Origin of the sequence: Helicobacter canadensis MIT 98-5491, assembly GCF_000162575.1 — a bacterium.
GTDB lineage: Bacteria > Campylobacterota > Campylobacteria > Campylobacterales > Helicobacteraceae > Helicobacter_D > Helicobacter_D canadensis.
The window spans coordinates 412,978-528,320 of sequence record NZ_CM000776.2 but is presented as its reverse complement, the minus strand read 5'-3'; the positions used below and the strand labels follow the sequence as shown (position 1 = coordinate 528,320).

Here is a 115,343-nt window from a genome sequence, read left to right as displayed (position 1 = left end):
ACAACTCCACTTCCAAGTTGATCTTTAAGATTGCTTTTCTCTAGTGATTTCTCAAGAATCATCAATGTCTCTTCCACTCGCGCATAAACCACATTATACACGGTTGATAAAGAAACTTGGTGTTTAGAATTATCGTCTCCACCAATACTTGGTATCTCAATTAGATTTCCTGACTCTTCTTCTGCTTTTAATAAACCACCATATTCTATCTTAACGCGTTCTGCAATAGTTTGTGGAGTATGTAGTGCCATCGCCAAATCATTAGTAATATGATTAGATCCTACACCTAAAAAATCATTATAACGCAATGAATTTCCAACATGTATCATTAATTCGCAAGTGCTTCCACCCATATCAATACAAGCCACACCAAGATTTTTTTCATCTTCACTTAAAACTGCAATAGAAGAAGCATAAGAAGCAAGCACAATATTTTGAATCTCAATCCCTGCTGCTTTAATAGCCTTTTTAAGATTTCCCAAGCTAGATTTTTGTGCAGTAATAATTCTAACAGAAACCTCTAAGCGACTTCCTGTCATACCCATAGGATCATCAATAAAATCTTGATCATCGAGCTTAAAGTTATAAGGCAAAATATGAATCACTTCATATTCACTAGGAATGGTTGCATTATAGAGAGCTGTTTGGATTGCACGATTAATTTCTTTAATCCCAATCTCATTGTTAGGTATATTCACAACCCCAGAATTATCTGTGCTTTTGGTATAAGCACCTGAAATTGAAACAATCGCCTTATTGTTAGTTGTCCCTGCAACTCTTTTTGCATCATTGACAGCTTCTTTGATCGCTCGACTTGCTTGTTCAATATTGGTAATTGTCCCCTTTTTTAGTCCTTGCGATTTATGAAATCCAGTCCCTATAATATGCGGAATCCCTTCCTTGCAATTTGCAATCACAGCACAAATCTTAGTAGAACCTATGTCGATTCCCAATATGATCTGCTCCAATTCGCTTCCTTTGTAATTTATTTCCATTACTTTCCTTAGATTTTTCTAACTATTTTATAAGTTTTTGATAAATAATCCAAGAACTCTTTTTCAACTATTCTCGCTTTGATCTGTGTCCCATTCTGCATTAGAAAATCTAAATTTTGGCTAATTATAGCAGAATTTTTTACTCTTTGATCAAAGATTTTATATAAAATTGCTTTATTTTCTAACAAAATATAGCCTTTTTCTTCTCCCTTGCTCATAAGCTCTTGAGCAAATTCTTGCGATTCTTCTTTAGTTAGTCCTTTTAAAGTTTTTGTTTCTCCATACCCCACATAACCGACATCAACGCCTTTAAAATTTTCTAGCGCTTGAGTGGCTTTTTCTTTTAAAAGACGCACTTTTTCAGAATTAACAAAATCCTCCTTAGCATTCCCTTGTGCTGCTTCATAAGTCTTAGGCTCACTAGGAATAATTTTAATTACTTTAGCGGTAATATAACCACTTTTTTTATCTTTAGCGATTTTGATAGGTTTTAGCGTTTCTTGTTCTTTGGCTTGACTTAAAAGATTAATAAATTCCACTCCATAATCTTCATTACCTTCATAAATAATTAAATTTTCCGCCTTAGGATTTTCATTCTTTCGCAAAGCAATATATTCTTTTAGGGCTTCTTTTTGTGCTTGAGCATCTCTATATTTCTCACTCACTTGCTCTTTAGCTTTCTCATAAGGGATCACTTGTCCCTCAGAATCTAAAAATTGATTCTTAAAATCTTCATAGTAACTCTCTAAACTAGCTTCTTGAATCTCAATTGAATCTAAAGGAATAAAAACACTAGAAATCTCATATCCACGCTCTGTTTGGTAAATATCTTTATTTTCTTCCCAATATCGCTTAACCTCTTCATTGGTTGGATTAACATTAATAGTTTTTTTATCAATTATTTGAATATGCACCAAATCTTCCATTGAATACGCTGCACTTAATGTTTCTATTTCAAGGGGTGTAAGCGGCATATCTAAAAGTGCATCAAGTTTTTGCAAGATTAAATTCTCTTTAATGCTTTCTTCAAAATCCTTTGGCTTTAGTTGATTTTCTTGCAAGATTCTCTTATAAATTTGCTCATCAAATTGACCATTATTTTGAAAGGATTCTGTAGAAGTGATTGCTTGTATAATCTCTTCTTTACTTGCTCTTAATCCCAAATCATAGGCATAATTTAACATTAAGGCTTTAATGATTAGATTATTTAAAGCTTGCTCTTCAATCCCCATTTTTTTGGCTTGTTCTTCATCTAATGTGCCACCCACTAATTGATTATAAATGCCATAAAGTCTAGAATATTCGCGTTGCATTTCGTTGATAGAAACTTTAGTTTTCCCTACAACTGCCACTGCGTTGCTTGTAGAAGAAAAATCATAACTCCCCCAACCCACAAAACCAGCACCAACAAAAGCAATGGTGCTTACCCAAATAGTTATCATCAGATACTTTTTGTGTTTTTGCATAAAACTAATCATTTAAAAACCTTAAAATACTTTATCTTTATATGCGATTTTAACGCATAAAACCTTTAAAAATAATGTAAAAACACCCTATTCTTTAAATAAAGAAGAAAGAATGTCCAAATTGCTTTTTTCAGGTTCTTTAGTTTGTCTATCCCCTAGCGTGCCATTATCAATCTCTTTTAGCTCAATCTCATAACCTGTTAGCATAGAAGCCAAACGAACATTAATACCATTTTTACCAATAGCCTTAGGTTTTTGCTCACTAGAAATGCTAACAACAGCCTTTTTATCTTCTACCACAACACTTACAATCAAAGCAGGTGAAAGCGCCCTTGCAATATAAATTTCAGGTTGATTTGAAAATTCAATACAATCAATGCTTTCATTCTTTAACTCTTTTGAAACCGCATTAATACGGACACCCTTCACGCCAACAGTTGCCCCAACAGGATCAACTTTCATCGAATCAGTCTTTAAAGCCACTTTTGCTCTCTCTCCTGGGATTCTCGCACAAGCCACAATTTCCACTTCACCATCTTTAATCTCTGGCACTTCTAGCCTTAAAAGCTCTTCAAGCATTTTTGGTGTAGTGCGACTAAGTTCGATGCTAATGCCATTTTGTTTATCAATCCCTACATATTTCAAAACCGCACCTATAACTTGACCAACCTTAAACTCTTCTCCTTTAATCCGATTCTTTTTAGGCAAAATAGCCCGAATCTCATCAATTTCTACAAAAGTGTTTCCAAGATCATCAATCCTAACCACACTTCCGCTTACAATTTTACCAATTTGCGCTTTGTATTTGTCAAATAATTGTGTCTCAATCAATCTTTGGATTCTAAATTCTAACTCCCTAAATAGAGTATTAACGGCACTGCGATTCATATTTTCTAAACTTAATTCATAACGCAATTCATCGCCTACTTTAATCTCGCTATCGTGCTTTCTAGCCTCTGAAAGTGGGATAAAATGCTCTTTGTCTTCTTTTGCTTCATAATCATCGCTACAAACGCTAATGACTTGATATAAATGTAAAGTTTTATTTTTTTTATCAATTTCTGCATCATAGAGAATCTTTGAATCTAAAGTCTGCTGTGCCACTTTTATAACCGATTCTTTAACGACTTCCATAACGCTTTCAATAGGGAGTCCTTTCTCATAAGAAATCCCCTCAATAATATCCAATATTTTTTCCAAAACCTTATCCTTAAAATGCCCTAAAAGAAATTCAAAAGCTTAAATTTTATCCATAATTTTAGCTTAAAATTTCTTTATAAGGGCTTTACTAAAAACAAATTTTAAAAACTTTATTTTTACAAACACTCACGAGAATCATTTTGGAATCATTTTTGCTTAATCCACTCACAAAAAAATAAAAGTGTAAGGATTTTATTAGTGACTATCAATCAAGGTTTAGGAAATCTAGGAAACTTAGGAGGAATCATCAATGAAGCTAATCGCTTACTTGGAAATTCTAATCCAACAAATGCGATCCAAAAAACACAATCTATAGAAAATGATATTCAAAATGATAATGAAGATTTACTACAAAAAGAACGCATTACTTATGGAATGATAAGTCTTGAATTAATGAGCGATGAACAATATTTAGCCTTTGAGAGAGTAACAGCAGGAATGTCCCCTAATGAAAAAATATCTGTAGCGCAAACCCTAACAAGGGCTGGAAACTTAAGTGCAAGTGTAGAGCGGGTAGAACAAAGAGAAAAGAATCTACAAAATTCCCAAGAATCCAATCCCAAAGCAACCAATCAGAATCAATGGTTTTTAGGAATCACACAAGAGGGATGGGGAGAAATTGCACAAGAATTTCAAAATAATCTCAATCATCTTGATGGAATCTATACAAAAAGCTACAATAAAAATCTCTCTTCTAATTACAATGACATTATGCAAAAAAATCAAGATGCCAAAACCCAAAGAATCTTGCGAGAATTTTCACACGCCATTCACCTAGGAAATCTTCAAATTGACACAATGAGCTAAAAATATCATTAAAGAGTAATAATTTCATTCAAATTCAAACGATACTAAAAACTCATCTTCCTAAAACCCGCCTTTTAAATCACTTATCCTTATGCCACAAAAATACAAAATTCTCCCATTAAAATTTCAAAGATTAATGTTTTTTTAATTTAATAAAGAATATAATTGCAACTCTTTTTTAAATTTGGTGTGCCAAGGTAGCTCAGCTGGTTTAGAGCGCTGGTCTCATAAGCCGGAGGTCGGGGGTTCGAGTCCCCCCTTTGGTACCAAATGCGCTCATAGCTCAGCTGGATAGAGCAACGGCCTTCTAAGCCGTAGGTCAGAGGTTCGAATCCTCTTGGGCGTACCACTACTTCTTAATTTATCTAACTTTATGAAATTCTATTAAATTAGAGCTTGGGAAAAATATTAAATAATATCATTTGACAAATTCAAAAGTCTGTGCAAAAATAAGTTTAGCAGATGCAAGAAAAAAACAAATCAATTTATTCCATACTAGCTTTAAGAGAAAATCCAAAAAAATAATACAAAATACACAGGATCACATTATAACTACAGAAAAGTTTTTTAAAAAAATCTAATTGCAATACTTTACATAGAGTAGATATTTATATGATTTCAAAAATATACTTTGAAAAACTCTTTATGATTCTCCTAAAAATGCAATCTTAAATCCATTTACCAATAAGGATAAATTTAAATAATTATTATTACAAATAAAAAATTATAATGAAAATTTATTTACAAAAGTAATCTTACAAATCAAGTCCATATTCATTTTTTAGAAGTGCAGCATTAGAAATTTAAAATAAAGTAAGCAAATCTAAAGCAACGATTAGTTTTTGTTGATAAACGGTTTTTTTATTGTTTTAAAATCTTTATTGAAGTAATACGAATAATATTGGAATTAAAGATAATAATAATAGAACAAAAAAATATTTTAAGTTTTGAGAGTGAAAAATAAAGCCCGATAATTTCACATTACAAGGCTTTATTTTCTTGTATTTTAAAACTTAACCCCCACTTCAAGCTGAGCATTAAAGTCTATATTATCTTTAATATCACTTGAAAGCATTAATCTTGTAAAGAAAAATTGATTATAAGTAAAATCAGTTCCCCCTTGCAAGTATAGAGAATCTTGATTATCTAGTTTGCTTTTAGCATAGAATCTATTTGAACTTGCACCTTTAAAGTTCGCATTGTTTTTTAAAGAATCCAAGAAGTAATGATTCCATCCGCCCAAGAAAGAAAAATTCATAACGGCTTTATTGCTAATGTTTTTTTCATAATTTACATCAAATCCTATAAAAGAATTTAAAGCATTAAAGTTTTTAGAATTAACATTTAAAGCAGTAGAGCTTTGATTTTCTTCATCAATAGTTGCATGGTGCAAGAAACTATGCTCTATATAAGCCAAAGGTCCATAGCTTATTCCTTGATAATTGAAGCTTTTACCTATACCTACCATTTCGCTAGTAAGATAAGAATTAAACTTAGAATCATAACTTGAATTAAAAGCTCCGATATTTACATTTCTATTAAGTTCGGTGCGTTCATAACCCATTCTAAAACTTCCCAAAAGATAAAAATGCTCTAAATCATATTTAGAAAAGACACCTGCATAAACTCCCGTAGTTTTTGTATTAGCTAAAGTATCATCTATATCTATATCATTATTATTTAACACCAAATTAAACCCTACAATAGAACGATCAAATTCTTTCACTGCCTTAACTTTTACTCCGCTTCCATAACCCTTATAAGCATTAAAATCTCCATTAGCTCTTGAGCTTTGATAACTTCCAAATGGAGCTATCAAGCTTTGCCATTCATTGGCATATTCTTTTCTTATATCACTTAAGATTTCTTTGTTGAGCTCTTCTTGGAAATCTAGAGAAATTTTAGCACTATCCAAATAAACTTTAGCGTTAAGATTATTCAAACCTTGAATGATGGTTTGCGTATCTCTAGCAAAGTCTAATTCTTCAAAAAGCAAGGCAACATCTTCATCTTTTCCGTTCTGAGCTAAAGAATTCAAAGCATAAGCTAAGGAAACATCGCCTGAATTTTTAGCATAAGGAGTGTAGTTACGAGTTACTGTTAATTCTTTTGTATTTTGATCATAGGTAAATTTTAAAGTGGGCGAAAAATTTAAGCTTTCATCATAAACAATAGAATTAAACTCGCCGGAAATTTGATTTGCATTAATTAAATTAGAATTTAGCACCACTTTATCTTGATAGAAGTCTTTTGACATATAAAACCTAAAAGCTCCGCCTAAAGTAGCTGTACCTCCTACATTTACTAGACTTTGTCCATTAGCATTGACACCTGCGGTTAAGGTGGCATTTTGATTTTGTGTGAAATTGTTTTTAATATATAACACCGAAGGATTAACATTATCTTTACTTAGTAGAGCAAAATGAGCTTTATTGGTTAAATCATAAACAAAGGCACTACCTTGTAGATTAACATTCTCATTAACATTCATTTTAAAGCTATCATAACCTAAAATATTAGCTTTGACATTCCAAGCATTATCTGATGCATTAAAAGCAGCTCTTGATAAGCTAGTAGATCCAAAATTAAGATTTGTATAATATATGCCTTTATGGGCATTCGATAACTTATCATTATTAGGATTCCAATTAGAGATAATATCTCCTTCTATTTTAGCCCCTTGTGCTATATTAATGTTTTCCACATAAGCATTATCAGCTATGTAAATAGAAGCCAAAGAGCCTGTGGTAGAGCTATTAGAATTAAGATTTAAAGTTTTAACTAGAGCACCATCTAAATTGTAAGATGAAATGTCATTTTGATCTTTGCCAAGAATTTTATGCATATAAGAACCACGATACTCGGTAGTATTGCCTAGCATATTATCCCCAAAGTCTATATTGATAGCTATACCCCCTTTACCCGTGGCTTTTAATTCTCCATTGTGATTGATAATATGGTTTTTACCATAGGCAACTAACAAAGCATTAGAATAATCCCCCAAAGTATGAACCTTGGTGCCGTTAGCTATAGTTAATGTATTACTAGCTCCATCTATACGAATACCACTTGCAGCTATACCACTAGATAGAATATCATGGTTTTGAGTGGCTATATTATTTTTACCATAGATATGTAAGCCTACTCCGTATTCTGTCGGGTTATATTCCCCTACAAGCCATTTGCTATCTTGTCTAGCATAATAACCATGATCGCTTTGCCAATTAAGATTACTTTCATAAATAGAATCTCCATAATAAAGCTTTCTATCAAATTCATAGCCCAAGTCTTGAAGCAAGGCTAATTCTGCTTCCATATAAAAAAGGTAGTTACGCCAGTTTTGATGACTCATCAAAGAATTATCAAGCTCGATATGACTCATATCTAAATTATCTGCTTCCCATCCATTAATGGGTATGCCATTCACTCCATCAAAACCTAGCTTAGCATTTTTAATGACTTCTGCGACATTCTCTCCTTTAAAATAAGCATGACCCGAAGCATTACTAAGACTGCCCTTCTTATCAGAAACATCTTTAACTAAAAAAACTATCTCTCCTTTCTTTTCAGCCTCCTCCACCTCTTCTTGAGTTTTAACTATTCGCATCCCCTCTTGGGCTTTTACTCCATTAATATCATACAAATGACTACTGAAGCTATTTAAAGAATCAAAAAAAGTTCCCGAAGTTTCTTCATCAGAATAAGTCAAGGATGCCACACCCAAAGCATGAAAAAGTTCATGAGTGAAAGTTGAAAAAGTTTCAAATTGATCTCCATTTTTGGGTAAGGTGGTGGGATGAGGAGCTATATACCAATCAAGCGTTCCCATACTGATATGTCCTATATATTCTACATCTTCTTTAGAGAATCCCCCATCTAATAGCTCTTGTCTGATAGCATCTATGTTTTCTCCTTGCAACACCCTATTGAATATAGGATCAGGAAAGAGATCATAAGAACTTGCATAAGCATTTTCTTCATCCATAGTGCTCACACTTATAGGAATAGGACTAAAATTGACTGCGTTAGTTCCTATAATATTAGCCCAAAATTGAGTTGCACGAATAATTTCATTTCTTTGAGCTTCGCTTAAAGTGAAAGGAGAGGTGCTGGTTTCTCCAAAAAAGGCTACGCTTTCTCCTTTATTATAAAAATCAAGCTGAAAAATAGGTTTATTTCCATTATAAACAATGGTAGTATCATAAGCACTAGCTAAACCAGCGCTTAAAGCCAAAACTGGAAGCATTTTATAAAAACGCATATTTGCTCCTGATAAATATTTTATTTACACATAATTGTATAAATATTTTAATAAAGCATTTATGAAACCCGAAAGAATTAGCGTATAACTTAAAAGGGATTAAAAAATTATTTAGATTTTATATAAATATTTTTAAGTTTTATAGCTTTTAATGATGTGTAAAAAAATTAATTAAAAATTCGCTTCAACTCATCCCAATACTTAATATAAATTAAAAGATTTTGCCCTATATCAACTTCAAATTCAAAATGATTCAATTCATCATCTGACATAAAAACAATATTCTGGTAATTATCTAAATTTAAATTTTGTTTTATTAAATCATATTTTAATGTTGTGTTAAATTTTATATTATTTGCTATTTTTACACTAATATCAGGTCGCAATGTAAAATTAATAAACTTATAAGCATTCTCTATATTTTTAGCATTTGCAGTGAGAGCAAATGAATCCATCCATATCATACCACCCTCTTTTGGAATAATAAAATGTATATTTTTATTATATTTTTGAATTGCCTTAACATCATTAATCCACATTGTAGCTATAGCATTATTTCCATCAAAAAAAGATATCAAGTCTTCGTTATTAATTTTACTAAAATCTATAAAATTTGCATTCTTGGCTAGAATCAATAATTCTTCAAATGCTTTAGTAATTTTTTCTTCCTCTTTAGTGTTCCTAGAATACCCCAAGGAAACCAAGCTTACTTGAAGCATTTTTTGATAATCTTTAATAATGGCAACTTTTCCCTTAAATTCATCTCTCCATAAATCTCTCCAAGAATGAATATGTATCCCATTTAAAGTCTTTTCATTATAGGCTAAACCCATAATTCGAAATAAAAAGGGTATGCTGTATTGATTATAAACATCATAAAATTGCCCTAAAAAATTTTGAGAAATATTTTTAAAATTTGGTATTTTTGTTTTATCAATTTTTTGTATCAATCCTTTCTCTCTTAAAGGAAGAATAAAATAAGTCGAAGGCATTATTAAATCATAATTGTGCTCATAAATCAATCTTACATTTGCATACATTTCTTGATTATTTGTATAAGTATCCAAATGCACTTTTATGCCAGTTTCTTTTTCAAACTCTTCTAAAATTTCTTGTGAAAAATACTCACTCCAAGAATAAATATTTAAATTTTCACCCTTTGCATTTAAGCCAAATAAAGGCAAAAATAGAAATAAAAATATTCTAAACAACATATTAATAAACCTTTAAAAATTGGGCAGATCATACTGATTGAGCCATTTATTTTTTTCTACAATCTCTTTGTTAAATTCCACCCCTATGTAATAAATATAATCAGAACCCAAACGATCTGTTATTTTAAGAGGTATATAAAAAATTTTATCATTTTTTTGATCTGGAATAATTCCCTTTTTAAGATAAAGATTAAGGATAGCCCATTTATCAAGTATTTCAACAGTAGAATCAGGCTCTACAGAATTAGAATAAATATAAAATAAGAAACGAAAATTACCTAAATACGCTGAACCTTTGCCAATTTTTATAGGCTCATCTTTTGGGGAAATTGTGCTAAATCTTGTATTTTCTGCCATACTATTTTCCGCTTGAAATTCTACATATCTAAATCTTGCAGCAGCAGAATCATATGGGGAATTCTTCGCTAAATTTATTTGAGTTTGATTATCTAAAATAAACAGATTCCACTCTAAAGGTATGGGTTCATATATGGCATCTATAATATTGAGATTGCTTTTAGCCCATTGCATTATTTCTTTATCACCTTGAGATAAAAAAGTTGAATTTGCTTCAAGAGCCTTTTGCTCAAGATTATTATTAACAAAATTTAGTAGAATTTGTTGTAATTGCATTATATTTTCATGGTTTATTGCATTGGAAATGTCCGCATCTGCACATAAAGGAAATTTTAAAAATTCATCTTTATGTTGTTTAAAATCTTCCATGGCACTTTCCCAAGATTCTTTTTTCATTAAGAATTGTCCTTGTTTAAATAATTTAGACCACCAAGGAATAAGACCATTGACGCCAAAAAAACTATCTTTTATTTTGTTAGCATCAAAAGAATTAAATATTTTGCTTGCTTCTATAGCATTTGAAGGCAGACTTATCCATGTATTTAAAACAACACCACAAGATTCAGAAAAAGAAGGATTTATAATATTAATTTTATTTTCTATAGCTTTTAAAGCTTGATTTTTTTTATCTAAGACATATTTTGACAGAGTATCGTTAGGCAAACTATCAATAATTTTATAGACAGTATAATAAACATTATGCAAATCATTATTTACTGCGTAGGGTTTCAGATCTTTAATAAAATTTTTAAACTCTGTATAATCTTTAAAGGATGGACTCAATAAATCCGCATAATCTTCCCAATATTTAATAAATGCTAATGTATAATCTTCCATAGCTTTATAAGTATTATGAAAATTATTATTTAAATTTAATATTTTACGCAGACTATCAATTTCCTTGTTGTTATTTTTTTGAAAAATTTGATTTGAAACATTCCAAAAAGGCTTAATATAATTTTCTACCGCCAAAGGACTATACTCTGCCTTATAAACCAAATTTAAATAAGATGAACTTTCAAAAACTTTTTGATCGACATTATCTTGAGCTACACGATTCATAATTTCTAATTGAGTTTTTGGATATGAGCTAAATATCGTTTGAGCAAAATTAACTTGTGCATCCTTGAATGTCTGTTGATACATTAATGTTAAAACCGATATAATTTTTGAGATCAATTGATCGTTTTTATATTTTTGCTCATATTCTTTAAGCTTTTCTAACCTTTTTATAGCATCTTGTTGGTAATTTTGAAATGCCAAAATTGAATTATTGTTTTTTTCATTAATCTTTGAGGGATTATACGCAAGATCAAACAATTCATTTAAAAGTGCATATAAGGGTAAAATATCTTTATTTTTATCAAGTTCTACATTTTTAAATATCGAAATAAGTTTTCCAAAATTAAACTCTCTTAAAGCACTATAATTATCTTCTATTTTCAATAAACTATCTTTTTTGTTTTGTTCTAGATAGACATCATTAATTAAATCACCAACGATATCCTGTTTCCCATTTTCAGGTTTTAAATTATCATAAAATTCCAATAAATTAAAGTCATCTTTATGTATTTTTAAAAAATCCTCATATGCAATATTGGACAATAAAATATAATTGGACTTATTCATATTGATTTTATTATCCTGCTTAAATTTATCTATTTTTGCCAAATTATCTTTAACTACAGCAAAAGATGATTCCAATGTATTATAATTTTCTTTTTCCCTATAGTATAGATTATTCCAATAAGTTATCATCTCTTGAAAATTGCTTTGATTAAAATCCAAAGGACTAAAAGCGTTAAGCTCATTAATTATAGAATCAATTTTCGCACCCGAATAAGCCATATCTCTTAATTTATTGAAGAAAGAATCAGGATAAATATTACCGCTAACCCAAGCATTAAACATAGAATCAACACCAATCTTTATGCTATTAGTATATAAAGGAGATAAAACCACAGTATCAATTAAATTATTATTCTGTGTAGAACTGTGTGTTTCTTTTGAGGCTAGTATGCTGATTATTTCGGGTCTTAAATCAGGCAATAAAAACCTAAGTATGTTCTCTAAATGTTGATAATTTTCATTTGCATAATAAAAATTTTCTTCAGCAACTTTAGCAAAATTCAACAAACTAACCAAAGCAGCTCTTTTTTCCTTGGTAAAAGATTCATCTTTATAAATTACAAGATGATTTTCAAGGCTTTTTATCAAAGGGATTGTCATCATTCTATCTCGTATATTATCAAATAATACCAATCTTTCATCATGAAGCATATTCAAAGTTCCAAATCTTAAAAAACTAGATGTTTTAAAACCAAATGGTGCATCCCAATCCGCTTGAGCATCTCTTAAAGCTGTTACATAAAAACCTTCTCTTGATAATAAAGGATCATTTGGCATAGATTCCTTACCATAGTACTCAGTATTTTTATTTTCATCCATCCCTATCAAATAAGCATTATCTATATTTTTACTTCCAAAAAGAGCACCTATTTCACTATAATATTGTTGGGAAGTTTTTATATTTTCATTTATGGCATCTCTATTAAAAACAACAGCCATTAACCACATAACAGATACAATGACCATAAAACCCAATACCATAAAATGCGGAATACTTCTTTTAAAAATTTCTCGTTGTGTAAAATGCGCTAATTTAAAACAATGAAAAATTTGGTATTTAAATAAATTAGAAATAAAAAACCCTTGTCTCTCCATTAAAGATTCTGCCATAGGTGCATCATCAATAGACTTATTATGTAACTTGGCAAAATGTTTGCTAAGGGAGTATCCCTCATCCTTAGCTGAAGTAAAATATACCCCCTCAAGCATTAAATTGGAATTAAATGAATACATCTTTTTTTGATCAAAAATAATTTTAAGATAAAGCTCAAGATTATTGGAAGTTTCATTAATATTTTCAGGGAACATATAAATTTTAGAAGTTTTATCAAAACGATCCTCTTCTTGCTTGAAATTATTACTAGAAAGCATTAAATTATTTCTACCCAACCTGAGCTTAGAGATAAATTCTTTCCAAAACTCATCAAATTCAGCTTCATTATAAATATGATTGCTATTCTTCCATCCAAGTTCGGCATCCTTAATTTCTTCATCAACATTTGAAAAATATTCTCTAAATCCCGAAATAACATCAATTTTAGTAACCACAAAATAACAAGGTAAAGACATACCCAAACCATTTAACAACCGATTTACTTCATTTCTAATCAAATAAGCCTTTTTTTTAATTAAAGCCTCATCATCAGCAATCAATGAATCAACGGGGACTGTGATAACAATACCTGATAATGGAAAATTTTTATGCTTGTTTCGTAAATTATTTATAATAGCACGCCATTGAGCATTACTACCTTCAAACCAAGAATCAAAAAATATTCTACCACTAACATCTGCCACAACAGCATTATTGTTGATCCAAAATCTTATAGGAGCTGCCTGTCTAGATCCGTTTTTGGATACATAGTCATTCTCTGTGGCAAACATATCTTGATTTGAACGATCAATCAAAGACGATTTACCAGATGAAGGCTCACCCAGCATTATAAACCAAGGTAAATCAGATGATTTTCTAAAATTAGCCTTTAAATTTTGCTTACAAGTTTCAAAAGCTTTAACAATTAATCCTATCTCATCAACAGACATTTGTTTTTTGATTTTATCGCTATCTTTACCTCCACGAGCTAAAAATGCTATTCTTTTCCACACCATCAAATCATTTCTGATGTTTTTAGTCTCCTTTGCTTTAGCAAAAAGCATCCTTAGCTTCATTAATCTAGGCAAAAGGAATATAAAAACTATAAAACAGACAACTATAATTGCAATAATAAGAAAAATATTTTCGACACTCAACATTAAATTACTCCTTAATGGCAGTATTCATATCAGTGACTAAATTTTTATAACTTTTAGCTGCCTCATTTATAGCTGAATTAATAGAAATTGATATGGCATCAACTTTTTTATCAAAAATGTAATAATTAAAACCTAATGAACATATCATAATGCAAAACATTGCCAAATAAAAAATAATAAAAATTTTAGTTTTTTTATTTTGCTTAAATTCTATATCTTGATCTTGACTTTGAGAGATAGGTGTAATTCTTACATTATTAATATCAAAGCTACTAGGCATTTTTGCTAAACACTGCTTCATCTTATTTTCTATAACCTCTATGTTATTTTTGTAACTTCCGCTAAAACCAAGTCCCATAAATTGATAAAGCAAATCTACCCTTTCAGATCCCATAGGATCATCTAAATTTAAAGCTAAAATATCAAAAAATTTATCGTCACCTGAAAATTCACCATATTTACGACTTAAATTTTTCCAATTTTTAGAAAAAGAAAAATTTCCCTCTTTAATAGTATAGTCTATAAAAAAGATTAATGTTTTTTCAATATAAGAAAATTCTTGTGCTAACATTGGATTTGAATAGCACTGTTCTTTTATTTTATTAAGCATGAGATTAATATCATTTATAATCTTATCTTCATTTGGTTCAATCTTTCTAACCTTAAAAGACCAAATCTCACACATATATAAAATTAAAGGGCGACAAAGATCTTCGATAATGTTTTTATACATTTACTCTCCCTTGTTTTCAACCAAAAATAAAGAAGCTCTAAAGTCTGTAAAGACATCATGAAACAAATCAATCACTGCAACATTTTCTTCACATATATCCATCCAAGCCTTATCATTATCTCCCAAAACAACTTCAAACCAAAGTGCATTGTGTATAGCTGGCAAATATCTAGGGGGGTAGCGAAGTTCTTTTAATTTAACCCCTCTTGTTCTTTTTTCTAAATTGCTTTTTGCAAGCAATCTAAAATTATCTCCTTGTTCAACAGAAGTTTTAATTTTATCAATACTCCCACTAGTATTAATAGCCAAATAAAACTCGTTAGAATTATGAATATCATTTGATTTTAATTTACATTCATAATATCCATTGTGCAATGTAAAATCATATTGTATATAATCCAAATATCCACCTATGGCTAAAACCGATCTTATTTTGCGTATTAAATCTTTAAAAACACTCATTAAATTATTGTGATCATATTCCATAATCTCGTGCTTTTTCAATAAAGGAAATAATGCTGAAAGCTCTCCAAGAAAGGAAGCTAATTTTAAATAAATTTCAAAAGGCTGAGCTTTATTTGTATTTACGACAGCACTAATTACAGGCTCAAAAGAATTTAAAACCGAAAGCTGCAAAATATGAAAAAGATTCTCTCCTGAAATGTCATTTGTATTATAACCACTTTGAGCTATTTGTTCGCTAATCTGATCTCTCTTTTTTCTAATTAAATACATAAGCTCAAGCACATATTCTTTTATAACGCAATCATGACTCATAATAAAAAAGGGAGGACAATAATCTCTATCAAATGTCAATTTAGGAGCATTAATGTTCTTTGAAATCCAATTTAAACGACAAATTGGCAAATAAACATAATTATCATCATTTTTGTCTGTACTAAGTTTAATATTAAAAATTCTTTTTAAAAGTGAAATTTCATTATTTCCAGTATTTTCATCTTTAATTGCATATTCTTTAGTTTTATAAAGACGATTTGTTTCTGTTGATGAATTTAAATTAGCCTCATTTTCGTTATAGACCGGTAAAGCTAAATATATTAAAAAATTTTCATTATCTAAACATTTATCAATATCTAGGTTAAGCATAGGTATGCTAGCATTTCCAGGCATACTAATTTCTGTACCATCTGGCATTATGGCACAAATTTTTCTAAGACCTATACGCAAATCATCTAGCAATTCTTCATTTATTTCGCACTCTATCAAGCCATAAGGATAATAGACATTTAATTTCCATAAGGTTCTATTTATATCAAAAATTAAATTTTGCATTTGTTGCATATGATGGGGTTGCAAAAATAAACCATCACTCCAATGCACACTTTCTTTAAATATCATAATATAACACCTCTTTATTGTTTATTGATTATAAGTTGGTTTTGAATCAAGAAAAGTTATACCAACGGGTCTTATTTCTATATAAATATGTTTTCTTTTTCCAATATAAGATTTAATATCCTTAGTAACCTTCTTTACACTATCATCAACACCTGGTAAATTTACAGCCACCAACAATTCGACAGCACCTTTTTTCTTCCATAAATTCCACTCTTTTGCATTATCATTAAAATCTTGCTCAGCAGCTCCATTGGATTGAGAAAATTTAAGTGTATGTGGCATAAGACTTTTTCTCATTGGATTATTAGCCTCAAAATATTTATTCATATTATAAGAACTCATCCAATTTTTTTCATTTTCATTCAAGCCAACTATATCCACTTCCAAAGAAGGATAATACCCATAATAATCTTTAAGCTCTGGAGACAAATAAACACTCATATTATAGCTACTAGTGCAAGCTGAAAAAAAGAATAAAAATAAAAAAACAAAAAAACTTTTAAATAAAATTTTATCCATCAACCTCTCCATTAAAACGCTTATTTTTGGTTTCAAATTTGCCTGAATTTAAATTAAACTTATATTCATGTGGGGCATGATTTTTAGATAGACTTTCTTCCCAATTATTCTTGCCATAAGCAATCTCCATGCCAATTTCAAAAAACTTTTCATATCTTTGTTTGGGCTTCGTTTCACCTTCCATAAAAGCTAATTTAATCAATACACTTTTAATCCCATTACTCACCATAGCATTAGGGGCTTTTACTATAATATCTCCACCCAAATTTAAATCTCCAAAAGCCCAAAAAGCACTTAAAGCCAACAAACCTTCTGCCTTATCTTCCAAACCCACTGAAGCTTTAAAAGCTCTTTTGCTATTTTCTTCATCAGGAGATATTATCCAAGCATAGATAGCATTTAAAGCATTTGTAGTTTTTTCTTTTTGCTTATTTATATCCTTTTTGGGAAAATACAATTCGGTATTTTCCTTAATCTCTTCTTTCATTGTATTGAGTTTTTGATTTAAATTGTCCATTTCTTTTTTTAAATCCGAATTTTCATAATGATCTACTGGCGTATAATTCTGAGCTTTTTGCAAAATTTCTTCTCTAAATTTAGGCAAATATATCCCTGTTTCTTTTTCTATTTCTTTGTATATATTTTCAGTTTTTTGCTTAAATCGAGCAAACAATTTAGGATCAATTGTTTTTTCAAGTTCTGCCTGTTTTATTTTTATTTTATCCATTTGTTCCAGTAACTCTTGAAATTTTTTTTGAGCTTCTTCTTGGCTTTCACCCGCCTTTTTTAAGGCATCTTGAAGCCATTCTGGCATTTCTTTTTCTTGTTTTTTTTCTTGTTTTTTATTTTTTTCTACTTCTTTTTCCTGTTTTATTTTTATCTCTTCTAAAAGCTCCAATTCGCAACAATATGCCCACCAGATTGCGGCTCTTTTGTGAAGATTGTAAGCTAAAAAATCACAAGCATTTTTGTAAAGTTTATTTTCAATTAAAGCATTAAAAAAATCCAAAGCATTATCGTTTTGAATTAAATGCTCTAATTCTTCTGATACTTCATAACCTTCCTGTTCTATTAGCTTTCTCAAGCTTTCTTGCTTAAATAAAATAATATGTTTTTCCATCCATTCTAATTTATCTGACATTTACCCTCCTAAGTTTGCTGAGTGAGTGCACTTCGTATTATTAAATTTTGAATTTCTTCTTGTTGACTCAATATCTTAGAATTCGAGGTTGCAACTTCTTGGTCTAGTTCCTGTATCCTTACATTTAAAGCTGCTATAGCAGTTGCTAAACTCAGTACAGTGTTGTCGAGCGATTGAATTCTTGTTTCTTGGTTTATGTATGTTTGAGTATTATTTAAACCTGTAATTTGCTCCCCTGAGTGATCACTTTTGCGAAAATAACAAATAAAACCACCAACTGTTGCTCCTCCAAAAGCAAGTGAATTAAAAACAGTCATAGTTATCGCATATTTATATGCTTTCTCAGCAGCTTCTTTCTGATTGCTTAATATATTATTCTTTTTTGGTGCTAACATTACTTATCCTTTCCTATTATATAATCTTTATTTTGTTGTCTTATTTTTTTCAACTCTTTGTGAAAAATAAAAAATATGATCCGCCGCGCTAAAAAAGTTGCTAGCCAACCGAGCCTTTTGAAAAAATGATGGTCCTGGAAGTTGCACACAATTCACTTCATTTTCACTGGAAACTTGCAAATCACATCTGTAGGATGCAGTTTCGATTTTATGAGGGTAAAGGCTCAAAGAACTTGGCACCCAAGTTCCCAAAGGAGCTTCGCCAAAGCTTTCAAGCATCAAAGTAACTGTTTCTGTAATGTAATTAATATGCATGGAAGAATATATTGCCAACTCCAATCTTTTTAACTTTGCTTCTAACTTTTCTAAGTCTTCACTTTCTTTATGTTCTTCATTTTCTTTATGTTCTTCATTTTCTTTTTTTATAATTTCGGCTTTTACCATAAAAAAGGCTAATTTTTCTACTAAGTACATCATATGATTAAGCAAAACAAGAGCCTCAAAAACTCCAGCAGCTTTCGAACGCGAAGCTTGTTGATGAAGCAAATGCTTCATATGATCAATTTTTAGAGCTATCATTCTTATTTGTTCAAGTTGATCTGCGTCTGAAAAGCTATTTCCTTCCTCGCTGCAGCCCTCAATATTATCAAATAACATATTAAGCATATTAACCGCCCCATCAGCTGCTAAACTAACAGCACTCGGAGCTGAAAGATATACCTTGTGTGCTGCAATACTAGCAATACATCCCTCAACACCAACACTCCCACCTAATGCTGCTAATTTAGCTCCGAAATGTCCTCTAGCGCTGAATTCAGTTCCACTAATCATCACGCCTTCCATATTACTTAAAGATACTACCGCATTCCTACTTGGCGACACTGTATCTATAACATTTAGACTAATACCCTCTTCAGTAATAATCAAGCTACTTCTTCCCACTTTTAAAACAATGGACTTTTCAGCTCTTAATTCTACATTACCCTCTATAGAACTCATATAAATATTTTCACCAGTTAAATACATATCTTTGCCACTTTGTGCAAAAATATTTTCATCTGCATCTATATTGACTAAACCTTCTGTATCTATATTAACTATATACTCATCTTTTGAGTTCTCATCTTTTGAGTTCTCATCTTTTGAGTTCTCATCTTTTGAGCTAGATTCAAAATTGTCTGTTTTTTCCAATTCTTTAAACAAAGAATTAATTGTTTGATACTGCTTAAGCTTCCTATCTTGTAAGTTTCTTTTTTTCCAATAATCCAAGGAGTATTTTTGTAAGTCTTTAACTTTACCTAAAGATAAACTACTTCCTTTTCTTTTGTATGTATTTTTTTGTTCTCCTTCTGTTATTTGATAATCATATGCCCACAAACATTGATCGCCCATATCTTTTAAATTTGATTCTTCATTTGTTGATTCAATAAACATATTTTTTGGTGTAGTAATTTTAAAGTTATTCTCTATTTTTTCCATTAGACAGCTATGCAAATACCAAACTCCATCTATATTCACAATCAAGACAATATCATTTTCTATTGGCATTCTATAAAAACTAGCATCTATTCCTATAGGCATGGTAAGATTTACCGTTAATGTATCTTCACTTAATTGAAAATTACCTTTCACATGCTCGAACACCTTTGCTTGAAAAGTATTAAATTTTTCATTCTTATCGGTATTCTCTACAACGCAAGCTTTTTTTATAACCAATTGATCTTTTATTGAAGTTTGTGTTGAGGGGATTTTTTGTTTATTGCTATCCCGTTGAATATTATCTAGTCTAAACTCCGCATTAAGTGCAGAATTTTTTGCCAACGCTAAGTCTTGTGTAGCAACAGAAGAAGATGAAGAATAATTCGTGGTTTGTATAGGGAGAATCGACATTTCACCTACATATCCATATTCAACATTTTGCTCCTCAACAATAGATTCAAAAGCCATGCTAACATTATCAAAATTTTCTATACCTTTTATGTTTTCACTATGAATCTGCTTATTGATTACTAAATTATATTTGTAGATTCTAGCTTTGAGCTCTTGCCCAAATTGTTTTTGTGGAAATTTAATTATAGTGCTTAAATCAACTGACAAATCAGAACAATTAGCTTTTATTACTTTTTTTGGGGCATTTAAATTATTTATGTTTTTATCCACAAACTCTTGCCACCTATCATTGCTAGTATCCAATTCATATCCGCGTATTTTTTTTTGTAATAAATTTTTATTTAGAATTATATTTTCCAATAATTGAATTGAGCTACTTTCTTTAAATTCTTTTCCAAAAGCTAAATTTTCTTGCACATTGCATGTATATGAACCTTTGCTGTATTCATAATAATAATTCAACCCAAAAAGCTTCATAGTTTTTTTAAAAAAATGAAGATTAGTTTCATTTATTTGATTATAATTAATTTGATCGCCAAATTTTTCCTCAAATATTTCTGCATTTTTTTTAAAATTAACAGAAATTACAGATTTATTAAAAATTTTATCCAATAATCCTTCAAATTTTTCTTCTTTATATGTTTTATTTTTGAATTCCATATCTTCATAAATAATAGTGGGCGGAACCAATACAAGCTCATAATTATAATTTACATTACCACCATATTCTATATAACCGCTGTTTATTATATCAGCAACAATGCCTGTAATAATCCTTTTGCTTTTATTCTTGCCATAATCTATTGTAATTTTAAGTTTTTTTTCGCCAAGATCTAAAACTTTGGTTTTGGATTGTTTTTCAATTTCACCCTTAATGAGAATAAAGATTCTGTGTTCAAATTCATTTGAAATAGATTCTTGCGAATATATTTTATAGACAACCAAATTTTTTAACAATCCCGAAGGAATTGAAGAATCTGGACTAGATACTTCAATATTGTTAATATAATTTTTTATCATTTTCTCTCCTAAGATAAAATATTAACAACATTAGAAAAAGCTACAGGCACACTTATAGGGACACCAGTAACAGGATTGCTACCTGTAATCATACTAGTAACTACAGCTCGAGGCTTACCGCCATAAGTGTATTTTATTGCAGTAGTGTTTGAAATTACACCCACACAATTTGCACCAGATATGGAATCTCCAACCAAACTAACAGGCATACCTTTACATAAGTATTTAACAAACCCCGGCGATACTACAAGATCACTTGTAGCGCTAGTGCTAGTTAAAGTAGCAATTGGATTTGGCATCTCTAATCCTTTTTATATTCAAATTGGTAAGAAATCTCCCCATTTTTAACTTCCAAAAAAACTTTACTAATTTTTTTAGTTTCCAAGTTATTTTGTAAAAATTTTATACTAATATTGGGCAAAATTTCATTATTAATTATAGCATCAATCATTCTTGCTCCTGAAGCTATATTATTACATCTTGTCATAATTTCATCTTTTAAACTTACATCATAGGCAAATTCTGCCTTGTAATACTCTTGAATTCTTTGAATAATCTTTTGAAGTTTTAAATCTATAATTTTATGCAAAGCTTCTTTATTGAGCGGATAATAAGGCACAACAACAAGCCTTCCAAGTAAAGCTGCTGGAAAAACTTTTTGCATTACAGGTCTTATGGCACGCTCTAAAATTTCAGGTTTTGGATAATTACCATCCTCACATAAATCAAATATTTCACTATCCCCAACATTAGTTGTAAGTATGATAATAGTATTTCTAAAATCAACCAACCTTCCTGCACCATCTTCCATTCTTCCTTTGTCAAAAACTTGGAAAAATATCTCATGAATATCATGATGGGCTTTTTCAATTTCATCAAGCAAAATAACGCTGTAAGGTTTTTTCCTTACCGCTTCAGTAAGAACTCCACCTTCGCCATATCCTACATAACCCGGAGGTGCGCCTTTTAGTGTTGAAACAGTGTGTGCTTCTTGAAATTCACTCATATTTATGGTAATAATATTATCGCGACTTCCATACACCATTTGAGCTATACTCAAAGCAGTTTCAGTTTTCCCAACTCCAGAAGGACCTGCCAACATAAAAATAGCTTGCGGTTTTTGAGGATCTGCTAAATTTGCCTTTGCGGTAATAATGCTTTTGGCAATCAAACTAAGGCTATGATTTTGCCCTATGATATTTTTAGCTAATTCCTCTTCCAAAGCCAAAATAGATTTTGCTTCATCTTTGATCATTCTGCCTAGTGGAATCCCAGTCCATTCTGAGATAATCGCCGCTATAGCTTGTGCATCTACAACAGGCAAAATCATCGGATTTTCACCTTGGATTTGTGCTATCTTTCCACGACTATCATTGAGTTTTTCTTTAAATTTTTCTAATTCATTCTCATCCTGCTCATTTAATAGTTTAGTTCTTAATTCTTTATATTCTTGTATAGCTTCTTTTTCTTTATCAAACTTTGCTTCCAAACTCTGCTTTTCTTGTTCTAACTTAACAAGCTCCATATCAATCAATTTTAAGGATTCAGAGTGATCTATACCCTCACGCTCCTCTCTTAATAAAATTTCTTTTTCAAGCTGTTTGCTTTCTATTTTTTTTATAAGAATCTCTAAACTTTCAGGCATACTTGATTGACTAAGAGCAACTCTAGCACTTGCAGTATCTAATATGCTTGTAGATTTATCAGGCAACTTTCTAGAAGGCAAATATCTCCTAGAAAGCTTTACACTTGCTATTATAGCTTCATTTGTAATAGTTACATGATGAAATTTTTCCAAAGACTTTGCTATGCTTCTCATCATTTGTATGCATTTTTCATCATCTGGTTCTTCTACAGAAATATTTTGAAAACGCCTAGAAAGTGCCGGATCTTTTTCAAAATACTTAATATACTCCTGCCAAGTTGTAGCTGCTAAACATCTTAATTCTCCACGCGCTAAAGCAGGCTTTAATAAATTTGCAGCATCATTTTGCCCAGCAGTTCCACCTGCCCCAATTAAAGTGTGAGCCTCATCAATAAATAGTATTATAGGTGTGCTTGAATTTTGGACTGCTTCAATAACTTTTTTTAATCTTTCTTCAAATTCACCTTTCATACTAGCTCCAGCTTGCAGAAGTCCTATATCAAGGCTTCTTAAAACATATCCTTTAAGAATGCTTGGAACTTCATTTTTTGCAAGTCTAACCGCTAAACCTTCGGCAATTGCAGTTTTTCCCACCCCAGCTTCACCAGTTAATATAGGATTATTTTGTCTGCGTCTTATTAAAATATCTATAGCCTGTCTTATTTCTTTATCTCTTCCTACTATTTCATCAATTTTACCTTCTTTGGCTTTTTGCGTTAAGTCTATGGTATATAATGATAAAACATCATTATTATTTAAATTCGGATCTGATTTAGTAGCATTTGAAACATTTGAATAACTTTCATTTACTTCAACACTTCCTTTTGTTATTTCTTTAAACTTATCTTGCAAAACATCTGCATTAATTTTGATGAATTCATGACTCATATCGTGAAGTTTAGAAATTAGATTTGAATTTTGTTTTAAGGCAAGCAATAAACTTCCGCTCCGAATTTTATCAAAATCAAACACTATTGAACTAATCATCCAAGCTTCTTTGATAGCCAATTCTATATCGTTAGAAAAATCCTCGATACTTGATGAACCTTTTGGTAATTTATCTAAATATGAAATTAAATCTTTTGTTATTTTATTCTTATCAAGCTCAAAAAAATCAACAATATACGAACAATCCGTATTCTCTTCTAACATAAGTTGATTAATCCAATGTGCTAATTCCACATAAGAATTGCCTCTATTTTTACATAAAATAGTCGCACTTTCTAATGCTTGATAGCTTATCTTACTTAATTTTGAAAAGAGATGTATCCTTTTAATTTTACTCATTTAAACTCCTCATATGAATCATTATGAATTTTTTTACTCCAATTAAAGGCATTGACCACTATAACTGATTCTGGTGTCTTACAATTTTTACTTACCAACCACATATTAATGCCCAAGGCATTTTTGCCTGTCAAATATCCCCTAAAATCAGAATTCTTTTTAATGATAAAACGAATACCATATCTCAGAGGCTTATTAACATACAAATTTACAAGTTGCCTTAAACGCTTAAATCCCACGCTACCTGGAAGCATTTTTTTGCATTCATCAAGACTAATTTCTCCTACTTCTAAAATAATTTTTTTAGTATTGCTAAAATAGTGTGACCCAATTTGAATATTTACCCCTAAAATAGATTTTTTATCACTTCCTAATTGATATAAAAATTCTTTAGGAATCATATGTCTAGTATTAACATAAGGTATCACCTTAAAAGGAATATGAAAAAAATTCGAAAGAATTTTTTCCAAACCATCTCTGCCTCTCGTGCGCTTACTTAAAAAATGCACATAAGCCATTTGCGTGTCGCGTGGAATAGAATTTTTCGGATTTTTATATATAAATTCACTATTCCCCGAAAAAGCACTTATTATTTTGGTATAAATTTGATTCTCACGATCTTCACTGACAGCTTGATTACTCAAAGCCCAAGCTCTATAATAAAGTGCTAACATTCTATTGTGAATGATGTCCAAAAAACGCTGCAAACTTAAATCATAGTAACTTAGAGTTCTTTTTAACACAAAATCGGTAAATTCCAAAGGCATCGGTGCATTAGGTCCTAACAAGCCAAAAAAATAAACAGTTACTAAAGGAACTCCATTAATGACAGAAATATTAGCAATTTCATTTTCGGGAAATTTCAAATGTGGCAATTGAGAAAAACGCACAATCTCACTTTGAATATTTGGAGCTTTGCCTACTTTTGATTTTGACAAATTGTTATTTTCTATATATCTAACAATCGTAAAAAAATCTGGAACTTTTTCGCGATTAGCACTTTTCTTTGCAAAATTTCTACTTAATTTTCCAATGTTGTCCATCTCACAATAAAACCTTGTTCTTGAGTATATAAATTCATTTCTATATGGGAATTTAAAGGACTAAATTGCTTGAAAAAATTCCACAAAACACAAGCAAACAAAAAATAACCGACATCTTGCACCTTTTGTTCGCTAAACTCAACATCAATCTGCCAACCCTGCTCATAAAATACACTATGATTACATACAAACCTAAAATTTTTAAGTTTAGTTTTTATTGCGACAATAGCATTAGCTATTCTTTCAGTTTCATCAAGCGATAAAGCAGAATAACATTGGATAATATTACGAATTATATGCAAAGGTATATCACCATTTCTCCATAAAATGCTTGAAAGATTTAACATAACATAAAGCAATTTCTCCCAATTTTCTTCTTTATTTGAAATCAAAGACTTTTTTGGCTTACTTGGAGTATAAACTAAACTAGCCGCTTGAATTTGATTGTTTTGAACATTTGCTTTAATGCCTTCTTTTAAAAAAATTGGCAAATCTCTATTTGTGCATAAAAGTTCAGCACTTAGTTGCTGAATATTTTCATAATTATTGTGCCAATTTTCTCCTGCAATACTTATAAAAACCTCTTGCCCCAAATAATTACTTCTATAAGAATTCAAACCTATCTGCTTATCCTTTCTGTATAGAGAAAAATAATCATATTTTTGCCCTGGTAGCAAATCATTATCAACATGATAAAAAGGTTTAGCACTAAAAATCTTTTCATTTGAGGCGTTATAAAAATCTACTCGCTCTATATCATAAACTTCGTAATTTAAAGCATTAGTAACATCAGGAACAATATGATACTCCACTTGTTGCTCTACAATCATCCTACTTGAACGCATTTTAAATATATTAATCAAAGGAATATAATTTAGCTTTATAGCATCTTTTGAGATAATATTTTTTAAATCATTATTTTTTTTATTAAAACCAAAAATCAATTCTACATTTTTACTCTGCATATCTAAAAACAATTGATCCTTATCTGTCAATCTACAAAATTTAAATAAATCAATATAAGAAAAATATTCTTCAAAACCAAGCAAACCCGAAATCTCATTGGTATAAGAGTTAAAATTTCTAATACCACTCTCAAGAGCCGTTAAGCTAAATTTGCAACTTTCCTTTTTAATAATTTCTCCTGTATCACTATTTTTTACATAAATTTCAACTATATTTGAAAATAAGTGCGAAATTAAGGTAGAAGCATCAACTTCATTCATATTTAAAAAAAAATCAATATTTAAAAGCTTCAAATCTGAAAAATATAAAGGCGCAATCATTTCTAATTTTAGAATCAAAATAGCAGATAATTCCTCACTTATTCCCAAATTCTCAATATCTCTGTCGGTATAGATACTATCTACAATATTAAAAGGATAAATGGGACTTTCCCACACAGGTGTATATCTACAAGATTCTCCTTGCAAGGAACTATCAAATTTAAAAATTTCTTCTTTGTCTATATAAGATACATCATGAGTCATATTTGAATAATTAGGGATAAGCTCAACAATAGCATAAGATGGGATGGGAAATAAACTCTTAGAAGAAAGAGAATATAAAAGAGATTCAAGCATCCTAGGGAAGCCTGATGAAATTTTCTCATCAACACGCGCTGCTAAAAATGCCGTACCTTCTAAAAGCCTTTCTATAAAAGGATCCTCGCTTTCAAACTGCGATATGTCAAGTTTTGATGCGATTTTTGGAAACTCTTTAGCAAACTCTGCAGCTGAACTTTTTATATAATTTAAATTTTTTAAATAAAAATCTAAAAATTGCTTACTCATTATATATCTTTATATATTTTCAAAAACACTACTACCTGTTTCAAAATCAAAGTTTACTTTCAAATTTAATCCGCCATCTAACAAAGGCAAATTATAAAGTGCATCAATTTCAATTTGGTAGATATGTTTATTGTCATTTAAATTTTTAATACTGATATCATCAACTTTAATTCTAGGTTCAAAAAAAGAAATTTGTTCTAAAAGCCGATCCTTGAATGCTTTTATTATATCATCTGTAACTTGCTCTCCAGAAAAATCTTTTAAACCCATGCATAATACACTTGTGCTAATTAATTCATCTTTAACATCTAGGTGAGATTTTGAAGAAAATATCATTTTAAGATTGTTTATAATATCTTGCTCTAATAGTTCAACATTAATAGTTTTGGATAATAAAAGTGAGCTATCATTAATGATTTTTGAAAGCGTATATGGTAAAAATCCACTCCCATTTGTTGTGTTTTTTTTAACATCATTTCCAATCATCACTAATGATAAACTCCGTTATTAAAATTAACTATTTATTGTTTGGTCAAAAGAAGCTTCAACTGCACCATCTTTTGTATTGTCAGATTTTATTGGTGTTACTTTCCAAGTAATCTTACCTGCTATAAATTCAACTCTCTCTACAGCTTGATAAGCAGTTTCTGCATCAATAACACGCGAAACTGTATTAATCTCTGCCTTTGCAATTTTAACACTCTCTAAAGTTACCTCATAGACAGATACTTGAGAATTACCTATTGATCGACAAACCTGAAATTCAACCTTATTAATTTTTTGTCCAGTCATACAATAATGTTGCAATTTAGGAGTTGCCTTATCTACCATATGAGTGAAATAAAAAGGTGTAAGATGTCCACGCCCAGAAATTTCATAAGTTTTTCCCAAAGCAACATTTTGAGTTGCCCCATGTCCAAAATCAATCACTTCAATCCATTTTTGATGATTTTGTTCAGTTGACTCACCATCAATTCCATCAATTTTAATAAAAAAATCTGTAACCATAATATCTCCTTATTTTATTTATTTTTGCCCACTGGGCAATTTTGAAACCAATCTCAATGATGAAGTTAATCCTTCTAATTGATAATGTGGTCTCATGTAAAATTTTGCACTATAATAACCAGGCTGCCCTTCAATAGTATCCACTTCAACCTTGGCTTCAGCTAGAGGATATTTAGCCTTTACTTCTTCTGGAGCATTTGGATCACTTGTAACATAATTACTAATCCAATTACTAAGCCAATTTTGCATATCTTGTCTTTCTTTAAAAGACCCAAGTTTATCTCTTACTATACATTTTAAATAATGAGCAAAACGGCTGACTGCAAAAATATAAGGTAATCGTGCTGATAGATTTGCATTTGCTGTAGCATCTTTATTGTCATACTCTTGTGGTTTATTGACAGTTTGCCCTCCTAAAAATACAGCATAATCCGTATTTTTCCAATAACAAAGTGGTAGAAAACCATTTTTAGAAAGCTCAGCTTCTCTTCTATCAGTAATAGCTATTTCTGTTGGACATTTAGCCATTATGCCACCTTCATCAGACGGAAAAGTATGCATTGGCAAAGATTCAACTATACCACCACTTTCAACACCTCGAATTCTTGCACACCAACCATATTCAGCAAAAGAACGATTAATATTAACCCCCATACCATAAGCAGCATTCATCCAAGAATATTTTGCACTATCCCCACTTCCAGTATCTTCTTCAAACGCAAATTCTTCAACGGGATTGGTATTAACTCCATAAGGCAAACGACTTAACATTCTAGGAAGAGTTAAAGCTACATATCTACTATCATCCGATTCTCTAAAACTTCTCCATACTGCATATTCTGGAGTAGAAAATATTTTGCTAATATCCCTAGGATTAGCCAATTCTTGCCATGAGTTTAGATTCATCATCGATGGATCCACACTAGAAATAAAAGGAGCATGTGAAGCTGCTGCAATTTGAGCCATACTTCTTAAAAGATCAACATCAGGCGCTGTTTGATTAAAATAATAATCACCAATGAGAGCTCCAAAAGGTTCTCCACCCGCAGTACCATACTCTTCTTCATAAATCTTCTTAAATAAAGGACTTTGATCCCAAGCGGTACCTTTGTATTTTTTAAGAGTTTTTCCCAACTCATTTTTACTTATGTTTAATACTTTAATTTTAAGACTTTCACTTGATGCAGTATTATTAACCAAAAAATAAAGTCCTCTCCAAGCACTCTCCATACTCTGAAAATCATCGTGGTGAATAATTTCATTAATTTGCATACTGAGTTTTTTATCAAGCTCAGCAATAATACCTTCTATAGTATTGATTACTCCACCTTTAATCAAATTTGCATTTTGTAAAGCTTCTGCAATCAATGTCTTTACAGCACTATGCACAGCCTCATTTGCTTCTTCGGATTTTGGCTGAAATTCTTGATTTAATAATTTTTCAAAATCATTAAGCTCGAAAGTTTTAGCATCAAGGCTTTTTTCACTATTACTTTCTACCATCTTTACTCCTTATATTTCTTATCATCATCTTTTTTAGCACCCAATGCATTAAGCAATTCTGGATCTGATAAAATTTTATTTAAAAGCTCTTCAGCACCAGCTTTTCCATCCATATAACTTAATAAATTAGCAAGTTGCTTTCTCGCCACCAAAAGCTGATTTAAACCATCTACTTTTTCAGCAATTACGGCAGGTGAAAAATCATCCATATTAGTAAAAGTCATATCTATGGCAATTTGCCCTTCTCCTGTAATCTGATTTGGAACCATAAAAGCCACTCTTGGTTTAATGTTTTTCATTACCTCATTAAAATTATCAACATCAATTCCAATAAACTTCTTTTCATCTACCTTAGTGACAACCTCTGATTTTCCTGACAAATCAGACAAGACACCCATTACAAAAGGTAAATTGACCTTCTTTTCTGCTCCATATAATTCAACATCATATTCAACTTGAACCCTAGGAGCCCTATTTTTACCAATAAATTTTTGACCACTAGACACTATTTCTCCTTATATTCTAATTTAATCTTATTCTTTAGATACACCTAAAACATCTTTAATTCTATCGACATAGCTCGGTTCTATATCTTTTAACAAATCAATAAAATTCATCTCAGCAATTCTAAGTGCCCTTTCAAGTAAGAAAGGTGCTGGATTTGTTGGTTCATATTTTCTAAAATATTCGATACTTCTTTGCACAAGAAGTAAAGATTCTTGTCTATTTTGAGGGATGTAAGTATTTATATCCAAACAATTTCCAAGAGCTATTTTTGATTCTTTTTGGTTATTCTCATCAACAAATTCCTCGCTATTAAAAGTAACCTCATTGGACTGAAGAGAATTATAAAATTTTAACAAAATAGTTAAATCTCGTTTAAGGGCATCAAAAGAAAAGGAATAATTTTGATATGTTTTTTCATAAATTACACTATCTATATGTTCAAGCACACTTAATATCATATTCAATAAAGAAATATTTTCTTCTATTTCATTTTTTGAAGCCATTCTAGTTTCATTATAAAACACTGAAGTATTAATATCGTGGCTGACACTTTCAATTTCCCCTTGAACAAATAATAAATCTCTCAAAGTATATGAAAGTTCTTTAAATAATTTAATATCGCGCAAAGCAATTAAAAAAAGAGATATTCCTTGACTTTGCATCATGTTAGGTGAGAGAATTTGTAAAATATTTAATCTTTCAGTAGGATCCTTATCATCTTCAGGATCTAGTGCTGGATACATTTCCTCCCATAAATTTACAATCAGCCATTCTACAAGGGAAACACCTTCATATAAACCTCTCAAACCATTAAGTTGAGATTGCGCGAATGTCAAATAAACAGCAACCCTTAAGTCTCTTGTCGTTTTCCAAAGCTCAAGGCAAATATTTTCAAGTTTTTTATAATCTAATGGTTTATTGCCAATATTCTCAACCTGAGAGGTTTCGTTAATTAAATTTTCCATATCCATATAAAGAACACTATATTCTTCATCTTTGCCAGCTTTATTTTCATCTGAAACAAAAACTGTTAAAAAATCTAACTCCATGACACTAAACCTGTTACCTATCAAAATTATTAAGTTCTCAAAAATACTCTCAAAAGGTTAGCATATACACCAAATTTAAAATAAAAATTTTATTAATTTCATATAAACTCAAAAACAAAATTATAATTCCCTATATCACTATTTTTTAACGCAAAAGCTAACAAGATTCCAGAATCATTCTTGCAACTTTCTTTTTAAACAATCTTAAGTCAATCAAGAAAACTTTGTAGTATAATTTCGCTTTACTTCACTATAAAGACTACCCAAATGGAAATTTTTACAACAACGAAAGAATTACACGATTTTATCCGCCATTACAAACAACAAAATCCACACCATACTCTTGGGCTAGTCCCCACAATGGGTGCTTTACACAACGGACATCTATCGCTAATAAAGACTAGTCAAGAATCTTGTGATTGCACCCTTGTTTCTATCTTTGTTAATCCAACGCAATTTGGTGCTAATGAAGATTTTGATAAATATCCACGCAAAAAGGAAGCCGATTTAAGCATTTGCCAAAAAGCCAAAGTAGATGTTGTTTTTATGCCTGAGATTGAGGAAATCTACCCTTTAGATAAAAATTTTCAAACCACCTTTAATGCACCAAGTGCAATGGCAAACACACTAGAGGGAAAAACACGCCCTAATCACTTCAATGGTGTCTTACAAGTCGTGCATAAACTCTTTAATCTCACACAAGCCAATAAAGCCTTTTTTGGCAAAAAAGATGCCCAACAACTGCTCATTATCCAAAAAATGGTAGAAGATTTATTTTTACCTATAGAAATTATACCCTGTCCGATTGTCCGCACTCAAGAAGGATTAGCACTTAGCTCCCGCAATGCTTATTTAAGCGAAGAAGGCAAGAAAAAGGCTTTAAAAATCTCTCATTCTTTAAATATGGCAACAAAAATGATTATGCTTGGCGAAACAGAATCAACAAAAATCAAACAAGCCGCTTTAGAAATCTTGCAAGACTTAGAAGTAGAATATTTTGTCATTATTAATAAAAATCTTCAAGAAATTCCAAGAATCCAAAAAGATTCTACATTGATTCTAGTAGTAGCAAAAGTAGAAGGAGTGCGATTATTAGATAATCTATGGTTATAGATTCTACAAAGTTTAAATTAACTAAATTTTAAGCAAAGTCGCTATAACATACCCCTTTCATAAAGCTTTCCGTGTGAAAGGCAACAAGTCTTCTTATCTTGGTGTAACTTAATTTATTGGGTTATTTAATGCAGCAAAAATCGTGTATTTTTATGGGTGAAATCCAAACAGGACCACTCTTTTTTATGCGACTTGAAAATGCCTTTTTGCTTTCTCAAAATGGTGATATAATAGAAATTATTAGTCAATATGATAATTTAGAAAATGACTTAATTGCTTGGTGTCGCTTCAAGGGGGAATTATTTTTAAAAAAGATTCCGCTCCACAATGAGAATAATTCAAGTTTTGCTTATATTATGCAAAAAGAATCCCCCACTAGATTTGCGACATTTGATCCTAATTCTATGCTTTCTCCACCTCATCAAGGACTTGCTCCAAGTGGAGTATCCATTGAATTAGCAAGCCCACAATATCATTTTCCATTAAATAATAAAAATGAAATTTATGCGGGCAATATGGAGCAGCTCTATGAAGAAGCAAAAAAAGCTCAATGGAATGCCACAACGGATATTCAATGGAGTGAAATTCCGACATTTGAACCAAAATTAGAATTTGCAATCGCACAAATTATGACTTATTTAACCGAAAATGAGTTTTCAGCACTCTATATCCCTAGTCGCTTTTTAGCACAAATCTCTCCTTTTTTTACGGCTGCACCTTTAGTGCTTTCAAGCATCATAGGCGATGAAGGAAGACATATTGAATCTTTTATCAAAAGGGCAAATGCTACAGGACTTGGTGTGCAATATTCAACCCTAACCACACAACAAAGTCTTTATAGCCTATGGGAAGAAAAAGATTATTTTAAATCAAGCTTTTTACTTCATATTATGGGGGAAGGAACTTTTATTGATCTTTTAAAATTTCTTGAAAATTGTTTTGAAAACTTAGGAGATTTACAAAGTGCTAAACTCTTAAATCTAGCAAGACGAGATGAAATTAGACATGTTGCTTATGGAATGAATCACATTAAAAATGCTATTGCTCAAAATCCTACCAAAATAGAGATTCTCAAAGAAGCAGTCTTTAGAAGAAAAAATTATCTTGATAATCAAAGTGATGAATCCTCTTTATTGCTTGAATCATTAGCCATACTCTACGCTAAAGAAGAGAAAAAAATTTCGCACGGATTTGAAGCAGTAGTCAATCTAAAACAAAAAATGGAAAAAAACCGAACTAAAAGATTAATAGAATGTGGGATTGATGAGGAATTAGCAAGAGAACTTAGTCGCTCTCACACACCAAATTTTATGTAATTAAAAGGAAAATAATGCCAACTTTAGAAAATTTAGAAGAAAAAATACAAAAACTAGGTGAGCAATTTATATTGCCCTACACAAAGGAAATTGATCAAGAAGCAAGATTCCCTAAAGAAGCCTATGAAGCACTCAAACAACAAGGTTTTATGGGGCTGCTTGTGCCTAAAGAATATGGTGGTTTGCAGGGCAATAATTTAGATCACGCTGAAGTGTGCTATAACCTAGCGCGTTTTAATGCCTCAACTGCACTTTGTTATATGATGCACAATGTTGCCACTGCCTGTGTATCTCACTATGGCACCGCACATCAAAAATCTCTGTATTTACCAAAAATCGCAAAAGGTGAAGCAACCTTTGCATTAGCTTATAGCGAAAGTGGTTCTGGGACACACTTTGTGAATCCCGACATTACAGAATCTCAAAAAGGAGAAAAACGCATTTTAGAAGGCAGAAAAAGCTTTGTAACTTCTGCGCAACAAGCCAATTATTATCTCACCTACACAAATTCTTGTAAATTACAAGGTAAGAAAAACAATTGGATTGTCCCTAGCGATCATCCTTCTCTAACACATGAAGAAGGCGTATGGAATGGATTTGGAATGCGAGGAAATGTCTCAAAGCCTGTGCAATACAATCAAGTAGAACTAGAAGTGGCAGATTGTCTCCTTGGATCTGAGGGCGATGGAGAAAATCAAATCAATCTTGTAGCAATGTATTTCGTAACTGGTTTAGGAGCAGTTTATAGTGGAGTAGGAATGGCAGCCTATGAATGTGCTCTACAACATTGTTTAACAAGAAAATATTCTGATGGTAAAGATTTAGCTGATAATGAATTAGTTCGCATACATTTAGCAGAACTCTATACTAAGACACAAAGCCAAATTGCACTTGTTAGGGAAGCCGCAAGAGCATTTGATAGTGGGGCAAGTGATGCTCCTATGAAAATATTTGCTTGCAGAATCAATACCACTCACCTTGTTATGGAAATTTGCGAACTTGCAATGCGACTTGGTGGGGGTAAAGCTTATAGCAAACATTTGCCATTAGAACAATACTTAAGAGATGCTATGGCTAGTCAAGTTATGGCACCAAGCTTAGATGTCTTAAAAATTTGGCTTGGCAATGCTATCACAAATAAAGGATAAAAAATGAAAAATATTTTAGTTGGTGCTGTAGCCTATGCACCCCAAATTGTGCCTATTTGGGATACTATTAGAGATTATGCAAATGATTACTTTGGAGGGAAGATTCGCCTTGATTATGTGCTTTTTAGCAATTATGAAAGACAAGTGGAATGGCTTATTAATAAAAAAATTGATATTGCTTGGAATACCAATGTTGCTTACATACGCTCTAAATTTGCCACAAAAGATAATGTTGAAGCTATTTTAATGCGCGATACAGATATCGGATTTAAAAGTATTTTTGTTAGCCAAGAAAAAATATCCAATCTACATTCCCTAAAAGGCAAAAAGTTTGGACTTGGAAGCTTAGATTCTGCACAAGCTGCTATTATGCCTCTTTTTTATTTGCAAAAAGCGGGCTTAAAGATTCAAGAATCACTAGCGCAAAATTTATCAACCCTGCAAACTTCCAATGAAGCTGTGTCTGTTATTCGTTATAATAGCGATGTTGGCAAACATGGAGATACAGGTAGAAGCGAATTTGATGTATTAGAAGCCATCAAAGCAGGAATCCTTGATGCAGGTGCAATTGGCTCAACGACTTGGGCTAGAATCTTACAAGAAGGGACTTATCCAGAAATTTCAAGCTTTTATGCTAGTGAAGATTACTGCCATTGTAATTTCACTACCCTTAAGGGCTTTGATGAAGATTTAAAAAATACTTTTGTATCAATGATGCTCTCGCAAAACACTCTCAAAAATGATCCACAAATCTCACAAATGATGAAGCTTGAGGGGCTTAATCAATGGGTAGTGTGTGATCAACAAATTTTAAGTGGATATGATCATATTATTCAAGCTATGCAAGAACAAAATCTCATCAATCTCTAAAATCACTCTAGATTCTCTTGAATCTAGGGCTATTGTCCGCTAATTTTTAAATCCAAATTTATATTTTTCATTATTCTCTTTTTAAAATTTTTCTGCTATAATTTTAGGCTTTTATTTTTATCAACTCACACACGCTAATCCTAAGTGAGGTTGCAAATTCCTTATATTTTTGGACTTTGTTAAGGAGCGTGGAGGGAAAACCAAAAACATTAAATAGGAGAAAAATATGGTAACAATGAAAGATCTTTTAGAATGTGGTGTGCATTTTGGACACCAAACAAGACGCTGGAATCCAAAAATGAAAAAATTTATTTTTGGTGTAAGAAAAAATATTCACATTATTGACTTGCAAAAAACTTTGCGTTACTTCCGCTACACTTATAATATCGTAAGAGACGCTGCAGCTGAAGGCAAAACTATTATGTTTGTTGGAACCAAAAAACAAGCAAGTGAAACACTTAAACAATATGCAGAAAGCGTAAATGCACCTTATGTTAATTATCGTTGGCTTGGTGGTATGCTCACTAACTTCTCTACTATTAGAAAATCTATTCGCAAACTTGAAATCATTGAAGAAATGGAATCAAGCGGACAAATTGATTTGCTAACTAAGAAAGAAAAGTTGATGATTCAAAGAAAAAAAGAGAAATTAACTCAATACCTTGGCGGAGTAAGACAACTTAAAAAAGCACCTGATATGATTTTTGTAATTGATGCGGCTAAAGAAAAAATTGCTGTTGCGGAAGCTAGAAGACTTGGGATTCCTGTAGTAGCACCACTTGATACAAACTGCGATCCTGATATGGTAGATTACCCAATTCCTGGAAATGATGATGCAATTCGCTCTATTCAACTTTTCTGTAAAGAAATTGCAGAAGCAATTACTGAGGGAAGAGCTATCGCTGGTGGAGAGATTCCAGAAAATAATGAAGTTTCTGAACCTGCAAGCGAAAAAGAAAAACAAGAAGTAATTGAAGAAGCAATGAAAGAAGAAGATTTCACAGAAAACACTGAAAATAAGGAGTAAAAAATGGCAGAAATTAGTGCTCAACTCGTTAAACAACTAAGAGAAATGACTGATGCAGGAATGATGGACTGCAAAAAAGCCCTAGTTGAAACCAATGGAGACTTAGAAAAAGCTGTAGAATACCTACGCGAAAAAGGCTTAAGCAAAGCCGCTAAAAAAGCAGATAGAGTAGCCGCTGAAGGAAGCATTAGCGTTCAAGTTTCACCTGATTTCAAAAAAGCAAGTATGGTAGAAATCAACTCTGAAACAGACTTTGTTGCTAAAAACGATGGATTTAAAGAGCTAAGTGCCAAAACTATTGCTATGGTTCAAGATTCTAATGTTTCTAGCGCTGAAGAATTACACACTCTAAATCTAGATGGCACAAAATTTGAAGAATATCTCAAAACACAAATTGCGAAAATTGGTGAAAATATTGTTGTTAGAAGAATCGCAAAAGTAGAAGCTAAAGGCAGTGGAATCGTCAATGCTTATGTGCATTCTAATGGTCGTATTGGTGTTATCATCGCTCTTAAATGTCAAAAAGAAGAAAATGCAGCTAAACTAGCAGACTTAACTAAAAATCTCTGTATGCACGCTGCAGCAATGAAACCACAAGTAATTAGCTACCATTCTTTTGATATGGATTTTATCAAAAGTGAGAAAACTGCCCTCATTGCAGAACTTGAAAAGGAAAATGAAGAATTAAAGCGATTAGGAAAACCACTTCATAAAATTCCACAATACATTAGCCAATTAGAACTCACTGATGAAATTATCGCAAAACAAGAAGAAGCACTCAAAGCAGACTTAAAAGCACAAGGCAAACCTGAAGCCATTTGGGATAAAATCCTTCCTGGACAAATTGAACGCTTTAAAGCCGATTCAACTTTGCTTGATCAAAGATTAACTTTGCTTGGACAATTCTTTGTAATGGATGACAAAAAAACAATTGCACAAGTTTTAGCAGAAAAAGGCAAAGAACTTGGTGATTCTATTGAAGTAGTTGAATATGTGCGATTTGAATTAGGTGAAGGAATTGAAAAACAAGAGTGCAACTTTGCTGATGAAGTAGCTGCACAACTTGGTTAATCCCTTACAATGCTATTAGAAGCCAAAAATCTTTCTTTTGGCTATGAAAAGCCAATTATAGAAAATCTTAACTTCCAAGCCAAAGAAGGTGAGATTATCTCCATAATGGGTGTAAGTGGGAGTGGAAAAAGCACTCTTTTGCACTTACTTTCTTCATTTTTAAAGCCCCAAAAGGGTGAAGTTTCTCTCTTTAATTTAGACATTTATTCTCTCCCACAAAAAGAACTTTTAGCTCTAAGGCGTAAAAAAATTGGCATTATTTTTCAATCCCATTATCTTTTTTTAGGTTTTAGTGCTTATGAGAATCTACAAGTTGCGTCGCTTTTAAGTGGAGAAAAAATTGATAAATCCCTACTTGAACTCTTTGGGATTGAACAGGTTTTAGATCACAATATCGGCACTTTAAGTGGCGGACAACAACAGAGATTATCTATCGCTAGAATCCTAACCAAAAAGCCACAAATTATTTTTGCTGATGAACCTACAGGCAATCTTGATAGAGAAACAGCTATGAATGTAATGGAAGCACTTTTTAGCTATGTGCGATCCAACCATTCACTTTTAATCTTTGTTACCCACGATCCCCTTTTAGCACACAAAGCCTCCCGTGCTTACAAACTAGAAAACACAACTCTAAAAACTCTGGAATAATCCAACTATGGAGTTTTTAGCCTATCTTACTGAAGGGAATGTAACCAATTTTCTTTTACTCCTTTTACGATTTGCTGGAATTATCGCCTTTTTTCCTTTTTTTGAAAATCAACTTATCAACACTCAAATCAAAGGTATTTTCATCTTTTGGCTAACCATTTTGTTTCTTCCGCTTGTAACAACAATGCCACCAAGCAACCTAACTATTTTAGAATTTATTATCGCAGGAATCACCGAGATTATGCTAGGCTTTTTAGCCTCCTTTGCCTTACAAATTGTCTTTGGTATGATTTCTTTTGGTGGAGAAGTGATTTCTTTTGCTATGGGGCTAACTATTGCTAATGCCTATGATCCTGTAACAGGAGCACAAAAGCCAATTGTAGGGCAACTTCTAACACTTCTTGCTTTAATGATCGTTCTAGCACTTGATTACCATCATTTGTTTTTATATTTTGTAGGAGAAAGCATCAAAGAGATTCCCTTGGGTGGCTTCCTATATTCTCATAATTATATTATTTACACCATTAAAGCCTTTTCTAATCTTTTTTTAATTGGTTTAACTATGTCTTTTCCTATTATTGCCCTTATTTTGCTTTCTGATATTATTTTTGGAATGATTATGAAAGCCCATCCCCAATTCAATCTTCTAGCTATTGGTTTCCCCGTAAAAATCGCCGTTGCCTTTGCTGTCTTGATTGTCATTATTCCTGCTATTATGATTCACTTTAAAAGAGAATTTTTAAGTGCCATTGATGCACTTACGATTCTATTCCAATAAATTTCTTACTAATCTTTTTCTCCACTTCCCCAAGCTTTTGGAATCTTGATGCAAGACTACCTCGCCCACTTGTCAATTTAGTTTCTATTTCATCGCTTTGCTTTTCTATTTTCCCAATGAGCATTTTTAATTTTTCAAAATCTTCCACAATCCCTTCAAATTTATGATAGAAATTTTTAATATCTCCCAAAGCTTTCATTACTTTTTCATCACTTTCAAGATAAACCCAACTAATCTCAATAGTCTTTAATGCCATAAAAAGTGTATGTGGTGTAGTGAGATAAACCTTTTTTGAATAAGCATATTGATAGATTCCATTATCTACGCTTAGTGCAAGATCAAGGATATTTTGATAAGGAATAAAAAGCAACACAAACTCATAAGTATAAGTTTCAAAATTAGCATAAGGTTTTTTAGCAAGCTCATCAATGCGATTTTTAAGATTCTGGGCAATCTGTTGGCATACGCTTCTATCTAGCGATTCAAAGCTAAAACCATTAGGTAAAGGAAACTTAGAATCAATAATAATGCTTTTTTGTTTATCCAAATACACCACTGCATCAGGACGATACCCACTGCCCTCGTGCATAAAATGTGCTTCAAGTTTATATTGCTCCCCTTCTATTAATCCGCTATGCTCTAGCACATTTTTAAGTTGAATCTCTGCAAAATTCCCACGGATTTTTTTATCTCCTTTTAGAATCTGTGCAAGTTTGTCGGCATTTTGCCCTATTTCTTGACTATACGCAAACATATTTTTAATATTTGTCTCTAGCTTTATTTCATTGGCTGCCAAACTTTCTTTATATTCTTTCATACTTTCTCGCACAGGAGAAAAGATAGAATCAAGTATTTTTTTGGAATCTTCCATAAGATGAAGTTTATTTTGTTCTAACATTCGCTGTGATTGATTCTGGATTGATTGCTCAAATTCAGCTTTAAGAGCAGCAAGGCTTTGTGTATATTTTTGCTCAAGCGAATTTAAAAGTTTTGTTTGCGATTCAAGCTGAGTTTGCGCTTCTGCTCTTTTAGTTAATGCATTTTGATAAAGGATTGTCATTTCTTCTATTTTTTCTTTTTGTTCTATATTGGTTTTTTGCAAAGATTCCAATCTTTCTAATTGCCCTTGAAGTTTTGTATTCTTTTGTAAAGATTCATAATAATCTTGGGTGATTGCTTCTAGTTTTTGCTTTTGCTCCCCTTCAAGATTCTGTAAAATTTCTAAATGGGCAGTTAGATTCCGTATCTCCTTGCGTAAGCTGCGATTTTGAGATACAACCCATACCAAAACAATTAATACCACAATAAATAAAAATAAAATTATATACTCCATAAGCCAACTTTCTTTAAAAATTATGTTTTATTTTAATTTTTTTATTCGCTTCAATTTTATCTTGCTAAGTTCTTTTGATATTTCTACCTATAATTTAGGCTTAATTGCAATTTTATATTATTTAACCTAAAATTCCGACTTCATTTCTATAGCTTTGATTTTAATTTTACAATATTTTCTCATTTTTAAACTTCCATAAAGTCAAAAGGATTACTATGCAAAAGCAAACTAGCCTAAGTGGCTTCAAAAAAATTAATCTTATTGTTATTTTGGCTTTTATGTCTTCTCTTGCTCCTCTTTCTACGGATATGTATTTACCTGCTTTGGGAGAAGTGCAAAAATCCTTTGCCACAAATTCTTTTTATACGCAACTTTCTTTGGCAAGTTTTTTTATCGCTTTTGCACTAGGTCAATTGCTTTATGGACCGCTTAGCGATATTTATGGACGCAAAAAACCGCTTTATATCGGAATCTTACTTTTTATACTCTCAAGCCTTGCGTGTATTAGCTTTGATTCCATTTACGCCTTTATCTTTTTTCGCTTTTTAGAAGCTCTAGGAGGTTGTGCTGGTGTGGTCATTGCAAGAGCAATTGTAAATGATAACTTTGAACTTAAAGAAGCTGCAAGCGTTTTTGCTTTTATGATGGTTATTTCCTCTTTAGCTCCAATGCTCTCACCAGGGCTTGGAAGTATTTTGCTAGATTATTTCTCTTGGAAAAGTATTTTTGCTGTGTTATTTGGACTTGGAATCCTTTTACTACTTTATATTTTTTTAGGGCTCAATGGCATAAAAGAAAATACAACTTCACTCAAATTTGATTCCAAAGAAATTTTAAATAACTATGTTAAAATATTTAAAGATCGCCGCTTTAAAATTTATGTTTTTTCCTCTAGCTTTGCTATGGCTACGATGTTTGCTTACATTACTGGATCTTCATATATTTTTATAGATTATTATGGTTTGAGTGAGAAAAGCTATGGGATTCTTTTTGGCATCAATGCGGCAAGCTTTATGATATTTGCCAATATCAATGCTAGAATCGTGCGTCGCTATTCACCCTATTATGTCTTACCATTTTCTTTTGCGACAATGTTTGGGATCGCACTTTTGCTTGCTATTGCTGGTTTTTTTGATTTAGGATTTTTGGTTTTTGAAGTTTTACTCTTTTTTATGATTGGAATGCTTGGATTTATTATCCCTAACACCACCACTTTAGCAATGGCTAGATTCAAACAAAATTCCGGTAGTGCTTCTGCGATGCTTGGTGCGATTCAATTTGCTTTGGCAGGTGGAATTTCCTTTATTGTAAGTTTTTTAGAAGCCAATAGTCCGCTACCTTTAGCACTCATTATTGCTGTGTGTCTTATCATTGCTTGTGGAATCTATCTCCTTCTTAACGCAAAAAGAATAAAGAAATACAAAAGGCAACGGGGTTTAAAATAATTTTGTAAAAAACCATTAAAAAAACCCTTTCTCTCTTGACTTAGACTAACTCTCATCTTTTATAATCTTTCTTTAAAATCTTCTTTTTGAAGATTTAATATTTTTAATAAGGAGATGCAATGAAAAAAGCACTATTTAGTTTAATTTTCTTAGGAGGTTTCATTATGGCAGATTCACAAGCAATCATAAAAAGTGGAGAGTTAGAAAGTTTTGAGGGAAATTCTACAATCTTTAGCGGTAAAGTCAAAGTTTCTATGCTATTTAATTCAGAAACTTGGAGAGAATTTGGAGGAGCATTAGTAGAATTTGAAAAAAGTTCTAGAAGTGCTTGGCACACACACCCAGCAGGGCAAACACTTATTGTAACAGATGGAGAAATTCTAACTAAAGTCCCTAGACAAAAAGCAAGTATCGCAAAAAAAGGAGATGTGATTTCTTGTCCCCCAAATGTGCGACATTTCCACGGAGCAACTGATAGTAGCAAGGGAGCACATATCGCACTTACTCAAGAAAAAAATGGCAAAAATGTAACTTGGGAAAATCTCGTTAGCGATGTTGAATATCAAGAAGCTCTCAATGAGGCAAGAAGCAAACAATAAATACAAGCGCAGGCAAATGGTAACCAAAATAGGATTCTAAGCCTTTTTTGCCTATGCTTGGTTCATTGCCAAACAATTTAATGATAAAAAGAACATTTTTTTAGTTCCTTATCTAACTTAATATTCATTTTATTTTTACATTCTTGTATCTAATTTTATTCTCTTTTCTCTTGACTTAGACTAACTCTCATCTTTTATAATACAAAATCCTAGTTTAACAGGATGCTTAGAAACAATAACAATAAGGAAACAACAATGCCAAATCAAACAAAACAAGACAACAAAGAATCGCGTAGAGACTTTTTAAAGACTTCAAGTAAAATTTTACTTGGTGCAACCGCATTGAGTTCTTTAGGAACAAATCTTTTTTCTACAGAAATTGAAGAAAGAAATTATTCTTTAAATTTATCTAAAGGAGAGAATATGAATAAACTGCCAAATAGGATTTTAGGCAAAGGAAATGCAGCCTTAGAAGTTTCAGCATTAGGATTAGGTTGTATGGGAATGAGTGCAAACCATGGAATACCCCCACAAGAAAAAGATATGATAAAACTACTCCATGAAGCTTATGAACTTGGAGTGAGATATTTTGATACAGCTGAAATTTATGGACCACATACCAATGAAATATTGCTCGGTAAAGCTTTTAGGGATAGACGAGATAAAGTAATAATTGGAACTAAATTTGGACTTTATTATCCCTTTGGAAAACAGCAACAAGACTCAAGCAAAAAATCTATTTTAAGAGCCATTGATGAGAGTCTAAAAAGATTAAATACTGATTATGTAGATCTTTACACTCAACATAGAGTAGATACTGACGTACCCATCGAGGAAGTGGCTGACACTATGAATGAACTTATAAAAATGGGTAAAATTAGGCATTATGGATTAAGTGAAGCAGGAGCAAACACAATAAGAAGAGCCAATAAAGTTTGTGCAATTACTTCTATACAAAGCCACTATTCAATGATGATGAGAGAAGTTGAAGATAATGATGTGCTAAAAACTTGCGAGGAGTTAGGTATAGGTTTCACCGCATATTCACCTTTAGAAAGAGGATTTTTAGGAGGTCTAATGAATGAAAACACAACTTTTCATCCAACACTTGATATGAGATCTTCTTTTCCAAGATTTACACCAGAAGCACTCAAAGCAAATCAAAGCTTCATAAATTATGTAAGAGAATTAGCAAAAAATAAAAAAATAGATGGCAAGGAAGCAACTACTGCACAAATTGCATTAGCTTGGTTACTAGCGCAAAAACCCTTTATAATGCCAATTCCAGAAACCACAAAAATTGCCCACTTAAAGCAAAATTTAGATTCTTTGAAGATAAAATTCAGCAAAGAAGAATTAATGCAAATAGATTCCAAAATAAAAACAATAAAAATAGTTGGGGAGCGTTACCCTATAGGATCTGATCAAGCTAAAAGTGTTGGATTGTGAGAAATATATGAAAAAAATTTTAAGTATTATATTAGGAGTATGCACCCTAGCACTATCAAAAGAGCCTTTAGTAAAAATTTCTGAAATTCTAATAGATTGCCAATATCTTAAGGAATATAAGGATATTCTACAAACAGAGAGCAAACAAAGTGTAAAATTAGAAAATGGGGTTCTTATGCTCTATGCCATGCAACACGAAAATAATCCTTGTCAATTTAGTATCATAGAAGCATATAAAGACCAACAAAGCTATGAAAATCACATAACAAGTCCGCATTTTCAGCTTTATAAACAAAGCATTTTGCATATGATAAGGGATTTAAAATTTATTCCAATGAAAGCCTTGAATCCACAAATGGCTTTGGAGAAAAATATTGATGAGTAAAATTGAGATACCATTAGTTTATGCAGAATTTTTTAATGGTTTCCAAAGTGAAATTGTCATTGCTTTACTTTATTCTCTTATAAAATTTTCATTTTATCAAGATATTATAAGGAAACCATCAAGCACAAAAAATATAAAAGCAAGAGAGCTAAGAAAACATTGTTTAATAGGATTCTTAGAAACAATAACAATAAGGAAACAACGATGCCAAATCAAACAAAACAAGACAACAAAGAATCGCGTAGAGACTTTTTAAAGACTTCAAGTAAAATTTTACTTGGTGCAACCGCATTGAGTTCTTTAGGAACACATCTTTTTTCTACAGAAATTGAAGAAAGAAATTATTCTTTAAATTTATCTAAAGGAGAGAATATGAATACCCTAACACCACAAGCTAAAGAAAATTTACAGAAACTTTTTGGCACTAGTGCCTTACCAAAAGAGGATTTAGAATTTTTTACCAATTATGCCAATTTTGCTTTTGATGAAGTTTGGCAAAAGTCAAATTTAAAAGAAAATGAAAGACTTTTGCTCATTCTAGCTTCTCTAATAGCCCTATCTGCAAAAGAAGAATTTGAGATTATGTTAAAGGCGGCTTTAAAGAGTAAAATAAATCCCATAGCAATTAAAGAAATTATTTACCAAGCCACCCCCTATGTTGGGATAGCAAAGGTAGCAGATGCTTTAGTCATTACAAACAAAATTTTTAAACAACAAGAAGTAAAGCTACCTTTAGAATCTCAAAGCACCACTAACCAACAAAATCGCAGAGAAAAAGGTTTTGAAATACAAAAAAATATCTTTGGTGCAGCCATAGAAAAAAGCTATGATTCTACACCTGCTCATAAAAAACATATCAATGAATTTTTAAGTGCAAATTGCTTTGGCGATTATTACACGCGAAAAGGATTGGATCTGGCTTTTAGAGAGCTTATAACCTTTGTTTATCTAATCTCTATGGGGGGAATAGAATCTCAAGTCAAAGCCCATATACAAGGAAATTTAAATATGGGAAATGACAAAACAAAGCTCATCGCAGTAGTCACTGCTTTAGTCCCATACATAGGCTATCCAAAAAGCTTAAATGCACTTAATACCATTGATGAAATAGCAAAATAAAAGAGGGCTAAAATCTATTAAAATAGATTTTAGCTACTTTTAATCAACCTGTATTTCTAATGCCTTGTGCAATTCCTACAATAGTAGTAATAATTTGTTTAGCAATCCTTTGTTTTTGCTCAATATAAGTCGCATTTTTATATTGCTCCATCAAATAAAGTTGGAAGAAATTAAGACTTGTTAAAAAAGATTTTCGCAGTAAAATAGACTTTTGAATATGCTTTTGTGTCTCAAGCAATGTTTCTTCTCCTCGCACATACAACAACCACTTCAGCGTCAAATGATACTCACTCTTAATTTTTTGCCAAATTTCTTTTCTAAGATCATCGTTCTCTACAAACTCATTATAATGCTTTGCAATCTCTAAATCTACTTTTAAAAAAGCTTGTGAAATGTTATCAATTGTGGTTTTAAAAAATAAATCTTCTTTATAACAATTTCTTAAAATTTCTTTATCAAACCTTGCACTAGCTAACTCTAACCCACTTCCAAGCCCATACCACGCTGGAATAATTGCCCTATTTTGCGTCCAAGCAAACACCCAAGGAATCGCTCGTAAATCCTCTACATTTTGTGTATTTTTACGCTTTGAGGGGCGTGATCCGATATTAAGTTGTTGAATAAATTCAATAGGCGTTGCGGATTTGAAATACTCAATAAAGCCTTCTGTTTCATAAACAAGATTACGATAAGTCTTAAATGATTCCTCGCTAATCTTTTGCATAATGCTTTCAAAATCCCGATTGCAAACCTGTTTATTAGTTCCATATTTATCATACACCGATTTTTTTAACAAATTTGCTAAGGCACTTGCAAAACTAAATTCTGCCTTTTTGGGATTCAAATATTTCTCGCTAATCACTTCTCCTTGTTCGGTTGTCTTTAAGAATCCTGCCACACTATTATCTGGTGCAGAAAGCAAGGCATCCTCTAATGCCCCACCTCCACGGCTAACACTCCCTCCTCGTCCATGGAAAAGGCGGAATTTAATCCTTAATTCCTCCTCCAAAACAATCAAATTATTAATCGCTTTACGCAAAGAATAATTACTGGTGAAGATACCTCCATCTTTACTAGAATCAGAATAACCAATCATAATTTCTTGATTATTTTTACACGATTGCAAATATTCTGCATAATGTGGATTTGCACACAACTCACGCAAAATTACTGGAGCATTTTCCAAATCCCCAATGGTCTCAAATAAAGGTGCAATACCAATGCGAGTTTTCTTGCCTTTTCTCCAAAGTCCTGATTGCTTTGCAAACCAAAGCACACATAATAAATCATTAGCACCTTGGCACATAGAAATTATACACGAATCAATAATATTATCACTAATGCGATCTTTTGCCCATCTAAAATTCATAAACGCCATTAATAATTCTTGTGATTCTTTACTTAGCTTTCCATATAAAGCATTAAGATCTAAAAGAGGTGCAGTAAGGGCATTATTAAGAATCTCTTCTTGTTCTTTTTTGGGCAATAGCAACAAATCTCCTTGCACATAGCCTAATAATGAAAAGATTTCAGCAAGTGCCCTCCAAAATACATCACGATGCTGCCTAAAATCTAATTGCATCAGATGAAACCCTGCCAAAAGCACAAGATTCTTAAGTTTTTTGAGATAAATTCCACTCCTTTTATCTAATGATTCTAACATCATATCAATATCTTTAATAAATTCTTTTGGGCTTTCATAGATATAGGGCTTACTTTCATAAAGTGCAGATTGAGGGAGATTTAAAGCCATAATCCGATTTTGCAATTTCTGTCGCATACAAGTTAATTTAGCCCTAAAAGGTTCTTGCAAAAAAAGTTTTTTTGCCATTTCATCAAGGTGTTCTTTTTCTTCCTCTAAACTCTCCAACAATTCTTGTGTGGGGTTAGCATATTCTTGAGCAATAGAAAGTTCCCGACTTAATTTATCAATTTGCTTTAAATAATGCTCAATAATCGTTTGATGCTGCCGCTTCATTACTTCTAACATTACCCCATTAGTAACATAAGGATTCCCATCTCTATCCCCACCTATCCAGCTTCCAAGTCTAATGGGAGATTTTTTAAGTGGTTCTTGCAATGCATTTTGCACTTCTTCTAAAATATTAGTTCCACTTTGTAAAATTGAGCTTTCCATAAAATACAAAAGATTGTCTAACTCAAAAAGCACTTCAATCTTCTCGCTTCTTACGATATGGCTATGCCAAAGCAAATTAAGGCGATATTTCAAATGCTCCTTAGCTGCATTATCTCCGCTTCCAAACCAAAGATTCAAATCATCATACATCTCATGATAACTCTCCAAAAAAGTCCGTCGTAGCGATTCTGTTGGATGCGCAGTAAAAACGGGATAAAATTTGATTTTTTTAAGCACACTTTTAATATCTTCTTCATCATATTTTTGTGCTTTTAACTCATCTATCATTGAGCCTATATGCTTTTTTGAATTAAAGCTCAACAAATGTCGTTCATCCACAATATTAAGCAATAAATAATACAAGGTAAAGGCTTTAATAAGCTTTGAAATATCTTTAGATTCTAGCTTCTTTAACACCTCTTTTTTGGCAATATAATTTGCTGTTTTATCTTCCTTCAAAGCGATAAAAATTTCTCTAATCTCTGGTGCTACTTCCTCTAGCAACTCTCCCATTAATGAAAAAATAAACTCTATTTCTTGAGTTTGATTGCTTTTCACTTTTGCACTCCTTAGTCTATTTTTTCAAAATTATAACGCTTTATTATAAAAGATAATGTAAAAAATAAATATGTTTGTTTTTAGAGGTTTCAATCAACTTGTTTTTATTTATTTTTTGTAAAATCACACAAAAATTATAAAAGGCAATGCAAATGACAACACATGACTTAAAACAAATGGATTTAGACTATACTCTACACACTTATGCGCGCAATTACACACATTTTGTAAGAGGAAAGGGTGCGAGACTTTTTGATAACGAAGGTAAAGATTACATTGATTTTGGTGCTGGAATTGCTGTTTGTAGCGTAGGTCACGGCAATGAACGATTAGCTAATGCTATTTGCCAACAAGCCAAAGAACTTATTCACACTTCCAATCTTTATTTGATTGAACCCCAAGCTAAACTAGCCAAAGAACTTATAAAACAAAGTGGTTATGATATGCGTGTATTTTTTGCAAATTCTGGTGCAGAGGCAAATGAAGGTGCTATCAAAATTGCTAGAAAGTTTGGCGAAGTCAATGGAGAAACCAAGCGTTATCAAGTGATTACTTTAGATTCTTCTTTTCATGGACGAACTATTAGCACACTAAAGGCTACTGCTCAAGATAAAATGCACCATTATTTTGGACCTTTTCCAGATGGCTTTGTGTATGCCAAGGATATTTTAGATATTCCAAACAAAATTAGCCCCGTTACTTGTGCAGTGCTTTTAGAGTTAGTCCAAGGCGAAGGGGGCATTACACCTTTTGATAAAGCAGAAATTCAAAAACTAGCTAAATTTTTAAAAGAAAAAAATATTCTACTAATGATTGATGAAGTGCAAACAGGAATCTATCGCAGTGGAGAGCTTTTTGCTTCTAATTATTATGAAATCACTCCTGATGTCATCACAACCGCTAAAGGATTAGCTGGTGGTGTCCCTATTGGTGCAGTTATGACAAGCCTTAAAGATATTTTCTCTCCAGGTGATCACGGAAGCACCTTTGGGGGAAATTTCCTCTCTACAAGAGCAGCACTAGAAGTTTTAGAGATTCTTAAAGAAGAAAAACAAAGTGGTAGATTGGAAAAAACAATCTCTTATTTCACTCAAAAACTTCAAAATTTACAAAAGTCTTATCCAGAAATCTTTATACAGGAAGTAGGCTTAGGACTTATGCGCGGACTTAGATTAAAAGATACAGAATCATTTAATCTCTTTTTGCAAAAAACTTGCGAGAATCGAGTTTTAGTGCTAAAAAGCGGTAAAAATACAGCACGATTCTTACCTACCTTAACAATTAGCAAAGAAGAAATCGATGAAGGTTTTGAACGCATTAATCATTCTCTTAAGGATTTTTAATGATATTTTGTCAAACTCAAATGGAATTGTTAAGCAATCCTAATGAAATCTGCGTTAGGGAACTAAAAGAAAAATCTCGCATTATTGTTAGCATAAGTGAATTATGTGGGAGCGGAAAAAGCACTTTAGAAAAGTGCATCCGTAAACAAGGCTTTGATAATTTCAAGCCCCATCAAATTGCTTGATGATAATGCAATGAGTCTAAATTTATTTATAATACGCCCAAAAATACGCTATAATGCCCCTCCCCCCCCCGCTAATGACAATCTTAAGCCCTTTATAAAATTTCTTCTCCCTTATATCAAAATTATCTTTTATATTTCTGCTAACTTACAAAGAATTAACTTTAGCAGATATTTTAATTCTTCTTATAACTGATGATAACACGCGATTGAAACGATTAGAAAAAGAGAAAATAACAATCAAGGAAGAATCCAAGCTTTAATGAATGGGAATTTGGAAACTAATATCCTTTTTAAATATGGACTTTGCTTAAAAATTAATTGAACAATAGTAGAAGATCTTTGTCAATCTTCTACTTTGGTAGAGAAAATTAGAAAAATCAAAAATGACACTAAGAACAACTAGCCCAAAAGCGCATCTAGTCGGTTTTGTAAATATTGTGCGTTAAATGAAGATGCGTATAAAGCTGCATTAGCTCTTAATTTAGCATTGTTTAATTCATTATAATTTTCTGCTAAATCATCATCCAATAAATTGCCTTCTGCTGCTTTAAGATTAACAACTGTTTGCATATTTGAATCAATGCCTGATTGTATTCCATTCATTGCAGCTCCAATATCAGCACGCTTCATACCCAAATCTTCAATAAAATCTAAAATGCTTTGCTGGTTATTAACACTTAAATTAGCAGTGTTTGGAGATTGTAAATTAATGCTTTCCAATCCATTGCCTGTCATAAAATCCATTTGCCCACCAAAAACATTTTTACCATTAAAAGTCGCTTGAGACACCGCATCATTCATTGATTGTGTTAAAGCTGCTGCTTCACTCTCAATCATTGATCTTTGAGAGCTATTTAGTGCAGGATTCCCCATTGCTACAGAAAGTTCATTCATTCTAATAGCAGAATCACTCAAAGTAGAGAGTGTGCCATCTGCAATTTGCATCATACCAATAGCATCATTAGCATTACGAATCCCTTGAGACATTGAGTTTGCCTGTGCTAAAAGTGCATTAGCAATAGCTAAACTAGCACCATCTGTGGCTTCAATAGGGCGAGGTGAAGCGATTTTCTTTAGTGCTTTTTCTTCATCTTCTTTTGCTTTATTAAGATTAATTAGACTTTCGTTAGCTTGTGTATTTCCAATTTTCATAGTATCTCCTTTCTAATTCCAAGATTGCTTCCTTGCATTTTTAAATTTTCAAGCATTTTCCGTTCCATTTTCCATTTTTTGTTCTAAATATTTGGTATGGACAACACCTCTTCTAAAATCGTCATTTTTCATCATTTTTTTATGGAAATCAATCGTCGTTTTGATGCCTTCCACACAAAACTCATCTAAAGCTCTACTCATTCTAGCAATGGCTTCATCACGAGTTTTTCCCCATACGATTAATTTGCCAATCATTGAATCATAAAACATAGGAACAACATATCCCGCATACGCGTGAGTATCTATCCGAACATTATTGCCGCCTGGTGCAATCCATTTAGTAATTTTTCCTGCAGATGGATAGAATTTTACCGGATCTTCAGCTGTGATTCGACATTCAATCGCACAACCCTTAAAATCCACCTCTTCTTGTTTAGGAAGCTTTTTGCCTTCAGCGATTTGTATCATTAGCTCAATAATATCCAATCCGCTTACAAGCTCACTCACAGGGTGCTCAACTTGCAAACGCGTATTCATCTCCATAAAATAGAAATTTTGATTATTATCAAGCAAAAATTCATAAGTTCCTGCTCCCACATATTTAATAGCCTTTGTTGCAGTAATCGCAGTCTCTAAAAGCTTTTTGCGCGTTTCTGCTTCTAATGTTGGCGCTGGAGATTCTTCAATTAACTTTTGATGGCGTCTTTGAAGTGAGCAATCCCTCTCCCCCACATGCAAAACATTTCCATATTTATCTGCTAATATTTGCACTTCAATGTGCTTTGGCTTATCAATGAACTTCTCCATATAGATTGTCCCATCACCAAAAGCACTAATTGCTTCACTCTCTGCTGCTAAATAAGCATTAAACATATTTTCTTCATTTTGGACAATCCGCATTCCACGACCGCCCCCACCTGCTGCTGCTTTTAAAATTACAGGATAGCCAATTTCTTTTGCAAGTTCTAAAGCTTCTTCTTTGGATTTTACCGCTCCATCGCTTCCAGGTATTACAGGAACCCCAGCATTTTTCATAACTTCTTTTGCTTTGCTTTTATCGCTCATTAATGCCATTACTTCAGGATTTGGACCAATAAATTCAATATTATGATAATTACAAATTTCTACAAAATTTTGATTCTCACTCAAAAAGCCATAACCAGGAAAAATTGCATCGGCATTAAAAAGCTCTGCAGCTGAAATAATAGCAGGAATATTCAAATAACTTTCGCTAGATTTATCCCCACCAATACAAATTTTTGCATCTGCAAGATCTAAATAATGAGCATCTTTATCGGCTGTTGAATACACTGCAATTGCTTTTTTTCCCATTTCTTTAATGGTGCGGATAGCTCTTAATGCAATCTCTCCGCGATTAGCAATTAAAATCGTATTAATTTCTTTGGTTAAAGGCATTAGATTTTCTCCACCACAAATAAAGGAGAATTATACTCCACAGGTTGTGCATCATTAGGAATAATCTCTTTAATCATACAATCAAACTCTGCTTCAATTTCATTCATAATTTTCATTGCTTCAATGATTCCTAGAGTTTGCCCCTTTTTAACCTTATCACCCACATTAACATAAGCAGGAGCATCTGGAGAAGGACAACGATAAAATGTCCCAACCATTGGGGAATTAATCGTTTCTCCCTGAATGGCTTTAGTGTTTTGAGCAGAAGAAGCTGGGGCTGCTACTTCCACTTGGGGTGCATTTTGAGGGATTTGAATAGGAGATAAGATCTGCGTATTTTGGGATTCTACAATCTGTGTGCTCTTGACACCTTTTTCCAATTTAATTTTGGAATTCTCCTGCGTAATACTTAACGCACTTAATGAACTTGAATCGAAAATTTTAATCAGCTCTTTTATTTCCTTAAAATCCATATTTAAGCCTTTTTATTGAATTTTCCCAAAAGTCTCTTTTCGACTAATTGAACTTAATTTGTTATAATAGCACATTTCTTTACAAAAAAAGTTAAAAGGAATAACAAAATGGGACTAAAAGAAGATGCTTGGATTAGAAAAATGGCAATAGATCACAAGATGATTGAACCATTCTGCGAAAATCAAGTGGGCAAAGGCGTAGTAAGCTATGGGCTATCAAGCTATGGCTATGACATACGCGTAAGCAATGAATTTAAGATTTTTACCAATATCAATGCAATGGTAGTCGATCCAAAGAATTTCGATTCTGCTAATGTAGTTGATTTTGTAGGTGATGTCTGCATTGTCCCTCCAAATTCCTTTGCACTTGCACGCACCATAGAGTATTTTAGAATTCCCCGTAATACTTTAGCTATTTGTCTAGGTAAAAGCACCTATGCGCGTTGTGGTATCATTGTCAATGTAACACCTTTTGAACCCGAATTTGAAGGACATATTACTATAGAAATTAGCAATACCACTCCACTTCCTGCCAAAATTTACGCCAATGAAGGGATTGCACAAGTTTTATTTTTGGAAGGTGATGCACCTTGTGAAATAAGCTATAAAGACAAAAAAGGCAAATATCAATCTCAAACTGGAATTACACTCCCAAGAATCTTAAAAAATTAATTAGCAAAATTTTTTGTTTTGCTAATTTACTTATAAAAATAAAACCACTTGCAAACCTTATCCACTTACACATTCTAAAAAGAACTACTACAAAAATTACCAATACAGATCTTAAATCTATTTGTAAATTATATTTAAGCAAATATTCATGGGGGGGGGGGGGGGGCATAATAACAAGTTTATTTTAAATTTTTAAGGAGTAAGAATGAAATTATCTCTTATTGCGTCAAGAGCAATATTTGGTTTAGGAGTGTTAGGGAGTGTGAGTATTTGTGCACAAGAACTAACAACACAAACACAAGAAATTAATGCGGGACAAGTATCACAAAATAACAGCCCAATCACAATTTATGATGAAAGCCAATTGAAAGACTACTTTGATATAGAAATAGATTCAAGCCGCGATGCTGCAAATCTCGTTTTTAAAGAGGGATACAAAGATACAAATTTACAAATCAATAGTGCTTTATATGAGTTTGTCCCCAAGGGCGTAAATAGAGAAAATACATTTGTAACTATTGATTTAGGTAATGGAGTGCTTGATTTAACAAATACTCGAAATATCGTTGGAGGTGACAAAACTTCCTATTTGATTAATGCAGATATTACTGCCTCACAAATCAATATGACTGATATGAATTTACAATATTTTAGGCAAGAAAGCACATTAAGCGGAAATGTAAAACTAACAGGAACACAATTACCCACTGATTCTGATGGTTTTGGCTCTTCTGTAACGATTGCTAGCAGTGGGCTTGGCGATGGTGATTATAATGGTGGCTTAACAATTTGGGGGAATTTGGAGGCAAATAAAACTAGATTTGAAGGTGTTGGTAATGGTTCCTTAAACTTTGATATTAAAGGCAATGTAAATATTAAAGAATCGAATTTTTCTGTGATTTCTACAAGCTTTAATAACCTCTTTTTAGATAGATTTGTTTTTGCAAGTGCAAATAGCTTTAATAGCGATGTAACCACTAGCAATACCGCAGGTGCAAGCATTATTAATAGCATTTACGATATCGTGAGTGATGAGAATCTTGCAAACCAATTCATAGAAATAGAGAGAAGTGCTTACCTTACTCCTATGGATGTGGGAGATTTTGTAAATTACAAATTAAGCGTGGAAAAAAACAATGGTAAAGAATACTTAATTATAAGCGGTGGGGTAAATTCTACAAAAATCAACAGCGCAAAAGAAATTTTAACATTTGAAAAAGAACATTTAGAGAAAATCATACAAATAGAAGATTTAGAAAACTCACAAGATCCGGTTAAAAAATCTATCTTAGAAGATCTACAAGCACAAATTGCAAAAAAAGAGGAAATTCTTAATAAGATTAATTCTAGTGGCGAAGAATCTCTAACAACCGAAGATAAAATGAACGCGATGGGCATTGAAATTACAAATACTACCAAACACATTTTTGAAAAAGTATCTAACCTTAAAGGCTCTCAAGCAGATAACTATAAATTGCTCCTCACAACAGGCATTATGGGTGGTGCTACAAACACTGCTAAAACAGCAGATTCTATGCAATCTTCCGGCAACCTAAACGAAGCACAAGGTATCTTTGATAGTTTGATTAACTCTAATATTAATGCTAGTGTAGGTATAGGTGCAATCACAAATAAAAACTTCTTTAAAGATGTAAGAGAAAGTGCAAAAAGTAGCATAGATACTCTAAATAATAGTAGTTCTGTAAATGGTGCTATAAATATCTCTAATGATATGGCTCTAGGTGGAAGAATAGCTAGAATTAATAATCCCTATAGTGAAATAAAATTTGCAAATACATTAAAGACAAATGCTTTAGCAAATAATTCTAATATAGCCAGTGATATTCCTTATGACTATTATGGCACAAAAACTTATAAAAATAGTGTATGGGCAAATGCTTTTGGTGGAGCAAATATAGTTGATGGAGAAAGTGGAGGATTGTATGGAATAAGCATAGGTGCAGATAAAGAATTTAATGAAAATTTACTTTTAGGAATCTATGCTACTTATGCAAGTTCTAAAATCAAAGATAAGCTAAACACACAAGATTCTGATAATTATCAAATAGGTATTTATAGTTCTTATAGATTCAATCATTCTTGGGAATTAAACTCTAAACTCTATGGACAAATAGGAGATACAAAGCAAGATATTAATTTAGCAGGAAGTTTAAATAATGCTGATTTTAATAGAAAGTTTATTGGGTTTAATACTAATATTGGTAAAGTCTTTAATTTAAACAATGGATTATTTTTAAAACCCTTTGTAGGAGTGAATTATTATTATAGCTATACACCAAGCTATACTGAAAAAGGTAGCTTAGCAAGAAATGTAGAATCTAATACTAATAATTCTTTGAGTTTAGAATTAGGATTAGAGGCTAGAAAATATTTTAATGAAAGCTCTTATTTATTTATAACTCCTAAAATAGAACAATATGTAGTTAATAATGGAGATGATTATATAGCTAGCTTTGTAGGTTCTAATACTTCTTTTTCTATTAAAGGAGAAGAGAAGAAAAAGACTTATGGACAATTAATTGTAGGAGGAAATATCTCTTTAAATGATAGTCTAAGTTTAGATATAGGGATTGGAGCTAAACAAATCTTAGCAGGAAAAGTAGATTCTAAAAATGAAACTTACTTAAGTGGAAATATGGGGATAAAGTATAAGTTTTAAAAGTTACTAGCTAGAAATAAATTATCTTTAATTTCTAGCTAGTTTGAAATTTTAATAGGGCTGATTAAAGAATAAATAAATATAATTTATTTTTCATTTAAAATAAATCAAATATTCTCTATTCATTTCCCACCCATTTATAAACAATCTTATGTGTAATTCTCTCCAATACATTACGCAAGGCTCCCCAATGCATGACTGCTCCGCCAATAAGCCCGATTATACTACCAAGGATAATATCCAAAACCCTTGCTTGAATAATTATATCTGGATTATAATTCATAAAACTCCCAACTTCTGCCAAATAAGTTGAATAAGGCGTTAAAAAAACCATTGCTAATGCATAATTTCTCACCACAATTAATTCTGAAAAAAACATTAAACTCATCATTAAAAGTGCAAATTCTATAGGGCTAAACTCAAAATGCAAAAGTATATAAGCAAAACTTACCCCAAGAATTGTTCCTAAGATTCTCTGTGTTTGCTTAATCCAAATTTGCTTAAAGGTAATGGCTGTTAAAACTGCTGCGCAACTCACTCCAACCCAATAGCCTCTCTCTAGCTCCAAAACATTTTGCAACACCATTGCTAAAGCTACAAAAAAAGCTATAATGATAGGATCTACAACAATCACTCCAAATCCAAAATCACCCACTTTTGGAATCGGTTTTGGAGTGTGTTTAAAAAGATAAATCACACTAAGAGAATATAATAATACCATCACATTAGCTACCATAGCTCCAATAGCCACAAGCCCTATTGCCATAAAATAATCCTCTAATTTAAAAGGAATAAAAGCTCCAAGCAAAGTTGCAAAAGTAAAAAAGAAAAATCCAGGAGCGCCGATACTAAAATACCGCACTACTTGAGCGCTAACCATAGTTACGACAAATACAATCAAAGGAATAAAAGAAGGGAAAATTTGCCCCACAAGCCCCAAAGTAAAAGCTGTAGTAATCCCAAAAGCACAAGACATACTAAGAATCATTTTATGATAAATGGGGGTATCTGGAACATATAAAAAAATATTTGCCCCAATAATTGCTACAAGCCCTAAATCCGGACGCTTAAAGTAAGCCGCTACAAATAAAATAATTGCCACCCCAAGCCCTGCAAAAAAAGGCATTTGCCAAAGTCTATCACTCTTATTCCAAGTGAAAATCAATTTTGCCTCATCTGTTATTTTTTTGAAAAATGACATCATATTCCTTTTTAAGCCTTATTTAGTCTTTATTTTAAATTTTATTCTCATTTGTTGAAATTATAATACATTTTAAATGGTTTTGATTAACTTTGAAATTTGCTATAATCCCTATCAAATAAAAATTCTTACAAATTTAGCAAGGAATTAGCATATGAAAATCATTGCAAGTAATTTTAAAACCAATCACACAAGAAAATCCACACAAGTCTTTTGTGAAAATTTAAAAAACTTTTTACAAACACAGAATTTTCCTCATAAAATAGTGATTTTCCCTCCTGCAACCGCTTTACTTGAAGATTCTTTTACTCATTTTAGAATCGGAGCACAAAATGCTTATTTTACAGAAAATGGTTCTTTTACTGGGGAGATAGGATTAGAACAATTAAATGAATTTAAGATTCAAACCCTTTTAATTGGGCATAGCGAGAGGCGTGAAATCCTAGGCGAATCCCAAGCAATGTGTGCAAAGAAATTTTCTTTTTTTAAAGAAAGAAAATTTGAAATTTTTTATTGCATCGGAGAAACACTAGACATAAAAAAACAAGGACTGCAATCCACTCTTGACTTTTTAGATTCACAACTAGAAGGTATTGATTTAAACTATCCCAACCTTATTTTTGCTTATGAACCAATTTGGGCTATTGGGACTGGTGTGAGCGCAAGTTTAGAAGAAATTACAACCATTCACACGCATTTAAAGCAAAAATTAGGTAAAATTTCGCTTTTATACGGGGGCAGCGTTAAACCTAACAATGTCAAAGAGATTCTTCAAATTGATAGTGTTGATGGTGTGCTTGTTGGTAGTTCTAGCTGGGAAATTTCTAGCTTTTTGGAAATCTTAAAAAATTCACTTTAAGGAGCAAAAATGATAATGAATGGCAAAAAAGGCTTAATCGTAGGGGTAGCTAATAACAAATCCATTGCTTATGGAATCACAAAAGCTTGTAAAGCACAAGGAGCAACAATTGGATTAACCTATATGAATGAAGCAATCCAAAAACGCGTTTTACCTATTGCAGAAGAAATTGGCGATTCGCAATATGTTTATGAACTTGATGTGAGCAAAAAAGAACATTTTGCAAATCTAAGAGAGCAGATTAAAAAAGATTTTGGGAAGCTTGATTTTCTCGTGCATAGCGTTGCATTTGCTCCTAAAGAAGCTTTAGATGGAAGCTTTTTGGAAACAAGCAAAGAAGCCTTTAATGTCGCGATGGAAGTTTCAGTGTATTCTCTCATTGAATTATGTCGCGAACTTGAACCCATTTTAGCTCCTGATGCTTCAATTCTTACTCTTAGCTATCTAGGAAGTGTTAAACATGTGGCACATTATAATGTGATGGGGGTAGCAAAAGCGGCTTTAGAATCAAGTGTGCGCTATTTGGCTCACGATTTAGGCAAAAAAGGAATTAGAGTTAATGCCATTTCTGCAGGACCTATCCGAACCCTTGCAGCAAGTGGAATCGGAGATTTTAAATTTATTCTTAAATGGAATGAAGCCAATGCGCCTTTAGGCAAAAATGTTACCATTGAAGAAGTGGGGAATTCTGCAATGTATCTACTCTCGCCACTTTCAAGTGCTGTAACAGGTGAAATCCACTATGTCGATTGTGGCTATAACATTATGGGAATGTGTGCAGTTGAAGAAATAGATGGCAAAGCCTCTCTAGTCTGGGATAGAGTAAAATAATACAAAAGGGTAAAAGTGGAAGCACAACTTATGAATCTCGCAATTGAAACCTACAAAATTACGCTCATTTTGTCGCTTCCAATGTTGCTTGTAGGATTAGTTGTTGGTTTGCTTATTAGCATTTTTCAAGCCACGACACAAATTAATGAAATGACACTAACCTTTGTGCCTAAAATTCTAGCAGTTATTGTGGTTATTATTTTTACAATGCCGTGGATGCTTAATATGCTCATTGATTTCACAGCACGAATCTTTAATATGATGCCTAACTTTATTTTTTAATGATTCACAAAACAATCGATTTTTCTATTTATAGTAGTATCAAAATTGGACCTACTCTACAAGTCTCTCTCATTCAAAATCCACAAGACTATTATGAAATATTACAACACACAATCACCCCAAAAATCATTGGTGCTGCTAACAATCTCCTTGTTTCGCCCAATGCAAAAAACCTTATTATGCTTGATAAAAATTTTTCTTATATCAAAGATTGTGGAGATTTTTTAGAAGTAGGCGCACTCACTCCAAGCGGAAAGCTTTTCTCCTATGCCAAAAAGCACAATTTAGCAGGTTTTGAAATCCTAAGTGGGCTACCTGGAAGTATCGGCGGAATCATCAAAATGAATGCTGGGTTAAAAGAATACGAAATTAAATCCTCCTTACTTGGAATCTTGAGTCTAAAAAATTCGCAATCGCTCGAATTTATCCCCACACATTCTCTTAATCTATCTTATCGTTCAAGCACAATAAAAACACTCATTTTTGCAGGTATTTTTAAAAAACAAAGCGGTTTTAATCCTAAACTTACTGACCTTTTTGCCAAAATGCGATCCAATCAACCAAAAGAGCCTAGTTTTGGAAGTTGCTTTAAAAATCCGCCCAATGATTTCGCAGGACGATTAATCGAATCTGTGGGCTTAAAAGGAGTCGCCTTTGGAAGCAACAAATCACTAATGTTTAGCCCAAAACACGCTAATTTTTTAGTCAATTTAGGTAAAGCTTCTTTTGAAGAATCTTTAGAATTGATTGAATTAGCAAGGAATGCTGTCTTTGAGCAACATAAAATTACACTCCAAAATGAAGTGCAAATTCTAAAATAATTTACAATCATTTTTATATTATAAGCTAATCTCTTCTAAAAAACTTAGCAATTATTAATACTAAGATTGCCTTGCACTCCTAGATTTATTCCGCAAACACAATCTCTCTTAAAATAACTTCATTACTTCCTTAAAGTTTCTCTTTTTTAAAATAGAATCAAAAAAAGTCAATCTAATTGCTAGTTCTATATCTAAATTGCCCTTTTTTAAACACCATTTCAAAACCTCCAATGCTAAAGAGCCATTTATTTTCTATAGTATTTTTCATAAAGGCAGCCAACTCTCCATTCACATTTTTATGATAGACAATTCCCACTCCATCTGTATGCCCAATAGAACAAACCGTCCCTCTATGATTGAATTTGAAAGGTTTCTTAAACTCTCTACCTTCTAACTTCGCACAAAGAAGCTCTGCAAGATAATCTCCCATTTGTGCAGAGAGTTGTGCAGTTGGTGCGTGAATAGCATCTTTATTAGCCGCAATTGCACAATCTCCTACCACATAAATATTTGGGAATTCTTCGCATTGCAACTGCGAATTTACTTTGATACGACCTTTTTTATTGGGTATTTCTGATTTTTCAACTATATCACTTCCCCTTACTCCAGCACTCCAAATAATAGTGTTACCCTCAAATTCAATCATTTTCCCTTCTTTTTCTACTAAGACCTTATTTTTTTGTATTTCTTTGATATTCCCACCATTAACGATTTCTACCCCCAATTTCTTCAATTTTTCTTCTGCAATATTGACTAATTTAGGATTAAATACAGGCAAAATATGAGGTGATCGTCCAATACAAATAATTTTTGGGATTTTTCTATCAATTCCACAAATCAAACACAATTCATCTAATTGTGTCGCAAGTTCTGCGGCAAATTCAATCCCAGTAAATCCACTTCCACAAACAATCACACATAAATCTTTTGGGTTTTTAGTATGAATAAAGTCCTTAAATTTATTTTCGATATTTTTAGCAAGCTTCAAAGCACGATTAAGGCTTGAAAGCTTATAAGTATATTCTTCTACTCCTTTAATGCCAAAACTATCTGGTTTAAACCCAAGTCCAATCACCAAATAATCATAAAAATACTCTCCGCCATTGCCAATAACTTTATTTTCTTTGGGGCAAAGTTGAATAATTTTATCTTTAATAAAATTTACTTTTTGAGGATTGAGAATCTTACGATAATAGATTCTTGCTTTTCTTGCACTAAGGGTTCCTATTGCTACTTTATGTAACAAAGTTGTTTGGTAATGATAATCGTGTTTGCTAATTAAAGTAACATCAGCCTTAATTTTTAGCTTCCTTTGTAATCCAAGTGCTACTTTTAATCCCCCATAACCTCCACCAATAATCAAGATTTTCTTCGTATTTTGCTCCATTAGAGAATCCTTTGATAATGATTTTGGGTATATACTAATTTAAATTCATTAAGAAACAAATAAAAAGTTTAATATAATTTTACTTTTAAAAGTTTTTATTTGAATAGCAAGTTGGCATAACCTCTTAAGCTTTGCTATAATTTTAGCCTTGAGATTTTTAAAAGGATAAAATTGCAGAATCTTAGACGCTATGCACTTATTTTACTCATCATTGCTTTAATTTATTTTTTAATTGTTTTTCCTGAAGTTGCAAAAATCCTCGCAGGAGTTGCAATCTTACTTGTAGGAATGACCAACCTTAGCAATGGATTTAAAACCTTTAGTGGCGGATTATTAGAAAAGATTCTCAAAAAATCTACAGACACAAGATTTAAAAGCATTACCTTTGGAGTTATCACTACCATTTTAATGCAATCTTCCACACTCGTTTCAATCATTTCAATTTCTTTCCTTTCAGCAGGTTTAATCACTTTAGCTCAAGGTATAGGAATCGTCTTTGGAGCAAATCTTGGTAATAGTGCTGGTTCTTGGCTTATTGTTGGATTAACAAGCATTAATATCTCTATCCTTGCTATTCCACTTATTGTTTGCGGGACTTTACTTGGCTTTCAAAAAGATTCTTTGCTAAAAGGAATTGGACTTATCTTTATGGGAATTGGATTTTTCTTTTTAGGTGTAGATTACATCAAAAATGGCTTTGAAGCTTACAAAGAAGTTATGGATTTATCTCGCTTTAATTTTGAAGGCTTTAAAGGTGTTTTGATTTTTGTAGGACTTGGTGCAATCACTACAGGAATCGTGCAATCAAGCCACGCAACTTTAGCTATTATCATCGCGGCATTACTTAGTGGGCAAATTGGTTTTGAAAACGCTCTTGCAGCTACTTTGGGAACAAGTGTTGGTGGTGTCGTTACAGCCGTTGTTGCAAGCTTTAGTGCCAATATTGAAGGCAAAAAGCTTGCTATGGCTAATTGCATTTTTAACTTCACCATCGCACTCATTGTGATTGCACTTTTCCCTTATTTTGTCGATCTTGTTAATTTAATTGCAAATTATTTAGGAATTCCACAAGATAATCTTGCCTTAAAAACCGCACTTTTTCATACTTTATTCAATCTTGTTGCAGTATTGTTTATTTCTCTTTTTATTAAACAAATTGTCTTTATCCTTGATAAAATAATCAAAGCTCCAAAAGATAGAGATATGGATGCACCACTTTTCTTAAATCAAAATATTGTTAGCTACCCTGATACCGCTATTGAAGCCCTACAAAAAGAAAGTGTGCATCTCTATAATAATGCCTATGCAATGATTGCACACACCATCGGATTTAACCGCAGTGATATTCGTGGTAATGAAAGCTTTGATTCTATTATACAAACCAAAAAATGGTTTAGTGGAAATGTAGATTTAGACTATCTTTATAAGCGTAAAATCAAAGTGCTTTTTGATGCAATTATGGAATTTTCCACAAAAGCCCAAACCTATGTTACCGAGGAAGAAAAATTAGCAAAAATCTTTGCTTTTAAAATTGCCTCACGCAATATCGCAGAAGCTACAAAAAATCTCAAAATCATTCAAACCAATATGAAAGTTTATTCTAGCTCCTCAAACAAAGCATTAGCCGAACAATACAATACAATGCGTAAAGATTTAGGAGAACTTTTAAGAAGCGTAGAAGAGCTTAAGTTAATGGATGATAGTAATGCTTATCTCATTCTCTCTCAACTCAAAAACGCCAAAAATCTACTCAAAGAAAAAGACTACCACACGCTCCATAATGTAGAAACGCTTATCACGCAAGAAAAAATTAGCGTTACCAATGGGACTTCAATTCTCAATGACAGCGCCTTTATTGCTCAAATTGCTAATCAATTAATCGAAGCAGTTGAGATTATTTTTGCCAAAGAAACAGCATAAATTTATAAACCCCAAAAAATCATTTTTTCTTTTGATAAGCTACATAAATGGCAATTCCAAGTGCCACCCCAATCACCAAAGCTAAAGTAATCCAATGCAAATATTCTTTCAATAAATCTTCATTTTGTCCTAGAAAATACCCCAAAGCTACAAGAATGAAACTCCAAATTCCCGCCCCCAAAGAAGTATAAAAACAAAAAACAGCTAAATTCATTTTTCCAAGCCCAGCAGGAAGCGAAATATACTGCCTTACAACTGGAATAAGTCTCCCGCTAAAGGTAGAAATATGTCCGTGTTTAGCAAAAAAATCTTCCATTTTTTTCATCGTTTTCTCATCAAAAAAAACATACTTTCCATATTTAATAAGAATCTCTCTTCCAAAAAATAATGCCAAATAATAATTCAATAATGCACCCGCTAAAGAACCAAGAATCCCAAAAAATATTGCAACAAAAAAATTCATTTCCCCTTGATAAGCCAAATACCCAGCAGGAATCATAACCACTTCACTTGGAAAAGGAATGAAGCTACTCTCTAAAAACATCATAAAAAAGATTCCAAAATACCCCAAATCACCAACAAAATTCACAACAAAATCAATAATTGTTTGCAAAAATTCCTCACTTATTTCAAAAATTAAATTAAATTATAACTAAAACCTAGTTATAATTAAAAAATTTTTTAATAAAATTAAACAAGGAAAAAAGAAAGTGGCAAAAGAAAAATGTCCTCCCTGTGAATGTCCGCAAGGCGTTCCTTTATGGCTTGGAACTTATGGTGATATGGTTACACTCATTTTGACTTTCTTTATTTTACTACTTTCTATGGCTACTTTTACCACTGAAAAAATTGATGAAGCAATCGGTTCTTTAGAAGGGACTTTTGCGGTGCTTGAAAATGGTGTAAAAACACAAATCAATCCCCCTGCTCCAATTCTTGCAACTCCTATTGAAGCCCAACAAGAAATGGAAGATGCAACCAATATCTTTGCTAGTCTTATTACCGAATACAACGAAATCAACAAACTTGCTAATGGTCCAGCTGTTGAATTTGAAGAAGCTGAAGAAGGTGTGATTATTCGCATTCCAGAATCATTACTCTTTGAAAGTGGTAGTGCGACTTTAACTAATTCTAGCGGACTTGCATTTCTAAAAAGATTAACCTTAGAGTTTGATAAACTCCCAGAAACAGCACTAATTAAAGCTATTGGACATACAGATAATGTCCCAATGCGAGAAAATCCCATCTTTGCGGATAATCTAGAACTCTCCATTGCTAGAGGTGTCAATGTTGCTGAACTTATCATTACAGAGGGCATCTCAAAAGAAAGGGTTTTAGGTGGTGGCGAAGGAGAATTTTCCCCAATTGCTAGCAATAAAATTCCAGAACTTAGGGCAAAAAATCGACGCGTGGATTTGTATATCTATAGTATAGGAGAAGATTTTTCTAATCCTACAAAAAATCCAACTAAGTCAAATTAAAGGATTTAAGTGGCACAAAGCTCCATTGAAACACTCTTTGAAGGTGCAATTAAATTTAAAGAAGAAAACTTCCTTGCCTACAAAGAGCTTTTTGAAAATCTCAAAGAAGGGCAAAATCCACACACGCTTTTTGTAGGTTGTGCTGATTCTAGAGTTGTCCCAAATCTTATTACAAACACTCTCCCAGGCGAACTTTTTGTTGTGAGAAATATCGCTAATATTGTCCCGCCTTATAGAAAAGCCGAAGAGTATCTTGCTACAACTTCCGCCATAGAATATGCCCTAGAAGAACTCCAAGTTGAAAATATCATTATTTGCGGACATTCCCATTGTGGAGGCTGTGCAGCTCTCTATGAAGAAGATCACTTTACCAAAATGCCCAATGTTCAAAATTGGCTTAAACTAATTGAACCTGTCAAAAAACAAGTTCTTGCTTTAAATCCACAAAATAAAGCAATGCGTGCTTATCTAACCGAACAAATCAATATTGAAAAACAAATCATGAATCTTTTTACCTATCCCAATGTCAAAGAAAAGTATCTTGCAAGAACATTACACATTTATGGTTGGCACTACATTATTGAAAGTGGCGAAGTGTATAGCTATGATTTTAAAAAACACGAATTTAATTTACTCAAAGGATAGATATGATTTTTATTGCTGGACCTTGTGTCATTGAAAATGATGAAATTTTAGAAGAAATTGCAGAATCGCTCAAGCCACTTGCAACTAACCCTGATATTGATTTTTACTTTAAAGCAAGTTTTGATAAAGCAAATCGCACAAGTCTTGATTCTTATCGAGGACCAGGCTTAGAAAAAGGACTAGAATCCCTTGCTAGAATCAAAAAAAAGTTTGGCTATAAACTTCTAACTGATATTCACGAAACTCATCAAGTCAAACTTGCAGCTAGAGTTGTAGATATTCTACAGATTCCAGCCTTTTTATGCCGTCAAACGGACTTGATTGTGGAAGTTGCAAAAAGTAAGGCTATTGTCAATATCAAAAAGGGACAATTTATGAATCCTGCTGATATGCGCTATTCTGTGCTAAAAGCCATTAAGACTCGTGGGGGAGAAGAAGCAACCTATCAAGAATCACAAAAGCATCAAATTCTCCTAACTGAACGCGGTAGTAGTTTTGGGTATGGAAATTTGGTGGTAGATATGCGTTCTTTAGTTATTATGAGAGAGTTTGCTCCAGTGATTTTTGATGCCACTCACGCAGTGCAAATGCCTGGTGCTGCTGATGGAAAAAGTGGTGGCGATTCTCGCTTTGCCCCTATTCTTGCTAGAGCAGCAAGTGCCGTTGGCATTGATGGCTTATTTGCTGAAGTGCATACTAATCCAAAAATTGCACTAAGCGATGGACCCAATATGCTAACTCCACAAGAATTGCTCAAATTATCCAATCAATTACTTGAAATTAATCATCTTATTAAAAAGGATTTATAATGCAAATTATTGAAGGCGATTTATCATTACTTGGCGATGAAAAGATTGCAATCATTTCAAGTCGTTTCAATCATCTCATTACCGATAGATTGATAGAAGGTGCGAAAGATTGTTTCTTAAGACACGGCGGAATCGATGAAAATCTAACACATATTTTAGTGCCAGGTGCTTTTGAGATTCCTTTTGCACTAGAAAAAGTTCTTGCTCAAGGTAATTATGATGGTGTTTGTTGCTTAGGTGCTATTATAAGAGGCTCTACACCACATTTTGATTATGTGAGTGCTGAAGCCACTAAAGGTATTGCTAATGTCACTATTCGCTATGGAGCTGCTGTAACCTTTGGAGTTTTAACTACAGATACCATTGAACAAGCTATTGAGCGTGCAGGGACAAAAGCGGGAAATAAAGGCTTTGAGGCAATGAGTAGCCTCATTGAGCTTATTAATCTTTATCGTAAAATTGGAGCATAAATGGCAACAAGAAGCCATGTAAGAGAAGTTGTTGTGCAACTTTTGTATGCTTATGGTAGTGGAAATGATGCGATTTTTAAATTTGCCGATGAAATCTTTGGAGAACACAAAATCAAAAATAAGCAAAAAGACTTTGCAAACCTACTCTTTAATGGTGTCATTGAAAATCTTGAATCACTTGATTTGCGCATTGCTCATCAACTTGAAAGTTGGGATTTTACAAAAATCGGAGATATGGAAAAAGCTATTTTAAGGCTTGGAGTTTATGAAATTGCCTTTAATAACCTTGATAAAGCTATCGCGATTAATGAAGCCCTAGAATTAGCAAAAACCTTCGGCAATGAAGCTTCAGCAAAGTTTATTAATGGGGTTTTGGATAACATTGCAAAGAATTTGCAAATCCCCATTCATACCATCCAAGAATCAATGCAAAATATCAAACAAACCACAAACAATACAGCCAAATCTACAAATTTAGAATCCAAAACTCCAAAAGCAAAGAATCAAACCAACTCAACAAAAAAACAAAATACTCCTAAAAAAGGAAAAGTATGAAGCTTTGTATCGCCCTTGATATGCCAAACAAAAAAGATAATCTTACACTTTTAAGCAATCTAAAAACTTCACAAGAAATTTGGGTTAAGGTTGGGCTTAGAAGTTTTATTCGTGATGGAAAAGAGTTTCTAGAACAAATCAAGACCATTAATCCTTTTAAAATTTTTTTAGACTTAAAGCTCTATGACATTCCTAACACAATGGGCGATAGCATTGATGAAATTGCCAAGCTTGGAGTGGATATGATAACTATTCATGCAAGCAGTGGAAGAGAAGCAATGTGTGAGGTTACAAAACGATTACAAAAAGTCCAGAATCCACCTTTAGTTATGGCAGTTACAGTGCTTACAAGCTTTCAACAGGAGAGTTTTTTTGAAATTTATCATAGCAATTTAGAAACTCAAGTTTTAGAATTTGCCAAAATGGCTTATGAATCAGGGATTAATGGAGTGGTTTGCTCTTGCTTAGAATCAAGAGTTATCAAAGAAAAAATCAATTCTCATTTTCTCACACTCACTCCAGCAATCCGACCTTTTGGTGAAGATAACGGAGATCAAAAGCGCACCGCAACTTTGCAAGATGCAAAAGCCGCAATGAGTGATTTTATTGTAGTTGGAAGACCTATTTACAAAGCTTCAAATCCACAAGAAGTGATTGATAAGATTCTCCAAGCTCTTTAATTAATATAATCACACTCCACCTTACCCCAAATCATTGAATAAGGTAGCACCTTTATCCACTCTCCTGCTTCTATTTGCGTGCATTCTTCATTTAAAAGCGCAATGGCATTGCTTTGGCAAAGTGGCAAAATTTGCCCTGAAGTATATTTTCCTTTTTGAGTTAGTAAAAACCCCTCTACACTAAGGCTTCCAAGCATAGCATCCATTCGCTTTTTTAACCTAAAGGATTCAATATTTTTCACCATTAAAGCTTGAGGAAAATGAGCGTTAGCTCCAGCAAGATTTCTTAAAAATGGCACAATTAAAAAACGCAACAATACCGCTCCTGCCAAAGGATTCCCCGGTAATGCAACAATAAATTTTCTCTCTAACCTTGCCACCATAATAGGCTTACCTGGTTTAATCTGCACACCAGAAATCAGAATCTCCGCTCCTGCTTGCACTAGCACTTCTTGCATAAAATCTGCTTCTCCCTTACTCGCACCACCTGTTGTAAAAATAATATCAAAAGGCATATTTAAAACTTGCAATAAATCTTCTTTATTATCCTTTGAAATCCCTCCATAACTTGCTTTAAAACCAAAGCTTTTAAGAATCCCTAGAATCATTGTGGTATTAGAATTATAAATTTGGTAATTCTCTGCTAACTCCCAAGGTTCTTTAAGTTCATTTCCACCAGAAAATACACCGATTCTAAGCTCCCTAAATGCACTCACATAGCTAATGCCTTGTGAAGCAAGAAGCGCTAAAACATTCTCATCAATCTCATCTCCAACTTCAAAAATTTGCTTACCCAAAGGGATTTCCTCACCAACTTGACGAATATTATCCCCCACTTTAAGCCCTTGTGGTATAGTGATACTCTCTTGATTATTAAGCCCTCCCTCAATAGCTTCAAAAGGCACGACTATATTGGCATTTTTGGGAAGTTTAGCACCTGTCATAATCTTTGCACATTCCCCACATTCAAGCTTAATTTCCTTACAATCCCCTGCAAAAATACTAGCCTTGATTTTTGCTGTTTTGCCCATATCTTCTGCCCTTATAGCATATCCATCCATTGCAGCATTATCAAAACTTGGAAGTGCCTTTTGAGAAACAATATCTTGAGCTAAGAATCTCCCTTGTGATTCTAATAAAGCCAAAAATTCTTTATTTTTTGCAAAACTGCTACCTGCCTTTTGTAAAATCTTGATTGCTTCTTGTAATGAAACTGCTTGCATTTTTATCCTTGTAATGATTTAATTTGTCGGTATTTTTGAATGATTTTTTGTGCTAATATATCAATCTCTATTTTTTCTTTAAAACTCAAACTCAAAAGTTCCCTTGCTTGATTCTCGCTATAGCCCATTAATTGTAGCACAAAAGAAGGCTTAGCAAATCCAAAAAGACACTCTTGCCCATTAATCAAAGAAATATCATCAAAAATCAAACTCTGAATCAGATTCCTTGCCTTAATCCCCTTTAATCCTAGAGGCAGGGTATTAGAAGGTGTCTCAAAAAAACAATAACAATCCTCTTGCAATTCTTTTTTTAGAATCTCAAAGAATAATTGAGCTTGATTTTCTTTAGGAGTGCCTTGAAGTTTAATTGCTTCTAAAAACACTCCATAAAGATTTTCAATTTCCAAATATAAACCTAAATCCAAAATATCCTTACCTGCCATAATTCCAAAAGGACGCATTAAGCCCAAATTTTCTCCATTAGCAATTAAAAGATTTGCATTTTTTGGCAAAGGCAATCCTAAAGCTAAGGCATAGCTAATATCCCAAAGGGTAAAAACATCTTTTAAAGTCTCATCTAAAGGAAGATTCAAAGTAAGAATATCTTCATTTAAATAAGGAATCAAAAAGCAATCCGCCCCTTTTTCTAGGGCATTTTTGACATCAATTTGACCACTTTTCTTATCTGGGATTATAGGAATTATTGCTTCTTTATTAGGTAAAGCAAGGTAGGCACTATAAAGCATTTGATGAGAAGAAAGCACAAGAGCGACTTTGTATTTTTGACTAAGTTTGGAGAGTAAAAAATAAAAACTTTCTAAATTAAAACTAAAGGGACGAGCCATCTCACAGCCTAAAAAATGACTTAATTCTTTATTTTCTTGGCTTATTTTTTGCCCTGCACTAGGAGTAATAGCTAAATAATTAGGGCGATCTTGCGCAATTAATTTTTGCATTAAGGGGGCACAAATAGGAGGATTTTGCAAATAATCTAGCATGATTTTAGCGTCCTTTTTCCATTAGTGTTAAGAATATCTCCAAAACTATCCAAATAGTCCAAATAGGCAATCAAATATTTTCGGCTAAGATTAAAATGCACCTTAAAATTATTCAAATCCAAATAACCCTCATTTTTGATAATTTCTCTCATTGCCCCCAAAAGCTGCGTTAGAGATTGCGTGCAAATAAAAAGTTTATGATTAAGACGCACAATCTTTTTTTCCCTAGTTAGCTTTTTAAACACCTCATCACCACTTTTTCGATCAATATCTAAACTATCATAAAGGTTGTAAGGTGCCATTGGTTCAAAACCTTGATTTTGTAGCAACGCATAAATGGTGCGATATAAATAATCCTCTATTTTTCCAATCTTAGCCTTTGGAGAAACATAAAATGAATCATTTTTTTGTAAAACCCCTTCTTTTAAAAGTTTATCCAACAAACTTTGAGCAAAATCATTAGCTACCCACGATTGCTTTTGACAAAGCAAGGCAGAGCTCAAAAGTGCATTGGGATTCTTTTGTAAAATTACTAAAATAATTTCTCTTAATAATTCCTCTGCTTTTTTTGGATACACAACTAGATTTTTCTCACTCACAAAGCATTGTGGAATCTCTTTTGCAATCTTTAATGCTTCAATTTGTGAGATTCCAAATCTCTGTGAAGCACTTATAAGTCCAAAACCTTTTTTATGTGCTTGGAGTAAAATTTCAAAGGCTCCTTTTAGATTCCCTTCATCTAGCATTTTTAAAAATTCAAGCTTTTGGGATTTTTTCATAGGATCAACAATAGGACTTAAAACTCTCCCACCACCTAAAGTTTGTTTATCATCACGCAAAATAAATCGCTCATTAAAAATACTATAAACCGGATTTTTAAGCTTCAAAGTCGCATAATTTTTATCCAAAAATAAAACCCGACACGGCATTTTTAATGCCCCAATAAAAAAATTAACTTCAGCATTATGTGGAATTTCTACAAACATTTCCAAAGCAACTTCAATCCTATCAAATCCACGCAAATAGCCTTTTTTAGTTAGCAAATCTCCACGCTTTAGCTCGTGATGTGAGACACCGCTAAGATTTAAAGCTACCCTTTGCCCACTTTTAGCTTCATTGACAAACTCGCCGTGACATTGGATATTTTTGATCCCTATAAGGCGATCAAGATTGCAACACCATACTTTTTGATCACAAGTAAGATTACCATCCAAAAGCGTCCCACTCACTACACAACCACTACCCTTAATCACAAAGATTCTATCAATATAGTAACGGAAAAATCCCAAATCCCTATGAATCTTTTTGGGTAATTCAAAGAGTGCTTGTTTAAGATTCTCCACACTTGCTTCATCATAAAAAGAAACTTCAAAAATTTGGTATTTTAGGGTATTAAATTGACTAAAAAGATTCTGAATTTGCTCTTTAAGCACTACAACTTCAGCCTTATCTGCTAAATCTACTTTGCTTATTGCCACTACAAAATCACTAATTCCAAGCAAACTTGCGATTCTTAAATGCTCCAAAGTCTGTGGCATAATGCCATCATTAGCCGCGATGACTAACATTCCATAATCCAATCCAAATGCCCCAGCAATCATATTTTTGACTAATTTTTCATGCCCAGGAACATCAATAAAAGCAATATTTCTCTCCCCATTGCTTAGATTTGAAAAACTTAAATCTAGTGTGATTCCGCGTTCTTTTTCATCTTTTCTTTCATCACCCCAAAACCCATTTAATGCACGCACCAAACTTGTTTTTCCATGATCAATATGTCCCATTACACCAAGAATCAAATTATCTTGCATAACTTTCCTCAATCTCCAAAAGTGCTTTTTGAATAATCCTTTCATCTCCCTCCAAAAGTGCCATTACATCTAAAATCACTTTTCCATTTTCAATTCTTGCAATAACACCTTTCTCTCTCAAAAGTTGTTCTAATTGCTTTTCATCTTTAAAACTAAGGGCAATTCCAAAAGATTCTAAAGCCTTATTTGGCATTGCTCCACCTCCGCTATAGCCCTTTGTTTCTAAGATTACAGGCTTAAAGCTTTCTTGGACTAACCCCAACAATTTTTCTGCTTTCTTTTTCAAAATTTCCTTAGTTTGCAAAAGCATTTTATAAGTTGGAATCTTTTCGTATTTTTCCTGCAAATACGCCATTAAAGTCGCTTCCAAAACAGCAAGGGTAAATTTATCCACTCTTAGCATTCTTAAGAGTTGATTCTGCTTTAATTGATCAATGTAACATTTCTTGCCAAAAATAATTCCCGCTTGTGCACCACCTAATAGCTTATCTCCACTAAAACTCACTAAAGAGGGATTTAAACTTGCAATTTCTTCTAAAGGCATTTCGTATTTTTTTAAAATATCTAGCCCTTTTAGGCCAAAATATCCGCTTCCTAGATCATAATAATCTAGCAATCCTCTCTCTTGTGCTAAAGCAATAAGTTCTTGATAGCTGACTTCCTTACTAAAACCTGCAATTTCATAATTAGACTTATGTGCTTTAAAAAGCATAGCAGTGTTAGGATTAATCGCTTCTTGATAATCTTTAAGATAGGTTTTGTTAGTAGTTCCCACTTCTTTTAAAATTGCTCCAGAATCCTCCATAACCCTAGGAATCCTAAAACTTCCGCCAATCTCTATTAACTCACCCCTTGAGACAATCACTTCTTTATTTTTAGCAAAAGTGTTAAAGATCAAAAAAACTGCCGCTGCATTGTTATTCACCACCAAAACATCTTCCACTCCTAGAAGCATAGCAAAAAGATTTTTTAAGTGAATATATCGCTCACTGCGAACACCTTCTTTTAGATCATATTCCAAATTATTATAAGCACACAAAAGTGGCTTAATTTCTTCTAGAATCTCATTTGAAAACACACTTCGCCCAAGATTAGTATGCACAATAATTCCAGTTGCATTCACGAGTGATTTTAAGGATTTTTTTGTGCGTTTGCGATAAATTTCTTTAATACACTCCACACATTCTTCAAACTCCATTCTCGCGCCACCCTCTAAAAGATTATTACGATAAATATCCAAAAATTCTATAATAATCTTCTTTAATAATACTCCATTGCACTCTTCTAAAGCCTTTGCCTTTAATAATTTATCTGTTTTTGGAATATGCCTTAAAATATTTTCCATTTCTGCCTAACTTATTTAAATGGCAATACAATAACGCACTCTTGCTTTATTCTATGTAAAATAAAACTAAAAAATAAAAAAGTTCAATAAGGGCTACTAAATATTGCCTAAAATCTCTACTTTAAAGATTTTTTTGAATTTGCATTAAAACTTCTCTAACTTCACCACAAAAATGTTCTTTAAATTGCGTTTTATTAAATGTTCTTTGTCGTTTTGCAAGTTGTGCTGTGTGTGTAGAGATTAATTCTTCTAGCGTTTCTTGTGAAAATTTTCCTTCTAAAAACTCAACTATTTCTTTAATTCCAATACTCTTTGCCCATTGATAAGTTTTGCCATATTTCTTTAAAAGCCCGCAAACCTCATCAATCGCTCCATTTTCTAGCATTTGCCTTGTTCTTTGTTTGATTCTTTGTCGCAAAAAATCTCTTTGCCAAACGATCTCATAGATTTCACAATTTTCAATAATTGGGATTGGAGGATTCTCTTTAAAATACAAACTTGGTATCTTTGAAGTAGCAAAATAAATTTCCAAAGCCCTTTGAATACGATAATAATCTGTTGGCTTAATGCGAATCGCCCATTGCTTGTCAATTGATTCTAGAAAGCTATATTGCTTTTCTAAATCGCCCAAAGTATTGATTTTTTCTAAAATTTCGCTCCTTTGTTTTTCTTCTAAAGCAAAATCTGAAAGTCCTTCCAAAAGCATTTTAAGATAAAAACTACTGCCTCCAACAATCAATAGATTCTGCTGATTGTTTTGGCAAAATTCCTTTGCCTTTTGGTATTCTTGGATAAATATTTGGACATTATGGGATTGAGTTGGGCTTAAAATATCAATGCCAAAATGAGGGATTCCTGCCCTCTCTTTTTTTGTTGGCTTAGCTGAAATAAGATCAATTTCTTGATACACACTTAAAGAATCAAGGGATAAAATCGCACATTGTTTTTTTTGCGCAACTTCTAATGAAAGTGCAGTTTTTCCAGAACCGCTACCCCCTAAAATGGCAAAAATTTTCAAGCGAAATTTTTAGAAGCCATAACTGCTTCAAAAAAAGCATTCCTTAAGGCGTTTTTCTCCAAACTCGCAACACCTTGTGCGGTAGAACCACCTGGGCTCATGACACTTTCTTTTAAAAGTGTCGGATGAGTTGTTTGCAGTAATGCACCAAATCCTTCAAATAGTCCCTCAACAATCTCTTTTGATTCATTGCGTGTTAAACCATTTGTAACCCCAGCATCCATAAGCGATTCAGCTACTATAGCCAAAAATGCAGGAGCACAACCCCCAAGTGCTGCAGCCACCGCCATTGTTTTTTCTTCAATCCAAACACTTTTTCCAATGGCATTAAAAATCTCAAATGCTCGCTGTTTATAAGCTTCATCGCCACACAAAGAAGTAATCGACTTACCAACACTTGCAGCCACATTAGGCATTGCACGGATAAAGCCTTCTGATTGTATCTTGCTTCTTAAAATTTCTAAAGTAGTGGCATTTAAAATTGAATAAACACATTTGGCTTTGCCAACAAACTGAAAAGATTGAAGTGCATAAGGCTTAACACAAAGCAAAATTTCTTGATCTTGCACTTCAATAAGATTGTCTTTTTGTAATAATGGAGTGAGTTGTAAATCGTTGCAAAATTCACGAATTTTTTGTGGATTTCTCCCTGCAACCTGAAGATGAACTTTATCTTTTAAGCCAAGAGCTAAAGCTCTTGCCATTTTGCCATAACCTAAAAGAATAAGGCTTTTCATTCTTGGTTAGTTTTGCTAAAATCAAAAAATTTAGAAATAGGCTCTGAGAGACCAAAGTTCTCATATTTGAAATTCTCTAAAACAACTTGAGCCATAGTCAAATTCTCAAAGTTAAACAATACAGGTGCTAGAAAATTTACACTTGATTCTTCAATAGGTTCTCTAATACAAACAATATTAAGTGTAACTAGTTTAGAGTTTTGGGGATCAATATTGGTTTTTCCTTTAAGCTCCAAAAGTGCTTTGATAGGAGAGGGAATCTCAAATTCATAATCACTTCGCATTGAATAAGGATTCACTAAAGTAAAAGAAATGCCATCATTCTCGCAGCTTTTTAACTGCATAAATGTATCATCATCTTTTGAGATCTTTTCTAGCTTCATTTTTTGAATATGTTCAAAACCTAAAATTGGAGATTTAACTGCAAATTCCATCACCTAATCCTTACCTAAAATAATAACAAAATGGGATTTGTTAAGTTTTATTCACTAGTAAAAAGCTATTTACCCTAAATTGCATATATAGTGAATTCTAAAATTTAATTCTATCGCAATAAAAACAAAAAATCAATGTAATTTTATAAAAAATATATTACAAATCCGCTATAATTACCCTTTATAAAGCTTTAAATTAAAAATCATTTTCCTTGCAATTGTAGGTATGTTGAAGATTTTTAAAGCTTAAATTTTAATATAGCCAAAGGGAATCTGTGATAAAAAGTATTCAATTCTTCTTTATAGGGATTAGTTTTTTAATGATATTCAATGCTTGTTCCTCAAAAAACAATGGTGGATTAGCACTTGATGAAGTGAATAAACCAGCTGATTATTGGTATCAAAATATGCTCAAAGAAATTCGCAATGGAGATTTAGAAAAAGCCGATAGCTACTTCACTTCACTTCAAAGTGAACACTTACATTCACCACTATTAAGTGAAGCAATGTTGATTTTAGGACGCGCACATATGCAAGAAGAAGAATATCTCCTAGCAATATTCTATTTTGATGAATACACCAAACGCTTTGGAGATGGACAAAATATTGATTTTATTAATTTCTTAAAACTTCAAGCTAATTATTTTGCATTTGCTAAGCAATTTCGCGATCAACAACTTTTAGAAAAATCAATCAAAGACGCACAAGATTTTGGTCAAAAATACCCTTATTCGCGTTATCGTCCAATTGTTGATACTATGCTTTTAAAGCTAGAACTTGCTAATTTAAGTCTCAATAAAGAAATTATCAAACTTTATGACAAAAAAGACAAGCCACAGGCTGCAGAATATTACCAACAAAAAATCAATGAAAATGCTTGGGTAAAAGATATTTTTTATCAAGAAGCAGGTTCGCCTTGGTATCAAAAAATCTTTGAATGGTAGGATAAATCAATGCAATTAGAACGTTATGGAACTTTTCCAAAAAATTTGCCTATTATTTTAGAAGAGGATATATTTTTATATCCCTTTATGATAGCACCTCTTTTTATTAACGATGAAGAAAGTCTCAAAGCCATTGATCTTGCGATGCAAAGCGAAGATAAGCTTATCTTTATCACTGCAATCAAATCCAAAGATGAGGAAGAAGGCGAAGAATCTTTTTATGATGTTGGAGTGATTGGAACAATTATGAGACGCGTGGCATTGCCTGATGGGCGTATAAAAATTCTCTTTCAAGGGCTAAGTCGCGGCAGTATTGAAAAGCTTATTTCAAAATCCCCTTTGATTGGAGAAATCCAACCTATCATTTCAAAAAGCTTTGATGCAAGTCGGATTGAAGCCATTCTTTCTGTTTTAAAAGAAAAATTACGCACCCTTTATAATATTTCACAAAACTTCTCACAAGATTTATTAAGAAGCATCAATGAAACAATGGATCCTAATCGTGCTGCAGATCTAATCGCAAGTGCCACAAGACTAAAAAAAGATCAAGTTTATAAAATATTTAAAGAAGATGATCCAGAAGAAAGGTTACTTAGTCTCATTGATATTATTTTAGAAGAAATCAAAGCCCAACAAATCCAAAAAGAAATTAAAAATAAAGTTAATTTCCAAATGGAAAAAATCAATAAAGAATATTTTCTAAAAGAGCAATTAAAACAAATCCAAAAAGAGCTTGGGGGAGAGAATAAAGATACAGAATTACAAGAATACAAACAAAAACTTGAAAAACTCAAAAATGCTATGAGCAAAAATGCTTATAAAGAAATTTCTAAACAAATCAATAAACTTTCCCGTATGCACCAAGATAGTGCCGATGCTAACCTTTTACAAAATTATATTGAATTAGTCTTAGACATTCCCTTTGGTGCTTATTCTAAAAAATCTCTCAAAATTGAAGAAGTGCAAAAACAGCTCGATAAAGATCACTATGGACTAAAAAAGCCCAAAGAGCGTATTGCAGAATACTTTGCAGTGCGAGAACTTCTTGCTTTAAGGGGTAAAAGCAATAATGAAAACAAAGGAACCATTCTTTGCTTCTATGGACCTCCAGGAGTGGGCAAAACAAGTCTTGCAAACTCCATTGCCACCGCCCTCAAAAGAAAACTCATTAGAATCGCTTTGGGTGGTTTAGAAGATGTTAATGAATTGCGAGGACACCGCCGAACTTATATCGGAGCAATGCCAGGTAGAATTGTGCAAGGCTTAATCGATGCAAAAGAAATGAATCCTGTAATTGTTTTAGATGAAATTGATAAGATGCACCATTCTTTTCGCGGTGATCCCTCTTCTGTATTATTAGAAATTTTAGATCCTGAACAAAATAAAGAATTTAGAGATTATTACACTAACTTTGATTTAGATCTCTCTCAAGTGATTTTTATTGCTACTGCTAATGATATTAGCTTAATTCCTGCTCCTTTACGCGATAGAATGGAATTTATCAACATTAATAGCTACACTCCTTATCAAAAAGAACAAATTGCAAAAAAATATCTCATCCCTCAAGAAATCAAAAAACACGGCTTACAAAACAATGAAATTAGCTTCAATACTCAAGCTATAAAGAATCTTGTTGAAAAATACACAAGAGAGGCAGGAGTGAGAAATTTAAGACGCAAAATTGCCGAGATTTTACGCAAAGTTGCTAAAGAAATTTTGCAAAATCCACAACAAAAAATCACTATCACTAGCAAAAATCTTCCTCAATATCTTGATAAAATTGTCTTTGAGTATGAAAACGCAAACGCCAAAAACGAAGTAGGCTTAGTCAATGGACTTGCTTGGACAAGCGTTGGAGGAGATGTGTTAAAAATCGAAGCTTTAAAAATTAAAGGTAAGGGAGGATTGCATTTAACAGGAAATCTAGGCGATGTAATGAAAGAAAGTGCAAAAATTGCTTACTCTTATATTAAATCTCTCATTGATAACCAAAAGCTAAAAATTAATCCAAGCCTTATTCCACTTTCTCCTAAAGAAAAGGCAGAAAAAATATCCGTTGATGCAAGTGAAATTTATAATCGTTTTGATGTACATTTGCATGTCCCAGAGGGTGCTACACCAAAAGATGGTCCAAGTGCAGGAATCGCTATTGCTAGTGCAATTGCTTCAGTTTTTTCTAATCGCCCTATCCTAAGCTCTATTGCTATGACAGGCGAATTAACCCTAAGGGGAAAAGTGCTTGCTATTGGTGGCTTGCAAGAAAAACTCACCGCAGCCCTAAAATCAGGCGTTAAAATTGCCCTTATTCCCAAGAAAAATTTTGAGCGTGACTTAGATGAGATCCCAGAAGAAGTCAAAGAAGGCTTAGAAATTCATCCAGTAGAAAACTTTCAAGAAGTTTTAAAATATATCTTTGAAGCCAAATAGCCTTTTTACCCTACCTTTGCACAATCCTCTTGAAATCTGCGGAATCGATGAGGCAGGTAGAGGCTGCATTGGAGGATCACTTTTTGTATGTGGTGTGATTCTAGGAAAATCTTTTCCCCAAAGTTTATTAAGCCAACTCCAAGATTCTAAAAAACTCTCCCCCAAAGTCCGCGATACTCTAGCCCCACAAATCAAACAATACGCACAATTTCATCTTGTTAAAAAAACCGCACAAGAAATCGATTTAAAGGGATTAAGTCTTTGTTTAAAAGAAGCTTTGCAAGAAATCCTAACTTATCTGAAATCCGCCCATTATCTTTTTGATGGGAATTGTAACTTTAAAATCCAATCTCTACAAACTCTCATTAAAGGCGATTCTAAAGTTTATGCTATTAGTGCAGCAAGTATCTTAGCTAAAAATGCTAAAGATAAAGAAAGTATGGAATTGGATTTAATTTATCCGCAATATGGTTTTAAATCGCACAAAGGTTATGGGACAAAAGCCCACATAGAAGCTATTTCAAAATTTGGCTATTGCAAAGAACATCGCAAAAGTTATCATCTAAAAAAGCTTCCCCAAACCACAATAACGCTTTTTTGATTTTAATCCTTTTTAAACAATTTTTGATAAAATAGCACAATCTATTTTCAATCGTAAGGTATTATTTTGAGTGGGACAATTATTACAATTACTTCTGGAAAAGGTGGAGTAGGAAAATCCACGACAACAGCGAATTTAGCAGTTGGTTTAGCTAATGCAGGAAAAAAAGTTGTGGCAGTAGATTTTGATATTGGACTTAGAAATCTTGATATGATTCTAGGCTTAGAAAATCGTATTGTCTATGATATTGTTAATGTTATGGAAGGAGAATGCAATCTTTCTCAAGCACTCATTAATGATAAAAGAGCCAAGAATCTCTACTTTTTACCCGCTTCACAAAGTAAAGATAAAACGATTTTAGATAAAGAAAAAGTTGCCAAACTCATTGAAAAACTAAAAGAAGAATTTGAATATATCTTACTTGATTCACCTGCGGGAATTGAAGGAGGTTTTGAGCATTCTATTTTCTTAGCTGATGAAGCACTTATTGTCTCTACTCCTGAAGTTTCAAGCGTAAGGGATGCAGATAGGGTAATTGGTATCATTGATGCAAAAAGCAAAAAAGCCCAAATGGGACAAGAAGTTAAAAAACATATTATCATCAACCGCTTAAAACCGGAGATGGCAGAAAAAGGCGAAATGCTTGGCGTGGATGATGTCTTAAAGATACTCTCTTTGCCCCTTATTGGTGTGATTCCAGAAGATGAAAAAATCGTTTCTTCTACCAACACAGGTGAGCCAGTCATCTATGGAAACTCTCTCTCAAGCCAAGCATACAGAAATATCACAAGGCGAATCTTAGGAGAAGAAGTGCCTTATTTGGAATTAAAGGCTAAAAAAGGATTTTTTGGGAGGTTATTCTCATGAGTTTATTTGAAAAATTTTTTGGAAACAAAACAAGCTCCGCACAAGAAGCAAAAAACCGCTTAACTTTAATGTTAGCTCACGAACGCACAATCAATGTGCCCTATATGGAAGCTATGAAAAAAGAAATCTTAGAAGTGATTAAAAAATATACAAAAGCACAGAAAATTGATATTAAAACCGATTCTAATCAAAATTTTAATACTCTTGAAGTAGAAATCCTCCTTGAAAAATAATTTTATATGAACAAACTAAACCCTATTACCATAGGAATAATAGCACTTTTACTTGTGCTTTTAGTTTTTAACTTTATCCCCAATGAAGAACCAAAACCCACGCAAAACAAAACACCAAAAGCAGTAGAAACCAAGCCAAACGCTCAAGATACTAAAGATACTAAAGATACTAAAGATACTAAAGATACTAAAGATACTAAAGATACTAAAGATACTAAAGATACTAAAGATACTAAAGATACTAAAGAAATCAACAATGTGCTTATTCAAAAAAATCTTGATTTCTTAAAAGAAAATCTCTCGACACCCAAACAACAAGATTCCCAACCTAAAATCAAATCATCTCCCACCATACCCCAAACAACCCCCATTCAACCCAAAGAACAAGAAACAAATACCGCAAAAACAACTCCAATTTGCCAAAAAACCAAACCACAACTTGCTATTATTATTGATGATGTTAGTAACTATGAACAATACCGCAGACTACAAGAAATACCCTATAAAATCACACCCTCTTTTTTCCCAAAAACCATTGCTTCAAAAAATACTCCAAAAATTGCCGCAACTGCACCCTTTTATATGGTGCATTTACCACTTGAAGCATTGAATTTTTACCAAAAAGAGCATTTATGGCTTTTTAGTGATGATTCTAAGCAAACAATTCAAGATAGGATTCAAGCCATCAAAAAAGATTTTCCAAATCTTACTTATATTAATAATCACACAGGAAGTAAATTCACACAAAATTTACAAGCTATGCAAAATCTCCTTACAATCCTCAATGAAAATAATATCACTTTTGTCGATTCTCGAACCACTCCTAAAACAAAAACAGCCCTTTATTACAAAAACAATCCAACAAAATCTCTTAATCCTTGCCAAAATACTCCATTTTTAGAACGCAATGTTTTTTTGGATAATGAACTAGACATTTCAAAAATCACACAAAATCTTATTAAAGCCATTGAAACTGCTAAAATCAAAGGTTATGCAATTGCTATTGGACACCCCCATAAAGAAACGATTCTAGCCTTAAAAAATGCCTCCGAATATCTCCAAAAAAGCGGAATAGAAGCCGTTTATATTAATGAACTTATCATACCATAAAGTTTTTATTAAAAATATGATAAAATAAAAACAAAAATAAAGATTTAATGAATGGCAACTCCAAAAGTAACCCACCAATTACAAGGCAGCATCCTTTCTATAGCACCTTGTAAAGATTTAACTTTTTGCGTTGATAATACTTTTTATATCACTGAAATTGATAAAAATTTAAAAAATGCAGCCAACTTTCAAATTATTAAAAATATAGAACCACCTCATCGTTATTCACATGCTTTTGGAATCTCTCCTGACGCTTATTTTTGTATCTCTTTAGTAGGAGAAAAAAAGACTTTAATTATTAAACTTGATAATTCTAACATCAAACACATTGCCACACTTGATGATCACGATGGCGATATTGAATCTTGTGGTTTTTCAAATAATGGAAAATACTTTGCAACAGGCGGACAAGATGGCAGGGTATTTTTATATGAAGATAACAATTTTCTACCCACCGCCTCACTTTTAGCACGATCTGATTATATCTCCACAATCCGCTTTTCAAAAAATAATGAATTTATTGCCATTAGCGGATTTGATAAATTTACAATGATTTTTGATATTTTACGCCACAAAATTGCCTTTAACTTTGTTACTAGCGATGTGGTAGAAGATTCTTGCTTTTTTGACAATGATGAAAAACTCTTGCTTGTTTTACGCAATAACTCAAGCATTATTTTTAGTCTCAAAGAGGGCAAGATTCTCTCACAAGAATATTTATTTGCTTTTTGGCCCACATGCATTGCCTTAGATGAAGAAGAAAATTACGCCCTTATTGGGACTCGCTCTGATATACTCTATATCATTTCACTTAAAGATAATTCTAAAGTTATGGAAATCAAAACTGAACACGCCGGAATCGCCTCTATTGCTTTTTGTAATGACTTTTTATACATTGGTTGTATTGATGGGGCATTGCTTATTTTTGATTACAATGAAGGCAAAGAAGACTTAAAAGAAGCACTAGCTATTAAAGACTATAAAAAAGCACGCGAAGCTATTGAAAAAAATGTTTTCTTAAGTATAAACCCTCTAACCAAAATCTTTGATGAAGTGTGGCCTGATATTTTAAATCAAGCCATCGCTCTTTTAAATCAAGATGAAATTGATAAAGCTATTGAAATAACAGCTCCTTTTGTAGTCTCCCAATCCAAAAAAAATGAATTTGATTTCTATCTTTCTCAAAAAGATGGTGTCAAGACTTTTTTAGAATTAATCGACAAAAAAGACTACACTAAAGCCTATGAAATGCTAAAAACTACAAAATTTCTAACCAAAACACAAGCTTATGAAAAGCTAGAAAATATATGGAATAAAGCCTTTTTTAATGCTAAAAAATTACTCATAGAAAATGCAAAACTAAATCAAAAACTTGCCGAACAATATCTTGCTCCTTTTGAAAACACACCCAAAAAAGAATTAATTATTCAATTATTAAGAAATTCTGATGTCTTTGCTAAAGCAGATAATCTCATCAAAAATCAAAATTTTAAGGAATATTTTTCACTCACTTTTCAATTTTCTTTTTTACGCGAGACAGATTTATACAAAAAAGTTCTTTTACTCGGCGAAAAAATGCTCACAAATCTCATTGATTTAGAAAAAAATTTCCAATATCAAGAAGCAAAAAAAATCGCTGAAACCCTTTTAGTATTCCCTAATCTAAAAAGATCGGCTAATGAAAAAATTGTGCTTATGCAACAAAAAGAAAATTTCCTAGAAGCTATACAACAAAAAGACATTAAAAAAGTCTATGCTATGGTAGATGATATTGAAATTTTACGCTCTATGCGACAATTTAAAGATTTCACTAAAGATTTTCTCAAGCTTTATGAAGAAGCTAAGCCTTATGCTTATGTGGGCAATGCTCAGCATATTAGAGTTATTTTTGGGGAATATATGGAAATTAGCTATTGGATTGACAAAATTGCTTCTTTAATGAAAATTGCCTATCTTAAGCAAATTAATAATGCCCTAAATGAAATCCAAGTGAATTGGCTTATCACCATCAAACGCTATTATGAAAGATTTGGCAAAAGTGCTGAAATCATAAAACTTCTCCAAAATCACCCCTCTAAAGCTATTTTAGATGAGTTTGAAGGTGAAGGTGAAAGCGATGGTTATCGTTATCACAGCTTTGTTGATAATATTGTAATCTACCTTGTGCAAAAAGAATCATAATTTTGCAAACGCTAGATACAATTCCTCTAGAACTCCAACATTTAAAAAATTTAAAAAAACTTTATTACTGCGGTAATCTAGAATTACTTCAAAATTGTAAAGTCGCTATTATTGGTTCTAGAAATCCAAACCCTTATGCTCAAAATTTTACCAAAGAAATTGCTAAAAAAATATCATCTTATGCAACCATTATAAGTGGAGGTGCATTGGGAATAGATATTTTGGCTCATAGTGCTGCTTTGCCAAATACCATTATGGTATCTCCAAGCTCACTAGACATTATCTACCCAAAAACTAATCAAAAAACTATCCAAGAAATCTATCAAAAAGGGCTAATTTTAAGTCAATTTTCACCCCCCTATATACCTAAGCATTATTCCTTTTTAGAGCGTAATAAAATTATTATTAGCCTTGCAAAATATATTATAATCCCCCAAGCTGACTTAGAAAGCGGTTCGATGCAAAGTGCTAAATATGGATTAAATCTAGGAAAACAAATCTATGTCCCACCTCATCATCTAGGACAAAGTGAGGGCACACAAAGATTGGCAAAAGAAGGTAAAGCTGAAGTTATTTGGGAAATTGATAGCTTTTTAGCCAACCTTTTTGGCGATATAAAGCCTAAAAATACCGATGAAATTTTAGAATTTTGCAAAACTAATCCATTTTTTGAAGAAGCCTTTGCTAAATTTGGAGAAATCCTCTTTACTTATGAATTAGAAGGCAAGATTCAAAGAAATAATGGAAGAATCGAGGTTATTTAATGCAAAGTATTTTAGCATTAGATATTGGATTAAAACGCATAGGTATTGCCAAATCAATTCATAATATCCCTATTCCTTTGCCCCCAATCTTGAGAAAAAACCGCAATCAAGCTGCCAAAGAAGTAAGCCAAGTTATTTGCGATTCTAAAATCCAAACTCTCATTGTAGGCATTCCCAAAGAGAGTGAAACTGCCGCAGAAATGGAACGCAGAATCAAGCATTTTGTAGCTTTACTTGAGATTCCAGACAACATTAAAATCCATTTTGTTGATGAATCTTTTAGCTCCTTTGAAGCACTTCAAAGAATGCAAGGTAGCAAAAAAAGCAAAAAGAAAGATGGGACTTTAGATAGTCTTGCTGCAATGATAATTTTAGAGCGATTCTTAATGAGCCAAAAATAAAACTAAAGGCTTATTATTCAAAAGTAAATCAACCTGCACACCTTGTTTTCCAACAAGCATTTGTGCAATCTCTTCTTCGCTTTTGCAAGCTTTTGGCAATGAAATACCAATAGAAAGATTATGTTCTGACAAAATCGCTTTTGATCGCCCAGCAATGATATTAGTAAATTCTTTAATCACATCAAGCAATTCTTCATCACTTTGGGATTCTTCACCTAATAACATCACAGAAGCTTCCTTAACTATAGATCTACTAAAACAAAGTGCTACAATTCCGCTCACATCGCCTTCAAAACTAATCATTGCACCCATAATATCACTTTGACCTGTTTTATTATAAGTTGTTACTTTGTAATCCTTTCGCTTTGCTTCACCACCTGTTAAAGAAGAAAGTGTCTCAATAGCGGCATTAATAAATACAGGCAATTGTGCTACAAGATGCTTTGTAAGCCCCTTACGCTTTTGATCAAATACTTGATGCTTTTTAATAGCTTCTTTAATCTGCGGATCTTGCTTACATTCTTCTAAATTAGCAAAAAAATAAATTCCACTGCGTTTGCATAATTCTCTTTTTTCTTTCGCAAGATTTAACTGCAATCCACAAATAGCAATACACGCTTCATAACGCACATTATTTAAAGCCAAGGACATAATAAAATCCAATGCTCCAAAATTAAAGTCTTGTATCTGACTCACATCAAAAACAAATACCTTATATCCCTCACGAAGTCTTGAATTATGAGCTTGAAGATTAAAATATAATGCAATATTTTTATCGGCTTTTTTATAAAGTGTATAAATTACCATTCCATTTTGTATGGTAGTGGGAATAAAATTTCCTGTAACATCAAAATAAATATCATAAATATAAAAAGCTTCATCTAAAAATTGTTTGCGTTTTTCTAAAAAAGCTTGTGCGTTATTAACACAAATAACCTCATAACCTTTGACTTGTAATTCGTGAGAAATAAGTGTTTGCACCATTCCATCATTATCATAATAAACAATTTTTTGTTGAATGGGCGGCATTTGAAAACCAAGCAAAAAACTTGCAATGGAATCGTTTTTGAAAAGTGGAATACTCCGATTAGGAAAAAGTGCTTTAAGTTTGACAAATTGAGAATTACTATATCCTATAAAAGCAACGGGAATAGAAACTTTATCTTGTATAGCCAATAATGCCTTAGCTACCAAAATTGTCGCACCTTCATCAATCCAATTAATATTTTCAAAAGAGAAATAAATCGCCTTGATTGATAGACTTCTAATTGTAGCACTATTGGAGATGAAAACCTCGCAAATTTCTTTTGCTTCTTTCATCTCCAAATGAATATTTGGTGCATAAATGGCAATATCGTGTTTAATAATAGGTCGCATTGAATTAGTTTGCGTTATAAACTTCTGCTTCTACTCTTCTGTTTTTTTGTCTGCCTTCTCGTGTTTTATTTGAAGCGATTGGTTTTTCCTCACCATAACCTTTTGCTTCCAATCTTTCTGAAGAAATACCTTGTTTAACAATCTCATTTTTTACCGATTGAGCTCTTTTTTCAGAAAGCTTTTGGTTATAAGCCGCACTACCTGTGCTATCTGTGTGCCCATTAATTACAGCAGTTTTATCAGGGTTTTGATCCATATATTTTGCAAAATCTTGAATCTCTGGATAATATACAGGATCTACCACTGCAGAATCTGTTGGAAATTCAACATTAAAAGTATGGATATGAGATAAAGCAGGAGCTTGTGTCTCTTCTATAACGACTTCTTCTTCCACAACCACAACTTGTTCTGGCGCAAAAGTGCCAAATGGAATGCTAAAGCCAAGCATTGCAATCACATCACTTCTACCATCAAAACTCACCAAATGTCTTAATTCTGTTTTAAGGTGTAAATATTCAAAAGCTTCCCAACGCAATCCCACACCATATTGACCAAATGGTGCACTATCCAAGCTTTGGCTATTATTAGAAACATCTTCATAACCTACACCACCTAAGATATAGGGAGATACACTTTGCCAAACTTCAAATTCTTTAACAACATTCATATAATAGCGATTAAAAGAAGTTTTGGCATCAGGAATACTTTGTTTAGCGTGTGTAATCCAATCATAACCCAACTCTAAAAGCACTTCTGGAGCTACTCTAGCACCTGCTTTTAATCCATAAGATAAATCAATGTCATCTGCCATTCTCTTATTATTCACATGCCAACTTCCACCAATTTGAGGTGTAATCTCAAATTGATTGTTCGCTGCAAAAAGCATACCCGATAAAACTAATGACAACGAGAGAAACTTTTTCATATTCCTTCCTTTATGTATGAAAATAACATTTTTCTATTACTAGAATTCATGTTCCTTATATTATAACTAAATCTAACTAAATTTAATAATCTAAAATTAAAGATTTATTAAAATTTCTTTTTATTCACATCTTCAAGAATATTTTTAGCAATCTCATCAACACTTCGAGTAATCTCATTAGTTGCATTTGCTACGCCAACATTATCTTGAGTTGCACTTTCTAATTGCGCAATTGCCTCATTAATTTGCCCAATTCCTTCTGTTTGCTCTTTAATTGATTCGCTCATTTCATTAACGCTTTGAACAAGAACATTAACATTTGCTTCGATCTCACCTAATGATTTTGCTGTTCTCTCAGCCAACTTTCTTACTTCATCAGCAACAACTGCAAATCCTCTTCCGTGTTCTCCTGCTCTTGCTGCCTCAATTGCCGCATTCAAAGCAAGGAGATTGGTTTGATCTGCTATATCTTTGATTACACCAACTATTTCTTTAATATCTTCTGCCTGTCTTGTAGCTTCCATAGTCTTATCGCTAACATTTTGCATTGAAGCACTAATCTCTTCAACTGCAGCAGCAGATTGCTCCAAAGAACTTGCTTGATTTTGAGAACCATCAGTAAGTTTTTGCATTGATTCTTTAAGCTCCAAAGAACGCGCTGCCAATTCTTTAGCAAATTTAGCACTTGTATGCAACATAGTCTTGATTTCTTCACCTAAAGTATTAGTAACAACTTCAACGCGTCCATTTGCATTTTTAACTTCTGTAGTGAAGTCCAATCTCACATAAGAATCAAAAACTCTTGCAATTTCATTAGTATCACTTCCGATTTTTCCTTGTAAAACTTCAAGCATTTTATTTAATACTTCTTTTAGCTCTACTAATTGAGGATTAATAGGATTTTTAGAAATTCTTGCAGTAAGGTTTCCAGCTTCAATTTCTTTAGCAGTTTCTACTGCTTCTTTAATCGCTTCTTCATCAACCAACAAAGAAGATCGAGTTCTTTCAATATTACTATTAATGATTTGTCCCATAGAACCTAATTCATCATTGGCGTGAATTTTAATTGTTTGTATGTCTTTACTTTCGTGATTAATATATTTAAAGACTTTATCCAATGTATCCAAAATAACAGTAAGTCTCTTAGAAACATTTTTACGAATATAAAAATACACAAAAGACATTACAATAATCAAGAAAACAACTGAAGTCCCAGCAATAATGTATTCTAAAGTGTATAAAGAAGCAAGCACTGAAGATTTAGGCGCAGTTACCAAAAGTCTCCAATTAATAGCCCCACCCACAGAAGAAAATGGCATCACACTTGCATAGCTTGGTGCTTTATCTGTAGCAACATAATCATACACTCCCGCTTTGCCTTCTACCATAGCTCTAACCCCTTCTGCTGCTTTAGGATCCTTATTAATATCTTGCATTTTCTTAAAAATTAAACTTTCATTTTCATGAACAAGGATAGTTCCATCCTCATTAAGCAACCCAATAATACTACCATCAAAAAGTTTATTAGAAGGATCTAATAACACTTCTGCTAACACTTCTGCGAGACTTTCAAAGTTAAAGATAAATCCAACTGCTCCAATCACAGAATGATTCTCATCATAAAGTGTCATTGCCATACCAATACCTACAAATTCCTTTCCACCTAATGAAAATTTACGCGGTATACCAAAAAACACTTTGCCATCATCTGCACTAGAAGCAGCTAGAGCCATTTTTACTGAATTTAATTGCAAATCACTACCCACACGCAAACTTGTGATACCCCCAGCAAATCTCACATCTTTGTCTTGCCAAAGTGCCATATAATTGCCATCATCCATTTTTGTAAATCTACCATTAGCATTGAAGCCTAATGGATTTTTCAAATATACAAAAGCATAATCTGTATAACTACCAGAATCAAGCACATTTACTATTGTTTCTTCAATTTGATTCATTGAGATATTTTGTCGTGGGGTTGAAGTAAAAATACTTTCTATACTATTAGTAGCTGCATTATTCAACGCAATCATTTCATTTACTGAAGCTTCAACGGTGTTAGCATATCCTTTTGAAGCTTCCATAATAATAGCTTCAGCACTCTTACTCATACTATCGCTCACTCGAGTAGCAATAATAATAGAAAGAATCGCCAAACCAATAACCATAATAATGCCTATAGAGGCAACCAATTTAGTTCCTATGCTTAAATTTTTAAATGGATTCATAATCTACCCTCATCTAAATTTTAATAAAAACAAAGTACGGATTCTATCAAAAAATAACTTAATTAAAATTAATAATTTCAAATAAATATTTAAAATTATTTTAACTTCTTAATTAGAGCTTAAACAGCTCATTAAAGCTAAAAATTAAAAAAATAAAAAATGCTTATCATCAAACCCGCAGAATACAACCAAATTTAAAAACAATAATAATTACAAATTATCTCAAATAAAATAATTTGTAATTTCCAAAAAATGCCCCCTAATATTCTAAAGTTTAATTATTTTTTATCCTTCTTTTTCTTTTTCTTTTTTTGTAAGCCCTCTTCTTGTTCTTTAGAAAACATTCGCACACTAGAATAATATGAAACAATTCCGGGATCGGCTAATAAACACACATTTTCTGCATCTTTATCCTCATAATCAATCTTAGAGAGTAAGATTCTAGCAAGATTGATTCTTGCGCGTTTTTTGTCATTAGAATCCACAATCAACCAAGGTGCAAAAGGTGTGTGTGTGCGTGAAAACATCTTCTCAAAGGCTTCTGTGTATTCATCCCACAAATTAAGAGACAATTCATCAATAGGGCTTAATTTCCAACGCTTCAAAGGTTCATCTTTTCTAGCCTCAATTCTTTTTTTCTGCTCTTCTTGCCCAACATCTAAAAAGAATTTAAACAAAATATAACCACTCTCAATCAACATTTGCTCCAAATGGGAAACTTGAATAATGAATTCTTTATATTGCTCATTACTACAAAAATTCATTACACGCTCCACTCCAGCTCGGTTATACCAACTGCGATCAAAAAATACAATTTCTCCACCATTTGGAAGTTCATCAATATAACGCTGAAAATACCATTGTGTCTTTTCCACATCACTTGGCTTTTGCAATGCTACCACTCTTGCACCGCGTGGATTTAAATGCTCTCTTAAAGCCTTAATCGTGCCACCTTTCCCTGCAGCATCACGACCTTCTAATATCACAATAACCTTTTTTTGATATTTTTTTACCCAATTTTGCAATTTAATGAGTTCTATTTGAAGTTTTTTAATCTCTTCTTCATAAAAGGCTTTATTTAATTTACCTTTTTTATTATAAACCTCACCTGGTCTTTCATCTTCAGGACGCACAACCAAAGTTTTACTCATTTGCCTAACCTCCAAACTTAAGTTATAAAATAGTTAAAATATTCTACCATTAAAGAATTAAATTATACATAAGGAAAATTATTTTGAATACTTTATTTTGCATTGGAAAAAATTATTCTTTTAAACCACTTCAAGATTATTCTATTCGCTATGCTCAAAGCCTTTTTGAAGAGATTCATTGCACTTGGTTTTTAGATTCTACAAATAATATAGATCTTTTTAAAAATCTAAACCACGCCATAGAAATTTCACAGAATCTTTTAATACTTACTAATGATTCTATTTTAAATGAAATTTTAAATGATTTTAAAAAGCATTCTTTACCAATGCCCACTCTAGAAAAAAATCACTACACACTTACCTTTAAAAATTGCAATATCACATTACAAAATTCCCCACAAATCCCACAATCTACAGACACAAACAACACCTTTTTATACCTTTTAGGATTTGATTGCCAAAGTGCTTTAACACTTCTAAATCCCTTAGCTAAGGCTCATCAAATCCAATTACAAACTCTCCAAAACACTTGCGGAATAGAAATTTTACAAGCTAAAGCCCTTTCACACAAAACACTAAGCACCTTTTTAAAAGAAATGTCTCAAATTTTTCAAAATAAAATCTTTTCAAGCTCCAATTTAGCTCAAAGCATTATCCAACTTCTTGCAAATTCCAAACAAAAAATCACAACCGCAGAAAGCTGCACAGGGGGCTTAGTAGCTTATTATCTCACTAAAGAATCAGGAGCAAGTGAAGTCTTTGATGGCGGAATCATTAGCTATGCCAATGCCATTAAAGAATCGTGGCTAAAAGTCTCTAATAGCAATCTTATTGCTTATGGTGCAGTGAGTGAAGCGGTGGTGCGTGAAATGCTAGATGGTGCTTTAAGTTTAAGTGGTGCAGATTTTGCTATCGCCACAAGTGGTGTTGCAGGACCAAATGGGGGTAATGCAAGCAAGCCTGTTGGGACAATTTTTATCGGAGTAAAATCCAAAAATGGAGAAGAAATAATTAATAGAGTCCTATTTTCTGGGGATAGAAACTATATTCAAGAGCAATCTTGTCTCTATGCTTACTTAATATTTTTAAAACTCTTTTTCAAAACTATTGACTTTTAAAAATTTTGTAGCTATAATTTCATTTCCTTTTTGTTTGACCCGCTAGCTCAGTTGGTAGAGCAATTCCCTTTTAAGGAATGGGCCGTTGGTTCGAATCCAACGCGGGTCACCACTAAATAAAAGTGGCTCCTTCATCTAGCGGTTAGGATACCACCCTTTCACGGTGGCTACAGGGGTTCGAGTCCCCTAGGAGTCACCACTTTTATTTCTATGATTTTTATTATTAAAATGGTCGCTTAGCTCAGTTGGTAGAGCGCCACCCTTACAAGGTGGATGTCACAAGTTCGAGTCTTGTAGCGACCACCACTTTCAGCTTTGGAGCGGTAGTTCAGTTGGTTAGAATACCTGCCTGTCACGCAGGGGGTCGCGGGTTCGAGCCCCGTCCGCTCCGCCATCACATTCATAAATCTAAAATCTTACTAAATTCTCAATTAACAATCCATAAAATAAAATCATTATCAATTCAACTTTTTCACAAACTCTGCCAAAAGCATTCTAAGTTTATCAATCTCAAATTTTATTTTATAAATTTTAAAATCATATTTGCTATAATGCCAAAAATTAAGGATTAAAATCACTTAATCTTAAGGAGTCCTATGTCAAAAACTAAATTTTATTCTTTATTTTCTGCCCTATATTTGTTATTCATTGCACTAAGTATTGGCTTGATTCTTGCTAGTGCTTTTAGTGCTTCTGTAGTTTTCCGTGGAGCGAGTTTAGCAGAGGGATTGGAAATTACTTTATTTCAATCTGGGATTTTAATGACACAAATCTTTGTAAAGGTGAATTTTTTACTCAATATCTTGGCTTTGCTTATTCTTATTTATGAATTAATCGCCCTACAAACTACCCGCCAAAAATTTACACCCCTACTTGGCTTTATCAACGCAATTTTAATACTTTTATTTACACTTTACTACACGCCTTATATTATAGAAGCTCAAACAATAGGGGAAACCGCCATTGAAACCTTAGAATTTAACCAAATGCATCAACAATCTGAATTAGTTTTCAAAACTCTACTTGTTACGCTAATCTTATTATTTTTTGCTCGATTCTTTGGAATCCTTAATAGCGTTTGCAAAGGTAAATAAACTCACAAAAATTGCAAGGTGCTCTTTCCTTGCAAAGCTCAAAAGAAAACTCTTTTTTAAATTCCTTAAGTTCCTCTAGTTTTTCTAAGAGTTTTTGTTTTTTTTCTTGTAAAATTTCCTCTTTTTTGATGCTTGCCTCATAAATATCATAAAACCCCGCTTCAACTTCGCTATAAGATTCTTGGAGTGCCAAAGCGTATAAAACAAGCTGAAAATCTTTTGAAGTATCAATACTTCTTTGTGTGCTAACTTTAAGATTCTTTTTGTATTTATAATCCAAAACTAAAACACTCTCTCCTTTTTTGTCGATTCTATCAATCCTTCCTCTAAAAGGAATCTCACAAACTTGCAGTGAAAATTCTTTTTCAAATTCAATTGGAATCCAACCATCCTCCAAATGCTTTCTTTCAGCATAGAAAAATTTCTGTAAATACCTCTTGGCAATCTCTAACTCAAAATATTCTCTTTTGTTCTCATAAACTTGTAAATTTTCATAAGCTTCTTGTTGCAACTTTTCAAAATCCCTATGAATTGCAAAATTCACATACGCTTTTTGTAAAGCTTTATGGATTTGAGTTCCTACATTAAAATCCATTTGCTCTTTATAGCCTAAAACATAGCGATAATAATACTTCCTTTTGCAAGTCAATAAACACTCTAGCTTTGTTGCACTCATCACCCCAAAATCCAAAGGTGCAATAATTTCTTTTTCTTTATAGCTTAGTAATTCTCCATTTAAAAAATACTCACCATATTTCCTAGAAGCTTTAGCAAATGAAGCATTTTTAAAAATCTTTTCTTCTAGCAAAAAGCGTGAGGGCTCTTCTTCTTCATTGCTCACAAACATCACACAAGCCTCTTTAGAATGTGCAAAAAGCTTGGCATAATAATATTTTTGCAAATTTTCTCTATCTTTTCTTGTAGGCAACCCAACTTTTTGGCGAATAATTGAATTAAGAAAAATATCTTTTTGGCTTACTTTTGGAACATTATTTTGATTAAATTCTGGCAAAATCACATAAGAAAAGGCAATTCCTCTTGTTTCTAAGATTCCTATAACACTAATACGACCCCCACCAATATCATCAATTGTTTCTTTCTTTAGCATCATAAAAAATGCATAAATCTTATCTCTAGTCTGCAAAGAATCCAAAAACTTCAATCCAAATGAAAAATACTCCAATCTCTGCAAAATAATCTTCTTAACTTCTTTGTCTTCCCAAGTATTTTCTTGCATTTCTTCAATAAATTGCCAAAATTCCTCAAAACTCTGTGCGGATTCTGCTAAGCTTTGAAGCCGTTTAAAAAAGCTTGTTTCTTGCAACTTTTTACCCATTGCAAAGTTAAAATTTCTTGCTTTATCAAAGAGTTGCAAATACTTAGCAAATTCTTCATTAGGCAAAATAATGCAAATTTCCTCTGGAGAAATCCCACTCTCAAGCCATAAATCAATTTGAGTAAATATCCCACCTACTTCAGAAATCTTACTATCAAACTCTAAAAGCTTAAGATTGTTAGGAATTTCTATTTTAGATTCAAAACTTAAAATCTCTAGCCTTTTATTCTCTAGTTTTAATGTGAATTTGCCATTCTCCAAAGATAATCCAAAAAGTTTTTGATAATACTCAATATTAAAAGGATTAATAAAAATTTTTAACAAAATCGGTTTTTGAAGAGAAATCTCTTGGAAAATACGCATTTCAAAATGGCTCAAAAACCCTTCTAAATACACTTCAATACTCTCATAAATCCCTAAAATCTCAAAGGTAATCTTATAATCTTCCAAGAAATATTGATCAAAGAAATGATTCTCTGCAAGCTTTTTACTATAAAGTTCAAAGATTCTTTTTAAAACCCGCAAATAATCATCATAAAATGCGTAAATATCGAGCTTTTCTAGCATTTCTAATCGCACACATCCAGCACATAATTCTTCATAAAACTTAAAAAAGAAATCCGAATTATTTAAAAATTGAGAGAAATTCTTGGCAAATTCACCAAATTCTTTAGAGTTTGATTCTTGAATAGATTGATAAAGGTAGATATGACGCAAAAATGAAGGGATCTTACTTTTGCCCTCCACTCTTAAAACAAATTCTAAAAACTCGCCAATGCTCTGTGCATCCGGCAAAAATGAAGCTAAATAATCCCTTTCAAAAAAGGCTTTGATTGCGCGTGTGTTTGAAAATAAATAGAGTTTTGCCACTTTTAAAGATTTTCTTTAGCAATTTTTACAATATTCTCTACACTAAATCCAAAATGCTCAAACAAAATCTCGCCCTTGCCACTTGCCCCAAAACCTTGCATTCCAATAACTATATCTGCCAAGGCATACCACTCTAAACCACGACTTGCTTCAATAGCAATCACTTTACCTTTTAATAAAGAATCACGATAAGTTTTCTCTTGCTGCATTAATAAATCATAACTTGGCACACTCACAACTTGCGTAGCTAAGCCTTGTGATTCTAACTCTTTAGCACTTCTTAAAGCAAGCTCCACTTCACTACCTGTTGCTAATAATGTGATTTGAGGCTCTTTGCTTGATTCTTGCTTCACATAAGCACCTTTTTTTACCTGTTCTTTTGTAACTTTTCCAAAAATAGGGAGATTTTGGCGACTAAGCACAAAAGCACAAGGTCCCTCAATCTCCAAAGCAACCTGCCAACAGGCAATATTTTCATTCGCATCACTTGGGCGAAAAACACTTAAATTTGGCATCGCCCTAAAATGGCTAATTTGCTCAATAGGCTGATGAGTTGCACCATCTTCTCCCACACCAATACTATCGTGCGTCCAAACATAAAACACTTTGCTTTTCATTAGCGAAGCCACACGAACACTAGGAGAAAGATAATCGCTAAAAACAAAGAAAGTAGCACAAAAAGGCAAAAATAGACCATAATTAGCAAACGCATTGCTAATAGCCCCCATAGCGTGTTCGCGGATTCCAAAATGGAAATTTCTTCCCTTTGGGAAATCTCCCATTCCTTTTAATTCTGTGTTATTAGAGGGTGCTAAATCCGCACTTCCGCCAATAAACCCAGGCAAGGCTTTGGCGATAGCGTTGAGAATTTCTCCATTGCTTGCACGCGTTGCTACACTTTTGGTTTCATCAAAGTTAGGATACTCTATCTTAGAAAAATCCGGATTTAACATTGCTTCTAGTAAAGATTTTTTATCACTTTTTACTAAAATCTTCTCCCACTCTTTATTGGCTAATTCACCCAATTCTTGTGTATTTTTAAATCGGATTCTTGCACTATCAGGGACAAAAAACTTCAACTTAGAATCAAAGCCTAAAGCCTTTTTGGATTCTTCAATCTCACTCTCTCCAAGTGGAGAACCATGAGATTTATGAGAACCACTTAAATGAATAGAACCTTTTGCAATTGTGGTTTTAGCAATAATTAAAACAGGTTTGTTAGAAACTTTAGCCTTACTAAGTGCCAAATCAATTTGCATAAAATTATGCCCATCAATCTCCAAAACTTCCCAACCTTGTGCTTCAAAACGCATTTTAATATTCTCACTAAAGGCAACTCCACAATCACCTTCAATTGTAATATTATTTGAATCATAAATCACAATAAGATTATCCAAACTATGATGCCCAGCAAGAGAGCAAGATTCATAAGAAATCCCTTCTTCTAAATCTCCATCTCCACATAAACAATAAACCTTATGAGAAATTAAATCACCAAGCATATTTTGAGCAAGTTTTCCCGCCATAGCAAACCCTACTGCATTAGCAATACCTTGACCTAAAGGGCCTGTGGTAATTTCAATACCAGGAGTATGCTTGTATTCTGGATGCCCTGGAGTTTTAGAACCAAAGCTCCTAAAAGCTTTCAAATCTTCCAAGCTTACATCAAAACCCCATAAATGCAATAAACTATACACAAGCGCACTTGCATGACCACCACTAAAGACTAACCTATCACGATTTATCCATTGTGGATTCTTAGGATTAAGATGCAGATGATACCCTAAAACTACCGCAATATCGGCTAATCCCATTGGAGCACCAGGATGTCCGCTATTGGCTATTTGCACCATATCAGCACACAAAAATCGTAAAGAATCAGCCATTAATTGATATTCTTTGATTTCATTTTGATCTAACATTTTTACCCCTTATGTTTCTAATAATTGAATACTTGCTTTACAAATTTTACAATTAAATAAAGCTTTTTCTTTTTGAATTTTATTGTGCAACGCCAAAGGCACAAGGTGAATTTTTCCTTTACATTGGCAAGTATATTTGAATTTGCTTTCTTCATATTCTACTTCACTTGTTTCTTTTTTAGGCATTGAAGGATTGATTTGGCAAACACTGCGACGGAATTTTTCAATTTGCATATCTTCTCGAATAATATGCTCTAAAAGCCATTTTTTAGCAATCACAGCCAATTTCTCTTTTAAATCATCCACATTGCGAATCTGCATAACCGAATTTGTCATATCGCGTATAATTTCACGATGCCTTTCTCTATGCTGCTCCAAACGAGGATAATGAATAGATTCCATATAAATTTCTTCATCCCTAAAATGTTCTTGTGTGTAATTTAATAATTCTTTTAAAATAATGACAATTTCCTCTTTGGTCGCTTTTTTATTGACTAAAGCATACGCTCTCCCTGCAATATCAAAAAGCTGTTTGTGCTGCTCATCAATGGCATCATTATGGACACTCAACTCTTTGCTCCAAGATGGTAGCATTAACCCTCCTCTTTTCCCCTAATTCATTTTGACTACTTCACTAAAAAACCCTAAAAAATATCAAATATTATATACTTTAAAAACAAAAAAAATCTAAAAACTACCCAAAAAGTAATCTTTAAAATTTGAATTAAATGATAAATTTTATTATTTAATATTATTTTTATTTTATATAAGATATTATTTCCTTGTTAATAAATTTTATTAAAAGGATAGGTAATCTTTATGAAAAAACTTACAAATGACTTCGGAAATAAAGTTGCAGATAATCAAAATTCCCTTTCAGCTGGTCCAAAAGGACCTCTACTTTTGCAAGATTATATTCTGCTTGAAAAACTTGCTCATCAAAATAGAGAAAGGATTCCTGAAAGAGTAGTGCATGCTAAAGGAAGTGCTGCTTATGGAGAACTCAAAATAACTGCCGATATTTCACAATTCACTAAAGCTAAAGTTTTACAAAAAGGAGAAGTTACACCGCTTTTCTTAAGATTTTCAACCGTGGCAGGAGAATCTGGTGCAGCTGATGCAGAGAGAGATGTAAGGGGCTTTGCAATTAAATTTTATACCAAAGAAGGCAATTGGGATTTAGTTGGAAACAATACACCAACTTTCTTTATAAGGGATCCTTACAAATTCCCAGATTTTATCCACACTCAAAAAAGAGATCCAAGAACGCATTTAAGAAACGCAAATGCAGCTTGGGATTTTTGGACATTATGCCCTGAATCTCTCCACCAAGTTACAATTTTAATGAGTGATAGAGGGATTCCAGCAAGCTATAGACATATGCACGGGTTTGGAAGCCATACTTATAGCCTTCTCAATGACAAAGGAGAAAGATTTTGGGTGAAATTCCACTTCAAAACTCAACAAGGCATTAAAAATTTAACCAACAAAGAAGCTGAAGAAATTATTGCTAAAGATAGAGAATCTCACCAAAGAGATTTATACAATAGCATTGAAAAAGGAGATTTCCCTAAATGGACATTCCAAGTGCAGATTTTACCTGAAAATGAAGTGGATAAATTAGGATTCAATCCCTTTGATTTAACAAAAGTATGGTCCCATAGTGTCGTGCCTTTAATGGATATTGGAGAGATAATTCTTAACAAAAATCCACAAAATTACTTCAATGAAGTGGAACAAGCTGCCTTTAGTCCAAGCAATATCGTTCCAGGAATTGGCTTTAGTCCTGACAAAATGCTCCAAGGTAGAATCTTTAGCTATCCTGATGCACACCGATACAGAATAGGAACCAACTATCATCTCTTACCTGTCAATAGAGCAAGAAGTGAAGTTAATACTTATAATGTTGCTGGGGCTATGAATTTTGATGAATATAAAAATAAATCCGCTTACTATGAACCAAACAGCTATGATGATAGCCCAAAAGAAGATAAAAATTATTTAGAACCTGATTTAAACTTAGAGGGTGCAGCCCAACGATATGCACCGCTAGACAATGATTTCTATACTCAACCAAAAGCCTTATTTGATATAATGAATGCTTCCCAAAAAGAGCAACTCTTCAAAAATATTGCCTCATCAATGGAAGGTGTTGAACAAAAAATCATAAACAAAGCTCTAATGCATTTTGAAAAAATAAGCAAAGAATATGCAGAGGGCGTTAAAAAAGCATTAGGTCAATAAATCTTTAGAGTGAGATTGTCACTCTAAAATCATAACTATTAAAAATCAATCTTTAGATTGGCTAATAGATAAACAAGGATAAAATGATGAATGAAATATCTTTAGAAGAAGAAAAACGATTTGGAGAGCTTTGCAATATGGCTTTTAATTTTGCTAGAAATAATGAATTTGAAAATCTAAAGATTATGATAGAAGCTGGATTAAATGTTAATTTAAAAACACACAAAGGTGATACTCTACTTATGTTAGCAGCTTACAACAATTCTTTAGAAACTGCTAAAATGCTACTTGAAAAAGGTGCTAAAGTGGATGAGAAAAATGACAGAGGGCAAACTCCACTCGCTGGAGTTTGTTTCAAAGGATATCTGGATATGGCAAAACTATTAGTCAGTAATGGTGCAAATATTGATGAGAATAATGGCTTAGGAATGACTCCCTTTTCTTTTGCTATTATGTTTAGACGCAAAGATGTTGCAAGGTATCTTATGATGCACTCCAAACAAAGCCTCTTTAAAAAGACAAGTTTTTTAATTTTAAATCTTTTGAAGAAATAACAATTTTATTCTTTTTTTGATTTGAGAAACTCATAATACATAGCATTAAGTTTTTCTATAGATTCTTGCAATTCCTTAGAATGAGGGAGTTGCGATTCTAATAATTCTAAGCGTTTTTGCAAATAATTAAAAAGTTGAAATTGAATATCTGGAATCTTATTTAAATCATTGCTTTTGCCTTTTACTACAACCTTTGCAGGAATCCCAACGGCTGTAGAATTTGGCGGCACAGAAGCAATCACAACAGAATTTGCACCGATTTTAGAATTTGCTCCAATAGTAATATTGCCAAGCACTTTAGCCCCTGCTCCAATAATCACATTATCTTCTATTGTTGGGTGGCGTTTAGTTTTTTCTAAACTCACTCCACCCAAACTCACACCTTGATAAATCGTTACCTCATTCCCTACTTCTGCTGTCTCTCCAATCACCACACCAATTCCGTGATCAATAAAAACTCTATGCCCAATTTTACAAGCAGGATGAATATCAATATTAGTAATCCACTGCGTAAAGCCCATTAAGATTCTAGCTAGAATCTTAAAGCCCTTTAAATGCAATTTATGAGCAAGGCGATAATGCACTAATGCAATTAATCCAGGGTAGTTAAAAAATAATTCAATTTTAGAATTAATCGCAGGATCTTTTTCTAAAATAACGCAAAAATCTTCTTTGATAGTCCCAAAAAGGCTTGTAGCATATTTCAATTTAACTCACCTTGACTTTTAAATACCGTTCGTAAATAGCCATTTTCGCTTAGCATAACATAAAGTTGTCCCAAAACTTCTTTTTTTTCATCTTGAGGAATTTCTGTGCTTTCATCAAGTTTTTGCTTAAGCCTTCTTTCAATTTCTTTGGTATCAAAATCCAAATCATCTAATACATCTAAAATCGTTTGTGCTTCTAAAAGATTTTCAATCTCATATTTCCCCTCTTCTTCATCAAAAACCACGCTAAATTCTGTAGGGTGAGTGAATAGGTTATGTCGCATTCCAAGCACTTCTTGATAAGCCCCTACAAGAAAGAAGCCCAAAAAGTATTCTTCACTATTCACATCAATATCATGCAAATACAAAGGATAATTCTTATCAAATGCAATCTCTCCATCACTATCACAGGTAATATCCCACAAACTCGCACTCCTTGTAGGACGCTTATTTAATCTATCAAGCGGAATAACTGGAAAATTTTGCTTCAATCCCCAATAATCTGGCAAACTTTGGAAAAAGCTACAATTTAACAAATACCGCTCTTGCACCTGCTCTTGAATCCGAATAATGTCACTATGGTTTTTGTGTTTTAAAATCTTAATCACTTTTTTAATAATAAGATGCACTAAAACTTCGGTATTACTCCTATCTTGCAAATCAATATAACCTAAATCAAAAAGTGTAAGGAGTGATTCCATATGCTCTAAACTATCGTGTAAATACTCAATAGCCGATCTTTCATTAATCGTATTATACAAATCCAAAAGTTCTTCTACAAGGGGAGGATTTTTATCTTTGAGGTGCAAAGCTTTTTCATCATATTCTTGTGAAAACAACTCCAAAACAGGACTTATTAAAACCGCGTGGCTAGCAGAAACATAACGCCCCGATTCAATAAAAATATCAGGTTCAGGCTCTTTTTTGTTCTTAGCAATTTCTTTAAGCGTAAAAATAACATTTCCACTAAATTCCCCAAGCGTATAATTACGATTTTGATAGGCTTCATATTGCGTGTATTCAACAGCCAAACCACCCCCAATATTCACATTATTAAGATTCTTTGCACCCATTTTACGCAATTCAGCATAAATATTCCCAGCTTCTCTTAAAGCTTTTTTAAGTGGTGCAATATCACTTATTTGACTGCCAATATGGAAGTGAATCATTGTAAATTGTTCTAATAATTTATTTTTTTGCAAAAGATAAATAGCTTCCACCAATTCAGTTGCAGTTAATCCAAATTTAGAATTAATGCCACCACTTTTTGCCCAAATTCCAACTCCTGTGCTATGAAGACGGATTCGCAATCCAATTTTAGGATAAGGCTTTCCCATAGCCTTTGCTACTTCAATGATTGTCTCTAATTCATTTAATCCTTCAATAGTTAAAGTAATATCATGACCCATTTTAGCTGCGATAAAACCCAAAGAAATCATTTCTTTATCTTTAAAACCATTGACCGTAATAGGGGCATTTTCATTTGTATAAGCCATTGCAATAATAAGTTCTGACTTACTTCCTGCCTCTAGTCCATAGCAACGATTCTGTGTTTGTTCCATAAGGGGCAAAATAAAATTAGGAAAATGATTAACCTTAATAGGAAAAACTGCTTTAAACTTGCCCTTGTAGTGATATTCTTTAATAGAATTTTCAAAATGTGAGAAGATTTTTTCAACTTGTTTCTTCATTAAATGAGGAAACCGAATAAGTAAAGGACCGCGATATCCTTCCTCACGCATTTGTTTAACAATATCAATTAATGCAGGTTTATTACCAAAATTAACTTTGACCTTGCCATCTTCAATAATAAAATCATCATTTGCCCAATAATGAATACCATAATCTACCATACTATTTCCCTTACAGAATTAAATAAGGCAAATTTTAGCATAAGTCCATTACAAAGCAAATAGAATAATTAACAAAAAAAAGACTAGGCTGTAATATCTAGCAAACTTTGATACATAGAATCGGCTGTTTGCATACTTGCCACATTAGCCTCTACGCCATTTTGTGCTGTTATGGTATTAGCTGTGCTTTGAGTTAAATCTGTATTTGAAGTCTCCAAAGTTGCATTTTGCACATTGGCATTGATTCCGCTTTGAGCATTAGAAAAAGCATTATATCCCGAATAACTATTCATTGAAATTGGATCCATTGAACATCTCCTTATTTATGTAAAAGCATTATACTACTAAATTCCAAAAGAATCTACTAAAATTTTATTTTAGCGGTAATATTTTCTTAGTTTTTCATCAAGCGGAGATAATAATCGATACAATGCTGGCACCACTAGCAAACTAAGAATCATTGACACTAACAATCCACCAATCACTGCAATCCCCATAGGAGATTTTATCCCACTCCCTGCTCCACCTGCTAAGGCTAAAGGCAACATTCCAAAAATCATTGCAATGGTTGTCATTAAAATTGGTCGCAACCTAGATTCTCCTGCTTTGATAATAGCACTCTCTAGCTCCATACCCTCTCTGTGCTTTTCATTAGCTACATCAATAATTAAAGTTGCATTTTTACCCACAAGCCCCATAAGCAACATAAGCCCCATAATGCTAAACAAACTAAGCGATTCACCGCTAATAAAAAGCCCTAAAAAAGCTCCTGTGAAACTTAAAGGCAAGGTAATCATAATAATCAAAGGCTGAATGAGCGATTCATATAAAGCCGCTAAAATAAAATAAATCAAAATAAACGCCATAGTCATTGCTATTGTAAAAGCTTCATTGCTTTCTTGCATATATTTAGCATAACCCTCAATCTTATAATGAACACTAGATTCTAACCAAGAATCCTTGTTTTCCTCCAAAAAGTTTGTAGCCTCACCCAAACTTACATTTTCTGCCAAATTAGCATACACCATCACACTTTTTTGCCTATCATAATGTCTAATTGTAGTAACTCCCCCTACTTCTTTGATTTTAACCATTCCTTCTAAAAATACATTTTCTCCCTTTGCATTGCGTAAAGTAAGAGTTTTTAAGTCTTCTATTTGATTCCTTTTGGGAGCTAACAACACAATATCATATTCCTTACCATTTTCACGATAATAAGAGATCTCCTGTGTGCCACTAAAAGCAGAATTAATAACCCAAGCGATTTCTTGAGCACTAAATCCATACTGACTTGCTAAAGCCCGATTGATAGTTATTTCTAATTGTGGAGTTTGGGGTTTAATATTAGTGTGAATGTCTTTATATTTTCCACTTTGCTCCATAAAGTTTGTAATTCTCTCAACACTAGTTTGCAAAGCAACATTATCCAATGAATAAAGTGCTAATTGAAGTGGCGAATCATCTTCTCCTAAGCTAATTTGAGGAATCTCAATCAAAGTGATTTCTAAATCAAATTGTTTTGCATAATCTGCATAAACTCCTCTTAAAAACTGCATTACTTCTTGCAAATCCCTTTCTCTTTTGTTATAAGGCACCAAACGCACATAAATTTTTGCTTCATAAACCTTTTTCTCTGCTGTGTAGCCAATCTTTAAAATGCTATATTCCACCTCTTCTTCTTGACTTAATCGCTCTTGTATTGCTAAGGCTTGTTTTTGCATTGCTTCTAGCGAGATTCCAGGTTTTGCGGTGAGATTAATATCAAATTCTGCCTTGTCTTCTGAGGGCAAAAACTCCACTCCCAGTCGCGTAATCAAAAGGAGTGAAACCACAAAAATACTCACAATACTTAAAATCACAAAAGCTTTATGGGCTAACACCCATTTAAGAATCCGCACATACATTGCTTCTAAAGCCTTAAAATATTTTTCTGTTTGGAGATAAAAAGCACTTTGTGTGTGATTGGCAACTCTTGAGCTTAACATAGGAATAAAAGTAATAACAACAAAAAAAGAAATAATAATACAAGCACCAAGACTAATACCAAAAGAAACAAAGAATCTTCCCGTGATTCCACCCATATTGGCAATAGGAACAAAAACTGACAAAAGCATTGCAGAAATAGCTATTAGTGCAAAAATAATTTCTTTAACCCCTATTAATGCTGCTTCTTTACGCGGTATTCCTGCTTCAATCTTTTTATAAATATTTTCAATAACCACAATCGCATCATCAATAATAATCCCAATTGCCAAGGTAATTGCAATCAATGTTGTAAGATTTAAAGTCATACCCCAATAATACATAAACGCAAAAGTTCCCATAATTGAAGCAGGAATACTCAAACTTGCAATCCAAGTCATTGAAGCATTACGCAAAAAGAAAAACACTACAAAAACTGCCAAAAATGCACCCAAAATTAAATCAAGCTCTACAGACCAAATCGTATCTTTAATATAAGTAGTCGTATCTCTTAAAAGCGTTAAATTGTATTTTGGGCTGCTTTCTTGCAAACTTGGTAGAATCTCTCTAATGGCATCGGTGATTTCAATCTCATTTGCCCCTGAAATCTTTTGTATTTCAAGCAAGATTCCATTCCCTTGAAGATCTTTAGAAAGCAAGTTTGCAAAACTTCTTTGTTCTTCTGTAGAATCTTCAATCTTAGCAATATCACTTAGCTTAATATTATCACCTACAAGAATATTGCCTAATTCTTCTAAATTCTTAGAATCGGCTTGTGTGAGAATCTTCCATTCTTTATCTTTGGTGATAATTCTACCCCCATCAATTTCTACATTTTGGGCACCAATAGCTCTTGCTAGATCTAAGTAAGTTAAGTTATATTGGTTAAGTAAAGTAGGATTAGGTATGATTCTAATCTCTCTTTCTAAAAACCCAACCAAATTAACTTTACCCACTCCTTTGATGCGTTGCAACAAAGGCTTAATATTCCAATTTGTATGCGTATTTATTTCTAAAAGTTCTTTTTCATTGGTAATTGGAGTTTTAGGCGATACAAAAAGCGAAATAATAGGCGCACCACCAACATTAAATTTTTCAACCACAGGGGATTTCACTTCACTCCCAAAACTAACAGATAGAACCTTATCGCGCACATCATTAGCTGCAATTTCAAGGGGCTTTTCTAGCTCAAACTCCGCCACCACCACGCTCACACTATCACTACTATTAGAAGTGATTTTCTTTAGCGATTCAATTCCGCTAATAGCTTCTTCAATCTTTTCTGTTACCTTACTCTCAACAATCTCAGGATTAGCTCCAGGATAAAGCGTGGTAATGGTAATCACAGGAATATCGACATTAGGATAAAGTGAAACACTAAGTCTTTTTAGGGCATCTGCACCAAAAAATATCAGCGCCATTACAAACATTAAAGTCGCAATGGGTCGCTCTATTGCTATCCTTGACATTATTGTCCCAAAATCAAACCATCGCCAAAGATTCCAGAAGGCAAATCTCTCTTTAAGAGTGCCTCTGCTTTTGCTTTTTTGGTTTTCATATCAATGCTAGGATAGATTTTTGTGAGTATCAAAGGATCTTTTTGTTCAATATTTTGGAGTTTGTATTGAAATTTATCGCCGACTTTAACTTGACTAAAATACTGCGAATCAAACTCAATCATCGCCTTTTTTTGCTTGGATTCTAGCACAAAAAGTTTGCTTGAAATAGCCCCCACACCATCACCAACTTCAACAAATTTATTACTAATAACACCACTAAAGGGTGCATATAAGATAGTTTTATCCAAAAGTTCTTTTTGTAAATTATAATTAGCTTGTGCTTTTTTAAACGCATAAAGACTAGATTGATATTGAGATTGTATTCTCTCAAAAGTGTTTTTATCAATCACATTTTTAGAAGATTGATAACGCTTGTATTGAGATTCTAAAAAATTATATTCAATCTTAGCAGAATCCAAAGTTGCCTTGGCAATTTTCACATTTTCTTGCAAATCCTTTGCTTTGAGTGTGAGTAATTTCTCCCCTTTTTCAACAAAATCTCCCACTTCTACAAAAATCTCTTCTATAACGCCATTACTAGCTAAACTTAAAGTAGCACTTTGAGTGGCTTGGATATTAAAAGTCGCATAAATCCCCTCTCCAAATAATGGCAAAAAGCATAAAATACTGATTAAAATTTGCCTCATAAAAACTCCTCTAAATTCTCACCATTAGAATAAAGAAATTCTGCCTTTTTAATCTCATAATCAAAACGCGCTTCATCATAAAAAGATTGTGCGTTAAAAAGATTTGAAAGTGCTTTTAGGTATTGCGTGTAGTCAATTAATTGCGAATTAAACTTTTCTTTTGCATAAGTATAAGCTATGGAAGCGGAAGTGAGTGCAGATGAAGCCCATTGAATTTTTTCTTTTGCGGTTTCAAGGGCATTTTGGGCGATTATACGCTCCCTTTTTTGCGAATCTTTTTGATAAGCGTATTCAGAGTTAGCCGCTAAGGCTTGTAAATGGGCTGATTCTTTAGCTTTTAGCGTCGCAAAAGAATCAAATAACACAAAAGAGACACTAACCCCAAAAACATTCTGATATTTGGGATCATCAATAGAAACAGGAAAAGGAAGTGCTGGGATATTGCGGTTATGGTATTGATAGTTTGTGTAGCGATTGCTTAAGGCAATGGTTGGCAAATAAGTGTATTGCGTGGAAGCATTTTCTAGGCTTTTGACATAATGGAATTGTGCTTGTAAATCTGCCCTTTGTTTTTGCGGTGTTTGAGTAGAAATTTCTTTAATATTTACCAAATCATCTAAAAGAAAATTCTCCACTCCGCTTAAAAGGCTTATTTGTTCTTTACGAGCTTCTAGAGCTAAGTTGATATTTTCTAATTGATAAGAATTTTGTGAAAACTGCGATTTAATCGCCTCTAGCGTATCTTGTGAAGCAAGTCCAGATTCAAAAAAAGTCTGGTATTTGATGATGCTTTGTTCTAATTCATTTTGTTGGCTTAAAAGTGCCTTGCGTTTTGATTTTAAAGCTAGGGCTTGAAAATATTCTTGAATGATTTTTAAAAAAATCTGCTGCTTTGTGCTTAGGGCAGAGAATTCAGAAGCTTTGATTTTGTGGTTTTGAATCGCAAACTTTCCTTCTCTTTTTAATCCATCAAATAAAAGCCAAGAAGCTTCAACAAAAGGTCCATTAATGCTTTTGGGATAAAAAATATCTGGATTATTGGTATTTTGGTAGGCATAGCCCACTTCAACTTTGGGCAAATACCCTGAATAAAGCGCCTTTTTCTCTTCCTTTAAGGCTTGAGTTTGGTAATTTTTTGATTCTAGTAAGGGATTATTATTAGCACTAATAATAAGAGATTTTAGGGGATTTGCAGATATATCCATACAAAAAAGACAAAAAACCATTAAAGACATTATCTTTTTTGACATTTTCTCCCTTTCACTATCAAGATTTTATCAAGAATATTACTATGCAATTTCTTAAGAATTGTATCTAAAAAACCACTAAAAGAAACTTTTGATAAGTAAAATATCCAAAAATGCCATTTAGCTTTAATAGCTCTGTAAAGGAAAATTGAGTCTTAAAAATAAGTCAGAGAAAATCCAAGAAAGGATTAGCAATAATCCAAGCCCAAAGGCTAGGATTATTAAGAAGGTTAATTAAGAGAATTGTTATTCGACTTCTGCGTCAATCACATCATCATCTTTTTTGTTTTGTTGTGTTGCACCACCTTGTGCGTTTTGATCTTTTTGATACATTGCTTCAGCAAGTTTGTGGCTTACTTCTGTGAGTGCCTTAACTTTTTGCTCAATCTCTTCTTTAGAAGCATTTTCATTTTTCAAAGTTGTTTGCAAATCGTTGATTGCATTTTGAATCTTTTCAGCCTCACTTGAATCAATTTTCTCTTTCATTTCATCAAGGCTTTTTTGAGTTTGATAAACAAGGCTATCTGCTTGATTTCTTACTTCAATCGCTTCTTTTTTCTTTTTGTCTTCTTCTTTGTTAAGTTCAGCATCTTTTACCATTTTTTCAATTTCAGAATCAGATAATCCGCTAGAACCTGTGATTTTGATTTCTTGAGCTTTGCCTGTTGCTTTGTCTTTAGCACTCACAGTTAAGATACCATTTGCATCAATATCAAAAGTAACTTCGATTTGAGGCACACCTCTTGGCGCTGCTGGGATACCGCTTAGCTCAAAATTTCCAAGCACTTTATTATCTCTTGCAAGTTCTCTTTCCCCTTGTAAAACTTGAATAGTTACAGCCGGTTGATTGTCTTCTGCCGTTGAGAAAACTTGATTTTTCTTAACAGGAATAGTCGTGCCTCGATCAATAATCTTTGTCATCACTCCACCTAGCGTTTCAATTCCCAAGCTAAGAGGCGTAACATCAAGCAACAAGACATCTTTTACATCACCTTTTAATACACCCCCTTGAATCGCCGCACCAATTGCCACAACTTCATCTGGATTCACTGATTTATTAAGCTCTTTGCCGATAAATTCTTTCACTCTTTCTTGAACTTTTGGAATCCTTGTAGAACCACCTACCATAACAACTTCTGCAATATCGCTTTTGCTTAAATCTGCATCTTTGATAACATCGCCGATTTTATTAATAGTTTGATTGATATAAGATTCAATGAGCGATTCAAACTTAGCACGACTAATCTTTTTAACCAAGTGTTTTGGACCGCTTGCATCCGCTGTAATAAAAGGCAAGTTAATTTCAGTTTCTTGCGCGCTACTTAACTCTTTTTTAGCGTTTTCTGCTGCTTCTTTTAGTCTTTGAAGTGCCATTACATCGTTTTTAAGATTGATTCCATTTTCATCTTCAAATTCTTTTGCTGCCCAATCAATAATCGCGTTATCAAAGTCATCTCCACCTAAAAACGCATCACCACCTGTTGCCAAAACTTCTACAACATTATCGCCTGTTTCTAGCACGGTAACATCAAATGTCCCACCACCCAAATCATACACTACGATTTTTTCTGCTTGTTTTTTATCCAAACCATAAGCAAGTGCTGCTGAAGTTGGCTCATTGATGATTCTAAGCACATTAAGCCCTGCAATTGTCCCTGCTTCTTTAGTCGCCTTTCTTTGCGCATCGTTAAAATAGGCTGGAACGGTGATAACTGCTTCTGTTACTTCCTCACCCAAATAACTTTCTGCATCGGCTTTCAGCTTCATAAGAATCTTTGCAGAAATCTCTTGTGGTGTATAAACTTTTCCTGCAATTTCAATTGCACAAGCACCATTTCTATCAACCACTTTATAAGGAAGTCTTTTCTTGGCTTCTTGAGCTTTGTCTTCATTAAACATTAATCCCATAATTCTCTTAATAGAATAAATGGTTTTTTCTGGATTGGTGATAGCTTGTCTTTTTGCAGGATCTCCTACTAAAATCTCACCTTTATCAGTAAAAGCCACAACCGATGGAGTTGTATTTTTCCCTTCTTTATTTGCAATGATTTTTGATTCATTTCCTTCAAAAACCGCCATTGCTGAATTTGTTGTTCCTAAGTCAATTCCTAATACTTTTCCCATAATTTATCCTTATTAATTAATTTTATTTTGCAATGCTAACCATTGATGGTCTTAGCACTCTTTCTTTATATTTATAACCCTTTTGCATCTCTGCGACAATCTCTCCTACATTGTGCGAATCACTTTGGACTTGCATAATAGCATCGTGGAAATTAGGGTCAAACTCTCCGTTTGCATCAATAGGTTCAATCCCATGTTTTGCAAGTGTTTTTAAAAGATTATCCAATGTTAGTGCAATGCCCTCCTCTATTTTTCCTAAAATTTCAGCTTGATCACTATTTTCTTTTGAATCTTTAATTGTTTTTAAAGCAATCTCTAAAGTATCAATGCTTGGCAATAAATCTTTTGCTATTTTTTCATAAGCATATTCTAAGGCTTGATCTTTTTCTCTCACTAAACGCTTTTTAGTGTTTTCAAAATCAGCATAAGTGCGCAAATATTGATCTTCTAATTCCTTAATTTTATTTTGAAGCGATTCTTTAGAATCTTGCTCTGCATTCTCCTGCAATTCTTGCTCTTGATTCTCATTTCCAGAAGAATCTATCTTTTCATTTTCATCTTGCATTCTAATTCCACTCCTTGATAACAAAAATAACTACTCCAAAATGAAATTTTAGCAATTATTCTTGTGAATTTCAAGTAAAATTATATAACTTTAGTCTATTAATGTCAAGTTAAATTAATAAAATAAGCTAAACTTTCTTAAAAATAAAAATTTAATTATGAGTTGTTTGGGTTGAATTTAAGCTTGTTTTAATGGCTTATTTTTTTAAAAAACGAATTAGACAAAAGAGCTTTGCAAAATATAGTAGCAATGTATGCAAAAACTTTAACAATAATTTAGTTAAGATTCTAGGTAAGGCAATTTAGCTTTTTTGGGTATCAAGGATTTTATAAGTAAAGCTTTGCTAATTTTCTAAAATATTTTATTTGGAATGATTTTTAAAAAGGGATTTTTGGAATGAAAAAAATAATCATATTGTTGCTGTGTGTTTTGGGGGGATTTACCGGATTTGCTAAGGAATTTACTATTGAAAATGGCAAAACCCTTATTTTAGAGAGTAAATCACCAAATCCCAAAAGTATCATTCTAGATAAAAGGGAGTATTTGTGGATTCCACATCCAAAAGATGATAGCAAAAAAATCTTATTTTTAGCTGTGCCTTATTATACAAAAGAGCAAACTATTAAGCTTGGAAGCGATAATGTTTTGCAAATTATTAAAGGGGATTATAAAAGTGAGCAAATTAGCGTAGATTCTGCTAAGGCTAAGCCAAATCCTAAGAATCAAGCAAGAAAGAGATGAGGCAAGTAAAATCTACCAAACTTATACAAAAGGGTATTATTGGGATAAGCCTTTTATTTATCCTATGAAAAGTAAAATTACTAGTGAATTTGGCAATGCAAGAGTATTTAACCAAGAAGTAAAAAGCTATCATAGCGGAACAGATTTTAGAGCTGCTATTGGAACACCAATTTATGCAAGTAATAGTGGCAAAGTCGTGATTGCAAAAGATCGATTTTTAGCAGGAAAATCTGTAGTAATTGACCATGGGGAAGGGATTTTTAGTATGTATTATCATTGCAGTGAAATCAAAGTCAAGGAAGGCACTAGAGTAAAACAAGGAGAACTCATTGCATTAAGTGGCAATACTGGTAGAGTAAGCGGACCGCATTTGCATTTTGGAATTTTGGTGCGAGGAGCACAGGTTGATCCAATTGATTTTATTGCCAAAATTAACGCATCTTTAGAGGAAAACTAAAATGGAGAAAATATTTCAAGATTTAAAAACTATCTCTTTAGCAATGTTTAGAAAAAATTTCTTTGGAATCTTTCATGGTTCTATTTCAACAAAACTCGAAGAAGGGCATTTCCTTATCAACAAAAAAGATGCGATTTTTGATGATTTAAATGAAGAATCACTCATTACTCTTTATCACAAACAAGATTATCGTTGGCAAGAAGCTAGTATGGACGCCTTTATTCATTCTCTACTTTATCAAAATATTCCTAATGCCAAATATATTGCCTATGGAATGCCCCCCTTTACAATAGCCTATACACTCTCAAATAACAAAATCACTCCAAAAGATTATTTTGGTTATAAGATTCTAGGCACTCTAGAGGTGTATGATCCAAAAGATTATGATAATTGGTATGAAAGAGCAGATGTTGAAATCAATCGCTATTTCAAAGAAAATGATAAAAAAATTATGGTTATCAAAGGCTATGGAGTGTATGTGTATCATCGAGACTTGCAATATCTCTCAAAATTAATGGCGATTTTAGAAAATTCGTGTAAAGTCTTGCATTTTCATAGCATTTTAGAAGGTAACAAACCTTCTTATGAATTACTTGATTTTTAAGTATAGAAAAATTTGATAAAATTGCATAATTATGTAGCAATTCAAGGGTTTTAATGGATTTTATAAAAGTTAGAGAATTATACAAAAATTACGGAAAATTAGAAGTCTTAAAAAACATTCACTTAGACATTAAAAAAGGATCAATTTTTGGACTTGTAGGGCATAGTGGTGCAGGAAAAAGCACCTTACTTAGGACTTTTAATGGACTAGAATCCATCAATCACGGAAGCATTAAAATTGGGGAAGTAGAGATTAATCACTTAGATTCTAAGAAATTAAGACATTTTAGAAAAAAGGTTGGAATGATTTTTCAAAACTTTTCCTTAATGACACGCAAAAATGTCTATGAGAACATTATTTTACCTTTGGAGTGTTGGGGAGAACACATTAATAAAAATCGCGTTGAAAAACTAGTGGAATTAGTAGGCTTGCAAGACAAAATGAAATTTTATCCAAGCCAACTAAGTGGCGGACAAAAACAAAGAGTGGCTATTGCAAGGGCTTTGGTGATGAATCCTGATTTGCTTTTAAGCGATGAAGCCACTAGTGCATTAGATCCCTCTACAACAAATTCCATTTTAGAGCTTTTATCGCAAATCAATCAAGAAATTAAAGTAACCATCGTGCTAGTAACCCACGAAATGGAAGTGGTAAAAAAAATCTGTCAAGAAGCAGCTTTTATGGAAAATGGAGAGATTATCAAAAGCGGTCCTATTGAATCCCTCTTTTTAGAGCCTGATAAAAAAATGCGGGAATTTTTAGGAGAAAATGAAATTCTACCCCAAAATGGTATTAATATCCGAATCTATTTCCCCAAAGAAGTGGCACAAAACCCAATTATCACGCAAATGGCTAGAGAGTTGCAAGTGGATTTTAATATCGTATGGGGAAATTTAGAATCTTTTGGAGGAATTGCTTTAGGAGTGCTTGTAATTAATATTAAACAAGAATTTTTAGAGCAAGTTTGTGCATTTTTAACCCAAAGTGGGACGCGTTGGGAAATTGTGGAGTAGAATAAATGGATATAAAATTACTTAAATTACTTTTAGAAGCAACTTTAGATACCCTATATATGAGTATCATCGCAACAACAATTGCGACTGCCTTAGCAGTAATTCCGGCAATCTTATTAGTTTTATGCAGCCCTAATGGCTTGAAGCCAAATGTAATCATTTATCGCTTCTTAGATACCATTACTAACACCTTGCGTTCTTTTCCTTTTTTGATTTTAATGGTTGTTTTATTTCCTTTCACACAATGGATTCTTGGCAAAAGTATTGGTGCAACTGCAGCTATTGTGCCACTTAGTATTGGTGCAGCTCCTTTTATTGTGCGTATTATTGAGGGAGCACTCAAAGAAGTGGATAAAGATGTCATAGAAGCGGCACAAAGTTTTGGAGCAAGTCATTTTCAAATTATTTTTAGAATTATGCTCATTGAAGCCTTACCTAGTATCGTCTCTGGAATCACTCTAGCCTTGATTCTTGTGATTGGGTTTAGTGCAATGGCTGGTGCTGTTGGAGGAGGAGGACTTGGAGATATTGCAATAAAATACGGATATTATAGATTCCAAAGCGATATTATGGTATATACCGTTGTGATTTTAATTCTTCTTGTGCAGATTATTCAAAGTTTTGGGGATTTTCTGTATAAAAAATTAAAACACTAATTTTTAATACAAAGGAAAGGTGAAAAATGTTTAAAAAAGTCTTGAGTATCTTTGGGCTTGTAGGCATACTAGCTTTTAGTGGTTGTGGAGATTCTAAAGAAAAGACAGCAACACAAACAACTGAAACAAAATTAATAGTGGGAGCTACTCCTGAACCACACGCAGTGATTTTACAAGAAGTAGCACCTATGCTAAAAAATGAAGGGGTAATTTTAGAAATCAAAGAATTCACTGATTATGTAACTCCTAATTTATCACTCAATGATGGTTCATTAGATGCAAATTTCTTTCAACACAAACCTTATCTTGATTCATTTAACAAAGAAAGAGGAACCAATTTAGTAAGCATTGCTAATATCCATTTAGAACCAATGGGTGTGTATTCTAATAAAATCAAGAGTCTTGATGAATTAAAAGAGGGTGATTTGGTTTCTTTACCTAATGATCCTTCAAATGGTGCTAGAGCATTGAGAGTTTTAGAAGCTAATGGAGTTATTAAACTCAAAGAGGGAGTGGAGCTTGTTTCTGTGCAAGACATTGTAGAAAATCCCAAAAAATTAAATTTTAAAGAAATGGATGCACCTCAACTTGCTAGAGCTTTGAATGATGTTACTATTTCAGTTATTAACACAAATTTTGCACTTTTAGCTGGATTAAATCCGCTTGATAATGCTATTGCCCTAGAATCAAAAGAATCACCTTTTGCAAATATTGTCGTAGTCAAAGCAGGTAGAGAAAAGGATGCCGCTATTCAAAAGCTAGTCCAAGCACTCCAAAGTCAAGAAATTAGAGATTTCATCCTCGAAAAATACAAAGGTGCGATTCTCCCTAGCTTTTAAGCAAAGATCTTAGCCCCAATTTTTGGGGTTTATTTAAGTGAATTGATTCTTTCTTTATAATTACCATTAAAAACATAGCTTCCTGCAACAACAATATCTACACCACTCTCTTTTAGCTCCATAATATTTTTATCACTTACTCCACCATCAACTTCAATAAGACAACGAGGATTCCTAAGCTCAATTTTGTCTTTTAAATATTTGATTTTTTCTAAAATATTTGGAATGAATTTTTGCCCACCAAAGCCAGGATTCACACTCATAAGCAAAACCATATCCACATATTCTAATAAATAATCAATACTTTCTAAAGTCGTATGTGGATTAAGAACAATCGCAGGAGAAATCCCATAATCGCGTATTTTTTGGACAAGGCGATTAGCGTGTTTTTCTTCTTCAATGTGAAAAGAAAGATATTTTGGCTTTAAAGGAGCAAAGAGATCAACAAAAAAACTATTATTTTGAACCATCAAATGAATGTCAAGTGGCTTGGTCGCAATTTTTGCAACCGAACTCACAAT

At 32.7% G+C, this 115,343-nt stretch carries 99 protein-coding genes, 6 tRNA genes and 1 pseudogene (2 of these 106 only partly in view); 54 read left to right on the top strand and 52 right to left on the bottom strand.

Annotation, left to right across the window (positions count from 1 at the left end; all coding sequences use genetic code 11):
* The 3 genes from ftsA to nusA form a co-directional block, all read right to left on the bottom strand.
* On the bottom strand, nt 1–968 hold the 5' portion of the coding sequence (gene ftsA, locus HCAN_RS02655) for a cell division protein FtsA (protein ID WP_034556426.1). Its footprint begins 439 nt before the window's first position; the window shows 968 of its 1,407 coding nt (coding positions 1–968); it begins with the start codon at nt 966–968; its stop codon lies off the left edge, out of view.
* Nucleotides 969–1,003: 35 nt separating this feature from the next.
* Entirely contained in the window at nt 1,004–2,473 is a 1,470-nt protein-coding gene (locus tag HCAN_RS02650) for a peptidylprolyl isomerase (RefSeq protein ID WP_006655192.1), read from the bottom strand.
* A 75-nt stretch (nt 2,474–2,548) separates the two neighbouring features.
* A complete protein-coding gene (gene nusA / locus HCAN_RS02645; RefSeq protein ID WP_006655191.1) occupies nt 2,549–3,661 on the bottom strand; it encodes a transcription termination factor NusA in 1,113 nt (370 codons plus the stop codon).
* A gap of 198 nt (nt 3,662–3,859) precedes the next feature.
* Here nusA and HCAN_RS02640 point away from each other — a divergent pair, with 198 nt between their 5' ends.
* The 3 genes from HCAN_RS02640 to HCAN_RS02630 all read left to right on the top strand — a co-directional run bounded on the left by HCAN_RS02640 (nt 3,860) and on the right by HCAN_RS02630 (nt 4,817).
* A complete protein-coding gene (locus HCAN_RS02640) occupies nt 3,860–4,468 on the top strand; it encodes an HP1233 family protein (protein ID WP_006655190.1) in 609 nt (202 codons plus the stop codon).
* Nucleotides 4,469–4,659: 191 nt separating this feature from the next.
* Nucleotides 4,660–4,737, top strand: a tRNA-Met gene (locus tag HCAN_RS02635).
* A 3-nt stretch (nt 4,738–4,740) separates the two neighbouring features.
* Nucleotides 4,741–4,817: transfer RNA gene (locus HCAN_RS02630), tRNA-Arg, on the top strand.
* Between the two features lie 657 nt (nt 4,818–5,474).
* Here the strand turns inward: HCAN_RS02630 and HCAN_RS02625 are convergent.
* The 18 genes from HCAN_RS02625 to HCAN_RS02540 form a co-directional block, all read right to left on the bottom strand.
* On the bottom strand, nt 5,475–8,075 hold the full coding sequence (locus tag HCAN_RS02625; RefSeq protein ID WP_459178045.1) for an autotransporter outer membrane beta-barrel domain-containing protein: 2,601 nt from the start codon (nt 8,073–8,075) through the stop codon (nt 5,475–5,477).
* A gap of 821 nt (nt 8,076–8,896) precedes the next feature.
* Nucleotides 8,897–9,943 carry an extracellular solute-binding protein gene (locus HCAN_RS02620; protein ID WP_006656768.1) on the bottom strand — a complete coding sequence of 349 codons (1,047 nt, stop codon included), beginning with the start codon at nt 9,941–9,943 and terminating at the stop codon, nt 8,897–8,899.
* A 12-nt stretch (nt 9,944–9,955) separates the two neighbouring features.
* Nucleotides 9,956–14,182 (bottom strand): type VI secretion protein IcmF/TssM N-terminal domain-containing protein, encoded by a 4,227-nt coding sequence (locus tag HCAN_RS02615; protein WP_006655187.1) that lies wholly within the window; start codon nt 14,180–14,182, stop codon nt 9,956–9,958.
* Nucleotides 14,183–14,186: 4 nt separating this feature from the next.
* Complete coding sequence (locus HCAN_RS02610; RefSeq protein WP_006655186.1) at nt 14,187–14,915, bottom strand: DotU family type IV/VI secretion system protein; 729 nt, start codon at nt 14,913–14,915, stop codon at nt 14,187–14,189.
* Nucleotides 14,916–16,274 carry a type VI secretion system baseplate subunit TssK gene (gene tssK / locus HCAN_RS02605; RefSeq protein WP_006655185.1) on the bottom strand — a complete coding sequence of 453 codons (1,359 nt, stop codon included), beginning with the start codon at nt 16,272–16,274 and terminating at the stop codon, nt 14,916–14,918. It lies immediately after the preceding gene.
* A 21-nt stretch (nt 16,275–16,295) separates the two neighbouring features.
* A complete protein-coding gene (locus HCAN_RS02600; protein ID WP_006656767.1) occupies nt 16,296–16,793 on the bottom strand; it encodes a hypothetical protein in 498 nt (165 codons plus the stop codon).
* Entirely contained in the window at nt 16,786–17,934 is a 1,149-nt protein-coding gene (locus HCAN_RS02595) for a DUF6931 family protein (RefSeq protein WP_006655183.1), read from the bottom strand. Before HCAN_RS02595 ends, HCAN_RS02600 begins: the two co-directional genes overlap by 8 nt.
* 8 nt (nt 17,935–17,942) lie before the next feature.
* A complete protein-coding gene (locus HCAN_RS02590) occupies nt 17,943–18,329 on the bottom strand; it encodes a hypothetical protein (RefSeq protein ID WP_006655182.1) in 387 nt (128 codons plus the stop codon).
* A gap of 27 nt (nt 18,330–18,356) precedes the next feature.
* A complete protein-coding gene (locus HCAN_RS02585) occupies nt 18,357–21,239 on the bottom strand; it encodes a contractile injection system protein, VgrG/Pvc8 family (RefSeq protein ID WP_006655181.1) in 2,883 nt (960 codons plus the stop codon).
* 8 nt (nt 21,240–21,247) lie between these two features.
* Entirely contained in the window at nt 21,248–21,538 is a 291-nt protein-coding gene (locus HCAN_RS02580; RefSeq protein ID WP_006655180.1) for a hypothetical protein, read from the bottom strand.
* A gap of 2 nt (nt 21,539–21,540) precedes the next feature.
* Nucleotides 21,541–24,171: a type VI secretion system ATPase TssH gene (tssH, locus tag HCAN_RS02575; RefSeq protein WP_006655179.1), complete on the bottom strand. Its 2,631-nt coding sequence runs from the start codon at nt 24,169–24,171 to the stop codon at nt 21,541–21,543.
* Nucleotides 24,168–25,214 carry a type VI secretion system baseplate subunit TssG gene (gene tssG, locus HCAN_RS02570; protein WP_006656766.1) on the bottom strand — a complete coding sequence of 349 codons (1,047 nt, stop codon included), beginning with the start codon at nt 25,212–25,214 and terminating at the stop codon, nt 24,168–24,170. The genes tssH and tssG overlap by 4 nt, the downstream gene beginning before the upstream one ends.
* Complete coding sequence (tssF, locus tag HCAN_RS02565; RefSeq protein WP_006655177.1) at nt 25,193–27,007, bottom strand: type VI secretion system baseplate subunit TssF; 1,815 nt, start codon at nt 27,005–27,007, stop codon at nt 25,193–25,195. Before tssF ends, tssG begins: the two co-directional genes overlap by 22 nt.
* 9 nt (nt 27,008–27,016) lie before the next feature.
* Nucleotides 27,017–27,493, bottom strand: coding sequence for a GPW/gp25 family protein (locus tag HCAN_RS02560; RefSeq protein WP_006656765.1), 477 nt, complete (start codon nt 27,491–27,493; stop codon nt 27,017–27,019).
* 27 nt (nt 27,494–27,520) lie between these two features.
* Nucleotides 27,521–28,015 carry an Hcp family type VI secretion system effector gene (locus tag HCAN_RS02555; protein WP_006655175.1) on the bottom strand — a complete coding sequence of 165 codons (495 nt, stop codon included), beginning with the start codon at nt 28,013–28,015 and terminating at the stop codon, nt 27,521–27,523.
* 18 nt (nt 28,016–28,033) lie between these two features.
* Complete coding sequence (tssC, locus tag HCAN_RS02550) at nt 28,034–29,518, bottom strand: type VI secretion system contractile sheath large subunit (protein ID WP_006655174.1); 1,485 nt, start codon at nt 29,516–29,518, stop codon at nt 28,034–28,036.
* 2 nt (nt 29,519–29,520) lie between these two features.
* Nucleotides 29,521–30,024: a type VI secretion system contractile sheath small subunit gene (tssB, locus tag HCAN_RS02545; RefSeq protein WP_006655173.1), complete on the bottom strand. Its 504-nt coding sequence runs from the start codon at nt 30,022–30,024 to the stop codon at nt 29,521–29,523.
* Between the two features lie 27 nt (nt 30,025–30,051).
* Entirely contained in the window at nt 30,052–31,074 is a 1,023-nt protein-coding gene (locus tag HCAN_RS02540) for a type VI secretion system protein TssA (RefSeq protein ID WP_006655172.1), read from the bottom strand.
* Nucleotides 31,075–31,341: 267 nt separating this feature from the next.
* Here HCAN_RS02540 and panC point away from each other — a divergent pair, with 267 nt between their 5' ends.
* The 8 genes from panC to fliR all read left to right on the top strand — a co-directional run bounded on the left by panC (nt 31,342) and on the right by fliR (nt 39,048).
* Nucleotides 31,342–32,187 (top strand): pantoate--beta-alanine ligase, encoded by an 846-nt coding sequence (gene panC, locus HCAN_RS02535; protein WP_006655171.1) that lies wholly within the window; start codon nt 31,342–31,344, stop codon nt 32,185–32,187.
* 128 nt (nt 32,188–32,315) lie between these two features.
* Nucleotides 32,316–33,503 carry a DUF455 family protein gene (locus tag HCAN_RS02530; protein WP_006656764.1) on the top strand — a complete coding sequence of 396 codons (1,188 nt, stop codon included), beginning with the start codon at nt 32,316–32,318 and terminating at the stop codon, nt 33,501–33,503.
* A 14-nt stretch (nt 33,504–33,517) separates the two neighbouring features.
* Entirely contained in the window at nt 33,518–34,651 is a 1,134-nt protein-coding gene (locus HCAN_RS02525) for an acyl-CoA dehydrogenase family protein (protein ID WP_006655169.1), read from the top strand.
* A 3-nt stretch (nt 34,652–34,654) separates the two neighbouring features.
* Nucleotides 34,655–35,521, top strand: a complete 867-nt coding sequence (locus HCAN_RS02520; protein WP_006655168.1) for a phosphate/phosphite/phosphonate ABC transporter substrate-binding protein — start codon at nt 34,655–34,657, stop codon at nt 35,519–35,521.
* A gap of 226 nt (nt 35,522–35,747) precedes the next feature.
* Nucleotides 35,748–36,548 carry a 30S ribosomal protein S2 gene (gene rpsB / locus HCAN_RS02515; RefSeq protein WP_006655167.1) on the top strand — a complete coding sequence of 267 codons (801 nt, stop codon included), beginning with the start codon at nt 35,748–35,750 and terminating at the stop codon, nt 36,546–36,548.
* Nucleotides 36,549–36,551: 3 nt separating this feature from the next.
* Complete coding sequence (gene tsf, locus HCAN_RS02510; protein WP_006655166.1) at nt 36,552–37,619, top strand: translation elongation factor Ts; 1,068 nt, start codon at nt 36,552–36,554, stop codon at nt 37,617–37,619.
* A gap of 9 nt (nt 37,620–37,628) precedes the next feature.
* A complete protein-coding gene (locus HCAN_RS02505; protein ID WP_006655165.1) occupies nt 37,629–38,270 on the top strand; it encodes an ABC transporter ATP-binding protein in 642 nt (213 codons plus the stop codon).
* A 7-nt stretch (nt 38,271–38,277) separates the two neighbouring features.
* A complete protein-coding gene (gene fliR, locus HCAN_RS02500; protein ID WP_006655164.1) occupies nt 38,278–39,048 on the top strand; it encodes a flagellar biosynthetic protein FliR in 771 nt (256 codons plus the stop codon).
* Here fliR and HCAN_RS02495 read toward each other — a convergent pair.
* Nucleotides 39,029–40,381, bottom strand: coding sequence for a DNA recombination protein RmuC (locus HCAN_RS02495; protein WP_006656763.1), 1,353 nt, complete (start codon nt 40,379–40,381; stop codon nt 39,029–39,031). The genes fliR and HCAN_RS02495 overlap by 20 nt on opposite strands.
* Nucleotides 40,382–40,596: 215 nt before the next feature.
* Between HCAN_RS02495 and HCAN_RS02490 the strand changes: the two genes are divergently transcribed.
* The 6 genes from HCAN_RS02490 (at nt 40,597) to HCAN_RS02470 (ending at nt 45,378) form a co-directional block, all read left to right on the top strand.
* Nucleotides 40,597–41,826: a multidrug effflux MFS transporter gene (locus tag HCAN_RS02490; RefSeq protein ID WP_006655161.1), complete on the top strand. Its 1,230-nt coding sequence runs from the start codon at nt 40,597–40,599 to the stop codon at nt 41,824–41,826.
* A gap of 164 nt (nt 41,827–41,990) precedes the next feature.
* Entirely contained in the window at nt 41,991–42,425 is a 435-nt protein-coding gene (locus HCAN_RS02485; RefSeq protein WP_006655160.1) for a cupin domain-containing protein, read from the top strand.
* A gap of 255 nt (nt 42,426–42,680) precedes the next feature.
* The gene (locus tag HCAN_RS02480; RefSeq protein WP_006656761.1) at nt 42,681–43,874 is read left to right on the top strand and encodes an aldo/keto reductase; all 1,194 of its coding nucleotides are present in this window, start codon (nt 42,681–42,683) and stop codon (nt 43,872–43,874) included.
* Between the two features lie 7 nt (nt 43,875–43,881).
* The gene (locus HCAN_RS02475; RefSeq protein WP_006656760.1) at nt 43,882–44,259 is read left to right on the top strand and encodes a putative quinol monooxygenase; all 378 of its coding nucleotides are present in this window, start codon (nt 43,882–43,884) and stop codon (nt 44,257–44,259) included.
* On the top strand, nt 44,249–44,515 hold the full coding sequence (locus HCAN_RS08205) for a hypothetical protein (protein ID WP_172617260.1): 267 nt from the start codon (nt 44,249–44,251) through the stop codon (nt 44,513–44,515). Before HCAN_RS02475 ends, HCAN_RS08205 begins: the two co-directional genes overlap by 11 nt.
* A gap of 116 nt (nt 44,516–44,631) precedes the next feature.
* On the top strand, nt 44,632–45,378 hold the full coding sequence (locus HCAN_RS02470; RefSeq protein ID WP_006655156.1) for a carboxymuconolactone decarboxylase family protein: 747 nt from the start codon (nt 44,632–44,634) through the stop codon (nt 45,376–45,378).
* 43 nt (nt 45,379–45,421) lie between these two features.
* Here the strand turns inward: HCAN_RS02470 and HCAN_RS02465 are convergent, their stop codons facing one another.
* On the bottom strand, nt 45,422–48,073 hold the full coding sequence (locus HCAN_RS02465; protein ID WP_006655155.1) for a phosphoenolpyruvate carboxylase: 2,652 nt from the start codon (nt 48,071–48,073) through the stop codon (nt 45,422–45,424).
* A gap of 152 nt (nt 48,074–48,225) precedes the next feature.
* Here HCAN_RS02465 and HCAN_RS02460 point away from each other — a divergent pair, with 152 nt between their 5' ends.
* Nucleotides 48,226–49,416 (top strand): aspartate aminotransferase family protein, encoded by a 1,191-nt coding sequence (locus HCAN_RS02460; protein WP_006655154.1) that lies wholly within the window; start codon nt 48,226–48,228, stop codon nt 49,414–49,416.
* Nucleotides 49,416–49,601 carry a hypothetical protein gene (locus HCAN_RS02455; protein WP_006655153.1) on the top strand — a complete coding sequence of 62 codons (186 nt, stop codon included), beginning with the start codon at nt 49,416–49,418 and terminating at the stop codon, nt 49,599–49,601. The genes HCAN_RS02460 and HCAN_RS02455 overlap by 1 nt, the downstream gene beginning before the upstream one ends.
* A gap of 399 nt (nt 49,602–50,000) precedes the next feature.
* On the opposite strand, the gene HCAN_RS02450 is transcribed toward HCAN_RS02455, so the two are convergent.
* The 3 genes from HCAN_RS02450 to accB are packed head-to-tail and all read right to left on the bottom strand — an operon-like array spanning nt 50,001 to nt 52,642.
* A complete protein-coding gene (locus HCAN_RS02450) occupies nt 50,001–50,753 on the bottom strand; it encodes a flagellin (protein ID WP_006655151.1) in 753 nt (250 codons plus the stop codon).
* A 48-nt stretch (nt 50,754–50,801) separates the two neighbouring features.
* Nucleotides 50,802–52,169 (bottom strand): acetyl-CoA carboxylase biotin carboxylase subunit, encoded by a 1,368-nt coding sequence (locus tag HCAN_RS02445; protein WP_006655150.1) that lies wholly within the window; start codon nt 52,167–52,169, stop codon nt 50,802–50,804.
* Nucleotides 52,169–52,642: an acetyl-CoA carboxylase biotin carboxyl carrier protein gene (accB, locus tag HCAN_RS02440; protein WP_006655149.1), complete on the bottom strand. Its 474-nt coding sequence runs from the start codon at nt 52,640–52,642 to the stop codon at nt 52,169–52,171. The genes HCAN_RS02445 and accB overlap by 1 nt, the downstream gene beginning before the upstream one ends.
* 108 nt (nt 52,643–52,750) lie before the next feature.
* Here accB and dcd point away from each other — a divergent pair, with 108 nt between their 5' ends.
* On the top strand, nt 52,751–53,314 hold the full coding sequence (dcd, locus tag HCAN_RS02435; protein ID WP_006655148.1) for a dCTP deaminase: 564 nt from the start codon (nt 52,751–52,753) through the stop codon (nt 53,312–53,314).
* 205 nt (nt 53,315–53,519) lie between these two features.
* Nucleotides 53,520–55,994 (top strand): autotransporter outer membrane beta-barrel domain-containing protein, encoded by a 2,475-nt coding sequence (locus HCAN_RS08255; RefSeq protein WP_006656757.1) that lies wholly within the window; start codon nt 53,520–53,522, stop codon nt 55,992–55,994.
* A gap of 118 nt (nt 55,995–56,112) precedes the next feature.
* Here the strand turns inward: HCAN_RS08255 and HCAN_RS02425 are convergent, their stop codons facing one another.
* Nucleotides 56,113–57,195 (bottom strand): FUSC family protein, encoded by a 1,083-nt coding sequence (locus tag HCAN_RS02425; RefSeq protein WP_006655146.1) that lies wholly within the window; start codon nt 57,193–57,195, stop codon nt 56,113–56,115.
* 154 nt (nt 57,196–57,349) lie between these two features.
* Between HCAN_RS02425 and HCAN_RS02420 the strand changes: the two genes are divergently transcribed.
* Genes HCAN_RS02420 through HCAN_RS02405 form a run of 4 tightly spaced genes read left to right on the top strand, consistent with a single transcriptional unit; the run spans nt 57,350 to nt 59,988 of the window.
* The gene (locus HCAN_RS02420; RefSeq protein WP_006655145.1) at nt 57,350–58,054 is read left to right on the top strand and encodes a triose-phosphate isomerase; all 705 of its coding nucleotides are present in this window, start codon (nt 57,350–57,352) and stop codon (nt 58,052–58,054) included.
* A gap of 9 nt (nt 58,055–58,063) precedes the next feature.
* Nucleotides 58,064–58,885: an enoyl-ACP reductase FabI gene (gene fabI, locus HCAN_RS02415; RefSeq protein WP_006655144.1), complete on the top strand. Its 822-nt coding sequence runs from the start codon at nt 58,064–58,066 to the stop codon at nt 58,883–58,885.
* Nucleotides 58,886–58,900: 15 nt separating this feature from the next.
* Nucleotides 58,901–59,167: a flagellar biosynthesis protein FliQ gene (gene fliQ, locus HCAN_RS02410; protein WP_006655143.1), complete on the top strand. Its 267-nt coding sequence runs from the start codon at nt 58,901–58,903 to the stop codon at nt 59,165–59,167.
* Nucleotides 59,167–59,988 (top strand): UDP-N-acetylmuramate dehydrogenase, encoded by an 822-nt coding sequence (locus HCAN_RS02405; protein WP_006655142.1) that lies wholly within the window; start codon nt 59,167–59,169, stop codon nt 59,986–59,988. The genes fliQ and HCAN_RS02405 overlap by 1 nt, the downstream gene beginning before the upstream one ends.
* 172 nt (nt 59,989–60,160) lie before the next feature.
* On the opposite strand, the gene HCAN_RS02400 is transcribed toward HCAN_RS02405, so the two are convergent.
* Entirely contained in the window at nt 60,161–61,375 is a 1,215-nt protein-coding gene (locus HCAN_RS02400; protein WP_006655141.1) for an NAD(P)/FAD-dependent oxidoreductase, read from the bottom strand.
* A gap of 171 nt (nt 61,376–61,546) precedes the next feature.
* On the opposite strand from HCAN_RS02400, the gene HCAN_RS02395 reads away from it, so the two are divergent.
* Nucleotides 61,547–63,295: a Na/Pi cotransporter family protein gene (locus HCAN_RS02395; RefSeq protein WP_006655140.1), complete on the top strand. Its 1,749-nt coding sequence runs from the start codon at nt 61,547–61,549 to the stop codon at nt 63,293–63,295.
* Between the two features lie 19 nt (nt 63,296–63,314).
* On the opposite strand, the gene HCAN_RS02390 is transcribed toward HCAN_RS02395, so the two are convergent.
* Nucleotides 63,315–63,908, bottom strand: a complete 594-nt coding sequence (locus tag HCAN_RS02390) for a DedA family protein (protein WP_006655139.1) — start codon at nt 63,906–63,908, stop codon at nt 63,315–63,317.
* A 97-nt stretch (nt 63,909–64,005) separates the two neighbouring features.
* On the opposite strand from HCAN_RS02390, the gene HCAN_RS02385 reads away from it, so the two are divergent.
* The 6 genes from HCAN_RS02385 to pyrF are packed head-to-tail and all read left to right on the top strand — an operon-like array spanning nt 64,006 to nt 67,935.
* Nucleotides 64,006–64,776, top strand: coding sequence for an OmpA/MotB family protein (locus HCAN_RS02385; protein ID WP_006655138.1), 771 nt, complete (start codon nt 64,006–64,008; stop codon nt 64,774–64,776).
* A gap of 24 nt (nt 64,777–64,800) precedes the next feature.
* The gene (locus tag HCAN_RS02380; protein ID WP_172617266.1) at nt 64,801–65,421 is read left to right on the top strand and encodes a carbonic anhydrase; all 621 of its coding nucleotides are present in this window, start codon (nt 64,801–64,803) and stop codon (nt 65,419–65,421) included.
* Nucleotides 65,422–65,423: 2 nt separating this feature from the next.
* Complete coding sequence (gene kdsA / locus HCAN_RS02375; protein ID WP_006655136.1) at nt 65,424–66,230, top strand: 3-deoxy-8-phosphooctulonate synthase; 807 nt, start codon at nt 65,424–65,426, stop codon at nt 66,228–66,230.
* Nucleotides 66,230–66,700: a 6,7-dimethyl-8-ribityllumazine synthase gene (gene ribH, locus HCAN_RS02370; RefSeq protein ID WP_006655135.1), complete on the top strand. Its 471-nt coding sequence runs from the start codon at nt 66,230–66,232 to the stop codon at nt 66,698–66,700. The genes kdsA and ribH overlap by 1 nt, the downstream gene beginning before the upstream one ends.
* Nucleotides 66,701–67,255, top strand: a complete 555-nt coding sequence (gene nusB, locus HCAN_RS02365) for a transcription antitermination factor NusB (RefSeq protein ID WP_006655134.1) — start codon at nt 66,701–66,703, stop codon at nt 67,253–67,255.
* Complete coding sequence (pyrF, locus tag HCAN_RS02360; RefSeq protein ID WP_006655133.1) at nt 67,252–67,935, top strand: orotidine-5'-phosphate decarboxylase; 684 nt, start codon at nt 67,252–67,254, stop codon at nt 67,933–67,935. The genes nusB and pyrF overlap by 4 nt, the downstream gene beginning before the upstream one ends.
* Here pyrF and HCAN_RS02355 read toward each other — a convergent pair.
* The 7 genes from HCAN_RS02355 to fliW form a co-directional block, all read right to left on the bottom strand.
* On the bottom strand, nt 67,932–69,158 hold the full coding sequence (locus HCAN_RS02355; protein WP_006655132.1) for a molybdopterin molybdotransferase MoeA: 1,227 nt from the start codon (nt 69,156–69,158) through the stop codon (nt 67,932–67,934). The genes pyrF and HCAN_RS02355 overlap by 4 nt on opposite strands.
* A 2-nt stretch (nt 69,159–69,160) precedes the next feature.
* Entirely contained in the window at nt 69,161–70,156 is a 996-nt protein-coding gene (locus HCAN_RS02350; protein ID WP_006655131.1) for a hypothetical protein, read from the bottom strand.
* Complete coding sequence (gene selB, locus HCAN_RS02345; RefSeq protein WP_006656755.1) at nt 70,150–71,967, bottom strand: selenocysteine-specific translation elongation factor; 1,818 nt, start codon at nt 71,965–71,967, stop codon at nt 70,150–70,152. The genes HCAN_RS02350 and selB overlap by 7 nt, the downstream gene beginning before the upstream one ends.
* On the bottom strand, nt 71,957–73,312 hold the full coding sequence (gene selA / locus HCAN_RS02340; protein WP_006655129.1) for an L-seryl-tRNA(Sec) selenium transferase: 1,356 nt from the start codon (nt 73,310–73,312) through the stop codon (nt 71,957–71,959). Before selA ends, selB begins: the two co-directional genes overlap by 11 nt.
* Nucleotides 73,313–73,433: 121 nt before the next feature.
* Complete coding sequence (miaA, locus tag HCAN_RS02335) at nt 73,434–74,330, bottom strand: tRNA (adenosine(37)-N6)-dimethylallyltransferase MiaA (RefSeq protein ID WP_006655128.1); 897 nt, start codon at nt 74,328–74,330, stop codon at nt 73,434–73,436.
* Complete coding sequence (locus HCAN_RS02330) at nt 74,327–75,067, bottom strand: pyrroline-5-carboxylate reductase (RefSeq protein WP_006655127.1); 741 nt, start codon at nt 75,065–75,067, stop codon at nt 74,327–74,329. The genes miaA and HCAN_RS02330 overlap by 4 nt, the downstream gene beginning before the upstream one ends.
* The gene (gene fliW, locus HCAN_RS02325; protein ID WP_006655126.1) at nt 75,064–75,501 is read right to left on the bottom strand and encodes a flagellar assembly protein FliW; all 438 of its coding nucleotides are present in this window, start codon (nt 75,499–75,501) and stop codon (nt 75,064–75,066) included. The genes HCAN_RS02330 and fliW overlap by 4 nt, the downstream gene beginning before the upstream one ends.
* A 275-nt stretch (nt 75,502–75,776) precedes the next feature.
* On the opposite strand from fliW, the gene HCAN_RS02320 reads away from it, so the two are divergent.
* From HCAN_RS02320 to ruvX, 9 genes are all read left to right on the top strand, one after another.
* The gene (locus tag HCAN_RS02320; protein WP_034556388.1) at nt 75,777–76,445 is read left to right on the top strand and encodes an outer membrane protein assembly factor BamD; all 669 of its coding nucleotides are present in this window, start codon (nt 75,777–75,779) and stop codon (nt 76,443–76,445) included.
* 9 nt (nt 76,446–76,454) lie between these two features.
* Nucleotides 76,455–78,872, top strand: a complete 2,418-nt coding sequence (lon, locus tag HCAN_RS02315; protein ID WP_006655124.1) for an endopeptidase La — start codon at nt 76,455–76,457, stop codon at nt 78,870–78,872.
* Complete coding sequence (locus tag HCAN_RS02310; protein ID WP_006656753.1) at nt 78,859–79,473, top strand: ribonuclease HII; 615 nt, start codon at nt 78,859–78,861, stop codon at nt 79,471–79,473. Before lon ends, HCAN_RS02310 begins: the two co-directional genes overlap by 14 nt.
* A 66-nt stretch (nt 79,474–79,539) precedes the next feature.
* Complete coding sequence (minD, locus tag HCAN_RS02305) at nt 79,540–80,340, top strand: septum site-determining protein MinD (protein ID WP_006656752.1); 801 nt, start codon at nt 79,540–79,542, stop codon at nt 80,338–80,340.
* Nucleotides 80,337–80,573 (top strand): cell division topological specificity factor MinE, encoded by a 237-nt coding sequence (minE, locus tag HCAN_RS02300; protein WP_006655121.1) that lies wholly within the window; start codon nt 80,337–80,339, stop codon nt 80,571–80,573. The genes minD and minE overlap by 4 nt, the downstream gene beginning before the upstream one ends.
* A gap of 6 nt (nt 80,574–80,579) precedes the next feature.
* Nucleotides 80,580–81,683, top strand: coding sequence for a divergent polysaccharide deacetylase family protein (locus HCAN_RS02295; RefSeq protein ID WP_006655120.1), 1,104 nt, complete (start codon nt 80,580–80,582; stop codon nt 81,681–81,683).
* 51 nt (nt 81,684–81,734) lie between these two features.
* The gene (locus tag HCAN_RS02290; RefSeq protein WP_006655119.1) at nt 81,735–83,864 is read left to right on the top strand and encodes a WD40 repeat domain-containing protein; all 2,130 of its coding nucleotides are present in this window, start codon (nt 81,735–81,737) and stop codon (nt 83,862–83,864) included.
* A gap of 2 nt (nt 83,865–83,866) precedes the next feature.
* On the top strand, nt 83,867–84,628 hold the full coding sequence (locus HCAN_RS02285) for a DNA-processing protein DprA (RefSeq protein ID WP_006655118.1): 762 nt from the start codon (nt 83,867–83,869) through the stop codon (nt 84,626–84,628).
* Nucleotides 84,628–85,029, top strand: a complete 402-nt coding sequence (gene ruvX / locus HCAN_RS02280) for a Holliday junction resolvase RuvX (RefSeq protein ID WP_006655117.1) — start codon at nt 84,628–84,630, stop codon at nt 85,027–85,029. Before HCAN_RS02285 ends, ruvX begins: the two co-directional genes overlap by 1 nt.
* Here the strand turns inward: ruvX and HCAN_RS02275 are convergent.
* The 4 genes from HCAN_RS02275 to ppk2 all read right to left on the bottom strand — a co-directional run bounded on the left by HCAN_RS02275 (nt 85,012) and on the right by ppk2 (nt 90,710).
* Nucleotides 85,012–86,406, bottom strand: coding sequence for a chemotaxis protein CheX (locus tag HCAN_RS02275; RefSeq protein ID WP_006655116.1), 1,395 nt, complete (start codon nt 86,404–86,406; stop codon nt 85,012–85,014). The two genes, ruvX and HCAN_RS02275, sit on opposite strands and share 18 nt — an antisense overlap.
* A 4-nt stretch (nt 86,407–86,410) precedes the next feature.
* Nucleotides 86,411–87,331, bottom strand: a complete 921-nt coding sequence (locus tag HCAN_RS02270; protein ID WP_006655115.1) for an OmpA family protein — start codon at nt 87,329–87,331, stop codon at nt 86,411–86,413.
* Between the two features lie 107 nt (nt 87,332–87,438).
* Nucleotides 87,439–89,559: a methyl-accepting chemotaxis protein gene (locus HCAN_RS02265; RefSeq protein WP_006655114.1), complete on the bottom strand. Its 2,121-nt coding sequence runs from the start codon at nt 89,557–89,559 to the stop codon at nt 87,439–87,441.
* 278 nt (nt 89,560–89,837) lie between these two features.
* Nucleotides 89,838–90,710 carry a polyphosphate kinase 2 gene (gene ppk2 / locus HCAN_RS02260; protein ID WP_006655113.1) on the bottom strand — a complete coding sequence of 291 codons (873 nt, stop codon included), beginning with the start codon at nt 90,708–90,710 and terminating at the stop codon, nt 89,838–89,840.
* 83 nt (nt 90,711–90,793) lie between these two features.
* On the opposite strand from ppk2, the gene HCAN_RS02255 reads away from it, so the two are divergent.
* The 6 genes from HCAN_RS02255 to HCAN_RS02230 all read left to right on the top strand — a co-directional run bounded on the left by HCAN_RS02255 (nt 90,794) and on the right by HCAN_RS02230 (nt 92,922).
* Nucleotides 90,794–91,828 (top strand): CinA family protein, encoded by a 1,035-nt coding sequence (locus tag HCAN_RS02255; RefSeq protein ID WP_006655112.1) that lies wholly within the window; start codon nt 90,794–90,796, stop codon nt 91,826–91,828.
* A 36-nt stretch (nt 91,829–91,864) separates the two neighbouring features.
* A tRNA-Lys gene (locus tag HCAN_RS02250) sits at nt 91,865–91,940 on the top strand.
* Nucleotides 91,941–91,952: 12 nt separating this feature from the next.
* Nucleotides 91,953–92,027 (top strand) — tRNA-Glu (locus HCAN_RS02245).
* A 31-nt stretch (nt 92,028–92,058) separates the two neighbouring features.
* Nucleotides 92,059–92,134 (top strand) — tRNA-Val (locus HCAN_RS02240).
* Nucleotides 92,135–92,145: 11 nt separating this feature from the next.
* A tRNA-Asp gene (locus HCAN_RS02235) sits at nt 92,146–92,222 on the top strand.
* 202 nt (nt 92,223–92,424) lie between these two features.
* Nucleotides 92,425–92,922 (top strand): DUF4149 domain-containing protein, encoded by a 498-nt coding sequence (locus tag HCAN_RS02230; protein ID WP_006655110.1) that lies wholly within the window; start codon nt 92,425–92,427, stop codon nt 92,920–92,922.
* Here HCAN_RS02230 and HCAN_RS02225 read toward each other — a convergent pair.
* Genes HCAN_RS02225 through HCAN_RS02215 form a run of 3 tightly spaced genes read right to left on the bottom strand, consistent with a single transcriptional unit; the run spans nt 92,897 to nt 97,644 of the window.
* Nucleotides 92,897–95,128: a PD-(D/E)XK nuclease family protein gene (locus HCAN_RS02225; protein ID WP_006655109.1), complete on the bottom strand. Its 2,232-nt coding sequence runs from the start codon at nt 95,126–95,128 to the stop codon at nt 92,897–92,899. The two genes, HCAN_RS02230 and HCAN_RS02225, sit on opposite strands and share 26 nt — an antisense overlap.
* 2 nt (nt 95,129–95,130) lie before the next feature.
* Complete coding sequence (gene tkt, locus HCAN_RS02220) at nt 95,131–97,050, bottom strand: transketolase (protein WP_006655108.1); 1,920 nt, start codon at nt 97,048–97,050, stop codon at nt 95,131–95,133.
* Nucleotides 97,051–97,059: 9 nt separating this feature from the next.
* A complete protein-coding gene (locus tag HCAN_RS02215) occupies nt 97,060–97,644 on the bottom strand; it encodes a bacteriohemerythrin (RefSeq protein WP_006655107.1) in 585 nt (194 codons plus the stop codon).
* Nucleotides 97,645–97,869: 225 nt separating this feature from the next.
* Between HCAN_RS02215 and HCAN_RS02210 the strand changes: the two genes are divergently transcribed.
* Together HCAN_RS02210 and HCAN_RS02205 are read left to right on the top strand one after the other, a co-directional pair.
* Nucleotides 97,870–99,294, top strand: coding sequence for a catalase (locus HCAN_RS02210; protein WP_006655106.1), 1,425 nt, complete (start codon nt 97,870–97,872; stop codon nt 99,292–99,294).
* Between the two features lie 86 nt (nt 99,295–99,380).
* Nucleotides 99,381–99,848: an ankyrin repeat domain-containing protein gene (locus HCAN_RS02205; RefSeq protein WP_006655105.1), complete on the top strand. Its 468-nt coding sequence runs from the start codon at nt 99,381–99,383 to the stop codon at nt 99,846–99,848.
* 5 nt (nt 99,849–99,853) lie between these two features.
* Here the strand turns inward: HCAN_RS02205 and cysE are convergent, their stop codons facing one another.
* From cysE to grpE, 8 genes are all read right to left on the bottom strand, one after another.
* Nucleotides 99,854–100,555 (bottom strand): serine O-acetyltransferase, encoded by a 702-nt coding sequence (cysE, locus tag HCAN_RS02200; RefSeq protein WP_006655104.1) that lies wholly within the window; start codon nt 100,553–100,555, stop codon nt 99,854–99,856.
* Nucleotides 100,552–102,408 (bottom strand): arginine decarboxylase, encoded by a 1,857-nt coding sequence (speA, locus tag HCAN_RS02195; protein WP_006655103.1) that lies wholly within the window; start codon nt 102,406–102,408, stop codon nt 100,552–100,554. The genes cysE and speA overlap by 4 nt, the downstream gene beginning before the upstream one ends.
* A gap of 83 nt (nt 102,409–102,491) precedes the next feature.
* A complete protein-coding gene (locus HCAN_RS02190) occupies nt 102,492–102,716 on the bottom strand; it encodes a flagellar basal body rod C-terminal domain-containing protein (protein WP_006655102.1) in 225 nt (74 codons plus the stop codon).
* A 69-nt stretch (nt 102,717–102,785) separates the two neighbouring features.
* Nucleotides 102,786–105,839, bottom strand: coding sequence for an efflux RND transporter permease subunit (locus tag HCAN_RS02185; protein WP_006655101.1), 3,054 nt, complete (start codon nt 105,837–105,839; stop codon nt 102,786–102,788).
* Complete coding sequence (locus HCAN_RS02180) at nt 105,839–106,576, bottom strand: efflux RND transporter periplasmic adaptor subunit (RefSeq protein WP_006655100.1); 738 nt, start codon at nt 106,574–106,576, stop codon at nt 105,839–105,841. The genes HCAN_RS02185 and HCAN_RS02180 overlap by 1 nt, the downstream gene beginning before the upstream one ends.
* Nucleotides 106,573–107,826: a TolC family protein gene (locus tag HCAN_RS02175; RefSeq protein ID WP_006655099.1), complete on the bottom strand. Its 1,254-nt coding sequence runs from the start codon at nt 107,824–107,826 to the stop codon at nt 106,573–106,575. The genes HCAN_RS02180 and HCAN_RS02175 overlap by 4 nt, the downstream gene beginning before the upstream one ends.
* A 243-nt stretch (nt 107,827–108,069) precedes the next feature.
* Nucleotides 108,070–109,947 carry a molecular chaperone DnaK gene (gene dnaK, locus HCAN_RS02170; RefSeq protein WP_006655098.1) on the bottom strand — a complete coding sequence of 626 codons (1,878 nt, stop codon included), beginning with the start codon at nt 109,945–109,947 and terminating at the stop codon, nt 108,070–108,072.
* A gap of 22 nt (nt 109,948–109,969) precedes the next feature.
* Nucleotides 109,970–110,512 carry a nucleotide exchange factor GrpE gene (grpE, locus tag HCAN_RS02165; protein ID WP_006655097.1) on the bottom strand — a complete coding sequence of 181 codons (543 nt, stop codon included), beginning with the start codon at nt 110,510–110,512 and terminating at the stop codon, nt 109,970–109,972.
* A gap of 396 nt (nt 110,513–110,908) precedes the next feature.
* Between grpE and pgp3 the strand changes: the two are divergent.
* The 5 genes and pseudogenes from pgp3 to HCAN_RS02140 all read left to right on the top strand — a co-directional run bounded on the left by pgp3 (nt 110,909) and on the right by HCAN_RS02140 (nt 114,822).
* Nucleotides 110,909–111,710 (top strand): annotated as a pseudogene (pgp3, locus tag HCAN_RS08380) (peptidoglycan metallopeptidase Pgp3).
* 1 nt (nt 111,711) lies between these two features.
* Nucleotides 111,712–112,314: a class II aldolase and adducin N-terminal domain-containing protein gene (locus HCAN_RS02155; protein ID WP_006655093.1), complete on the top strand. Its 603-nt coding sequence runs from the start codon at nt 111,712–111,714 to the stop codon at nt 112,312–112,314.
* 53 nt (nt 112,315–112,367) lie between these two features.
* Entirely contained in the window at nt 112,368–113,327 is a 960-nt protein-coding gene (locus tag HCAN_RS02150; protein WP_006655092.1) for a methionine ABC transporter ATP-binding protein, read from the top strand.
* 5 nt (nt 113,328–113,332) lie between these two features.
* On the top strand, nt 113,333–113,983 hold the full coding sequence (locus HCAN_RS02145; protein ID WP_006655091.1) for a methionine ABC transporter permease: 651 nt from the start codon (nt 113,333–113,335) through the stop codon (nt 113,981–113,983).
* 26 nt (nt 113,984–114,009) lie between these two features.
* A complete protein-coding gene (locus HCAN_RS02140) occupies nt 114,010–114,822 on the top strand; it encodes a MetQ/NlpA family ABC transporter substrate-binding protein (protein WP_006655090.1) in 813 nt (270 codons plus the stop codon).
* Between the two features lie 29 nt (nt 114,823–114,851).
* Here the strand turns inward: HCAN_RS02140 and rpe are convergent, their stop codons facing one another.
* A protein-coding gene (rpe, locus tag HCAN_RS02135; RefSeq protein ID WP_006655089.1) for a ribulose-phosphate 3-epimerase crosses the window boundary here: on the bottom strand, nt 114,852–115,343 show its 3' portion. It continues 144 nt past the right edge of the window; the window shows 492 of its 636 coding nt (coding positions 145–636); its start codon lies off the right edge, out of view — the gene reads right to left on this strand; it ends in the stop codon at nt 114,852–114,854.

What these genes read in the sequence shown, in the direction of transcription:
- speA (WP_006655103.1), bottom strand. Translation starts at nt 102,408, where the DNA reads ATGGTAGATTATGGTATTCATTATTGGGCAAATGATGATTTTATTATT.
- HCAN_RS02265 (WP_006655114.1), bottom strand. Translation starts at nt 89,559, where the DNA reads ATGAATCCATTTAAAAATTTAAGCATAGGAACTAAATTGGTTGCCTCT.
- HCAN_RS02450 (WP_006655151.1), bottom strand. Translation starts at nt 50,753, where the DNA reads ATGAAAATTGGAAATACACAAGCTAACGAAAGTCTAATTAATCTTAAT.
- kdsA (WP_006655136.1), top strand. Translation starts at nt 65,424, where the DNA reads ATGATTTTTATTGCTGGACCTTGTGTCATTGAAAATGATGAAATTTTA.
- HCAN_RS02595 (WP_006655183.1), bottom strand. Translation starts at nt 17,934, where the DNA reads ATGTCAGATAAATTAGAATGGATGGAAAAACATATTATTTTATTTAAG.
- ribH (WP_006655135.1), top strand. Translation starts at nt 66,230, where the DNA reads ATGCAAATTATTGAAGGCGATTTATCATTACTTGGCGATGAAAAGATT.
- panC (WP_006655171.1), top strand. Translation starts at nt 31,342, where the DNA reads ATGGAAATTTTTACAACAACGAAAGAATTACACGATTTTATCCGCCAT.
- accB (WP_006655149.1), bottom strand. Translation starts at nt 52,642, where the DNA reads ATGGATTTTAAGGAAATAAAAGAGCTGATTAAAATTTTCGATTCAAGT.
- HCAN_RS02290 (WP_006655119.1), top strand. Translation starts at nt 81,735, where the DNA reads ATGGCAACTCCAAAAGTAACCCACCAATTACAAGGCAGCATCCTTTCT.
- fliW (WP_006655126.1), bottom strand. Translation starts at nt 75,501, where the DNA reads ATGGAATTTGCAGTTAAATCTCCAATTTTAGGTTTTGAACATATTCAA.
- HCAN_RS02275 (WP_006655116.1), bottom strand. Translation starts at nt 86,406, where the DNA reads ATGCGACCTATTATTAAACACGATATTGCCATTTATGCACCAAATATT.
- HCAN_RS02205 (WP_006655105.1), top strand. Translation starts at nt 99,381, where the DNA reads ATGAATGAAATATCTTTAGAAGAAGAAAAACGATTTGGAGAGCTTTGC.
- selA (WP_006655129.1), bottom strand. Translation starts at nt 73,312, where the DNA reads ATGGAAAATATTTTAAGGCATATTCCAAAAACAGATAAATTATTAAAG.
- HCAN_RS02295 (WP_006655120.1), top strand. Translation starts at nt 80,580, where the DNA reads ATGAACAAACTAAACCCTATTACCATAGGAATAATAGCACTTTTACTT.
- dnaK (WP_006655098.1), bottom strand. Translation starts at nt 109,947, where the DNA reads ATGGGAAAAGTATTAGGAATTGACTTAGGAACAACAAATTCAGCAATG.
- HCAN_RS02330 (WP_006655127.1), bottom strand. Translation starts at nt 75,067, where the DNA reads ATGAAAAGCCTTATTCTTTTAGGTTATGGCAAAATGGCAAGAGCTTTA.
- HCAN_RS02485 (WP_006655160.1), top strand. Translation starts at nt 41,991, where the DNA reads ATGGCAGATTCACAAGCAATCATAAAAAGTGGAGAGTTAGAAAGTTTT.
- HCAN_RS02475 (WP_006656760.1), top strand. Translation starts at nt 43,882, where the DNA reads ATGAAAAAAATTTTAAGTATTATATTAGGAGTATGCACCCTAGCACTA.
- HCAN_RS02480 (WP_006656761.1), top strand. Translation starts at nt 42,681, where the DNA reads ATGCCAAATCAAACAAAACAAGACAACAAAGAATCGCGTAGAGACTTT.
- ppk2 (WP_006655113.1), bottom strand. Translation starts at nt 90,710, where the DNA reads ATGAGTAAAACTTTGGTTGTGCGTCCTGAAGATGAAAGACCAGGTGAG.
- HCAN_RS02155 (WP_006655093.1), top strand. Translation starts at nt 111,712, where the DNA reads ATGGAGAAAATATTTCAAGATTTAAAAACTATCTCTTTAGCAATGTTT.
- HCAN_RS02455 (WP_006655153.1), top strand. Translation starts at nt 49,416, where the DNA reads ATGATATTTTGTCAAACTCAAATGGAATTGTTAAGCAATCCTAATGAA.
- HCAN_RS02615 (WP_006655187.1), bottom strand. Translation starts at nt 14,182, where the DNA reads ATGTTGAGTGTCGAAAATATTTTTCTTATTATTGCAATTATAGTTGTC.
- HCAN_RS02520 (WP_006655168.1), top strand. Translation starts at nt 34,655, where the DNA reads ATGAAAAATATTTTAGTTGGTGCTGTAGCCTATGCACCCCAAATTGTG.
- HCAN_RS02560 (WP_006656765.1), bottom strand. Translation starts at nt 27,493, where the DNA reads ATGATTGGAAATGATGTTAAAAAAAACACAACAAATGGGAGTGGATTT.
- rpsB (WP_006655167.1), top strand. Translation starts at nt 35,748, where the DNA reads ATGGTAACAATGAAAGATCTTTTAGAATGTGGTGTGCATTTTGGACAC.
- HCAN_RS02490 (WP_006655161.1), top strand. Translation starts at nt 40,597, where the DNA reads ATGCAAAAGCAAACTAGCCTAAGTGGCTTCAAAAAAATTAATCTTATT.
- tssH (WP_006655179.1), bottom strand. Translation starts at nt 24,171, where the DNA reads ATGAGTAAAATTAAAAGGATACATCTCTTTTCAAAATTAAGTAAGATA.
- HCAN_RS02150 (WP_006655092.1), top strand. Translation starts at nt 112,368, where the DNA reads ATGGATTTTATAAAAGTTAGAGAATTATACAAAAATTACGGAAAATTA.
- pyrF (WP_006655133.1), top strand. Translation starts at nt 67,252, where the DNA reads ATGAAGCTTTGTATCGCCCTTGATATGCCAAACAAAAAAGATAATCTT.
- HCAN_RS02530 (WP_006656764.1), top strand. Translation starts at nt 32,316, where the DNA reads ATGCAGCAAAAATCGTGTATTTTTATGGGTGAAATCCAAACAGGACCA.
- tssK (WP_006655185.1), bottom strand. Translation starts at nt 16,274, where the DNA reads ATGATATTTAAAGAAAGTGTGCATTGGAGTGATGGTTTATTTTTGCAA.
- HCAN_RS02175 (WP_006655099.1), bottom strand. Translation starts at nt 107,826, where the DNA reads ATGTCAAAAAAGATAATGTCTTTAATGGTTTTTTGTCTTTTTTGTATG.
- HCAN_RS02650 (WP_006655192.1), bottom strand. Translation starts at nt 2,473, where the DNA reads ATGATTAGTTTTATGCAAAAACACAAAAAGTATCTGATGATAACTATT.
- selB (WP_006656755.1), bottom strand. Translation starts at nt 71,967, where the DNA reads ATGCAAGATAATTTGATTCTTGGTGTAATGGGACATATTGATCATGGA.
- HCAN_RS02350 (WP_006655131.1), bottom strand. Translation starts at nt 70,156, where the DNA reads ATGCTAGATTATTTGCAAAATCCTCCTATTTGTGCCCCCTTAATGCAA.
- HCAN_RS02270 (WP_006655115.1), bottom strand. Translation starts at nt 87,331, where the DNA reads ATGAAAAAGTTTCTCTCGTTGTCATTAGTTTTATCGGGTATGCTTTTT.
- HCAN_RS02400 (WP_006655141.1), bottom strand. Translation starts at nt 61,375, where the DNA reads ATGGAGCAAAATACGAAGAAAATCTTGATTATTGGTGGAGGTTATGGG.
- HCAN_RS02540 (WP_006655172.1), bottom strand. Translation starts at nt 31,074, where the DNA reads ATGGAGTTAGATTTTTTAACAGTTTTTGTTTCAGATGAAAATAAAGCT.
- HCAN_RS02625 (WP_459178045.1), bottom strand. Translation starts at nt 8,075, where the DNA reads ATGCGAATAGTTAAAACTCAAGAAGAGGTGGAGGAGGCTGAAAAGAAA.
- tssC (WP_006655174.1), bottom strand. Translation starts at nt 29,518, where the DNA reads ATGGTAGAAAGTAATAGTGAAAAAAGCCTTGATGCTAAAACTTTCGAG.
- HCAN_RS02355 (WP_006655132.1), bottom strand. Translation starts at nt 69,158, where the DNA reads ATGCAAGCAGTTTCATTACAAGAAGCAATCAAGATTTTACAAAAGGCA.
- HCAN_RS02590 (WP_006655182.1), bottom strand. Translation starts at nt 18,329, where the DNA reads ATGTTAGCACCAAAAAAGAATAATATATTAAGCAATCAGAAAGAAGCT.
- HCAN_RS02210 (WP_006655106.1), top strand. Translation starts at nt 97,870, where the DNA reads ATGAAAAAACTTACAAATGACTTCGGAAATAAAGTTGCAGATAATCAA.
- HCAN_RS02190 (WP_006655102.1), bottom strand. Translation starts at nt 102,716, where the DNA reads ATGGATCCAATTTCAATGAATAGTTATTCGGGATATAATGCTTTTTCT.
- tsf (WP_006655166.1), top strand. Translation starts at nt 36,552, where the DNA reads ATGGCAGAAATTAGTGCTCAACTCGTTAAACAACTAAGAGAAATGACT.
- HCAN_RS02585 (WP_006655181.1), bottom strand. Translation starts at nt 21,239, where the DNA reads ATGATAAAAAATTATATTAACAATATTGAAGTATCTAGTCCAGATTCT.
- HCAN_RS02425 (WP_006655146.1), bottom strand. Translation starts at nt 57,195, where the DNA reads ATGTCATTTTTCAAAAAAATAACAGATGAGGCAAAATTGATTTTCACT.
- HCAN_RS08255 (WP_006656757.1), top strand. Translation starts at nt 53,520, where the DNA reads ATGAAATTATCTCTTATTGCGTCAAGAGCAATATTTGGTTTAGGAGTG.
- grpE (WP_006655097.1), bottom strand. Translation starts at nt 110,512, where the DNA reads ATGCAAGATGAAAATGAAAAGATAGATTCTTCTGGAAATGAGAATCAA.
- HCAN_RS02470 (WP_006655156.1), top strand. Translation starts at nt 44,632, where the DNA reads ATGAATACCCTAACACCACAAGCTAAAGAAAATTTACAGAAACTTTTT.
- ruvX (WP_006655117.1), top strand. Translation starts at nt 84,628, where the DNA reads ATGCAAAGTATTTTAGCATTAGATATTGGATTAAAACGCATAGGTATT.
- dcd (WP_006655148.1), top strand. Translation starts at nt 52,751, where the DNA reads ATGGGACTAAAAGAAGATGCTTGGATTAGAAAAATGGCAATAGATCAC.
- lon (WP_006655124.1), top strand. Translation starts at nt 76,455, where the DNA reads ATGCAATTAGAACGTTATGGAACTTTTCCAAAAAATTTGCCTATTATT.
- HCAN_RS02140 (WP_006655090.1), top strand. Translation starts at nt 114,010, where the DNA reads ATGTTTAAAAAAGTCTTGAGTATCTTTGGGCTTGTAGGCATACTAGCT.
- HCAN_RS02600 (WP_006656767.1), bottom strand. Translation starts at nt 16,793, where the DNA reads ATGGATAAAATTTTATTTAAAAGTTTTTTTGTTTTTTTATTTTTATTC.
- fabI (WP_006655144.1), top strand. Translation starts at nt 58,064, where the DNA reads ATGATAATGAATGGCAAAAAAGGCTTAATCGTAGGGGTAGCTAATAAC.
- minE (WP_006655121.1), top strand. Translation starts at nt 80,337, where the DNA reads ATGAGTTTATTTGAAAAATTTTTTGGAAACAAAACAAGCTCCGCACAA.
- nusB (WP_006655134.1), top strand. Translation starts at nt 66,701, where the DNA reads ATGGCAACAAGAAGCCATGTAAGAGAAGTTGTTGTGCAACTTTTGTAT.
- HCAN_RS02215 (WP_006655107.1), bottom strand. Translation starts at nt 97,644, where the DNA reads ATGCTACCATCTTGGAGCAAAGAGTTGAGTGTCCATAATGATGCCATT.
- HCAN_RS02180 (WP_006655100.1), bottom strand. Translation starts at nt 106,576, where the DNA reads ATGAGGCAAATTTTAATCAGTATTTTATGCTTTTTGCCATTATTTGGA.
- HCAN_RS02505 (WP_006655165.1), top strand. Translation starts at nt 37,629, where the DNA reads ATGCTATTAGAAGCCAAAAATCTTTCTTTTGGCTATGAAAAGCCAATT.
- HCAN_RS02420 (WP_006655145.1), top strand. Translation starts at nt 57,350, where the DNA reads ATGAAAATCATTGCAAGTAATTTTAAAACCAATCACACAAGAAAATCC.
- HCAN_RS02145 (WP_006655091.1), top strand. Translation starts at nt 113,333, where the DNA reads ATGGATATAAAATTACTTAAATTACTTTTAGAAGCAACTTTAGATACC.
- HCAN_RS02230 (WP_006655110.1), top strand. Translation starts at nt 92,425, where the DNA reads ATGTCAAAAACTAAATTTTATTCTTTATTTTCTGCCCTATATTTGTTA.
- HCAN_RS02620 (WP_006656768.1), bottom strand. Translation starts at nt 9,943, where the DNA reads ATGTTGTTTAGAATATTTTTATTTCTATTTTTGCCTTTATTTGGCTTA.
- tkt (WP_006655108.1), bottom strand. Translation starts at nt 97,050, where the DNA reads ATGTTAGATCAAAATGAAATCAAAGAATATCAATTAATGGCTGATTCT.
- HCAN_RS02460 (WP_006655154.1), top strand. Translation starts at nt 48,226, where the DNA reads ATGACAACACATGACTTAAAACAAATGGATTTAGACTATACTCTACAC.
- tssG (WP_006656766.1), bottom strand. Translation starts at nt 25,214, where the DNA reads ATGGACAACATTGGAAAATTAAGTAGAAATTTTGCAAAGAAAAGTGCT.
- HCAN_RS02405 (WP_006655142.1), top strand. Translation starts at nt 59,167, where the DNA reads ATGATTCACAAAACAATCGATTTTTCTATTTATAGTAGTATCAAAATT.
- HCAN_RS02445 (WP_006655150.1), bottom strand. Translation starts at nt 52,169, where the DNA reads ATGCCTTTAACCAAAGAAATTAATACGATTTTAATTGCTAATCGCGGA.
- HCAN_RS02495 (WP_006656763.1), bottom strand. Translation starts at nt 40,381, where the DNA reads ATGGAGTATATAATTTTATTTTTATTTATTGTGGTATTAATTGTTTTG.
- HCAN_RS02525 (WP_006655169.1), top strand. Translation starts at nt 33,518, where the DNA reads ATGCCAACTTTAGAAAATTTAGAAGAAAAAATACAAAAACTAGGTGAG.
- HCAN_RS02185 (WP_006655101.1), bottom strand. Translation starts at nt 105,839, where the DNA reads ATGTCAAGGATAGCAATAGAGCGACCCATTGCGACTTTAATGTTTGTA.
- tssF (WP_006655177.1), bottom strand. Translation starts at nt 27,007, where the DNA reads ATGAGTAAGCAATTTTTAGATTTTTATTTAAAAAATTTAAATTATATA.
- HCAN_RS02555 (WP_006655175.1), bottom strand. Translation starts at nt 28,015, where the DNA reads ATGGTTACAGATTTTTTTATTAAAATTGATGGAATTGATGGTGAGTCA.
- fliR (WP_006655164.1), top strand. Translation starts at nt 38,278, where the DNA reads ATGGAGTTTTTAGCCTATCTTACTGAAGGGAATGTAACCAATTTTCTT.
- HCAN_RS02610 (WP_006655186.1), bottom strand. Translation starts at nt 14,915, where the DNA reads ATGTATAAAAACATTATCGAAGATCTTTGTCGCCCTTTAATTTTATAT.
- HCAN_RS02580 (WP_006655180.1), bottom strand. Translation starts at nt 21,538, where the DNA reads ATGCCAAATCCAATTGCTACTTTAACTAGCACTAGCGCTACAAGTGAT.